Source organism: Bradyrhizobium sp. LA6.8, assembly GCF_040547935.1.
Lineage (GTDB): Bacteria > Pseudomonadota > Alphaproteobacteria > Rhizobiales > Xanthobacteraceae > Bradyrhizobium > Bradyrhizobium barranii.
On record NZ_JBEPQQ010000005.1, the window covers coordinates 456,713 to 569,329 of the forward strand.

Below are 112,617 nucleotides of genomic sequence, written 5' to 3' on the forward strand. Positions count from 1 at the left end.
TCGTCCAGATGCCAGCGAAGGCAAACAGCAGACGCTGCTCATTCAGTACGAACCAGACCACATCCTTTTACGCTGATGCCGCAAGCCCAAGTCTTATGGCGATTGGCATACGCTTCGGCTATTAGCCGCTCCGACCGTGGTCTCGGTTGCCTTAGTGCGTTGACATAAATCAATGGTCGTTGGGCGATCCTGCCGCTTGCTACAACCCCACCGACGACCATTTGGATCGACTACCCGCACGCGAGCGGTCGGCGGAGCGGGACGGCTCCGACGCTCGCCCCCTAAACCCCGCGTCGGAGCCGTCTCGTCTTTGTGTGAGATTACCAATGCTGCAGATCACAGGAGATCGAAATGGAGCAGATTTTGATAAACCTTGTTGCAGGAGCGCTTGGCGGCGTTGGCGCAGGCAAGTCATCGCCGACATTTGATCTTGGGACCGCTGGTAACGTCATTTCTGGTCTGGTCGGAGGCGGGGTTCTCGGGCAGGTTGTGGCGTTGTTACTGCCATCGGTCGTAGCCGCAGCCCAGTCGGGTAATCTGACTGTCGGCGGCGTTATCTCGCAAGTAGTTGCCGGTGGCGCTGGCGGAGCCATACTCACTGCGCTCATTGGTGCAATCAAGAACAAAGCTGCTGCCTGACGGTCGGTGTCCCGGATGGCGAAAGGGGATTGCGGTGGTGGCGGATGCCCCAGCGCATCATGCTCAATTTGCGCCCCATGTCGGTTTTGCGCACCGCCGGAGCCGGATAATCAGGAAACACGCCGGGCATCTGCCGGCAAAATCCCAAAGTGCCCTCGACCAGACCGTGCTAAGAAACACTTGCAATCTGCAGGAGACACCCCATGGGCTATTCTGTCGTAGATCTTGGTCCGATGCAGCCACAAGGAATAAGCAATCGAGGCGACGTCATCCTGACGGGCTCCGGGTTGAACCCGTTAACTCAAGTTACAGGGATGCGAAAATGTTTCGCGCACCTTCGAAGAATGCCGATGGTTCCATTTAGTGGAACGAAGACACTGTGCGTCAGACCGATTGCCATCGTCAGCGCTGATACCTGCAACCCGCCGAGTTAGCGAAACTCTTGAGGCGCGACTTTCAACACTCAGAATGTCCGTTCCGGGTCAATCGCGTCACTACGGCCGCGGCCGCTGGACTTTCCCTGTGGTTTGGTCCGAAGAGACAGGCCAGCACTTTCAAGCGAACAAGAAGTCGTTCGCCGTCAGTAAATTGGTGAAGTTTGCAAGCGCAACTTGATCAGCTCCAGCGATGATGATCGTGCTGGTCCCACTTCGGGTTATGACAAGGTCTTCAAACGACTGCACGCCCGCCACGTCTATGAAAGCGATCTTATCATCTTGGCATTGGCTGAAGTCGCCGATGACGTTCTGCGTTCCGACCGTCGTTGCACTATCGTCTTTGAATACGAACGTGTCGCTACCGCCAAGAGCATTGCCGCGCAGTTGGCCATCACCCCACATCTCATTGCTGACCGTGCAACCGGGCGCCGCGGTTCCAGCGTAGAGGACATCGCTGCCTCCCTTGGCACGACCCGAAAGTTGCTCCGCGTCGCCCCATAAGAAGTTATCGACCCGGCCGCTACCAACCGCCTCGCCGCCGACAATGAGATCATTGCCTCCTTGGGTCGCACCGCCCATGGCCTGAGCGTCCCCATAGAGCTTATTTACAACATCAGTCAGCGACCTGTCACCGCCGCTTAGACTGTCATTACCTCCGATAGCAGCGTCGAACATCGTAACAGCGTCGCCGACGGCGAAGTTCTTGCTCCCCTGCAACGTCGCAAGGTCATCGCCGCCTCGCGCGTGGCCAAACAATGCGGCGCCGGCATCGCCGTAAAAAGTCACCTCGGAGCCGCCGTCGTTTGTGAAGGTGTCGTTGCCGCCCTTGGCAAAGCCGGAGATGTCGCCGCCCGCATCGCCATAAAAGGTCTTTGACGTTACCGCCCCGCCCGAGCCCGTAAAACTGTCGTCGCCTCCCTGAGCTTGGCCCGAAACGTTGCCTCCGGCATCGCCGTAGAAGACCTGCGTCGCGAACAAGGCGCCGTTGAAGGTGTCGTTGCCGCCTTTGCTTTGGCCGGACATGTCGCCGCCAGCATCCCCGTAGAAATAGTTGCTAGAGTCGGTCCTGGCTGTGAATGTGTCATTGCCGCCCTGGGCGTGAGCGGACATGTCGCTTCCGGTGTCACCAAAAAAGATGTTGTCAGCCTGTCGGGAGCCCTGGAAGCTATCATTGCCGCCCTTACTGTGATCCGACATTTCCCCGCCCGCGTCGCCGTAAAAGGTGTGGGTAGCTCCCTGTACGGTCTGGGTTATGAAAGTGTCGTCGCCGCCCTGAGCATGCCCCGACATGGCGCCGCCGGCGTCTCCGAAGAACGTATTCGTCTGCTGTCTGCCAAATCCAGTCGCGAAGGTATCGTTGCCTCCCTTACTGTGATCCGACATTTCCCCGCCCGCGTCGCCGTAAGCAGTGACACCGGACGATGTAAGGCCGTTGAAAGTGTCATCACCACCCCGACCATAATCGAAGATACTGCCGACCACGTCGCCATAGAAGGTGTAGCTGGACAGTCCAATTTCATCGAAGGTGTCGTTTCCTCCCTTGGAAAGGCCGACCATGCTGCCGCCGGCATCACCGTATAGGGTTGATGCGCTAGGGCTGCCTATCAGGTTGTCGTCAGCCCCGAATTGACGATGGTAAAGGTCGCCCGAAGTAAGCGGCACAGGCTGCCTTCGCATCGCGAACCCTCCTCAATTGCGGCATCACAATCTTAGGATGTTTCGCCGGACGCTGCGCGAGCTATAAAGAGGTATATCTTTAGACAGATCGCACGAGTCTGGAGAGCCTGCGATTGGCTAATTGCATTGATGCACACAGAATCTGACTTAGTGCACGGGCGGTTTATCTGGTTCCTCGCGAAATCAACGATCTCTGAGGCGTGCCCTGTCTACCAGGGCCTCAACAGTCGGTAGCATTCGCATTACAATAGCTTTATTTCCAGCTTGCTTGCTGAAGCAATGAGGAACGTCATCGGCGAAGGCCAGTTGGCCTTTGCGGCTGACTTTCAGCGACGGGCATCAGTTGCGTTAGCGCGTCACAAGCCAGAAAGAAGCTTTAAACCGAATCTTGAGCTGAACGCTGCTCTACTCCTTCGAGCATGCGGAATACCTCAAGAAGCGTTCACCCCAACCTTCGGAATTGCTCGGGTCGTCGGCTGGCTGGCCCACGCAATGGAGCAAAGGCAAACGGGTCGAATGATCCGGCCTGCGTCGCGATACGTTGGTCCGCCACTTCCTATTGAATAACGCCGCGGGTCCGAACGTCAGCAACGGTCCATCTTTGAAGCTTTCCGCGGAGATTATCCTGGCTGATGTCCGCTTCTACCCCCGTATAGCGCGCCTTAGCGCTCGTTCCGCATATACTGACTGTTCTCTGACACTAAAAGCACTGACGGATCGGAGCTGGGCAGACCCTTGTGGTCGAACGAAGCTTTCGGCAGAGACACAGCGCAAATACTCGCGACCAGAGCCATTGAGGACAAAGCCCCTATCACAATCCATAGTTCCCTCTGCATGTCAGCGTTCCGAAGCAGAGTATCGATGGCAAGGCAAACGCGAGCCTTGACGAGTCGTTCCTATCTAAGGCGTGTACGGCGACTGTTGGGATTTAAGCAGGAATTCTCTGCTCAACCAGAATATTGCCGGTCGTGACCCAAAGCCGACAATCAGCCCTTCGGCACCCCAGCCTTGCGCATGCCCTCGCAAATCCGCTCGCGCCCGCCAAGGTAATCTAGATTATCGCTCAATCGTGTTGCAAGGACACGCCGGATGGTAAAGTTCGGATCGAGCGCAAGCCCTGCCTTCACCGCGGCGCGACCTTCATCAAGACAGTCGAGCAAACCAAGGGCAGCGGCTAGGCCAAAATGGCCAAATGCAAAATTGCGGTTCGCCTCAATGCTTCGTCGTAGCCAAACGGCGGCCTCGCCATCGATGCCGAGCTGTATTTTGGCTACCCCGACAAGGGCCATCCACGCGGCGGCGCCACTGTCACGCGGAGAGAGACGAAGGGCATCAAGTATATGGCCTTCGGTCTCGGCAGGCCGACCCAGGTAGTATTTTGCCAAGCCCATGGAACTATGAGCGAAGGCTTCATTGCGATTGAGGCGCAATGCCTGTTCGCACTCGGCGATCCCTTGGACCGCACGGTTGGTATAAATATAGACGCTACCCAGGATCATGTGAGCCGATGAATGGTCGGGCGCTATCGACAATGCTTCGATAGCCTTCGCTTCAGCAGCCGAAAAGCACGCTATACGGTCGTCTGCCAGCAGGCTGGAAGCCATTCGAAAATCGCTCACTGCCACACCGAGCAATGCTCCGACACTTCGGGGTTCGATAGCCAATGCACGCTCGAAAAAGCCGCGCGCCTCAATCAACTGCTTGGCGGTGGTTGCCTCGTGCAAGCATGCTATGCCCTGAAAGGTCAGGTCCATTGCGTCGGGATGCGCCGACCTCTCTGCCAACCGCGCTTCTACCGCTATCAGCTTGGCTGTCAGTGCGTGTGCGAGCCGCGATACGATCTCGTCCTGCAGGTCGAACAGGTCAGCCACAGGTCTGTCAAAGCGGTCGGCCCACAAATGCGCACCGGTTTGGGCATCGATGAGCTGCGCGTGGACGCGAACTCGGTGGTTGCGGCGTTGCACGGAACCTTCAAGAACGTACCGGACGTTCAACTCGCGGCCGATCTGCTTCAAATCGACCGGCTTGGCCTTGTAGGTGAATGCAGTATGTCGGCCGATAACGAATGAGCCACTGATGCGTGACAGGTCGGCCGTCAGGGTTTCCGTTACGCCATCTACGAAGTAATCTTGCTCCGGATCGCCGCTGAGGTTGGCAAACGGTAATACAACAATGGAAAGACGAGGCCGCGGAAGCGAGCTTGGTGTCGTTTCGCCTGCGTCCACAGTCGAGCCGGTCGACGCAGTCGCGAGTTTCTGCCCTTCGGACACTGTGCCAACGAAACGGAAACCCTTGCGCGGCAATGTTTTGATTAAGCGCTGCCTTTCACCGTTGTCACCAATTGCGGTTCGCGCGGCATTTAGGCGGGTCGTCAACGCGGCATCTGAGACGATGCGTCCATTCCAAACAACCCCGATGATATCATCCTTGCTGACAACTCGCTCCCTCTGTCGGATCAAATAGTCGAGCAGATCGAATACCTGCGGCGTTGTCGGTACCACATCAGCACCGCGCCGTAGCTCTCGGCGGTCGTTGTCGAGAACGAAATGATCGAAATAATAACGCACACCATCGTTCCTTGCGCGCCGCACCGTAGGCGTTTGAAACAATTGCAGCGACAAAATAGGCCCCTATTGGTGACGAAGGAAGCCCCTCTTAGGTCCGGAGCGGTCGCTGGATATTTCCGCTTTTGGCCCTAAGCTGATCTCGTAGCGTTGCTTGCCGACCGTCAGCTTTTGCCCCCTAGGAGGACGCCGCGGGCGCCATTCACTTATGTCGCCTTTGACCCATCTCGACCATCCTCCGGCGAATGTCGCCTGGGCAACAGGCGAACTCGACCAGGGCCGTTCACTTTCCGACCTTCTAAAGGCTATCACGCTCGACGTTGCCCTACACTCGGGGGCGACAATCGTGGAAGCTTCGGAGGTCACCAAGGGGCACGATATCTGTTCGGCCGAGCCCTGGGTATTCGGTTGGACGATGCCCCCGACACCGCTAAGTTTTGTCCCATGGGATTCCATCCAACCGATAAGGCGATGCGTGGGATTGCGGACGCGATTAACCAGGCACTTCACTGAAATCTAGCTACGCGTGCGCGGAGGTATGATTGCCATTATCGCACGATACGAACGGATGAGCGTGAGCGCGCCATAATCTCGCCCAAACGCCGCGATGTTATAACATAACATCGACGCTAAAGCCTGAAATCACAGGTTTTGTTGGATTGCGGGGCGGGGCAGAGTGCTTGATATCGGTTTTGGTCACGGACCTTCGCGCGCTAAATCTCGAAACTCGAAGCAATCTGCACGGCCAGCTAATCTCGCTCGGCATAACCCGCCGCTGAATATCGAACTCGGGCCTAATAGATTTTTTCATCAGCGAGAATCACTCAGATGGCTGACCGCGCTGACCATCTTGCTCGGGAGCGCTGCCGTTCTGATTTTTGGTGCCGGGGAGGCCATCGTCGGCGTTCGCCTTGCCGATGTGCCGGTACTTCAACGAACCATTGAGCCGACGGATCATGTTCTGTCTGACCCGGCCCAGAATCCGGACGAGGTCATCAACATGCGTGTCGAGCAAATTGACGGCTCCAGTATCGGAACCCGACTTTTCACGCATGTGATCGTGCCCCTCGAAGGGACGCTTAGCCATGCGCAAGCAGCCGAGAGTGGGGACGAAAACACGCGCGAGTCTCAGCCCGTGCCGTCAAGTTTGCCTGTTTCGCTATTGCCTCAAGAAATTATGTTCGGAGCATCGAAGCCGGAGCCATTACCGTCTCACATGCGAGCCTTTGCGCCGGTAGCTGACGACATCGAAATATCGTCCGATCCATCGCTTGGCGAAGCGGTCAATCTAACTGTAGTTCCCAAAACAACTGTGCCCAAGTCCCAGACGCGTCGTATAATCGTGGCTCGTGGAGGGGATACGCTCGATCGCATCTTTGATGTCCTTGGAGTTGGCGCTGAGGACCACCGCGCACTCGCCGCGTTGCTTACGATACGGTCACGCTTTCGTCGCACGGCTTTCGCTGGTGGAGAAAGGATCACCGTCGTTTTCGGTGAAGACCGCGCGTCGTCGCGGCCTTTACGCGTTGGCGTCAAGCGCGAAGGACGGCCTGAACTTGCTGCGGCGCTAAACGATGACGGCCGCTACGTTCCTGTTACGCCTCATGCTGAGGATCGCCGTCCTCCGCGTGTTGAAGGCGAAGTAAATGTCGCATGGGATCTGCGTCGCCCTTCAAACATGCTCCTGCGGAATAGCCTTTTTGGAATGGTTGGATCAGCTTTGATTGGGCTACCCATGGTAGAGGAGCTAATCGAGATCTGTGCTCACGATTTTAATCTGGTGGCGCAGACGGCGGCCGATGACAGTGTCGAGATTCTCTACAGTTCCGATAGCACCGGCCACCCTGAATTGGTTTTCGCCGCGCTCAAGGCGCAGGGCCACACTCGTCTTTATTATCGTTTCAGGACCCTGGATGATGACAGCGTCGATTATTATGACGAAAATGGCCGTTCGCTGATCCGTTCGTTTTTACGGAAGCCGGTTGCAGCTGCTCGGCTGGGAGATGGCTTCGGCTGGCGCGTTCATCCCATCCTGGGCGAGCGACGCTTCCATGATGGCGTCGATTATGCCGCTCCGCTTGGGTCTCCTATTGTATCGGCTGGTGCCGGCATCGTGGAGAAGATCGATCAGCAATGGGGCTACGGGAAGTATATCCGCATTCGTCATGATTTCGGATACGAGACGACTTACGCCCATATCTCCAGCACGGCAGAGAACCTTCACGTCGGTGATCGCGTGCGTCAGGGGCAGACGATTGCCTACGTCGGATCGACCGGTCTTTCGACTGGTCCGCATCTCTACTACGAACTGCGCGTTAACAAACGCGATGTCGATCCACTGCGTTCTCAGCCGAGCTCTGGACGCGTGTTGGTTGGTACAGTCCTCAGCGAATTCCAGAAGGAGCGCGATCGCATCGACCTGCTTCGGAAAGCGTCGGTAGCTAAAGATTAGAGCGCGCGGACGGAATTCGCTGGCCGGCGTGACGCTGTCGCCGTCGGCGGCGGCGATCCGGGCCGAAATGAAGGGGGCGCTGGCGCGCTTTGCCGAAGCGCCCTTGCCGGATTTGCCGCCGCCATCGCCGGAAGAGGCAAAGTTGGGCTTCTTTCTGCCCGACGCCTTCACCAATCCCGAGCATCTGCATTACGCGCCGAAAACGACCGCCGCCGCGATGTTTTGCTACATCACCTTCACGCTACTCGACTGGCCGGGAATCCATACCGCCCTGATCACCTGTCACATCGTTTCGCTGGGCACGACGGGAGAGACGGTCGAGAAGCTGACGCTGCGCATCTTGCTTTCGCTGAGCCTCTACGATTCGATCTGGGCGCTGATCATATTTCACACGGCGTTTCAGACCGGCTTTGCGATGCTGTTTCTGCGCAATGTCGTCGCTGCGTTGCCGAACGAGCTTTTCGAGGCGGCGAGACTCGAAGGGGCTGGCGAGCTCGCGATCATCTGGCGGATCATCGGCCCCGCCGTACCACGGATCGACAGACCATCGTCGCGCAAGATGGTTGACTTATCTACTATATAGTAGATAAGTCCACTAAAGTCCGCGCCAGCGGGCAACCATGGATGCGCCGCCGTGTCGATTCAATCCGTCCCCATTCGCCTTCCGTCGGTGCAGAGAAGGGTTTGGCCCGGCCGTGGTGCCGCGTCATTCGCAGTGGCGAGTGTGCTGGCGGCGCTGACGCTCTATCCGATCGGCACGCTGCTCTATGGCAGCCTCAGCAGCGCGCCGCCGGGACAGGCCGGCACGCTCGATTTTTCGGGTTACCTCGCGCTTTTCCACGCTCATACGTTGTCTATCTTAGCGGTCACCATCGGGATGTCGCTGCTTAAGACCGTGCTCAGCCTGATCCCGGCGACAGTCCTCGCGTGGCTGATTTCGCGGACCGACGTTCCGGCACGCGGCATCCTGGAATTGCTGATCGGGCTTCCGTTCTTCATTCCCCCGATCCTGACCGCGATGGGCTGGGCGATGCTCGGAAATCCGACCGCCGGCTCGATCAACCAGGTGTGGCAGGCGCTGACGGGCGCTACGACACCGATCGTGAACGTGTACTCGTATGGCGGCGTCGTCTGGCACCTAATGCAGTTTACGGTGCCGTTCGCCTTCATCCTTCTGGTCGAGGCGTTCAGGTCGATGGATCCATCGCTCGAGGAAAGCAGCCGCACGTCCGGCGCGAGCGTGTTCAAGACCTTCCGCAAGATTACGCTGGCCCTGATGTTGCCGGCGCTTTCGAGCGTCGCCATCCTGTCCGTCATCGGCGGCATCGAAGCGTTCGAGTCGCCGCTCTTCTTCGGAAGCCCCGCCGGGATTCACGTCGTGACAACGGAGATCTACGACTCCATCAACAATCGCGCGACGCCGAACTATCCCTATGCGACTGCGCTGTCGTTTGCCGTCATCGCCCTGATGGCGCTTCTGGTCGCCTGGCAATGGCGCGCGCTTCGCGGCCGCAGCTTCCAGACGATCTCGGGAAAGGCGTTCGCGCCGCGGCCGATCGAGCTCCAGTCCTTGCGCTGGCTGGCATTCGCCTTCTGCGCCTTGAATGTGCTGGTCTTCACCGTACTCCCGGTGCTTCAGCTCGTCGTCAGCTCGTTCTCGCAGTACTACGGCTTCTACGGCTGGGACATGCTCACCACGAGCCATTATCACGATGTCCTGCATAACGATCTGTTCTGGCGTTCGACGATCAACACCGCGGTGCTTGGCGTGGTGGGCGCGACCCTGACCATGATCCTCGGCAGCATCGTCGCTTACATCGTCGCGCGCACCAAGCTTCCGCTGCGGCATTTCATCGACCTCATTGCCTGGCTGCCATGGATGATGCCCGGCATGGTGCTGGGGCTCGGCTTTCTGTGGGGGTTCGCCATCCTGCCTCACGCGATCGGAATCTACGGGTCGCTGTGGGCTCTCCTGCTCGCATACCTGTCGCTGGGTACGCCGCTCAGCGTGCGGACCATGAGCACCGCCTTTTCGCAGCTATCCCACGATCTCGAGGAATCATCGCGCGTTCACGGCGCGAGCTGGACACTGACCTTCAGGAAGATCGTCGTTGCGCTCACGATGCCGTCGTTTTCGGTCGGTTGGATCCTGACCTTCTTCATGATCTTTCGCGAGCTCAGCGCTTCGGTCCTGCTCTATTCCGTCGGCAACGAAGTTCTTCCCGTCACGGTGCTGCGTCTGTGGGAGGAGGGCAAGGCAGAGGATGTCAGTGCGATCGCCGTCTTGATGCTGGCGATCGTCGCCGTCTTTCGTGGATTTCACCTGATCATGGTGAAGCGATGGATCGCTTCGCGAACATAAGCCGGGGGTAAGGAACGTGATGAGCTGGGTAACAAGGCTGTCCGCAGCAATTCTCGCGGTTGCGATGTTGGCATCTGCGGCTGCGCAGACACCCGAATGGAATAAGGTCGTCGAGGCGGCGAAGGCTGAGGGGAAGGTCACGCTCTACAGCGGACATGTCGGCGTGCCCTACCATCCGGAAGTCGCCAAGATGTTCGAGGCAAAGTATGGCATCCACGTCGAGATACTCGACCTGCGCGCCAGCGACCTGGCGGAACGCATCCGCACCGAACAGGCAACCAAACGGATTGCCGCCGACGTGATCCTGAACGGGGCCGGCACGCTATGGCTGATGAAGAACCAGGGCGTGCTCGCGGCGTATGGCGGCCTGCCCGACCTTGGGCGACTGCGCGACGATGTCGAAAAGGATGACGCGCGTCTGCCGATCTACATTCAGGGCTACGGTATCGCCGTCAACACGCGGCTTGTTAAGGACAGCGAGCGCCCGAAGAGTTGGAAGGATCTCCTCGACCCGAAGTGGAAAGGCAAGATTCTCGCGGACGACGTGCGCTCGCTCGGCGGCGGATCGACGATGTTTGCGACCACCTACGCAAATTTCGGGCGTGAATTCCACGAAAAGCTCGCAACGCAGGAGCCGCAATTCAGCCGTACCGTTCGCGAGAACGCCCGCCGCGTGGCCCGAGGCGAATTCGCGATCTACATCCCGTTCTCGCTGCCCGATCTTCTTCTCAACAAGAACCTGCCGATCGCAGGCATTACGCCCGTAGAAGGCGACGTTTATGCGCAATTCGACCTTTCAACCGTCAAGGATGCTCCGCATCCCAACGCGGCGCGACTGCTCTTGAACTTCTTCCTGTCGGAAGAGGCGCAACTCGTCTACGTGCGGTCCGGGCGGGTTCCGACCGTCAAGGGCCTGGAAAGCAAGATACCTGCCGATGTCAAGGACATCGTCACCGCGAAGCTTATGGGAACGAGCGATCCCGCCAGGATCGATGCTGACCTGAAACTCGCCAACGACATCTACAAGTAAGTGTCGTCGATCGAACCCGCCGTTCATTTCGGAGATTGGGCTTGCCAAGTGTTCAGCTGAAAAACGTCGGTCGCAGCTTCGGGGGCGTGAATGCCGTGGGGGATGTGACGGCCGTCATCCCCAACGGGGCGTTCGTGACCCTGCTTGGTCCGTCCGGATGCGGAAAGACCACGACCTTGCGCATGATCGCAGGCCTGGAGTCCAATACCAGCGGCGTCATTTCCATCGGCGATCAGATCGTGAGCGACCCCTCGCGTTCGCTGTTCCTGCCGCCGGAGAAGCGCAATGCCGGCATGGTCTTTCAATCCTATGCGATCTGGCCGCACATGACGGTCTTCGACAACGTCGCCTATCCGCTGCGCCTGCGCCGTCTGACGCGAGAGGACGTAAGGGCCAAGGCGATGCGTGCGCTCGATCTCGTGCAGATGACCGCCTATGCGGAGCGTCCCGCGCCACTCCTCAGCGGCGGCCAACAACAACGGGTCGCGATTGCGCGCGCCATCGCGTTCGAGCCGTCCGTCCTTCTTCTTGACGAGCCGTTGTCCAATCTCGACGCCAAACTGCGCGACGAGATGCGTATCGAATTGCGGGCCTTGCAGCAGCGCCTCAACATCACGACCATCTTCGTCACTCACGACCAAGAAGAGGCCATGGCGCTGTCGGATCGGATCATCGTGATGCGGAGCGGCAGCATCCTCCAGGACGATACGCCGGAAAGCATCTACTTCCGGCCTTCCACGCTGAAAGTTGCGGAATTCTGCACGACATCGACGATCATACCCGCGACGGTCGTGGCGTCCAGGCCGGGGACGCGATCCCGTGTTCTCGAGGTTCGCGGCGACGATTGGTCCGGCAAGGTTCAATCGGCCAGCGATGTCGCGGAAGGCGCCGGCGTCTCGGTTATCGTGCGGGCCGAAAGCATTCGCGCCGACGCGGATCCGACTTCGGTATCGGGGGACCAGGATATCCGCTGGCGCGGCCGGGTCGAGAAAAACGTCTTCCGCGGATTTCGCCGCACTCTGATCGTTCGGGTCGGCAAAATCGCGTTCACGGTCGACGCGCCGCCGGAGAACGACATCCGCGTCGATCACGAAGTGACGTTGTCGGTCTCGTTGAAGGACACATGGTCGATCCCAGCCGCGGCAGCGGCGGTCTCCGCAGCGGAGACTGCGCTATGAAAACCCAGAGCCCATGGCGGCGGATTCCGAAGGATGGTCACACCCTTTCCACGCCGGATTTCCTGACGGCCAAGGTCAACGTCCTGGCGCGCATGTTGAAGCGGTTCTCGGCCAAGGCCTATCCGGAGGCGTTCGACATTCCAGTGACCGAATGGCGCATGCTGGCCGCGATCGTCGAGCAGCAGCCCTGCGCCGCCAGCGACCTCGCAATCGAGCTCGGCAGCGACAAAGCGCTGACCGGACGAGTGCTGAAGAAACTCGAGCAGCGCAAACTGATTTCGGTCACGGCGGACCCCGATGACAGGCGGGCCGTCGTGATCCGCACCACGGCCGCCGGCAGCGCACGCTATCGGCAGATCCTTCCATTCGCGCAGGCACGGCAGGCCAATCTGCTTCGCGTCTTGTCGGAGGACGAGCGGGACCAGCTCTGGAACACACTCGACCGCCTCATCGCGCACGTCTCGGCCCGCCTGGAAGAAAACGACGACATGGAGGCGCAGTCGTGAGCGGGCAGACGATGTACGAGAAGATCTGGCGATCGCACGAGATCGCCGATCTGGGCGACGGCTTTTCGCTTCTGCATGTCGATCGGCACATGCTGCACGATGGATCGGGGCCGGTTCTCGCGCGCCTCAGGGACAGCGGACGAAGCGTTTCCCAGCCGGACCTCTGCTTCGCAACGCTCGATCATGTGGTTTCGACGGCGCCTGGCCGGCCCGTGACATCCGACAACAGGCGCCGCACCATCGCCTCGTTACGGGAAGGCGTCGCGCAGGCGGGCATCAGGTTTTTCGACATCGGCCACGCGGGGCAAGGGATCGTGCATGTGATCGGCCCCGAGCTTGGCATCAGTCTTCCGGGATCGGTCGTCGTCTGCGCGGACAGTCACACCTGCACTCATGGCGGCGTAGGCGCCATGAGCTTCGGAATCGGCTCGACCGAAGCCGAGCATGTGCTGGCGACCCAAACGATCGTTCAGGCGAAACTCCGGACGATGCGGACCACGTTCGTCGGCGACCTGAGCGAGGGTATTACGGCCAAAGACCTCATTCTGGCCGCTGTCGGACAGCTTGGAGCCGCCGGAGGCAATGGCTATGCGGTCGAATATGCGGGCAACGCGATTGAGGCGCTCGACGTCGAAGCCCGGCTAACGCTGTGCAACCTGTCGATCGAGCTCGGCGCGAAGGTCGGTATGGTTGCGCCTGACGACAAGACGTTCGACTATCTGTCGGGGCGGCAATTTGCGCCGAAGGGCGAACTCTGGAGCAAGGCGCTTGCCGCCTGGCGCGAGCTCCCGTCAGACCCCGACGCGCGTTTCGACGCCGAAGTCACGGTCGATATTACGCGGCTGAAGCCGAAGATCACGTGGGGCACGAGCCCTGCGCAGGTCATGGATATCGACGGCATCGTCCCCGAACCGACGTCGCCGGCGCACCGGAATGCGGCGCAATACATGGACGTCATTCCCGGGCACTCGCTTGTCGGGCTGAACGTCGACTGGGTTTTCATCGGATCGTGTACCAATAGCCGCATCTCCGATCTGCGCATCGCCGCCGCTATCGTCAGGGGCCGCAAGGTCGCGAACCATGTTTCGGCCTGGATCGTGCCCGGCTCCGAGAACGTCAAGCAGCAGGCCGAAGCCGAGGGCCTTGATCGCATCTTCAAGGAGAGCGGATTCGAATGGCGCGAGCCAGGCTGCTCGTTGTGTCTTGCCGCGAATGGCGAAGCCGTTCCACCCGGCGCGCGCGCGGTCTCGACGTCGAACCGGAATTTCGTCGGTCGCCAGGGGCCGGGTGCACGAACCCATCTGGCCAGTCCTGCGATAGCCGCCGCGTCGGCCATTCGCGGCGTCATCAGTGACTTCCGTGACATGAAGGATTGATCGTGCAGCCGTTCACCCGCACCCAGGGCATCGCAGCGCCGCTGCTCCGCGACAATATCGATACCGACACGATCATCCGGGTGGAACGGCTGTTCAATGCGGTGCCGCGGGCCGACCTCGGGCAGTATTGCATGGAGAGCCTGCGTTATCTGCCGGACGGTTTACCCGATCCGGATTTTTTCCGGAACGACGCACGCTACCATGGCGCTTCGATCTTGCTGTGCGGCCGGAATTTCGGCTGCGGGAGCGCGCGTGAAGGCGCGGTCTGGGCTCTTGCCGGCATGGGCATTCGTTGCGTCATTGCCCCAAGTGTCGCCGACCTGTTTGCTGCAAACTGCTTTCAGAACGGAATTCTGGCGTTCACGCTGGACCAGACGCTGGTCGAAAGTCTGGCCGCCGCCGTCGCAACCGATCCTGCGAACCGGCAGCTTGTCGTCGATCTACAAGGGTGCCAGGTGGGTTTGGCCGATGGCGAGCCGGTCTCGTTTTCCGTCCCCGCCCGGCGGCGTGAGGCGCTGCTTGAAGGCTTTGATGAGATAGACCTGACCCTCAAAAATCAAGCAAAGATTGAGACCTACCGGCATCGAGATCGCGAATTGCGGCCTTGGATATATGCAACTGATGCGTAAGCAGCTAGGGACCGTTCACTCGTCATCCTAAGACTGGTGCATGAAGCAGTCGGAGGAGGAGATGGATGCAACAACTTTCGGCACACCGTCCAGAATAGTCTCCCGAAGATGCCTGGTGTGTGAGATCAGTGGAGCAAACCGAAATTCTTATTTGCTCTCAATACTGCAACGATATCATGGTCCTTGGCGCTGAACTGAACCCTGGTCTAGCGTCGGAGCCGCCGAGCGGTCTGCGCAGCTGCGTGAACTGCAGCCGGAGAGGCGAGGGACCGCACCAAAGACGACTTGACGCTGGTGACGTGGTCACGCATCAGCATCTCGGCGCGCCAGGGCTCGCGACTGACGATCGCCTCGAAGATGCGATGGTGATCCTCGTGGCGACGACGGACGTCCCCTTCTTCGAAGGCCACGATGTTCATTGTGGCCATGCTCTGCTGCGGGTGCGCCACCTGGCTTATTGCAGGCTAGATCCGGTCCCCTCGAGTTGAGAGAACCGGACGGTCAAAATCTCCTGCATCGTCATTCTGCCGTTGGCGAGCTTCTCCGCGAGAATGAGCTGCTGTGCATTGGGCAGGCCGGCCGGTATGACCATTTTCCCACCTGCTTTCAATTGATGGATCAGCGGAGGAGGAATGAGATCGGGAGCGGCCGTCACGATGACCTTGTCAAAGGGCGCGTGCTCTGACCAACCGTGATAGCCATTGGCAATCTTGAGTTCGACATTGCTGCAGCCCTGCTCGCGGAGCCGTTGTTTCGCCTTCTGGCCAAGCTCTTCGATGATTTCAACGGAGTATACCTTGCGGGCCAGCTGCGCGAGGATGGCGGCCTGATAGCCAAGACCGGTCCCGATTTCGAGGACACTGTCGTCGGCGTTGATGTCGAGCAAATCGGTCATCAAGGCGACGATAAATGGCTGCGAGATCGTCTTTCCGAAGCCGATTGGAAGTGGAATATTTTCATACGCATAGGACTGAAGTTCAATCGGCACAAATGCGTGCCGCGGCACCTTGCCCATGGCCGTCATGACGCGTTCATCTAAGGCGTCCTTGCCGATTATGTCGCGCAGCGCAGAGGCGCCGGCGGCGATGATCGCGAGCATGTCTTTACGCAAGGTCTCAATGTCTTCTGGTCGCATTGGCAACCCTCGCGGGCACCCAGACATGTTTGGCATACCGCAGGCTTGGCTCGCGTCACATAGCTCGCGGGCCTCTTTCCGAACCTTGAACGCCGCGTCGCTGTTAGCCGGCTATCCGCTACGGCCGTCTACCCTACTGATCGGTTACGGCAATCACGGCCGCTCCAGGATGCCTCCGGCATCCTCGCAAACGCGCAATTACCGCCCAGGCGGAACGTACACTTCAGCCAAACCGGACGCCTTTTCGGCGATGCCCTTGAACTCGGCAAGCGTCCAGGCACGTACCGTTTCGATTTTGGCCACGGCGCCGCTTGCAGCTGCGGCCATTCCAACGGCGACCGCATCCGATCCATCAGCCTGCTCGGTCACGATCACCACGTCATGCGGGCCCGTCGTCATATAGGCCGCTACAAGCTTGCCGCCCGCCTTCTCGACCAGCGTCCGGATCGGCTCGGTGCGATCGATCGGCTTATCGATAATGCCCTTAATGCCAGTGTTGGAATACGAGGCGTAGGTGATGAATAAAGGCATTTTCTCCTCCGTTCGAAGGTTGTCTGAAGATGCACTTTACATTTCGATGCACCCGGAATCCGGGTCTAGATCGATGCCCGCCGACGGCATGCAGGTTGCCATTGAAATATCAAGAAGGGAACTTCGGCACGTCCAACTGGCAACTCGAAAAATCACTATATCGCTTCTGTACCGCCAGCACATCACCGCAGTGAAGTTTAAGTGCAACTCATGTATGTCGTTTGCATGCGATGCATGAGTCCGCGCTTGGCCAGACGGGCCGCCTTCGCGCGCCACGCTTTGCGCCATCTTCACAAACCGCCTACAGCGTCCCAGCGGCGTCGTTCTCGCGCCGCGGTCGGCTTTCGGATATTGCGCCCAATTTGCCCTTTTTGAATCTCAGAGGAATCTAAGATGACAGGAATGCGATCCGGGCTTATTATATTGACAGCGCTGCTTTGGTCAGGCTCTGCCGCCGTGGCACAGCAAGCGGGCAAGCCCTGCGCCGGCGATACCAAGACACTGTGCGCCGGCATTCAGCCCGGCGAGGGCCGGATCAAGTCCTGCATAAAGTCGCATTTGACCGACCTGTCGCCAGCCTGCGAGGAACGCTTGCTCACGGTTGCAGTGGCCGGAAAGGTCTGCAAGGCCGACGTTACTAAGCTGTGTGCTGGTATTGTGCCGGGCACCGGCGGTATCAGGGCCTGCATAAAATCGCACATGGCGGAGTTGAGTGATCCCTGCAAGGATGCGATGTCCCAGACCGCAGCGGGCAGGAAAATCCTAGGAGGGGATCTCTAGAAATCCTTGCCCGCGAGCGCGCCCCACCAGCGGCGATCAACGGGGCCCTCACTACAATGGGCACAAATTGTGTCAGGCCTGCATCGGCGAACAGAGCTACCCAAGAAACACAGAAGCTAAAGACAAACGCCTGATTGACAAAATGCAGCGGAGTAAAATGGTTTGACGTCTGCAACTAGCCCATCGCTTCCGTTGACACGGCACAGCCACATGTCGGTTCATAGCTGCGAACCGGAAGTTTGCCGCCGAGCGCAAAACCGACGCTATTGACCCGAAGGCGACGTTCGGCCGGCGACCGCAATGATAGCCTTCGTGAGGACCAGGGCCATGACTTCCCACAGCCGGGACAATCGTCAGAGCGCGACTGTTTCCTCGACCACATGTTTCAGCGGTGTCCCCTCAGCGGACAGGGTCATTCGCAGTTTGAGCCTGCCATCCTTCACCTCCCCGCTACGCACTAGGTTCTCAATTTCACGCTGCGATGTAACTCCGACATGCTTCAGAAATTTACGGATAGCCATATTGAAGCGGTCTTCATCGAACTCGGCGGTCATGGCTGTTCTCCCTGATCGGGCAGGTAAAGTCTAACACGAGGCGAGCAATGACGAAACACCGAGGCCCCGCTCGCGTCGCCGCCGACTTCCTCCTCAACCTGATTGCCTGCAACCTCGGCCCGAAGCTGAAGACTACACCTGGAAGCGAAAGTCTCACTCAGTGGAGTGCTTCCGCTCGTGGCCCAAGCGGCCGACCCGGCGTGTCCGCTAGATGTCCGCTCTTTTGGGCCACGCGGACTCGATATGCTCAACCTGAGTTCTTCTGTGCGTGACCCGTCCCCTAAGCTGTGCGGCCTTCGTGTGGCCTTGCGCCTGCCGTCTGCCGCGTCGTGCTGATGCGGAGCGCGATAAAAGAGCCTGTGTCAATCGGTCAGGTTGAGCGTCTTATCGGCGCAGACGTAGATGCCGGAGGCATCCGTCGACTGGCCGTCGTCGAACGTCCCGCGCAGATCGAAGCGGCAATCGCTGGCCTGCGGCAGTTTAGCCGACGCTTGCTTGCCGGATTTCAGCGGGCCCAGTACTTCCTTCCAGTCTGGCGACCCGGACTTGGCCGCCTCCAGCTGGACTAGATCCGCTTTGCGCGAGTTCGTCACGGTGACGGTGACCGCGCCCGCCTGTTTCGCCTTGGGCTTCGGCGCGGCCTGCGCGGCGGTAAGGCCGAACAGAGTTGCTCCCACGAGCGCTGCAGCAAGTGTCCGAGTGTTCATCGGATTGTCTCCGTTTGGCCCCCAGCAGCGACGGTCTCATTCTTCAACGCGAAGCGGTCCCGGTTATGGCCAGTTCGCGTGTTCCATAGATCAAGGTGAAGGAACTCTTTCAGCCCTGTAGCCCCGGTGCGCGCTGCCTGCCGTCCCGCGAGGTCGAACTGTCCGCGTTTTCAACGGCCGTCGCCCGCGCATTGTGAGGGGGCGCAGGATGACTTCTGCCGCACCATCGATGCGGCGCGCACGCCTGATGGCGTCTCGCCGAAGTGTCGGCGGAACGAGCGATTGAAATGAGAGACATCACCAAAGCCGGCTGCAAACGCGATATCGATGATGGCCAAATGCAGATGGTGCGGGTCAGTCAACATCGCGAAGGCACGCTCAAGCCGACACGCTGCAAGGTGCTCGGTGAACGACTTTCCGGTCTCTTCGAGCAACTTTTGTACGTATCGCCGCGATATACCGAGCGCTCCAGCAACATTGTTCAGATCGACATTGGGATCGCCGAAGCGTTGCGCGACCTCCGCCAGGATCGCATGCAGCTTGGCTGCCTTCACACCACGCTCCGTAACGAGGTTTGCAGCTTCGACGGTCGGCCCGAGCGTCGCGGCCACAAGATCGAGGAGATGTGTGCCGACGGTGGAGGCGAGTTTTGATGACGGAGGTTCTTTGAAGGATGCGAGCGATTGCAGGTAGAGGTGGAGCAGGCGAAGCGCCGGTCCAGGACGCACCGGCCGACCTGATAGATCTTCCGGCTGTGCAACCAGCGACCTAAGGGCGGCAGCCGGCACGGTCACGAATTTGACGCTGGCGCCACGCGACCCAAATACTCGCAGCAGCCTTCCCCGGTCAACCAAACAAGCGGCGCCGGCATCATAGACTTGTTCCTGGCCAGCATTTGCAAATTGGACCGGGCCAGCTTCGACGATGTTAAGTCCGAATCGGTCACGGCTATCCTTGAGGTGGCGTTTGTGACGGATAAACTCCACCGGCGTGGTGACAATGCTACAAACGCCAACCGGGCCGAGCGGCAAGTAGGTGACATTGATACGCGGGCGGCCGCCGCTGTGATCTATCACGTCTAAGGCGAGGTTCAGCCGCGTAAACTCTTCACGGAACGTGGAGAATCTTGTTCGCTCCGGCAGCATCTCAGTCGACCATCGCACAAGGGGAGATGACGTTGGCATGCCGGCCTCCCGTTTCGGTGCCCAACCACGCAAGAACGACTGAGCGCCCGAACGAAATCTGTAAATTCCTCGAATGACGCCAAGACTGAGACAATATCGGACCGCAGCTTCGCTGCAGGTGTGAGGTGGATTACAAATGGAGGTAGGGACCTCAAGAAAATGATGAGGAATTTCCCGTCAGGCTTTCGATGCTGACACGGTTCGCATCGAGGTTGCTATGATGCGCGAAATGCCGCAAGGGCACGAAGAATTTGCGTGTGCAACTTTCAGGATGCGCATGTGTGATCCACAGCAGATACGACTGGCGTCACTCCTCAAAAGGTGAAGAAAACGCCGTGCCTAAAGGCCGCCAACCGAGACGGCTTGCTTCTTTAGCAAGCCCACATCATCCGCGAGCTGCGGGCGGCCGGAAAAGCCAGTCTACGTTCCATTGCAGAGGAGCGGAACGAAGCCGGCAGCTCGGTTGCGCGCGCGGAAGGCTCAGTTTGCTCGGTTCAGCGGTTGCGAGTGTCTTGACCATCGCAAGATCGAATGGGGTTGGGATAGAAGCAGCGATGCGGGCCCGAATGGGATCGCCCAAAAATGTCACTGCAATCGTGATCATCACTACAGATACTAGGACTACGAGCACATCAGTCATGATGCGCCTCGAAAAGTGCTTCGTCATGATTTGAACCCCTCACAACCAATGACGCGCGCGTGCGCAGCTAAAATCAATTTCGCATGCAAATGGGTATGTGAATGGGAGTTCGCCGCACGTAGCGGATCGTCCCTTTCATAGCGCAGCAGTCACCAACTATGTAGCAGCGATCCAGACCCAATTTGGCGGATGCGTCAAAACTGATGTCCTCGCAGGACGCTATAGCTTCCACGTCGTGCATCGCACGGACACGACAGGATGGTCGAGGGTCCTATGGATGGCGACGAAAAGCGCGGGGACCGTGCGACCGAACCTATCGAGAATATCTGGCGCGAGAAAATCCGTGGTTGCAGTTGCAGAGGACATGCATCTGTTTCGGACGCGCGCTCATATCATCGCGCTAGGCGGTCTACCTTGAACTGAGACATTGTGCCGCAACCGATTTGTAAACTGTGGTTGAGGTTCGTCTTGCGTGCCAATGTTCTCATCACGCCGGGCTCAAGCGACTGAGCTGATTATTCCATCGAGATCGAGGAGTAAATTTCATGGCGCAAATTCTTGCTCATAACCTCAAACCCGCCGCGACTTGGGGTTCCGGCGGCGCGTCTTACGATACCGTGAGCCAAAGTATAGCAGACGCCATTGATCACGTTGTGAATCGAATCTGGCCGCAACCGGGAGAGCGCATCCTTGACGTTGCGACAGGCACGGGCTGGACTGCGCGGCGTTTATCTAATCGAGGCGCAAAGGTGACTGGTATCGATATTGGTGGCGGCGTTATCGAGGCGGCGAAACTGATTGCACCGGAGATCGACTTCAAGGTCGGCGATGCCGAAGCGCTCGAATTTCCGGATCAAAGCTTTGACTGTGTGACTTCAACGTTCGGTGTCATGTTTGTCTCGCGCCCCGAGGCTGCAGCTGCCGAGTTGGCACGTGTCACGCGCAAGGGCGGGCGACTGGGGTTGGTCACTTGGCTGCCTGGCAGCGCGGTTGAAGAAATATTCCAGACAATGCGGCCATACATGCCGCCACCGCCTGACAATCCTCCTCCTTCGCCATTCGCGTGGGGCCGGGAAGGCCGCGTTCGGGAATTGCTTGGCGATACATTCGATCTGGCCTTTGAACCTGGCACCACGGTACTCCGCATGCCGAGCGGCCAAACGGTATGGGACATATTTGTGACTGGCTATGGTCCGACAAAAACGCTGGCCGCATCGCTCGACCCTGAAAGGCGCACGGCACTTCAACGAGACTTCATCGCGATGCATGAGAAGCACCGCTCGCCGGTCGGGTTAGCCATGCCGCGCGACTATCTCTGTACGATTGGAACTCGAAAATAACGCACCCGGCACTGCGTGCCCATCAGCCATCCTGCGCAACGCATCCGCAGTCGACCAAGCGTCCCATCATCGACCTTGACGCGAGCGCGTCAACGCGGGGGCCTCCGTTGTGTCCGGCACGTTGTCCACCGCAATCGGTAGCGGCGTGCCTCTCCCGCTCGGGGCGGCGCATCTCCGCGTGCAGCCGGAGCTATCACCGAGGAGTAACACCAAACTTGAGGCGCACAACGGGTGGGGTTAGGCTTCCGGCGAAGTGAAGAAGCATTGGCCTGAGAACCCGGCGGTGGTTTACATGCGCCATACGATTAAGGCCGCACCAAACGTCGTCATCCTCGAGGCGTCACACGCGCGGCGGGGATTTGCAATTTCCTGGTTCGCCCGAACCCTCGTCGCGGCGGCACTCATCGGGTTCTGTCTCAACGCCGACGTCGTCGCCTATGTGGCGCGATACGCCACTCAGCAGGAGTTATCTAAGCTCATCACGATCGTCCCGCCGGTCATGGCGCAACAGACGCCATTGTCGAAGGACGACGAGGCGGCGCAGCTCAAGCAGGCGGTCGACAGCGCGACAGCGGAACTGCGGCAGTCTCTGCAGCAAGAGCACGCCAGGGCTGAGGCGCTCGAAAAAGAACTTGTGAAGGCATGGCGGTACGTCGGGAAACTGCTGTCGATGCCCAACGGCGAGGCGCACCAGTTCAGCCAAGCGGTCGACAGCGCGACGGCGGTACTGTGGCAGTCTCTGCAGCAGGAGCACGACAGGGCCGAAGCGCTTGCAACCGAACTGGCGGACGCGCGGCGCTCCATGGAACAGAAACCTGCCGTTGTGGAAGAGACGCCCGGTGTCTCCTTGCCTGCCTGGGCAAACAGCTACGCCGCCTTCGTGAACCCCGCCCAGACCGCAGGTCAACCGGACGTGGCCACGGAGAACAGCAAATCGGCAACTAAACCAGGCGAACCAGCTCGCGTTGAACACAAACCGCGCGGGGGCTACGACTGCCAGCACTTTCAGACCTACGATCCGGCATCCGGAACTTACATCGGCTATGACGGACGGCGGCGTTCCTGCCCATAAGTGCGGGGCGGTGTTTCGGCAACAAGTCTAGCTGACCTGCCGCTATGGCAGCGAGATGCAGCCGCCCTCACTCGGCTGCTGCGGCTTCCTGACGACGTCACCGAACGTGTCGTCTTGTCGATCCATCCGAAGGCCATGCCGGTGATCCTGACCACCGGTGAAGAACGCGATGTCTGGATGCGCGCGTCGCGGCACGAGGCCAAGGCGTTGCAGCGGCCATTGCCGGATGGTGCGCTCAAGATCGTGCTGCGCGGCGCCGATAAGGAAGATCGGGCGGCGGCATAAAGGACCCAGCCGTATGGTTCAGTGTCAGCTTGGCTTAGTGCGAAATCCCGAATGGGAATCCACATTCTTCGGAATGTGCGATTCAGCGAGAATGCACGCGATCGGCGGGACACGCGAACCGTGGGATTGCGTTCTGGATTTGCGTTGCGCACAAGCGAGCCAAGGCGTTCTTTGACCGAGGGGGAGGGGGAGGGAAAAGTTGCGGAAAAGAGTGCTTATGCGAATGAGATGATCGGACCAGTTGGTGATCTCGAAAAACGTTGCCCTTCTGAGCATCCCACTTTCCAAGTCGGCCGCGTGCTCTCTCCAATCACGAGTTTCCTCGGACCCGAAATCGCGGTTTTTACTCGCTGCCTGTCGGCGTCCTCCGAGATCAAAGTACCGCGGACGCTTTCGTACATCGTCGCGAGACCGCCGTTTCAGCCCGATCAAGTTCAGGAAGGTGGCATTAGCTTAACCAGCCGTCGATCGAACCGGCAGCAGCTCAAGGCCGCGCTTCTGTCTGTTCGCTGGGACGTCTCTAGAGATTTGGTGTTGCCCAAGTTGAGGAGCGCGCCCGCGCCAATCACGCTTGCTCCGAAAAAGTCACGTTGTGGTGACGACGGAAGGTGATGCTACCTGAGGTGAGCTGACTATGTTATGCGTTGTAGCACTCCAGGGGGGAAGCCCAACAGGAGCTAACTATGACAAGAAAACTGCTCGTCGCTCTCGCTGTTCTCACTCTCTCCGTCACTGCCGCCTCGGCAACGCACCATCATCGCCACGCGATGAACACTCATGCCGCTGTTCCGGAATCGCCATCGCCCATGGGCTGGGCGGGTGGTATGAACGCAAACGATCACGCCATGTATCTCAAAAATCTTCACGACTCAGGTTACAACCCGAAGAATGATCGCGATGCGACCGGGAACGTGGCCACGCAGTAGAAATCGCAGAGCGGGTTAGCGATTGTCTGCCGAGACTCGAAGACCGAAGGTGGACGCGTAATCCGCCGCTCGGTATCCACCAGGCATGGATCGTGGGTGGGAAGGCGTTAGGCTAACCCACGCGCATCATTGCTGCGCAATCACTTCACCGGCCCCTTCTCGAGCCTTCTGGCCAGAGTGCGCCTGTACACGCCGAACCGGCTAGCGCAAACGGATCGACGTCCGCGCCTAGTTCTGCCACCAGAAATGACACGCGATGCACCATGAGGCCGGATGCTCCATGAGGCCGGCTGATGAGGTGAACGTCGCGGATCAGCCGGTCCAGCTTGGCGATCGGGGCTGCGCTTGTCTTGCCACCTCGACCGACCTTACGAGCATGCTTCATGGCTGCCGCGAGTTCAGGCCGACGCTCCAAAGCATCGGCTCCCTTGCCAGTCTCCACTTCGCGGTACTCCGCCGCGATGCTGTAGCTGTGCTATGCGCAGAACACCTTGATTGCAGATTGTTGCGCTTCCCGGCCGAGACCGCTGCGCTGGGCAACCACTATGTCAGCGTTCGGCATTGAAGCGGCAGTCGACCTCCGTAGTCGTCATCGACGGCTTATGACCCAAGGCGGTCATTGGGCGACCATCACTCGCACTCGCCGAGGGGCACGTGGATCAGCTAGGATCCCTTCGGGCGCAACGAACGCCACGCGGCGAATCGCCGAAGCGAGCTCGGAACAAGCGATTGAAATGCGAAACATCCGAGAAGCCGACCTCTAAGGCGATATCGGAAATTAGCCGCGCGCTGGCGCTGGAATCGGTCAGCAGTTTGAGCGCTCGTTGGAGGCGTAACTCATTCACGTGCCCGGTGAACGATGACCCTGACGATGTCATCAGGCGCTGCAGATAGCGAGGTGAGATGCCTTGGCAACGAGCTACCATCTCGACGCTGAGTCCTGGTTCTTGAAAGTGTGTCTCGATGTAATCAAGGGCGGCGCCGTGGCGCGCAGTCACGACAGCGCTCGCACTGCTCTCGCCCAAGGGAGCGCACTCGACGATTGCGAGCGCTAGGAGATCGTGGATGTGAGTCACGACTGCATCTCGCAGCTTCGGGGTGGCCAGAACACTCTCATTAAATGCCGACTTGAGATAAGCCATGAGAAGTCGGAGCGCTTCATTTCGGTGAGAAATCGGCCGCATGGCGCGGCTTTCGACGTTCGTCACGCGCTGTGCAAGCGCGTCGCGCGGTACGGCAAGACCGAATAGCAATCCGTCGACATAGGTGACGGTGACCGGCTCGGAATGCAGAATTGCGATGGCGTCGCTGGCGTGAAGCTCGATTTCTTGACAGCGCTGCGATAGTTGACTTTTGCCGGGAGAACAGAGGATGACTCCGATTGAGTCATCACCATCAGCGATGCTCGCCTGCAAGCGCTTGAAACGCATAGGGGAGCCTTTCAGCGCGAGCCTGCGCAAACCTCGGATCGCTTGCAGCGTTGCGTAGGCCTGAAACGGTGCGTTCGATAGAGGCTCAATATCAGCGTGGACTATGCCTCGCCCAAAGTCCTCGCGCCATAGCGGGATTCGCATCCGCTCCGGAAACTCCCGCGTCGAGAATCGATGTGATACGAATTCGGCTGCGTCCATAGACATGGGGACCTCCAGCCTTGTTGGACATCGGGATCAAATGCGACAAACTCACCGGTATCTGCATTTTGCAGTTCGCGCACCGAACTTGTTTGATCTGTGCGCAAGAGTCCAAGAAGCTACGCCATTGGCCTGCTAGTCTCGCTCAGCTAAGTTCAATGCTGATGTGAACTCGTTCACTTAGTGGCCAGAAATTAGGTCTATAGTGATTGCGAAGGCCGTGGCGTCAAAAAATCTCCTTCAAGAGGAGGCGGTCGTGATGGCTCTATTTCTGATTGCCGTTATCGGGTCTAGTTTAGATATCCTTGGCGGGGTGAACCCGTAAGCTCCGCTTCTATGACTCTCGCGATTGATCGAACTCAACGATCCGCGGACAGACTGTCCTGCAGCACTAGACGTTCTCTGATACCGATTTCGTGTCGCGCCTCGTCGGCCACATCGTTGTCATCCGAGTTCGTCGGACACAAACTACTCCGGCGCCGTTGATATTTACCGCCGGTTGAAATGGTCGAAATCTATCGTCAATGGTGATGATCAAGCGAGGGTTCGATCATGTCCACCCTAGTCGAGATGTTTTACCGTGAGTATTGTCGTGCCCGCCTCGCCGAAATGCGGAAGCAGCTTCTGATACCGGTTGCCAGCGACGACATATTGCAAACGTTTTGGGAGGACGGCGAACCTTCCGGCCCAGGCAATCAAAGCACCGGCTGGCCAACGAAAGAGCCTCCAACCATCAGGTAGCTCGGGCTCGTAACCGCATCGTTTGGTCGGATACCCCGCTCGGCACCCCAGCCCGGAGCAGCAGAGCCTCTCATCGACCGATGTGCGAGTACGCCGGCAGGTCAAACAGATGCACGATCGAACTCACACCTCGAAGCGATTGATCGGCGAAACTCCGCCGGAGTTCAGGGGGGCTGGCCGCGACCTGCGCATCGATGTCTGTCGCGGGATCGCGCTATGGTGGATCTTTCTTGATCATGTTCCCAACAACATCGGAAGCTGGCTGACACCGCGCAACTACGGCTTCTGCGATGCCGCCGAAATATTCATGTTCATTTCGGGCGTGACCTGCGCGCTGGCCTACGGCAGGGCACGTCAGCGCGAGGGCTGGAGCGGCATGATTGGTCGTTCGCTGCGGCGGGGATGGGACATCTATGCCGCGTTTCTGCTGCTCACGCTCGCTTGCACCGTCCTCGTCTACCTCGCGGGCAGCGATCGGCTTGCTGACGAGAGCAATACGCGGATTCTGCTCGATCATCCGGGCGCGACGCTTGCGCATGCCGCAATCCTGCAATATCGCCCTGTCAACACCGACGTCTTGCCGACTTTCGTCATCTTTCACGTGTTGTTCGCGCCGTTGTTGTGGCTGCTGCTGCGAGCACCAAACGTTACGCTTGGTGTTTCGCTGTTGCTTTATGCGCTCGTGCACATCTTCGGCTGGAGCGTTCCAGCCTGGCCCAACGGCGCCTGGTTCTTCAACCCGTTGGCTTGGCAGCTTTTGATCGTGCTGGGCGCGTGGTGCGTCATCGAAGGGGAGAGGGTCTGGCCCTGGGTGACGTCGCGCACGACGCTTACTCTTGCTGTTGTCTATCTGGTTTTTGGCCTGGTCCTGACGCTGAGTTGCAGCGGCAAACCGCTGGTCCCGCAAGATTTGACGACCCTGCTCTTCCCGCTGGATAAATCGAATCTCAGTCCGTTCCGGCTGCTGCATTTCTTGGCTCTTGCAATTGTGGTGCTACGGTTCGTTCCTCACGATTGGCGCGGGCTATCGACGCCAGTCATGCGCTGCGCGAGGTGCTGCGGCGAGAATTCGCTGCCAATCTACTGTCTCGGCGTCCTCCTGGCGCTGGCCAGCCACCTGACGCTGCTTGACATTTCGGACCGGCCTGCGATGCAGATCGTGCTCAGTCTTGCTGGAATCCTCGCGATGATTGTCGTCGCGATGCTGCTGAACCGGATCAGCGTCAGACGCAGTCATTACCCCGGGTGGACGCAGTCGACCAAGAAGATCGCACCGGTATTTTCTAGCTGGCAGGTTGCGGATGGAGCGCGCAGGGAAGCTCTTGGCCCTTAGCTGACGTATTGGTCACGGTGTCGGCTTTTGACCCGTTTCGGACTTGGACTAAGAGAGCCTGGGTGCGGAGCGCCTTCATAACCGCAATGCACTCATCGATCAGCTGGTCGGACATGGCTACTGTCCTCGGCAGCGCCGACAAGGCGCATTCACTGGCCGAGCGTCTCTCGTCCGAGACCGGCTTGCCGCTCAAGTTGCGTTGGGAGCCTGACTGACGCAGTCCTTCCCCCAGAACGAGTTGGTAGCGCTTATTAACAGGGAAAGGAGAAGTACCTGCCGCAGTTATCAGTACTTCCGCCACGCCCGCGGCAAAATGTTTCACTCTCGAATCGCGGGCGGTGACCCATCTTCTTCGAAGGGGCTGTTGCCGCATGGGGTAGGGCACTCACTATGTCCGCTATCGGGACTAAAGCGGCAGTCGCCCTCCGTAGTCGTCGTCGACGGCTTATGACCCGACTCGGACATTTGCGCGAGACGGGGTGGCGGCGAATAAATGCAACGCGCGTACGTTCGAGTAACCCACCTCAGCGCATGGTCGGAGCATGCTCCCGCTCGGCTAACGCCAGGGCACGGTGAACTAAGATTGGTGCACTGCCAAAGTAGGGCGACAGCGGAATTAAATGTCGGCCCCCTTGCTGGGGTCACCACGCTCTTCTGCGCCCTGTAATTCCTTCTGCGCTTGGTCCCAGAACTCGTCTTCGCGTCCCTCGGGTTTGCCCGCCTGCTCCCACAGCTCAAACGCGCGTTTCCGTATCTGCTCCTCGGTTGGGTGGGCCATCATGAAATCTCCCAGAGCGCAGGTCCTGCCTTGGACAGGAGGCACAAAGGGCAGGACCGCCGGGCCAATTTTATCCCAAAGAGCCAATTCGAGCTTCGGAGAGGCGTTCCTTGTCTTCAGGTATGCCGCCGCCCGATCTTCCTCGTCTCGCCACGTGCCTTGTCCGCCGGATCATCCGCCAAGGCCGATAGCAGCCGTATCCCGGCCGATGGCCCGAAGTCGGCTTCTGACCCCGGCAGACGTTTGCTGGGCTAACTTTTGTTCTGGCGTCGCTCTGGTTCCGGTGGCACACTGGTTCCCTAACCGCTCGGCACCGTGCTTTGATCGGTGATGAGAACGCCGGTTGCGCTCCCGCCCAATTCACGCAGGGAAAGGAGAGTGCCATGGGACGACGCTCACAATCCCACATTGACGACAATCTGAACGTGGAAAGAGCCCGCATCATAGCGGAACTGGAAAGTACGCAGCCAGGACCACAGCGTGATCTCCTAGAACGCAAACTGCGGCAGCTCGAAACCGTTTCTCATATAGACGGGTGGCTAACGTCGCCGGGCCTACAACCCCCGGAGGAATAAGGCCGTCTCAGGCCAACCGAGGAATAGATCTATGAATTCGACTCATCGAACGATTTGCGAACGCGAGTGTATGCATGAACGGAACACGCAGTAACTCAAAATACGGGCTTCAAGCATTGGACGGGCAGCAGAAGCAAGAGTACCGCGCATATATTATGGGCCTCGACGGACATATCAAGCTTCGCATCGATCTAATGTGCGAGGACGAAATCGAAGCCAAGAAGCGCGCCAGATCCCTAGCTGACGGGTGCGACGCAGAACTATGGTGTCAAGATCGAAAGATTGCGGAATTTAAGAGTGAGTAAGGCCGCCTCAGTTGGCGGCCGCTTTCGTGCTCACCATCCTGCAACATCACCTTATGGCCCATCGCTTGCGTGAATGCGGTGCAACTGGCCTGTCCTCACGCCCAGCTCTATTCTTCAGCCGACGATGTCACGGTCGATCGCAAAATCATCAAGTAGGAGTGAAGTGCCTCCCGAAAGCAGGCTGGCGATCAGCTCTGCCGCGAGAAAGCTGAATGTGATGCCATTTCCGCCGTAGCCGAAAGCAGCAAAGACATTTTTGCACTTGGGGACTCTCCCAATCAGGGGCAGCCCGTCGCTGGTGGTATCGAAGGCGCCCGACCAGCTGAAGGCCACATCGCCGGAGGCCTTCGGCCATAGCGCTTTCAGATGGGCCTGAAGCGCCCTCATCTTGTCCGGCGTCGCCGCATCACGGGCGTCTGGCTCGATGAGCGCATCATCATCCTCACCACCAAGAATGATGCGGCCGTCTGCTGTCGTACGCGCATAATGATAATTCTGGGACGCCTCCCAGATCAATGCCTGCTCGGGCCAGAGATTGTGCGGCTGCGGGACCGTCGCGATCGCCCAACTGGACGCTGGTTTTTGGGCTTTGGGTCGCACAATGTCCGGCATCACATAACCGGTCGCAAGCACCACGTCGCGCGCCTCAACCGACAGTCCGCCCTCAAGACCGACAGTTACGCCCGATCCGGCGCAGTCAAACGCAATCGCATCGGCTTTGAGCAGACGAGCGCCGCGCTTGACAGAAATGCCGAGCAGGCCACGCGTCAGTCGCACGGGATCGGCGTCGGCCGCATCGCTTGACAGGATCGCGGCAGCCCGGCCGACCGTGAAACGCTGCAGCAATCCGGCATAGTCGAGCAAATGTGACGGCAAATCGGCGCGGGACCTGACTGCATACTCGTCGTTGATGAGTTTTGGACTATCGCCCACGGCAAGATAAAGCGAAAGACGCGGCCGCATCTCGCAGGGAATTCCATGATGCGCGACGAGCGACATCAATGCCCGCGTTGCACCGTGGCTCGCGCGATAGCAGCGAATTGCCTTTTCAAAACCGTAGAGCTGGGTGAGTTCGAGAAGCGGACGGTCGATTTCCCACAGCAGCATCGCCGTGCTTGCGACCGTGCTACCGAGGCTCGGCAGCTCACGATCGATCACCACCACTTGCCGGCCCTGCCGGGTCAGGCGTTCGGCGACCAGAGCGGCCGTGATGCCGGCGCCAACGATCAGCACATCGCAGCGGAAACTCTCGGTCACAGGCTTGATGTTCGGGGGTGGTAGATTGGCCCACGGCGAATATGGGCTTCGCAGGTCGTCCTGTTCGATGTTGTCATCTCTAAAGATAAGACGCTCCCACAAACGCTCGGGCACCGTAAGGGCAACTCATCAAAGGTTGTGGCGTTCCCTACGTGACGGCGCAGCTGAGGGATTGTGGACCTCAAATGGGATCCGGCGCCCTCGTTTAGCAACGATACTCCGCCCCGCTGGTTGAGACTGCAAAGTTGCGGAGCCCTTCATGGCACATCGAGACAAGACTTCAGTATCCCGCCGGCAAATCGTCCGCGCGGCGAGCGCGACGCTCGCTGCGGCTTCGCTGGCATCTTCAACAGCGAAAGGAAACACTGATATGGCCGAGCAGGACCTGGTCGATCCCGTCACCCGCTATCCGAAGCCACCATTCAAGAAGCAGTCACAGCCCTGGCCCGGCCTCGCCGGCAAGATGGAGCCGCGTCCCGATCACGGTGAGACAAGCTACAAGGGCTCCGGGCGGCTCGCCGGCCGCAAGGCGCTGATCACAGGCGGCGATTCCGGCATGGGCCGCGCGGCCGCGATCGCATATGCACGCGAAGGCGCCGATGTCGCCATCAACTATCTGCCCGCGGAAGAGCCCGACGCACAGGAGGTCATCGCCCTGATCAAGAAGGAAGGCCGTACCGGCCTTGCGCTTCCCGGCGACCTCAAGGAGGAAGCCTTCTGCAAGAAGCTGGTCGAGCAGGCTATGCAGGGCCTCGGCGGTCTCGACATCATCGTCAACAACGCCGCTCGTCAACAGACGCGCACCTCCATCCTCGACGTCTCGTCGGAGGATTTCGACGCGACCATGAAAACCAACATCTACGCACCGTTCTGGATCATCAAGGCAGCACTGCCGCATCTGAAGCCCGGCTCTTGCGTCATCGGCACGACGTCCGAGCAGGCTTACGATCCCTCACCCGATCTCTACGATTACGCTCAGACCAAGGCGGCGACCATGAACTACGTGAAGTCGCTGGCGAAGCAGCTCGCCTCGAAGTGCATTCGGGTCAACGGCGTTGCGCCGGGGCCGATCTGGACGCCGCTCCAGGTTTCGGGCGGCGCTGCGATGGAGAAGCTCGAGAAGTTCGGCGGCATGACGCCGCTCGGGCGCCCGGGCCAGCCCGCTGAGCTCGCCTCGATCTATGTCCAACTCGCCGCAGCGGATGCGAGTTATGCGACCGGGCAGATTTATGGCTCGGCAGGCGGGTCAGGACAGCCGTAATCGCTGAAAGAGAGCTCGGGAACCATCACCGGCTCCTGAGCTTTACAAAACTGTCATGGAGAACATGTCGCCAGCTTTGGACGCCTGCTTGGACCGATGGCGCTCGTAACAGTCAAACCTACACGGATCGATGTCGCGATCGCCGATGAGATCGCGGCTCACACCGACTACGAGGTCGAGGACGCTTCCAAGGCCCTCACTTGGGGCGCGGACGAGCATGTGCTGCTCGCACTGGCGGCGGCAGGCTGGCTTTATGTCCAGCTCCGCAAGCCGCAGCAGGCCCCACTCGCAAATCACATCCTGACGGTCTCACTGGTGACGGCCGTACTACCGCATATCCTCAAATCCGCGTTCGACCAGACCAGACCTGACCGGCTGACAATCGTCGGCCACCGACATGGCGTTCCCGTCTCCGGGCGGGCACGCGATGCCTTTCCATCCGGTCATGCCGTCCACATGGGTGCACTGGCGTCCGCAGCGGGTTTGCTGCCGCCAGCGTGGCGTCGCACCGTGCGTGCTATCGCGGTCGCACTTTCGCTGACGCGGATCGCGCTGCTTGCGCATTGGGCAAGCGACGTCGTTGCCGGCTTTGCGCTTGGCGCCGCGGTCGAGCGACTCTTGCGGCCGCGGACATTGGCGGGACGTCGCCGCGACTCGCGACGCCCTAGAATTGAAAGGGCGTGACCGAAACGGAGAGCTTGCCGTCTGCCGATTTCTGTGCGGAAAACTCGATCTCTTTCGACGCCTTCACATCACCCACCGTGACTGAAATAGCGCCGCTGCATTGCAATGTTCGCTTTTGGTTGCTGGCAGAGGTCGTCACGATCTTCTCGCCGAGAAGATAGAGCGGCTTGTTATTCTCCAGGTTTGCTTTTGCAGTCGAATTCCTGGCGGCGAATTCGACCAGCGGATTGCGATGATCGTCCGAAACGATATCGAGGATGGCCTTTCGCGTTTCAGGGTATCGCATTCGGGCTTTGCGTCGCAGCGGCTAGAAAAAGAAAGATCGGCACAGTACAGAATAAGTGCAGTCGATTTGGAGAGTGCTGCATTCAAATGCTCTAAGGAGAGAAGCCAGTCGCGTAGATCACGGGTAGTCCTGGGTCGTGCTCTCGGCAATGTTCGGCGATCTGCCAGCCGTCGATGCCATCGGGTAGCCTGGTGATGAGCACGTCGGCGACCTTCCGATCGCACCATGCCAATGCCTCTGCACCATTCGCCGCGTGGATGACGTCGTATCCTTCCTCTCGCAAGGCCTCCACGACGAATTCGCGTATGAGGGCGTCGTCCTCGACGAAGAGTATTCGCACTGGCGGCTCCTCCAACTGAGGTGGAGCGCCTCTACCAACGGCAGGCGCGTTAACCGCCGCGGCAAGCCCGCTCTCGCAGGCGGGCTTGCCGGTAACCGTCAGAACCCGGAATAGTAGTCGTTCACTGCTCTGGCACGTCCCGGGTCGTTCCAGTCCCAGGCATTGTCGTTGCCGTACTTCGGCGCACCCTGAAGCCTGTCTGCGGTAAGATTGGTCCGGTAACCGCCGAGACCTGTGTCGTACTTTAGCGATTGCCAAGGCAGCGGATAGTGATCGTCCCCGATGCCGAGGAAGCCGCCGAAGCCCAGAACCGCGTACGACACTTGGCCGCTGACCTTGTCAATCATGACGCGCTCGATCGAACCGATCTTCTGGGCGTCGGACCCATAGACTGCCGTGCCTTCGACCTTGTCGCTACCGATCAGCGTACCTGTTTCACGCCTCTCCGTTTCCATCGTCGTCTCCTCCTAAAAAAACACGACGCACGACAACTGTGATCGAGAGGCGATCGTTCCTACGCTTTAAAGGTTCGGCGGGAGAGCTATGGAAAGGCGAGCGACGCGACAAAAACCGATCTCGTACTTCGCGCGTCGCGATGAATTCACCACCCCGACAACCGGCGCAGCGGAAGGTCACAGGATTCCCAGCCTGTGACCCTGAGCGGCAAATGAGGTTAAGGTCGTGGCCGGGGATCCGCGACGCGGCTTTTGTGCCATCGATTGGAATGAGCCATCCACTCGGAAATCGGCTCGCCATCGCGATGCCGGCCCCCAGCTTCTGCGCCAGCCCAAGCCGCCGCGGCCCCGAACAGCAACGCTGCAGCCGCCGAGAAAGCGATGATGATGCTCGCCGCGCGAGCCCTCGAAATCGCGCTCTTTGCATTGGCCAGCGTCGTATCAACTCGCCTTTCTGCGTCGGTCGCTGCAAGCCCGGTCAGTGCCGTGACCTGCTGAACAAGATAGGTGCGATCCTCGGGGAGGACGCCGCTGTGACTCGAAGCAGTTGCTAGAATTCGCGCGGCTTCAGCACGCTCACCCGTCAGATCAACGTTCGGCGGCCGCCGGGGCGCACGGAAAAGATGATCAAGCTCGTAACTTAGGACCGATGGTTCGGTGGCAGACGGGGGTTGAGTCGTTGCGGACGGGCGGTTTGAAGCTCCCGCTATGAGCGCGGTGAGAACGGCTCCAATTAAGACCGCGAGCGCCCAGGCAGCAACGCCATGCAGTCCGTCACGCGTCTCGATGTCATCGGTGGCGGAAGCGTAAGGCGGCCGCACGCGCCCGGCAAAATAACCGCCGCAGCCAAAACTGATGAGGGACTGAAAGATCAGGTAAACGCCCGACAACAGCCATAGCGCAACAGAAGCATCTCTCCAGGTCGGCGCAGCTGAGGCCATGCTTAGTCCGAGGGCCGTTCCAAAGGAGATTAGTATCAGCGACAACGCCGTAGCGACGAACGCCCCAACAACGATCGGGGTCCACTGCAAACCCCAGGGTCTTGCTGGGCTGGATGCGGCGGTTGTCTCGGTTTCGATCCCGGAGAGCGGTTCAATGGCCATAGCGTCTACCGAAGTCCGAGTAGAGACAAGATGAACATGACGACGACGATCAGGCCAACGAGATAGATGATTCCATTCATGCGAAGTCCTCCTCTTCGCCACTTCAATGCCAGGCGTGCGTAAGGGTTCCTCGATCCAGACGTTTCCCGCCGGGTGGCGCACCCGCGCGACCCCGGTCGTAAAAGAACAGCCGCGTTGCCGGGGCAAGACAACGCGGCTGGGAAGCAAATCCCCGGAGGAGCCAGGCTTACTTCCTGTTGCTTTTGGGGCCGGCCTGATCGCTGCCGGGACCAGAGCCGCCCTAGCCGGACGCGTCAGGCTTCATCATTCCACCCTTGGTCATGCCGTACTTGTAAAATCCTCACATGCCGTTTCTCAAGGTCGGGGAGATGGCCCCGGTTGGGGGGCTTGGGGCAAGTAGACCGGGGTCGCTCCGCCAGCATCGGCGGCGATGCTTGGCAGGTTCTCAATTGGCCTTCGGCGCTAGTTGTTCCGCGCCGTTCGATGCAGACGCAGATTCGGCGTCGGTCGCCGGCAGGAATGCGGAGCTGGCAGCATATTTTCGCGTCTGGGATGCGCCAGGCATTGCCGTATCTCGGAATTGGTCTATGCGCGTCGCTGACTGCTTGGATGTCGGTGATGCTGTTCTATTGAAGTGGTTCTGCCGCAAATTCATCGATGCGGGCGACCCTTACTAGCCAGGAGGGTCGTTTCCTTTCGGCTCTTGTAAGAGTTTCGGCATGTGTCCCCGCGGTTCGCGATCACGTGGGGCAGGGCGCTCGGATGGGACGCGGCCAAGCTTCGGCTGCAGCTCGACGAGATCGGTAAAGACGTCGGCCTGGCGGCGCAGCTCGTCGGCGATCATCGGCGGCTGGCTGGCGATAGTGGAAATCACCGTGACTCGCACGCCGCGGCGCTGCACGGCTTCGACCAGAGAGCGGAAGTCGCCATCGCCCGAGAACAGCACCATCTGGTCGATGTGTTCGGCGAGCTCCATGGCGTCCACCGCGAGCTCGATATCCATGTTGCCCTTGATCTTGCGGCGGCCGGATGCATCGACAAACTCTTTAGTCGCCTTGGTGACGACCGTGAACCCGTTGTAGTCCAACCAATCGAGCAGGGGACGGATCGAGGAAAACTCCTGATCCTCGATGACTGCGGTGTAGTAGAATGCCCGAAACAGTTTCCCGCGGCTCTGAAATTCCTCCAGCAGGCGTTTGTAATCGATGTCGAAGCCCAGAGTTTTCGCCGTCGCGTAGAGATTGGCCCCATCGATGAAAAGCGCAATCTTGTTAGTCGAAGCGGATGACATGACTGCGGGCTTTCCAGAGAGCCGATTTAGGTCTTCGCCGATAGACCAGCAATTGAACGAAGGGCTACGAGACGCACGAAAAATAATTTAAGCTTCAAGCAATCGCATGGCGAGGAGAAACTCCGTTGCCACCAAAGAAGTTAGCCTATTTAAAATTCTTGAGTAATGTGGCTATTTTAGGTGGTCGTTTTTGGAGTATGCGTCTCATGAGCGATGTGGATTTTCCTGTCTTTGATAGTTCGATCACACGGCGCGGTCGCGGCTGGCGTTGGTGTGTTTCTGGCGAAGCGGGTAAAATCGTCCTGCAGGGTACTGAGCGCAGCCGACCAGCGGCACAGTATATGGCCGCACGAGCGACTTTTTTGCTGCTCCTCACCGCGCCGTACTGGAGACCCAGTAATGTGCTGCTTCCGGTTGACGGATACCCGGTTAAGCTAATTCCCACCGTGCGCCCGAACTCAACTGGCCTGAGATAGAAGGTCGAGTGCGCTTGGATGCTCTCGGGCTCTCGACGACGGGAGAAGGCTCTCCATCGCGGTGTTCAGAGAGAGCTCATAATGTGGCGTGGCGCGTACGGATCTACCATTGCAAGGACCAGTTCGTTGATTAGAAAAACGTTTCCGGTGCGTAAGCGCTAGGAGTTTTTGCGTCTGCGAGAACGAATTACGCCGGCAGCCCTTATCACGTCGACTCAAATGCCACCTCCTCGGGGTCATTCTCCTCGAACCATGTTTCTGCGGCATCGACACTGGCGAAGACCTTGATGTGGTCGACGTCGCCGACCTGTTTGGCGGTGTTCACGTAGACGAAGACGGTCATTGGTCCCTCTTCAGCTTGCGCCGGCTTGGGTCTTTGGAACGGATCGGACTTCCTGCGGGTTAAGCGCGACAACCCTGGGAGTTTGCCGTGAAACTAATCCTACTATTAGCAACTGGTTTGGCTGTCTCGATTGCTGCTGCGTCGGCGCAGCCCGCCGGCTCACCAAGCGGACGTGGTGCGGTCAATGGTGATCCCGCAGCCAGCTCGACGGCGCCGAGTAGAGACCCGCGTGGCACCACCGGCATGTCACCTGGTTCGAATAGTGGAAGTGGTACGTCGACTTCTGGTGGCAAAGACGACAATGGAGATCAGGGTCGAGACAAAATGCCGGACAGCAACAGGACTGTCCGGCCCGAGAACCAGCAGCCGGCAAAGCCGCACTAACGCTTAAAGTCCCGCGTGGATCGACTTTCGTCGAAGTTCTGGCGTCGCAATTCGGACGGAGCAAGCGACCTCAGCTTCGCAAGCGACCTCAGCTTCGGAAGGGTGATGAGCTGAGGCCGCTTGAGCTTCGGATCCCTGATCGCCGGCATCACCCGCCAGATCATGCGCGACTATGGAATCGATCCGAAGCGCGTCTACGTCGCCGGACTATCGGCGGGCGGGGCCGCGGCCGCCATCATGGGGGCAACGTATCCAGACCTGTACGCGGCGGTTGGCATTCATTCCGGTCTCGCCTGTGGGGCCGCCAGTGATCTTCCGTCCGCGTTCGCCGCCATGCGGCAGGGAGGCGAATCCAAGCCGATATCGGCTGGCAAGCCTCCTGTGCCTACCATCGTTTTTCATGGCGATGGCGACACCACGGTACATCCGAGGAACGGCACCCAGATCGTCGAGCATTGCGCCAACGCAGCAGGCCTGAAAGCGAAGGTGCTTCGCGGACAAGTTCCGGACGGCCATGCTTATACCCGCACGATCCTGAATGACGCGGGAGGGCGTGCGATCTCCGAGCATTGGAATATCCACAGTGCCGGCCACGCCTGGTCCGGAGGCAGTCCGGCCGGATCCTACGCCGATCCGCGCGGGCCCGACGCGACGAGGGAGATGCTGCGTTTCTTGCTCGCTCATTCGCTCAGTGGGTAGTCGAGCTTCACAGGGCGAACGGCCTCCGCCTTGCGGCGCTCGCTTTGACAAGCAAAACCCGAACAACTCGAATGCCCAGGCTCCGGCCGGACAGGAGTAGCGCGTGGGCAACGCGGCCGCCCCATGAAGATCGGATCGCATTCCGAAAGCCACATCGTCGAGCTCGACGACGGCTCGCGCTGGCGGAGCTTCCCGGGCGATCTCGATCTGACGCCGAACTGGAAGCCTGAGACGGAGATCTCTGTCGCGTCGGCCGAGGACGATCTCTGTTCACACGTGCTGGTCGGCGGCGGCGCCAAGGTGCGCGTTATCGCCGAGCGTGAAAGCTGGCCGGCTGGTCGGGTCAAGTCGGCGCTTACGGAAGGATAGGGCCGTCGCTCAGCCGAGCGCCGCCCGCCCGGCATCGGTGATCCGATATTCGATCTCTTCCGACTGCAACGGGTCGCTCTCCACCAGGCCGAGCTCGACGATCCGCGCGACAAGCTCGTGGTCGAACGTCGGCGGACTGATCCATGGCCCGTCCTGGAGACTCCGCAGAAAATCCCCCTCTAGGTCCGTGAGCTCCATCCCCCGAACTCCGTTTGCAGCTCCGAAGGCCGACCGGCTCAACGGGAAATGGGCCCCGACCTCCATAGTGGAGAGCCGAGGCTGAATTTCAAACGTCAATTTCCCTGAGCTTTGAGATCTAACCGGCAGCGCCGGCTGTCGTTCCGGCGAAATCGCTCTCCGAAGCCAGATTCATCTTCGCGGTCATTCGTCGACGCTCAGCAGTCCGACGAGCGGGGGCCCGGAGTGCCTAGGAGTCCGGGCCCTCGCAACCGTAACGGCACCTGAGCAAACTCGGGCCGCTCGGTTCAGAACCCAGAATAGTAATCGTTAACGACCTTTGCCCGTCCCGGGTCTTCCCAATTCCATTCGTTGTCATTGCCGTATTTCGGGGCTCCCTGCAGCCTTTCTGCGGTGAGATTGGTCCGATAGCCGCCGAGGCCCGTATCGTATTTTAGTGATTGCCACGGCAGCGGATAGTGATCGTCTCCGATCCCTAGGAAGCCACCGAAGCCGAGAACCGCATACGAGACGCGGCCGCTGACCTTGTCGATCATGACGCGCTCGATCGAGCCGATCTTTTGGCTATCGGTACCGTAGACCGCCGTGCCTTCGACCTTATCGCTACCGATCAGCGTTCCTGTTTCACGCCTTTCCGTTTCCATCGTTTCCTCCTATTGGCAACATCAATGCGAGACAACGTAGGACTCCGGATGCTCGTTCCTCCTCGATCCCCAGCTCCATGTGTCATGAAATCCGCACGCGTCGTTCCGTCGCCGCTCTCGACAGTTTCAGGTTCGTGGCAGTTGCAGAGCGTGTTCCCGTTCGGCGCCCTCTGCAGGAGCGATCAGCTTCCGATATTGGCTTTCGTACTCTTTTGCCATTCGCTTCGCGGAAAAGCGCTCTTCAAAGCGGGCGCGCACTTTCCGTCTGTCCAGCCGGTCCAATTCGTTCACCGCCTTGATGGCTTGCGCCTGGTCCTCGACGATAAAGCCCGTGACGCCGTGCTCGACGATCTCCGGCACCGAGCCCGAGCGATAGGCGATCACCGGCGTCCCGCACGCCATCGCCTCTATCATGACGAGACCGAACGGCTCCGGCCAATTAATGGGGAACAACAAGGCGGCAGCGCCGGCGAGGAACGGTTGCTTCCTGGAGTCGTCAACCTCGCCGACAAGCTGGACGCTCTTGCCATCGATGTGAGGTTCAAGCCGTTTCTTGAAGTAGGCAGTTTCGGCACGGGGTATCTTGGCGGCGATGCGCAGCGGCTTCCCAGCAGCACGCGCGATGCGGATAGCGTCCTCAGGACCTTTCTCCGCCGTCAGGCGGCCAAGAAACGCCAGATATGATCCCGGTTCGTAAGACGCCTGAAACGAGCGCGTCGGCAGCCCGTGGAGGATCGTGCCGATCCAGTTCGCATCCGGTAGCGGTTGGCGCTGATGGTTGGAAATCGAAACGAAGCCGGCTTCGGCATACTCCCGGACGACATCGGATAGTCCTGGCAGGTCTAACCGGCCGTGCATGGTCGTGAGAAACGGCACGCCGGTCCGGCGCAGCACCGGAAGCGGCAGCCAGTCGATGTGTGAGTGGATCACGTCGAAGTCGCCCCCGCGCTTCGCGATTGCTTCGATGAGTAGAGCGCTGGCGGCGCTCGGATCCGCGCCCCTTCGCCCCAAGCGCAGCGCGCGCGGCCAGACGGGATGAAGCTTGCCGTTTGTGCGGGAGTCACCGCTTGCAAAGAGGGTGACGTCGTGTCCGAGCTCTACCAGTTCGTCCACCAGCCAGGCGATCACCCGCTCTGTGCCGCCATAAAGCTTTGGAGGGACGCTTTCGGCCAAGGGGGCGAGCTGGGCGATGCGCATCTGCGCCTAATCCCCCAACGCGCATCGCAGCGCCAGTACGACGGTCGCCGAAATGAGAGACGAGATGGCCAGCAAGGTCCAACTGGGTCTTGTGCTTCCGCGAGCCATCCGCGCGACGAACATCTGCATGCGCGTCAGCATTCTTCCGCGGGAAGCCCGTGCAGATAGGCAAGTCCGAAGCCTGCCAGTTCTTCGGAATCGCCTTCTCGCTCTTCTCCTCTTCGTTGTAGGTGACGCTCGAGAAGGCAGCGGCGGCTGTCTGATGCATCAATGCCGGGACGCGTCGCTCTGAAGATCGACCACGCCGTGTCTGCGGCCCTGCTGACCGTAACCTCGTACACCATTCTCACGCTCCGGCGACTCGGATCCAATCACTGGCAACTCAACTTGCTCCGTAAAGTTTCTAGTTTTTCCCGAACCTTTAGGCTCCCTTCGGGCGGGGCATCCGCGCGCTGGTGCGCGCAAGTTGCTGCCAAATTTTAGGATTTCATTTCTAGGAACCATGACGATCATTGTCACGTTAGCGTTGTTTCGGAGCGTTAGCCTTGTGAGCCCATCGCACGCTCATGGAGCTCAACAATGATTGCGACGGCTGCAAGCTGCCATGAACTAGCAAAACACTACAAGGCACTTTCTGAAGCATCAGGAATTTCCGCCGCTCGGGCGTCAGTTTTGAAGAACATATCGAGGAGCTTCACTGGTTTGTCGACCCAGTTGGATAGACTCGCTGCGCTCGCCAGAGACGAAGTCAAGACACAGTAAGCAGCTACGCCTTGCGCAGGAAATGGCGGATTGCGCAGTAGTCACGATCCGAAGCCCACGCGCCGCTTACCGGAGGTGGCATGACTCCCCCTTGGGCGCGGAGGGGCCGACCTAACCAGCGTGGTTACCCGGGGCACTTGATTGATCGCAATGCGATTCGCTCGAGCACGAGCTGACCAGCATCTCCAGCTTGGATTGCTCCTCGCTTAGGCGTCGCTCGACAAACTGGCGCTCGGACTCCGTCAGATTGGTTTGCAATAAAAGGCGATAGCGTTGAATATTTTTGCGATGTGCACGCGCCAAATGGTCGTCGATCATCGTGTCTTCCTGTGACGGATACACTAACCCATTCCATCGCTTGCTCGACGGGACACGCGACCCCGCGCAGCACTGCAAGACATCGCGAAGTATCTTCGCCCGCTCTCGTCCATGTTAGTGAGCTTTTCTTTCCCGATCTGTGAACTAGTTCACATTCCCAGCGCCGGGTCGTCGGCTTCAGATCGCTTGCCCGTTATCAGGCCACTGATTGCAGCGAATACCGTCGCCGATGCCGATAGAAGGAGCCCCAATGACTGATCGAGACAAGATTCTGATTGCCCTTAGCGAAAAGCCTCTGAAGGTTTTCGAAATCATGAAGCGCGTGAACATAAAGCATCAGGACGACTGCCGATCGCTCCTGTTGAAGATGCGTGACGACGGCGCCGTGAAGTTCGATATTCACAGGGGACATTGGCTCGCTGCGTGACAACGTTCGCTTGGTCACCAGCGGCTGCTAGAGTTGCCTCCAAGTTCCTTTCAGCGGAGAGAACGACTAGCCGCCTTCGGGCGGTTCGTTCTTTTGGCGGCACATCAGTTGGGTAACTTCCGTTGGTCACTTTTCAGAAATGGCTTTGGGCTGCGGGATGTCCGTTCGCAGGGTAAACCTGACCCTAACGAATTAAAGTACCGACTTCCGAAATTGACCCGAACCGGACATTAGCGAGTGCTGATGCTATAAGGGCAAGCAGGAGCTAAGGAGGGTCTCGCAATGGTTGATCACCACCATTGGCAACTCGACGGTAGTGCGCCGGAGCTTTACGAAAAGTACTTAGTACCAGCGATTACAACAAAATGGGCAGATGATCTGGTGAGTCGATCCCAGCCCACTGCAGGAGAAGAGGTCCTCGACGTCGCTTGCGGCACCGGCGTTGTGGCCCGTTCAGCAAGCAGGTGCATGCTCCATGGACACGTTACCGGCTTGGACCTGAACAAGGGGATGTTGGCGGTTGCTCAGACGCTAGTATGCGAGGGAGCACCAATCGATTGGATCGAGGGCAGTGCGCTCGATCTACCATTCCCGGCCGAAAAATTTGACCTAGTTCTTTGTCAGCTGGGATTGCAGTTTTTTCCAGATCAGGGCCGCGCTCTCCGCGAAATGCGTCGGGTGCTGTCGCCGTCGGGTCGCGTCGGACTCAGCGTCTATAGTCCGATAGAACGAACTCCGGGTGCGAACGCATTCGTGTTGGCACTTGATAGCGTCCTTGGGCCGAATGCATCCAAGATCAAACGCGGCGAGCATTCCTTCAACGCGCCGGACGAGCTTCGAGAGCCATTAATTGAGGCGGGATTTGTCAAAGTCGAAGTCCAGACCGTGGTGCAGCAGATCGCATTTCCGTCGGTGCTCGACTACGTGAGGTTCCAACTTCTCGCAACGCCTATGGCGGCCCTATTGAGTAACCGAGACGAGGCTGATCGTCAGGCGGCCATCAAGGCGATTGCATTGGAGACCGCAAGCTTTTCTGATCGGCCAATGCTGGAAGGCGGCGGGTTTTCGTTCCGCCAAGAAGCATACGTAGGAACTGGGCATGCTACCGGTTGATCACTTCCGCTGTTGGCCCGTTTGAGACCTGGCGAGGGGTACTAAAGATGTCCGCTCACTGGGGCTGACCGGAAGTCGTCTCGGGAGAACCAAACCGACGCGATTGACCCTAAACGGAAATCGGGCGTCGCCTGATCGGATTCACAAAATCGCGCTCAATGTGGTTTGCGACAAGGTGCGTGGTTTGCTCCCTAAATCGCGCGGGCCGTTCGCCACATGGGGGCAAGCTGAAGAACCCGGTGTCGCCTTCGAAGGATGTGCAGAGGACTCAGTCGTTCAGAGATGAGCACGCGGCAATAGCCATCCTATGATCTTCTGATACGGATCGCGACGACTGCGGATGAATGCGTTCTCGTTCTGCTGAGCGGCGGTCCTGGCGAATTCAGAAATCCCCTCCATAGACTGCCGTTTATCCTTCGGAAGCTTCGCCCATTGGCGAATGATCTTCCGGCGGACTTCGCGTTGCTTTTCCCTTACGTCAGGCATCGGGACGCTCCTTGAAGAGGATTATTCCGGTCGACCTAGTATTGTTTGGGCTCACTAGAACTTCAACGTCCAATCAAGAACTCTTAGCCCCTCTGATCGTGCAGCGCTATACACGGGAGCGAGCCTCATATTGGCTTTGTAGGCCCGCCGCCCTAGAATTGCGGCGATCGCGGGGACGAGCAAAATGCGGTACGTTTGCGACGCGCCGAAGGGTAAGACCTGGTTCCGTATCGAGGCGGAAGGTGAAGCGGCGCATGAGTCGCGCCTGATGGGCCACACAGTCGAGAAATATTTCCGCAACGAGCGGGAGAAGGCAGTCCAGTCCTGGCGTCCGGAGCGGCCGGGCGCGATCGAGCGCGACATCGGCCTCGAGGCCTATGTACAGCGAGAGATGCCGGTTTTCCTCACACTGCGCGACAGGGAGGGCAATGCCCTGGCTACAGCGATGCTGCCACCGGGTGGCAAGGACCGCGGCGGGTTCCGGATCATCATCGTTGCCGCATCCAATGCCGATCCTTATCCTGAGCAGGACGCGGCCATCGCTGCGCTGGGAGCGCATTTCGGCCTCACACTCGATCGCCGCCGCTGCTTCCCTTACGGCCGCTAAGAAGCCCGGCAAGTATCGCCGCTTGATTGGAGCGATGTCGGCTCATGGCCCTTCGCGTCATTTCCCGGCGATGCAGAGCTTCGGTCGCTTTTCGGACCGGAGCGGACATAAGACAGCAGGCACTCCCGACTGGATCAGTCGAGAATGACCCGGAACGGACATCCGGCCTGAGCGGAGATGCCAGCGTCTCAAGACCAGAATCGATCCTCCCGCTGCTCATCGCCTTGATACTCGCGGAAGTCGGTCGCCTTTCCGTTCTTCATCTGCCAGACGTGGATCTCCGGAAACGAAGCGGACAGCCCGTTTCGTTCTGCCTTCACGGTAACCAGGGCGACAACGAGATCGTCTTCAGCTAGCACATTGTGCACATCGATGCTGAATGCGCCTCCCGAAAGCTCCATCGTGCGTTGAAAGAAGCCTCCGACCTGGTCATGGCCCTTATAGTCGCCTGATAGCGGACTATGACCGGGAACGTGCCATGTGATGCCCGCTTCGAAAGCCGCGAATACCGAAGGAATGTTTCCTACCGCAAAGTCTTCGTAGGCCTTGCGGACAATCACCGAATTCGAATCGCCCATTGTTGTCTCCTAAAAGGGTTAGTACCCCTACGGGACTACTCGTGGTCACGGTGCCGTATGAAGCCAGAATTATAGCAGGCAATGGGTCGCCTCGAAATGTCTCCCCTTGACCCAACTCTGACCTGGCCAGATGTCGGCTTTTGTGCTGCTGTTGGGGGCGAAGTGGTCGACGCGGTCTATATAGAGATCTAGGACGAACGAATGCGGCAGATTCCGTTGGGAGCCAGAGGAACATCGACAGTGCGGGTGCAACCCGAACATCTTGCCGACCGATTCAAGGACGCGATGTTGCCGCAAGTGCTTGCGACGCCCGTGATGATTTTGATCATGGAAAACGCCGCGCTCAATGCCATCAGACCGTTTTTGGACGCAGGTGAAAGCGCGGTCGGCACTGCAGTAGATGTACAGCACTTCGCCGCCACGCCTGTAGGCCACGACGTGTGCGCGACGGCAGAGGTAACCAACGTCGAGGGAAAACGAGTTGACTTCAAGGTGTCGGCAAGCGACGGCATAGAGAAGATCGGCAGCGGAACCCACCAACGAATTGTCATCGATCTTCGTTCGTTCAACGAGCGCCTTGCCAAAAAGAGGAGCTACTAACGCAACGTCGGCCTGACATTGCCGCCAGCTCTTGACACAACGCTGCCGGACCTGCTCGCGAGCGAGCGGTAGCGCCTTGCGATTGGAAAAGGCGCAAATCGGGTGCGACCAGGAGGCGAAAATAGCGTGACTTCTCAGTGGCAGTATCAGGTTAGGTTCGATGTGAACGATTCTGCTACGGCGGAATCGGTGCGCCGAGAACTCCGTGATCCGGCACTGGCGCCGCTGTTCGATATCCTCGCCGAGCATCGCGCTGCGCTGAAATGCCAGTTCGACGCCTTTGCGGAGTATGTCGCTGCAGCCGAAGGGCACGGCTTCGAAAACTATCCGCTCTACCAGTGGACGAAAGAGACGATCGAGAATCCGGCGAAGAAGGAAAAGTATTTGAAATCCTTTACACTCTACGTGGACGACCGGGAGGTCTATGCCAAGGAGATTGCTGACGCGCTCGAGGCGGACTTGCAACCGCTCGCCACTAGCGGGCTCATTACGCGAATATCCAAGTACGATACCAATCCCGCCAACAATCCCCAGTCGCCGCGGCGCCCCCGCGAGCGGAGCTAGCCCATCCGCGAGAGCGGGCTGAATGACCGCTCCTGGCGCGTTGCCGCCGATTCAACATGTCCGCTGTGAGGTCGGCTCTCTTAGCAGGACCGGACCACTTGTGCTCGATGTGAGACTTTCGCATTTTGACCCGAAGCGGACATTTGCGGCGCGATCGTCCGATCTATTCGGGCGGCTCGTCGTCTCTTTCTAGCCGAGGTTTTTCATACAGGACTGCGTTCAACAAGGAGCGGTGCACCTCGATCTTGCCGTTGTAGCTGATCAATCCCAGCTTACGAAATTTGTTCAGGAAATAGCTCACCCGGGGTCGGGTCGTTCCGATCATCTCAGCCAGGGTTGCTTGATTGATCGAAGTATCGATTGGCGTTGGCTTTCCATTTTTACCGAAGTTGGCCAGCAGTAGCAGAAGGCGCGCGAGTCGCTTCTCGCTTGAATTGAATAACTGATCGATCAAATCTTCTTCGATGCGATTGCTTCGGGTCACCAGGTAAGTCACGAAAAGTTCTGAAAATCTTGGCTCCTTGCGGAGCGTCGCCAGCATCGCCTTCCGCGTTATTGAGGTGACAACGCACTCCTCCATTGCCCTCGCGGTTCCAACGCGGACCAACTGGCCATTCAGACATCCCTCGCCAAAAAATTGCGCAGTCTCCAACATGCCGACGACTGCTTCTTTGCCCTGGTCGGAAACAACGGTCACCTTGACCTTGCCCGATTGGATGTAAAAAATCCTATCGGCCTCTTCACCTTGGGAGTAGATGATCCGGCCTTTCCGGTACTTCGATATCGTTTTGCCGGTCCCGACTTTGGCCAGAAAAGCCTGCGGATCGAACGGTTGCTTTGCTGACTTCACAAGTCCCTCCTTTGGACCAGCGATGCCTAAATATTAAAAAAAGCGTGTAGTGGTCAATATTGACCAGCGGACCAGTTTCCCAGGTGAGAAAATCACCCGATCAGTAGCCGGTGTCCGGCAGCGTGTTGTGCACCCGCCTGATCCCAAAGGGGTGCTCGCATGCCCGGCTCTCATGCGTTACCAACCGGCCCGCCGCTTAGCATTATAGAGCGCCCGCGCTGTCAGCATTGCCAGACCCGCACGGTCCTGGCCCGCATTGCGCCCGGCCCAGCCGGTTACGAACTCCGCACTTTCGCGTGCCCCAAATGCGATCGTTTCCAGCGAGCCCTGGTAGTCCGCGACCCCATGAACGGTGACGCGAGAGGCTGGCTTGCCGGCGAGCTTAAATCCCCGGACTAGATTTTGGCAATCTCATGGGAGATTAAAAATGGCCGCTCAAATAGCGTCCTCGCTACTCCGGGTCTATCGACGATGCGACCGATGCCAAAGCCCTACCATGGTGCAGCGGATCACGCCCTCGCGACCCGGGTATGAGCACTGGACGCTGCGCTGCACAAGATGCGGCCACATCCATCAAATGCAAGTTGTGTCCGGCCCATCGCAATCCGAACCGCTCGATTGGTTCGATGGCAATTTGTACTCACTGAAATGAGGTCCGGCATGCGTAACAGGAACAAGGTCGTATTTCTGACGGCGGACCATTTGGATGAGCAGGCAGATGCGCGCGCCTTTGAGGCGAAGCAATTGCCTGAAGGAGAGGCGAGACAGAATGCACTTCGTAACGCAGCACAGTTGAGGGTGTATGCCTCCATGAAACGCGCACTCACACCACAAGCCGCCAATTCGAAACGGAGATGATCCAAACTCTGAATCCGGCTGAGGCTACAGCAAAATGAGCAATGTACTTTCCTACGCGCTACGCTCCTTCCAGCGCATACGCGAGCGAACCTCCACCGAGGTGGATACGGTTTTCGCGAACGCAGCCGAAGTCGCCCTCGGTGCGGGCAACGAGGAGCAAGCCTTCGAAATGCCCGGGCAGCTGTTCGAACAACTGCCTTTTGCCGTTTATGTTTGTGACCGGGACGGCCTTGTTCTTCGGTACAACCGCCGCGCTGCGGAACTATGGGGCCGGTCGCCTAAGCTCGGCGATCCCGGTGAACGGTACTGTGGATCGTATCGAATGTTCCGTCCCGATGGCGGTTTGCTCCCGCACCATCAATGCCCCATGGCAGATGTGCTGCGCACCGGTATCTCCGTGCGCGAACAGGAAGTACATATCGAGCGACCTGACGGCTTGCGCGGCGTCGCGCTCGTTGACATCGAGGCAATCAAGGATAGCGGAGGAAACATTGTCGGCGCCATCAACTGCTTCCAGGACATAACGGAGCGCAAACGCAGCGAGACGCAAATCGTCGATCTCGCGCGCGAGGCGGAGCATCGAACGAAGAACATCTTGGCCACCGTGTTAGCGACGGTGCGTCTTTCTCATGCCGATCGGTCTGATGATCTCAAGCAACTGATCGAAGGGCGCATTAATGCTCTCGCAAAGGTCCATGCACTCTTCGTGCAATCGCGCTGGACGGGAGCCCAGCTTCACAGTCTGGTCACGCAGGAGCTTTTGCCTTACCGCGGGGAGAAAGAGGCGCGTGTGCGAACTAACGGCCCAATCGTAACGCTGGAGCCGTATACGGCTCAGGCGGTTGCAATTTCCTTGCATGAACTCGCGACCAACGCGGCAAAATACGGATCGCTGTCCGCAGTTCATGGTCACGTTGAAATCACATGGTCCCGGACGGCAGACGGACGGCTCAGTTTACGCTGGATCGAGTCAGGCGGACCGCCGGTCGCGCCGCCCACGCGCCGCGGGTTCGGCACGAGCATCATGGAAAACATAATCACAGGCCAACTCAAGGGTGAGGTGCGTTTTGATTGGCGCGACCAAGGGCTCACCTGTGAGATCACTCTGCATGCGTAGGTCTGCCGCCACTTGCGGCGCGACGGCAAAGTGCTTGAGCTAACGGGAGCTACGGCTAGCCAAGGCGACCGGCAATTCGGGAGATAATCCGCTGCGTTGCATAAGGCTGCAATTGACCTTTAGGCTTCTGTCCATGACGCGGGATGCTTGGCTTTTTAGACTTTCGCTCGTGTGGTGCACCGTGGTTGCTGGCGGCATCGTGTTTGTGATCTTCGCGCATTAAGGGACTGGCCCGTTTCCAACCCCACTGGCCTAATTTGATTTCGACGGTGGCCTAATTTGAATTGGCCACTTGAGTATACGGAGCACCCTGTGGGCAACGATCAGGGCTAGGGCGATGAGTCCGTAAGTTAGGATCACCGCCACCCAGACCAGACCGATGACTTTGGCCGCCTCTAGCATCTGGAATGCCTAGCGAGCCGCCTCAGTGGGCGGCCTCTTTCATTTTCAGGCCAAACCTGCGATGTCGCCTTCTGGCCCATCAGCGAAGTGGCGACACCTTTCATTGAGGTCCGCTTGGTAGGGCAGAGCGGACTGGCTTTGCTCACTCTGAGTTCTTCGCATTTTGACCCGGAGCGGACTTCAAGGCATGGAGCACGAACAGCGAATTTGAACCGCCGAGAAGCACGCAGCCGAAACACAGGAACATAAGTTTTGTTCAATTCGTTTAGCGTCTAGCGCAAACGCAAAGGACAAAGAATATGTTTGCTAACAGGCTTATGATCTTGGGCGCGGTGCTAGCCTCCAGCGCCAGCGCCGTGTATGCGGCTCCCTGCAATATGGCGAGCCGCGATGCAGGATCTGGGAATGTCCCAGGCTATACCGGACAACCCGCTGGTTCCACAGCAACTGATTCCAGGCATCCGCCGACATCTGTGATGAACAAAGCCTCCGAGAATGTCGCAACATCGTCGCAGGACGCGCAACGCCAGATGCAGAGCGAGCCTACCGCTGCCGAGCAACCAAAGAAGATCGAGCCCGCACCCTCCTCGCAGTCACCGGATCGGACGGCAGGCACGGTCGAGCAGACCCGTCCCGCACCCACTGAACAGTCAAAGAAATTGACAGCCGGTGAGGCCGAGCAAGCACCGTCCCAGCAAAAGGTGGGCCAGGACTGCGATTAAGCGCCGGGACAATGACTTCGATTTGCGATTAGGGGACTGAAAGGCGCCCCGAGCAGTAGCGAGCCCACTACCCTGCGGCCGGCGATCTTGTTGGTCGCGTAGCGAAAGCCACTTAAAATGCAATCGGCGCTGCGGAAGTTCTTGATCTTCTGCATGCCGTCGCGATTTCCCGCCTGATATGGCAGGTCAACGCGCTTGGCGATGACACCTTCCGAACCGCCGCCGGCTTGTTCCAGCCACTTCTTCGCGGTCGCGTAGTGTGTAGTTGCGGGCGAGAGGCGGAAGAGGCTGTTCTTGAGGTTTCCTTTCGCAAAAAGTTCGAGCGCGGGCCGCCGCTTGCTAAGCGGCTTCTGGGCAAGCTGCTTCTCGTTGGCCGACGCGAGCAGATCGAATACGAGATAGAGCGCCGGCGTTTCCTGCGAAAGTGTTCGAACCCGAGTGGCGGCTGGGTGGATCCGCTGAAGCAACGCATCAAAGGAAAAGCCGTCGTCATACGGAATGACGATCTCGCCGTCGAGCATGAATAAGTCCGCCTTTACTTTCTGTGCAGCGGCGACAATATCTGGAAAGTATCGCGCGAGATCTTCGCCAGATTTCGAACGCAGATCAACGCGACTGCCGCTCCGCGACATCAAGCAGCGAAAGCCATCCCATATTGGTTCGTACTGCCATTCCGGACCGCGTGGGATGGCGCTAACCAACCGCGCCTCCATGGCAATGAGAGGGGAAGGGCGTGCACGCTTGTTCATCGGCAACTTAGAACGTTCGCTAGGTAGCTTCCTGCTTCGGCACGGCGCTCGCATTGACCGATAGCTTCACCGTATCGCCTTCCACAGACCCGACCAGCTTCTTGTCGATGTAGTGGTGATGGTCCTTATGCCCTTCTGGGCTGTCCTTCTTGATTAGCTTGATGCGGTCACCTTCGACCTTGTCGACGGTGCCGACCGGAGCGCCGTCCTTGCCGATGATCTTCATATGCTCTCGAATTTCTGACATTTTGTCCTCCTTGCGCACCATCAACGACGCAGATGCATCTTTGTTGCTAAAAGGGCACGGCCCGAGGTTTGGATCCCCCGCGCACGGCTAGAGTTGATGGACCATGGAAGCTTGCCAGACGTTCTATCGAGAGCCGCATGGAGACCATTGAGGCCTATCTTGAGCGGAAACACCGGGAAATCGAACTGCTGAACGGTTGCTTGGAACGCCCGCGAAATCCGCTTCGTCCACGTTCGGTGGAGGAGGTCATTAGGGTCAAGTTTCAGCTGACTGCCAAGCTGCGCGCGGAGCATGAGTTGCAGGCTTGGAAAGCGACTGAGACCGCGTGGTCGGCAACGGCGCGTCCCGCCAGCGGGCCATTCGTATTCAGTTATGATTATCAGCGCGCGGATCTCAACGTCAGCGGCCCCTCGTTCTATAATCTCGAACGCGGCTGCACCGGCGAGACCATCTATTCCGCCTCCGGCATGGCTGCCATTTCGTCGCTGTTACTCGCTTCTGGGAAGATCCTTGGTAGGGCCGACATTTTGGTGCTGCCGGGCTCCTATGGCGAGACGCAGGAGTTGATCGAGCATTTTGTCCCAGAATTGAGACTTGTCCGCCTGAAGTTGCCGCTGGCAGATACATTGATCTCAGCCAACGGATCGCGAATCCTATTGCTGGAGTCGTGCGTCGCTGCGAACGCTTTTGAGGCCGTCCTCCGCTGCGACGGCTCCGCGCTCGATCTCCTGATTTTCGACACTACCTGCTTCGCCTGTCGATCGGGATGCATCAGGCGCGTGCTGCGCTGGGCACGGCGGTGTGGTGTTGCCACCGCGTTGGTGCGAAGCCATAACAAGCTAGACTCGCTCGGGGCTGAATACGGTCGGCTCGGCTCCGCGGTTTTGCTCACCTGGAGCGAGCGGTCCGAGGCCACTCTTTTGTTAGTCGAAGAGTTGGCCGTAGAAACCCGCAATGCGGTCCGCCTGCTGGGTGGTGCGGCGCTCCCAGCTCATTTCCCGCCCTATGTAGGCAGCCAAGCTTATTGGACCCTCACGAAGGAGCGCGTTGCAACCATTCTGCACAATGGCCGCCATGCGGCCCGGCATTTTGCACGCGAACTCCCCACGCTCTCAGATGAGCTCCATCTGTATGTTACCCTTCGCGCAAGGCTTCCTTTTGACGAAGACACCGCGCGGCAAGCCGCTGAGGCGATGAGCCGCGACCTGAGCGGCGAAGGGTTTGCCATCCGCCACGCCGGCAGCTTCGGCTTTGACTTCGCCGCGACCGAGTGGTTTCACGATGCGACAACGGACCAGTACAGCGTCCGGGTGGCTGTGCCCGATCTACCGACCGACCAGTGGAAGGTTCTCGCGGCTGCGATCGCGGAGTGGTGGAGAAAGAGCTAGTTTGCCGTCGAAGCTCTGAGAAGTGCGATATTCTTTGGTCAGAAGCAGGCTTGGACGGGAGTGCGAGAAGTCGGATTCTGACCTAAGTTGATATCGCCGCAGCGCTAGTCGATGCGTTTCGGGTGCGGGCCGGCGTCGGGTGACACGGCTGCCAAATTACGAGCATGAGGCGCGGCTGTCGCTTTTTCGCAGCGCTTCGCCAGCCGCGCGCTCGAGCGGTGGGTGCGGCTTCGCTAGCCCCATCGTGCCCAGGGGGGCGTCGTCGCTCACCTTACGAATGCTTACGTGCTCGATGGCGCCGAAGCGAATGAGAACTCGCAGAGGTGCGCATTGTCGGCCTGTCAGTCCACTCTTGAACACTGCGCCCGCGCCTGATTGACGCTACCGCCGCCGAGGAACGAAGCGTCGGCAACCTCCGTTAGTCGACCGTAGTCGTTCAAGGAGAAGCGCCATGGACTGGAACCGCGTCGAAGGCAACTGGAAGCAGATGAAGGGCAAAGTGAAGGAACAGTGGGGTAAGCTCACCGACGATGATCTTGATGTGATCGACGGCAAGCAAGAGCAACTCGAAGGGAGATTGCAGCAACGGTACGGCTACGCCAAGGATCACGCGCAGAAGGAAGTGAATGACTGGTACGGCCGCCAAAATTGGTGATGGCGGACATCGCTAGTTGACGTCCGGAGGGCCGCTGTCTCGGAGTAGCGGCCCTTATTCTTTAGGAGAGCGCCGAAGCGTACGATAAGTAGATCGGGTGGCTCGTTGGTATCGATTAGCGAGCCTAAGGCCTACGACTTCGTTTCGTGTTCGCGCACAGGCGTCCGCTACAACACCTCGGCACGGACCTGGGCAACGCCTCTATCCGTAATGCCCAAGCTGCGTGCAGCAGCAAGTGACAGGTCGATAACGCGACCGCGCACCCAAGGTCCACGATCGGTGATACGAACTACCACTGACTTGCTTGTCTTAAGATCAGTGACGCGAACGTGCGTGCCGAAAGGCAGGTTGCGATGAGCGGCAGTTAGTGAATTCCGATCAAACGATGAACCGCTTGCTGTTTTGCCTTTGGCATAAGAATAGTAGGAGGCCGTGCCGGAGAAGACTCGATTCGGAGATTGAGCTCCTGAACGGTCTTTCGAGGGCTCTTCCGAAGTCTGAGTTTGCGTTTGCTTTGTGGTCGAAGGCTGCGTTTGGGTTTCGTCCTTCTTTGTCTGGTCGCTTCCTTCAGGAGCTGGCTCCGCGTGAGCTCTTGGAATGATGGACCACCTGTCATCGAAGTTTTGTCCGACAGCCGGAGTTGAGTAGATCGCCATCCAAGCTGGGATTGTTGCAATCGCGATCATTCTACAAAGAACTTGCATGATCGGCCTCACGCACAAATGAAACTGATGGACAATGCGAACTCATCGGCCTGTGTTCCTGCACACGCATCCACGTGCAGACAAAGGTGAATGCATACCGATGGTTCGATGCGTGGTTCCGAGAGTGACGCAGCGAAGCAAGCAAACATCGCGCTGCGACGTATCACGCCGTAGAAACTGCAAAACCGAAGGCATAAATCATATTCGCCTCCAGCAGCCGCTGCTTGGCTTCTACTCCGGTGGTGCAGTCTTTCCATCTCGAAATTGCTCAAGCTTCGCTATTGCATTGGCCGCCAGCACGCCCCGTCTGGCGAGGTAGGACCAATCACCTTCTGCGCCTTGTCGACGCTCCAGCATAGCGTCTCGGCGATCTCCGGGGCGTTGCGCCGGCCTCAGCGAGCAGCGTCGCGGTTGTGCCGCGGTTGTCGTGGAAATTGGCCAGCGCGCTTTGACGCATTCGGCGTTCTTGCCGTTGGCTTCGGCCTCGGCCTTCGAAGGGCCGCACGTTCCTCCTCCTCGACGCTAAGAGCGGAGAGCGATCAACGGCGCGCCAACATATATCCAATCAGGAAGGCCATTCCGAGCGATGCGAGCGGAGCCTCGCGCGTTAGGTCGCTGACGATAGCCTTTCACTGGCCAGGCGGCTTGCCGTCGCCGAGCCCCTCGCGGACATCGCGTGCGACCTCGCGGACCGTTTCGTTGGCGGCAGCGAAAGTTGAGGTTTGGGTTTGGGATGGCGTGTCAGTCATGGCGTCCTCCTCGAGCGACAATGAACCGTGGAGAGCCTGGTTCCTCCAGAACTGACGGGGTCTGCTGCGCCTTACCGTGTGCGACAAGACGGCATACCGTTCGTCTCACGCTTTAGGAACGAGGCAATAACGCAACGTATTGTCAGAGGAAGTGGCGGGCGGAGCCTCGTAATGATCAGCGTGTCAAGGAAAGATCTGGAGCTGATAGCACTGCAGGAGATCCGGAGCTTTCCGGGGGGCGAATTAGTCATCGCGGTCGAAATCGAATGCGACGAAGGTTATCCGAACGACATGAATTGGCGTTTGGACGTTACTGCGGCCGATAACGCCGACATAGATCGCATCGAGTATGCCGCTCGGGCGACAACCGCAAGACTTAAACGTCGATACGTTTTCCGGCGGCACTGAAGTTGTCCGGCGGCAGTGAAGATCGATCGCGAGAACTTCTGGAGCAAGGTTTGCGCAATAGGAGGAGCGACCGATGCCAACCTTAAGTCAGGAAGACATTCGTATTCGTGCCTACGAGCTTTGGCGTGCTGCGGGCGAGCCAAACGGGGATATGGAGGCCTTTTGGTTTGAAGCCGAGAAACAGCTTTTGGCGGAACGGTCGCAACCAGATGAGCTTCCGCCGGGCATGACCGATAATTTGCCGGTATAAGAGCAATCAGGGCGCGTGGCGAGTCCGCCACGCGCCTTCGAGCACGAGCCGTCAACGTTTGGCTGGCGGGCCGCTCTTGTTTCCCGGCAGGCCTTTGACATTGGATGAGTCCTGTTGCTGGGTCGACATGTTCTGACCCACGGTACCGGTGGGAGAGGGACCGCTTGTGCTACCCGGTGCTCCGGTAATTCCTGTTCCCGAATTTTGAGCGCTTGGTGCTGTCGTCGCAGAATCGGCGCGACCCGAGCTGCTGCCCGGCATCTGCGCTGCGGAACCTGGTCTGTCCTGTTCACCGACGTAACCCGACGCACCGGAGTTTTGAGTCTTGATGCCTTTATCGGCTTCGTTTTGCATGTTTGGCGAGGTCTGTTGAGCCACCACTGGCGACAAGCCAGCGGCAACAACGATTGCTGCAAGTGCGATTCGACGCATGAGTTCCTGCTTTGATTGTTTCCTCAACAACGTGAGAAGGGCTCACTGGCTCCTAAGTTCTTTTTGATTCTTTGAAGGCCGATCGCATTCGCGCGCATTGCAAGAAGCGTTCGGGCCAACCTTCATTGATTGTGTCGCCCAAATCTGATCAGGGTGATGTTCTGTCCCGGTACCCAGCCGTGATCGTCACAGTTGACGCACGTCGTGGTCGTGGCACCGGCCGCCGCCGGCTTACCCTCGCTGGACATCAGGCGATCCAGTGCAATGGCAGCGCTTGCTGCATGTCGAAGCGCCTTGTGGCGTTGGCGGCAATGAAGGCTTGTAGTGCAGACGAGACCTCAGCGTTGGTGTCAGCTGCGCGTTGGGCCAGTGCGTCGGCGACGTCGGAAGTCGCGTCCCGAGACCACCCCTCGACGGGATTGAAGGATACAATTCGGACCGGATAGGCGTACTGACCGGACAAGAGATTTTGCAGAATGATCTCGAGGTCGGTGTCAGCCTCGTCCGTCTCCCGCCAGGCGCAACTGGCGCGCGCGCGGAAGTCTTCAAGTGCACCAGATAGACGTCGCGATCGAGCCGATCGGCCGGCACGATCGAGGGCGAGGAACGCATACGCTACTCCGTTACTACACGGCGGAGAGACGGCCCCGGCTGCAGGGGGTCAAGGGGGAGGCCGGGGCCGCTCCGCCAACTCTGGCAGCGAGCCAGCGACAATTCAAATATTCGCCTGCTCTTGTCGTTCCCCTTGAGACCCTTGTCCCGGAAGAAAAGGGCCCCAGCTCAAATGGGGATGAGCCGGGGCCTAGAGGTTACCCTCGGCGAGCCCGAGGGCGCCGGGAAAACTTGGCACTAGCCGCGATGTTCCTGCGCGATGGCTTGCTGGCGCCCGTGGCCGGACTCGAACCGGCAACACACTGATTACAGGTCAGCCGCTCTACCACTGAGCTACAAGTGGCTCCAGCGAGGCAGGGGGAGTGCAAGCTGGGGACGTGGCTTGTCGGCCACACGTCCGACTAAACCGAGACGGTTTGTCGGGATTCGGACAGACGAGCCAGCGCCATTTATTCAGGCTTTCAGCCACAGAAGTGGTGTGATCGGCGGATCAGCCCGGCGGTCTCCTCCAAGGGCCGCTGGGTTTTTCCGGTTTGCCAGTGGCCAGGGGCTGACGCCGCTGCGTGAGTGGAGGCAAGTGGCTTGGATAAGGATCTTCATTTCAAAATTGCAGTCATCGCTCTTGGCGCGTTTACGACCGTCTTGGCTATCAGGCTGATATATCCTGTCTGAGGTGTTCCTTCGATGGCGGTGCTTGTTCAGCCGCATCGAGGCATTGCCTTTAGGCATCTCGTTTTTGGTGCAAACTGCAAACGCGGGGAATTGAGCTGCGTTCCTCATGAACAGCTCGTACAGATCAGCACCACGTCTGCACCCAACCGTGCAGACAATCGGCAACCGGGAAAAATAGGAACCCCTCGTGCTTATGCCGGTTCTTCCCGCCGCATGCCCACCATCTATTTCGATATTCTCAATGATGCCGACACGATCATCGACGACGAGGGCGTCGAATTGCCGGACACCTGCGTGGCCCCGCAGATGGCTCTGGAATTGCTAGGTCAGGCGATTTTGGATGGATCGCGCCGTGGCACTCCGGGCCTTACCAAAATCGAACTGCGAGATCAGAACGGGCCTTTTCTGCGCGTGTCAGCCGCTGTCGTGATCGAGAAACTGTAGCGAGAGCTCGGTGATCGCGCGCCCCTAAACGGACATCCATCAATGAGCGATTTTCTACGTCATTCTTCAGCCGATATGTCCGTCTTTCCGAGACGGGACGACCTGCTTAGTAGGACTGAGCAAACCTCGCCGGTCAACGACCGTCGATGGACTGATGGCTATCTGTTGCCAGTCGTATTCTTATCCGTCGCCGGCGCGGCCTCGGTTGTGTGGATCGGCGCCATCGGATGGACCAGTTGGCGCCTGATCAACTGGGTGATTTCATAAGCCGTCCAGCAACGATAAGCCGCGCCGCCACCCGGCTGCGAGCCCTCGAATTCGTGACCGTTGCAGCCTGGCCACGAACGGCTCGGCTAGGAACGTTGGGCTTATTCCCCGATTGAACAGCAAAAGGGAGGACATCATGGTCCGTGACCTTTTGCTCCTGCTCGCTGTTTCAATCGTGTTGAGCGCATTTATCTGGAGCATCTTCGGAAATTCGCAAACAAGGTCTCGGCATCCGCGAGGTGAAGCATCACTTTCCTTGAATGCCGCTCCGGATTTTTTTCAACCGACGTCTGAGTTCATCCGTATATGAGGACCGAACGCTGACGCGTCCGTCGCGCGGCGCCCATTTCAGCGCAGGCAGGCCAGTCTTAAATCTCCTGCGCGCACTCTCGTGCGCCCAGCACGTGCTGCATAGGGTCAGCGGAGGATGGCTGTCGGGGTAGCTCCGGACCTCTCCTGCGGAGTAGCGGCACTTGCCGCTGTCGCAATTTGGATTGTTGTTTGGATTCTTCACATGGGCCCCGGTCAAGTCGCGATCTGTCTAAAGTGAACGAAGATTGTGACGAGTGCATGCATGGGAAAAGCCTCAGCGCGCCGAAAAGGCGGCTCCAGCGGTAGGGTTGCGAGCGTGCTGGAGCCGCGCAGTCGCGATGTGCAAAGCGCTCTGGGACGAATTGGACTGGCCCGAAGCGTGATTCAAATGCTGTTCGAGCGCCAGCGTTCCTATTGAAGACGTGTTGGGCGGGATAGAACACATGTAACGCCCGCCTTAAAAAATCGGGAACAACCGGAAATGCGCGCTGATGCAACTGCGCCGAACGGCGTCAGCGTCCGATTCCACCCCCGCCGATGTGCGAGGCCGTTTCGTTGTGTGGCGCTGAGAAAAGCAAAAAACGCCGCCCACTTAAATATGCCGCGGGCGGCGGCTTCCAGCCCCGGGACGGATCAGCAAAATCCCGGATATCCACTAAGAGATGCCCGGCGAAAAGGTTCAGCCGCACCACGGGGGTGTTTGTGGGGATGGTGGATTTGGAGCGGGGCTTGCCCAAGATGGCGGGCGTCATTCGCGCCTGCTCGCGGGCGCATAGCGCGTAGTCTTGGCAGCGCTCTCAATGTTGTGGTTTTCGGCCTCTGCTGGAGTTTCGAATGGCACCGCTACGACTTCGCCGTTCGGTGCAATCATCACGGCGAGGTACGGGAGCCCCAGCTGGGGCGGATTGTAAACAACGAAAGTTATGCCTGACATTTTCATGTATCTCGCATCCGAGGCTAACGGCTGAGCGCCATCTTCCATGCGAAGCGATCTCCCGCTATTGCCCACCGGCCGTATCCCTAGATCAAGGTGAAGGAACTCTTACGAAACTTTTTGTCGTGCGGGCGCCTATCAATTCCCAAAAAAGGGCCTCAGCTCAAATGGGGACGAGCCGAGGCCTTATCCTCGGCGAGCCCGAGGGCGTCGGGAAAACTTGGCAAAAACCACGATGTTCCGGCTCGGCAGAATCCCCGCGGCGCAAAACGTCAACAGTGCAGTGGTAGCACCAGCTGGACCCCGATCGGCCGAGCGCGCGCTGTGAGAAACATGCCACACGCAGGGGAGATTTAGAACTTGGCTGGGAACGTCTATGTCGCGCCCGGCTTGTGTTATGCGGTGACGGTCTCGGTCCCACGAGACAGAAGCCTGTCCGGAAGCCCCAGCATCATTACGCCCCCGGCCCGATGCTGGGGCCTCTACGGGCAGAGGATTCAAAGATGGGTCCCAACGCCAATACGGTTTTGGGCGTCCTGCTGGCGGCAGCCCTCCTGTACCTCATTTTTGTTCATTAGCCGGTTTCCGGGCTCAGTGGCCTAGTTTGTTAGCGTTCCTGCTTCGGAACGAGGCGGTGTTTTGGGCGGAGTCATGCGAGAGTTTCGCGCATACATAATCGATGACGAGGGGCACATAACGCTCCGAGTTGACCTTGAGGTACACGATGAGGCGGAGGCTAGGGAGCGAGCCAAATTGCTTGTAGACGGGTACACGGTAGAGCTTTGGGAAGGCGCAACCAGGCTCGATAGATTTGAGCCGATCAGCAGGCATTAAGGCAGGCCGCCTCAGTTGGCGGCCTCTTTCATGCTGCAAGTGGCGCGCGGCGCAAGAAGCGCAAGGATACAACTTCAGATTCGTTGTCGACGGCCCGCCGGCATGAAAGACTGACGGCATATTCGCGTCTCGGAGGGAATACCCGATGCGCCTTGCATTGCCTTATGTGGGAATTGGTTTTTGCGCGCTTCTCTCGGGCTGGTTGTCCTTTACCCTGATCTATTGAGTGAGTAAGCCATCGCCCGGGCCTAGCAAGCGTACATAAGTCCCGCTCTCATGCAGCTGGAGCCAGCCGCGCTCGATCGCGAATTTGAGCCCGGCGCCGAACTCGCTTCCGCTGCCCTTCAGCTTGAACAAGAAGGGCGCATTGATCCTCTCGATATAGATGCGGCCGTCCTGGACAGCCTCGACGTTCGTTGCGATCTCGACGAGCTTGCGCGCGGCCGCCTCCGGATCAGCATAGGGTCGTTCTTCGGCGTGCTTCATCGTCGTGTCCCACTGGCCGCCTGCGCGGCCGTGATATGTGCGCGGTGCTGGTAGCTCATCGCCCCATTTGGGCTGGGGTCTCTTTTAATGGAGGTGTGATTTCAAGCTCTTGGCGAGCTCCCGCTAACGTTGTATTGAACCAACACTTATGGTGGCGCGTGCAACTTTTTCCCTAAAGCCAGAGGTCGGAAGCAGTGGAGGTGAAGCTCGGTCCGAGGTTCGTGCATATTGTCGATGACAATGCGACCTTCTGCAAAACGATAGGAGATCGCCTAAAGGAATTCGGTTACGAGGTTTCGACCTATCCTTCGGCTCAACACCTACTGGATCACTTGCCGACCAACGCGGTGCCGAGTTGCATTCTTCTTGACGTGCGGTTGCCGGGAATGAGCGGTCCAGAGCTGCAAGAGCGCCTAATCGAACTTGGCTTAACGCTGCCCATTATATTCCTGACTGGTTATCCTGATTTTCCAGTTACGGTGCGGACCGTCAAGGCAGGTGCGCAAGATTTTCTGATCAAGCCGATATCTTCGGACCAGCTTCTTCAAGCGGTCGTACGAGCCTTAGCGCAACACGACGCGGCGCGTCCCTGAAGAGCATGCGCGAAGCCTTTCTTTCTCATCTTGCGACCTTGAGCCCACGCGAGCGGCAAGTCTTTGAACTGGTCATTCGCGGCAAAATCAACAAGCAGATCGCCAGCGCTCTGGGCACGACCGAGCGCACGATCAAGGCCCATCGCTCTAATGTACGAAAATGCAGGTACGGTCGTTGGCGGAACTTGTTTCTCTTTCGGAACGGGCCGGCGTTCTTACATCGGGCGGCGGGCCAGACCAGCTATCAGAATAGCAAGTAGGCCCGTCACCAGGGCGCCGAGCAGCACGAGCAGGGCGAGCCAGCCAGCATGACGACCATGCCGCGCGCGAACCGGCTCTTCACCTCAGCGCGCCGAGCAGCTCGGGCCGTGTGACACCAGCACTGCAGCCGCGCCAACCAGCAGCATCGACGAGACCATGATGGCGATCCACTTCCTGTCATCCATGGACGCCAACTAGCCGCCGCCGACGCGCGCGCCGGATCAGGTGCCCAACAATCTTAGAATCTTTGGACTGATTTTCGGTGTGGCCAACCGCTGTTCGTTGGGCAGGGCAACCAGCAACGTAAAACGGCGGCGAACATTTGGAGTCAGCAAGAAGACGTGAGACGAGGTGAACAAAACACGACAAGCTTTGCTGCGATGCATGAATCCGGCAGTAGCACAAATGCAAAATCTACGATGTCCGCTATTGGTCGTTATCAGCTGACGTCGCACACAAGCCCCGGGCGGTCTTACTGAGCGAGAAATCTGAATGCGACAATCAGTGCCATCACGCCCGCGAAAATCAGCAGTGCCGGGAGGAATTTCCGGGGCATTGGTGCCGTCGAATGGCGCGCAGCCGATTGACCGCGTGGAGTTCTAGGCTGCCTCTGAGACTGTACGACTTCGCGCTCCATCGTTGGCGTCCGAGCCCTTGGTTCCGGCGCTGCGCCGACGCCTCCCATCTCTGTGTAATATACGCTGTACACCTCGCGAACGGCCATGGCCGTGGACTCGACCTCGCTCATTGTCTCGAGTCGGGTTCGATAATTAGTCAGAAAGCCTTGGGCGTTTGACGGCAGGTCATCGAAACCACCGAGCTTGGCCATCATGAGCCAAGTGGCAAAATCCACCTCAGCCTTCGCGCGAGCTTTCTTGGCGATACTGGCGCTGGAGCCAGAGGACATGGTGGACCGATTGGTTTGATCCGCCAGCGAAGCTGTTCATCGACCTCATCCGCGCGGCGGGAAAGGCATTTGGCAATCCCTTCACAGTAATGACGGCGCGGGAGAGTTCAAGCGCGAACCTTATCAAACTAGCTGACTCGCGGCTCAGGTCGAACCGGACCGAGCAGGCCCGCGAGGGTAGGCGCACTTCTGCTGATGCCACAACGGCAGTAACCAACATTGAATCGTGGTCCAATTCAACTCTGATCATCACACTCTGAATGCGTGCTCTGCGACGCACCATACGAACAGTGAGTGCGGTATCAGCATCTGCGGACCAATCCCTTGACGTTTGCGGATATCCACTCCTTCGCACTCCGGCCGCATTCTTCCGCACGTGCAAAAGGATATGGCAATTGATCGGCCAAATCCTCGGCTCATCCACGTTTGTAAGCCACGGTCCGAGTGATGCCGCCTGCTGCACTTTGCAGCTGCGGCTGCTTCGGACCGGGGCTAGTCACGAACATAATGAATCCCTTGCGCCGCCAGTTTGAGCCGTATGGCCGCCCATGTCGGCGCGAAGGGTCGAAGGGGTGGGGGCGACACACCGGGAGTTTTCGATGTCCGGTTATTTGAGATTTTGCTTCGCTGGTTTTGCTCTCGCTGGAATTCTTTCAACGACGCCCGCGTCCTCCAACTCTCTTGACGACTCGTTCAATATCGCTCCGCGGGCACGTGCTCCGACCTATCCGGCGCAAGCGGAATGCTTGGCGCGCCCCGGCGACTCGGCCCCCGATGGCCAGCATTGGGTCTATCGAGTCGATGGTCGCCGCAAATGTTGGTTCCTGGCCGAGGGCATTGCGACGGTGAAGAAGCCCGTTCGTTCTCGCATAGCCAAAGATCCCGTGGCTAGTCGTAAGCGGAGCCCGGTCGTTGATGCGCGCGCAGAGTTGCTGCGGCCCAGACCGGCCGAGCAGTCTCAGCCCCCTGAACCTGAATTCAAAGTAGCTGATGCTGATTCCGAACTTGGAACGAGCACGACGGCCCCGATACCAGCGGTACCCGACCTGCATCGGCGTACCAACCAACTCACGTCGGAGTTCTCCGTGCCGTCCCAAGTTGACGTAGAGAAGCTTCTTGCGGCTGCGAGTGACGCCGCTGCCGCCTCGATGCCCCCGGTTCTGCCGGTGGGCATGCGCCCTAGGGGGGCCGGCGATGAGGGGAGGGGCTGGGCGGTGACCTGGTTGCGCTTGCTGCTGATCGTCTTAGGAGTTGGCTCCGTATTGAGCTCAAGCCGTGCGCTACGCGAAGCCGTGCTGTTGCGCTATCGGGAATTGATGGGTCTCGGAGCCGCACCAGGAAGAGCAAGCTACGGCATGTAGCCGTCACGTGGCGAGATCTCGGCCTGTCGCCGTCGATACCAAGCATCATCTGATTGTGACGCACGAGGTGACGAACCGCGGCTCGGATCGAGCACAACTTGCTAATATGGCCAAGCAGGCCAAGGCCGTGCTCCGGACCGAGACGCTCGAGGCCGTAGCCGATCGCGGCTACTTCAGCAGCTCAGAAATCCTCGCGTGCCACGAGGCCGGCGTCACGGTGACTCTGCCCAAGCCGATGACGTCGGGTGCCAAATCGGAAGGGCGCTTCGGTAAGCAGGACTTCGCTTATCAGCCGGAGGAGGACGTCTATCGCTGTCCAGCTGGGGAGCGGCTGCCATATCGCTATACGAACGAAGAGGACGGCAAGATGCTGCGGCGCTACTGGACCACGGCCTGTTCAAATTGCACACTCAAATCCCAATGCACGACAGGACCGGAGCGGCGGATTACGCGATGGGTGTATGAGCATCTGCTCGACGCGGTGCCACAACGCCTTGATGCGAACCCACAAGCCATGCGTCAGCGTCGCGAGACAGTCGAGCATCCGTTCGGCACGATGAAGGCCCGCATGGGAGCGACGCACTTCCTCATGGCCTACAATCTGACACGGGTCATGAACATCATCGGAACCAAGCGGCTAATCGCTGCGATCGCGGCCTAAGACGTTCTCGGCACCTAACTCTCAGAACCGACGTCCCGTGAAACCGTATTTACACGGCCAAGACCCGAAGGCGACCTTAAACTCGCAACCAGCGAGAGGCTGATCGCAGCTTAGCAGAGTCCTTGGTGGGACTTAGCACAAGCGGCACGCTCCCCAGGATCCGCAGCAACCCGCGCAACCACCGAAACCCCAGCCACCATACCCCCAGTCATCGAACCCGATGTCGTCATAGAACCCGATGCTGAACCCGCAGCCGCCGCAACCGCAACCACGGAAGCCACGGCAACCACGGAAGCCACCGCAACCACGAACGCCAACAAACCCACCACCACCGCAACCACGGACGCCAACAAACCCGCCACCACCGCAACCTCGGCCTCCAACAAACCCGCCGCCACCGCAACCTCGGCCGCCAACAAACCCACCACCACCGCAACCTCGGCCGCCGCCGCACCCGCCGCCACCATGGCCGCACCCGCAACCACCGCACCCGCGCGCTAGCTGCACGCCGCTGCCAAAGTTTTCTCTATCGAAAAGATGGAACGTGGCCAGACTGACGTCGGCCATTTCCTCTTCGCCAAGAAAGAAGCGCTGATTTGGCGAGGTATTGGATTGAGGGATATCGGCAGCGGGCATCGTGGATGCGGATGCACTACCCGCCAGCGAAAGACCCAGTCCGGCGGCACCTAGCGCCTTCACGGTGGTGGCTTTGGCTGTGCGTTTCTGCTTCGAAGCTTGCTTGACCCGTGGCATGGTCGCACCCTCCGCAGTTCTTGTGAAAACGCTCCGCAAGAGTGCGCTCGGCGAAACCGGCGCGCAAGGGTTACCTGTGCCATAAAATGCGAAACATCTCATCGAGCTCCATTCATCTTCATGAGCGAGATCGAGACATAACCACTTTTGGTTGAGCCATCTGCGCACATGCAGCATGGACCTGCATGTCAGGCCCTGGCCCGAATGCGAAGTCTAAGCGGCCCGCCAAACAGTCTGCTTATCGGGGTAGACCGGAAACGGCGATGCGCCCGCGAGCAATAGCCTCTGCGCTCGCGGCCGGTTGTTCAAGGGCGTGCGACAAGCAATGGCAGCACGTCTGCGCCGCCTGCCATGAGGGGATTCGACGGCTCGAAATGCTCCCGCAATTCTCGCTTCCGGACGAGTGAGCGCGCATCGAGAAACGCATCCTTCAGGCTGACCGCTTTCCGGAGCGCGACATTGAAAAAAGCGTCGCCGAAATAGGTCCACTTGGCCTTGTCCTGACAGCCGAACGACGGATGGTTGGCATCGGCCGCGGTGATGACCAGCACGTCGGGATTCGCCAGACGCGGGATAAAAACCCCCGAATAACAAGCCGAGATGACCACCACCTTGTGCCGCACACCTGTTTTCGCGAGTATGTCGCCGAGACGAGATGGCGTGAGCGTTTCTGTGAGCCGCCCCGCCTTGATTGCAAGGCCGTCAGGAGAGCCATGCGAGGTGAGAATCAAAAAGAGAACATCCTTCTCGGTATCCAAGCGGTTGGCTGCCGCCTGCAACGACCTGGTCAGAGCTTCGATCGTTGCATTTCCGCCTTTCTTGGAATTGTACTCCACGTTGATCGGGCCAGTCTCGAAACGGCCGGCTACGACCTGAGCTGCGCCGGTCGCCTCGGATCTAAACACGCCTTGATCGCCGAACAGGCCAAAGGACACCACGCCAACCTTTCCGGCGTCCTCAACAGCATGTACCGGCGAAACCAACGGCCAGATGGTCAGAAAAAAAGCGACGAGCGGCGCGACGAGCTGCCTGATCGAGGACCTGGAGGTCATGGCGAACCTCGATTCGAGATCGCCGCCACAGAACTGCGGCTCAACGCAAAATAGCCGAAAGCCAGTAAATTTTCATCCTTCGAAACGGCACGGGTATTGGTCCGGATATGGCCCTTCGCGTCAGTTATCGCATCGCAGCGCCACGTCTGGAGTCGGGGGTAGATCGGAAGTGACCGGCGCACGGCCACAGCGACGCTCCTGACCCACAGCGGACAGCACGAGAACCGGCGATCGCAACGCCTCCGTGACGGGAGGCGTCGAGATCTGCGTCTTCTATGAGAGCTTTTTCACGCCGGGTGGACGCCATGTCCCTTCGCCCGCCGGCAAGATCGAAGGTGGCGTAGGCTTCGGCCAGTATAGGCGCATCACGAGATAGATTTTGTCATCCGGCGCCGGAAGCCAGTTTGCTTCCTTGTCCGCACCGGGGCTGTCTTTTTGGATGTACAGCGTCAGCGAGCCGTCTGCGTCCTTTTTCATCGCCGGCAACATCGGAGAATTGATGAGATAGCGATTGATCGGGTTCTTGACCAAAAACTGGCTCTTGCCGTCGTACATCGTGACGGACCAAAACGCATTCACTGGCGGCAACTGGCCGGGCGCGAAGGTGATGGTGTACTTGTGCTTGCTGCCGTCGAGCAGCTCACCGGTCGCGTCCTTCCGGGTATATGGGTACATCGCTTCTACGGCATCGTTGCCATAGAGACCGCCCTTGGCGGCGCCGGCCCGCATCGCCCAATCGCCGTTGAAGAAGGCCTCGTCGCCAAAGAACGAGCCGACATTCCAGCCGTTGATGTTTTTGTTTCCGCTGGCCAGCCATTTGTCGACCTTGTCGTCACCCTGCTTCATGCCCACCAGGATTTCGGCCTTGTGTTCGAGCGATAGATCCTTGAACGCGAAGGTCTTGCCGGGACCGATGCCAATTCTCGCAAGTTTCGCACGGACAGCTTTGTCCCTCGGCGTCTCGGGGACGAATTGCAGGGCTGCGTCAAGATATTGGAAGAAGTTATCCTTGATCCCAGCCGTGGTGGCGGGAACGAAATCAATCTTCGGCGCGGCGGGCGGGGCGGGCTGTTTGAGGAAGGCGGAAAGCGGTTGGGCCTTGTAACCGGCCTGAACTTTCTCGACGTTCGGCATGTCGCCAGGGTTGAAGAGCTGGGTGCGGAAAGCTGCGAACGTGAACGGCGTCGTCGATCGGAAGACCTGCTTGATTCCGCTGGGCGTTCCGCCTTTCCAGTCGGGGCCAACCACCAGATAGTCGCCGGGCTCGGTCCCCGTGGCGCGCGTGCCGATGTAGCCGAAGTTGTAGGTGTTGCCGTCGATGAGCTGGACCGAGTAGTAGCGGTCCTTTTCGGTCGCCGGCACCGAGATGACCATTGGTTCGGCGCGTAAATCCAGCCAGAGTATCGAGTAAGGGGTGTCGCTGTTCGGCGTGATGATTGCCGTATCCTCTGGCGTGGCGACGTGGTGCATGTTGTAGATTTCGTTGAACGGCGCTTTGAACTGCCCCGAGTTCTTGTCCACGGCATATTCTTGCATGACTGCATAATTCATCACGAGCGGCAAGCCGTAGATGAAGCCTTCTTCAGCGATGTCCTTGGCCTCTAACAGCCTGGGCCAATTGGCGTTGTTCTGCGCAATTGCCGGGGTGGACTTCGCCACCACGACGGCGAGCGCGGTCATTGCACCAGAGCGAAACAGATCGCGTTTCGTAAACATCAGAACAATTCCTTCCGGTTCACAGCTTGTGATCATGCGCGTTTGGGTAGCAGGAAATTGATAGCGCCCTGTGCGATGGTTGGCTATGCAAAAACGGTTAATCCAGATCCGCCTGGATGTCCGCCTTTGGCCCATTGGCGAAGTGCCGAGAGGTCTCATTGATGTCCGCTTATTGGGGCATAGCAGACCGGGCTTGCTCACTCTGAGTTCTTCGCATTTTGACCCGATGCCGACATTTCGACGGCATGGGTCGGTGGCAATCGCATCCCATCCTCACACTCGGCGCGCCGGCGGCGACGAGCAGCTAACCCACCACGTAAAGGGTGAAGTGCATCAGGTCAGCTGGTCGAGCAGCGCCTTTGCATCCCGCAGGACCGGCGTGTGGAAGCCTTCGGTGAACCGGCCATACACCAGCGCGAGGAGGTCGTGAGCTTCCGTGCGCTTGCCTTGGTCGCGCGACAGGCGGGCGAGGCTGGTGGCAGCGCGCAGCCCATATGTCTTCGCGCTCTGGCGCTCCGCCACAGCGAGCGCTTGCCGGTAATTTTGCTCCGCAGCAGCTTGGTCGCCTCGCGCATTCATCAGATCGCCTCGAAGTCGATGCAGCTCGACCTCACTGGATCGCTCGTCGGTCGTCTGGATGAGCTGCGCAGCCTCGACGAGGCAATTCTGGGCCTCCTGCAGATGCCCGACCTTGGTGTGGGCCTCGGCGAGAAAGCAGAGCGCGAGCGGCGTGTGCACGACGGCTCCGGCAGAACGAAGCGCCGAGAGCCCGCTCGCCAGCACCGCAAGGCTATCCTGAGCCTGGCCAAGTGCTGTTAATGACCGACCATGCTGAAGAAGTCCTAAGCCCAACCAGAGCGGAAATCCGTGCTCGTTCGAGAGAGCCTCCAGCTCCTCCGCGTGCCGCCATGCGTCACGCGGCAAGCCGGCGGCCGCCTCGACCGCACACACCTTGCTCAACACAAAGGCCACCGTGAACGGATGGTCGAGCCGGCGGGCTTCCGACAGCGCCTCGTTCACGCGCGCGCGTCCCTGATCAAGGTGGCCCAGAAGCGCCAATGTCAACGCCAGGTGACCCAAGCTCGACGCGTGCGGATCGGCCACCGCTATGGCAGCACAAATCGCGCGAGCGGCCGGATCTCTCAAGCCGTCACACAGCTCGAGAAGGGCGCGCGCTGTCACAAGCTCCCCGCGAAAGTAGCAACTGGCGCCATGGATATAGTGACCCAGTAACAGAGTGGTTTGATCTTCTCTCGTCTGGCCCAATTTCTCCATCTGCTCGGCAAGGGACACCGCCAGCTCGTGCTCGGCACGAACCATATGGAAACCCCATTGGAAGTAGAGCAGCGGAGCGAGACGATCCGGTCGATCGAACCGCTCAGCGAGCGCTCGCGCCCTGATGAGGGGGTCGGCCACCACCGGCGCCGAATAACCACTAGTTGCCATCAGGGCCCGCCCGAGGGCGATTTGCAGGTCGAACTCGTGCTGTACGGGTCGGCACTCCTCGGGCATGTTCGCCAGTAATTCCAGGCCCTTTTGCAACTGCGACACTGCTTCCGTCATCGCCGATCGCGCGACCGCCTGCTGGCCGGACTTGAGCCGGTAGCTGACCGCCTTCTCGTTGAAACCGGCCTCGGCACAATGGTGGGCCATCAATTGCGGCTGAGCAGCGACAATTTCGGGGAATTGGCTCTCCAGCGACACCGCAATGCGGGCATGGATCTGCTGGCGTCGACCACGCAACATGGTGCTATAGGCTGCGTCCTGCACCAGCGCGTGCTTGAAGGTGTATTCTGCATCTGGCGGGGTGCCCCGCTGGAAGACCAATTCGGCGCATACGAGCTGGTCCAAGGCCCCGTCCAGCTGGTGCTGCGGCATGGCCGCGACGGCGCTGATCAGCTCATGCGAGAACGACCGCCCGAGGGCCGCTCCGATCTGAGCGGTCTCACGCACGGGTGCCAGGCGATCAAGCCGTGCCAGGAGCGAGGCTTGGAGCGAGGTAGGGATGGCAAGCCGAGGCACGGGCCCCCTCGCATCAAAGCGGTCGCCAGCGTCGGTTAGCATGCCGCTTTCGATCACCGTCTTGGTCAATTCCTCGATGAACAGCGGTACGCCATCGGTCCGATCGATGATATGTTCGGCGATCTCCCGGGGCAACGCCTTGCCGCCGGTCACCCGCATGATCATCTCGGCGCGCTGTCGACGCGACAGACGACTGAGGCTGATCGATGTTGCGTGCGAGCGTCCGATCCAGGGCGGCGCGAATTCTGGCCGGAAAGTGATGATCAACAAGACCGGGAGGGTGGCCACTTGGTCGACGATAAGGTTCAACAGGTCGAGCGAAGTAGGGTCGATCCAGTGCACATCCTCGAACACCATCAGCACGGGCTGGCGCGCCGCCAGTCCCTCGAGCTGGGCCAGGAGGGCCCGAAGCGTCTTCTCCTTGCGCTTCTGCGGAGTGAGGCTGAGCGGTGGATAGCGATTGCCGATCGGCACGGACAGCAGGTCCGCGATCAGCGGCACCGCCTCGCCGAGGTCCGCGCTTGCCTCCCCGAGCAACGCCTCGAGCTTGTCTAACCGTTGCTGGTCCGTATCGTCACGCCGGAATCCCGCTGCCCGCTCGAGCTGTGAGATGGTCGGGAAAAGCGCGCTGTCCTGATGGTGCGGCGAGCAGAAACGCCGCAAGCGGATGTGTGGATCATCGCTCAGCCGCTCCACCATGGTCTCGGCGAGGCGCGATTTGCCGATGCCGGGTTCACCCGATATCAGCACGACCGAGCCATCGCCGCGCTTTATCTGCTGCCAGCGGCGCATCAACAGCTCGATCTCCTCGTCGCGGCCGAGCAGGGGCGTCCTGGCTACGCGCAAGGCCTCGAATCGGCTATCGATCGCGCTCGCACCGATGACTCGCCAGGCCGGCACCAGGGCGCTGAAACCTGCGATGAACACGCTCCCGAGAGCGAGATATTCGAAGAGCCCACCGACGAGGCGGCGGGTGCTGCCGTCGATGACTACCGTATCCGGCTCGGCCAGCGCCTGAAGTCGCGAAGCTAGGTTCGGAGTCTCTCCGACGACCTCGTGCTCCTGCGACGCGCCCTCCCCGATGACCACCAAGCCAGTTGCGATGCCAACTCGCACTCGCAATCTTGCCTCCGGGCCGGCATCGAGTCCTGCCACGGCCGCGACCAAAGCCAGCCCGGCGCATATCGCGCGCTCAGCATCGTCTTCATCCGCCCGCGGATAGCCGAAATATGCGAGCACGCCATCGCCCATGTACCTGGCAACGAACCCACCAAATTTCGCGATTTGCCCCGCACAGCAGCCATGATAGGCGCTAATGATTTCCCGCAAGTCTTCAGGGTCGAGCCTTGTCGAGAGCGCTGTCGAGCCAACAAGATCAGCAAACATCACCGTGAGCTGCCGTCTCTCGGCCGCGGTCCGAGGAGCAGGCGCGGATCTCGGTCCGGCCTCATCGAACTCTGCAATCGCGCGCAATAGCTTCCTGCGATGGCCGAGCGAGACACCAATTTTTTCGAGGTCGTGGTCAGTCAGATCGCGCAGAACGCCAGGATCAATATCGTTCTCGGCAAAGCGCTGCGCGTATTGCTCCAAGCCAAGCTTCTCGAGCCACTCCGCAATCTGCTGCATTGGCTCCACCGACATCGGGTTGGCGGCTGGTCCAACTTTAGACTCACGGCAAAGAAACGTTATCCCAATGTTTCCGGGATAGCACGTCATGCTTGCAGTAATTCGCCCGCGTCGGCCTTCGACTATTTTGCCGAGGTGGTGCGTCAGTACGGATGTTCGCTACCAAGAGGCGCACGGTATGGTGAGAACAACTGTATACACCCGATTTCGGCAACCAGCATTGTTGCGTAACTAGACCAAAATGCTGGCGGCTAATTGGGCGGATCGATGAGCCGGCGAGAGGATCGCGCGACGTCCGGTTCTGGCCCTTCGCGCTACTTTCCACGCCGCGAGAGAACTTCCGAAGCTGGTGCTAGACCGGAAGTCGTCGGCTAAGGTCCAGGCTGGTGCTTCTGACCCAACCCGGACATCGGGGACCGCGCAGCCTCTACCTAGGAGGCTCACGATCAACGAAATATGCCCCCGGATACTCCGTTGGACTCATCTCGGGCTGACGGTTATTTCACCGGCTCAACCCATTCAAAATTCCGAGTTGCGGCGCATATTTTAGCGGTAGCGCGCCGCGAGGTGACTTAATGAAACGCCGCGATTTTGTCACTCTTCTCGGCGCTGCGGTAGTAGCCTTGCCCCTCGCAGCCCACGCGCAGCAACCAGCGGTGCCGCGGGTCGGCTACGTCTGGAGCGGCGTTCGCGGGACGGACGTGTACTACCAGACCGGATTCCGTCAAGGACTAGCAGACCTTGGATATGTAGTGGGGCGCAATCTGCTGCTCGAAGAACGCTGCGCCGACGGAAAGCCGGAGCGCGCTCCTGCGCTGATCGCTGAACTCCTCACGCTCAACGTCGATGTTCTCGTGACTCCAGGCACACCCACTTCGCAGGCTGCGCAACGTGCAACATCCACCGTGCCGATCGTCTGCATGAGCGGAGATCCCGTCAGAGCCGGTCTTGTGGCAAGCCTTGCCCGGCCAGGCGGCAACATCACTGGGCTGTCGCAGCTCTCCGGCGATTACGGCGTCAAGTGGCTGGAGCTGCTGAAGGAGGCGGCACCGAAAATGCGTCGTGTCGCCGTGTTGTGGAATCCTGACAATCCGACGACTGCCAACCAAGTCGAACTCATGCAAAACGCGGCACCCGGGCTCGGTCTCGAGTTGACAGCCCTCTCGGTGCGGCTCGCGGAAATCGAGAACAGCTTCGCCGCGCTGGGAGAGAGCGGCCTCGATGGCGTCGTCGTCACCGACGATCCATCGCTGATACCCCTCGTTCCCCGGCTGATCGCGCTCACCGCAGTGCGGCGCTTACCGACGATCTATCCATTCCGCGATTCGGCTCAGAGAGGAGGGCTGATGTCGTACTCGGCCAATCTTTTCAAACTATGGCAACGCGCCGCGGGCTATGTTGATCGCATTCTCAAAGGGGCGCGTCCGGCGGAGCTTCCCGTCCAGCAGACGACGGAAGTGACCCTGAATATCAACCTCAAGACCGCTAAGGCGCTCGGTCTCGACATTCCAATGACGCTGCTCGCCCGCGCCGACGAGGTGATCGAATAGATAATTGCTGCGCGGTGCATGAGTCCGTTCCTGGCCCGAAGCCGGCTGCAAATGAGGGGCAGAACACGTCCGCTCTGCGCAGTTCGTTCAGACGTCGACCTGCTCTGCTATTGCGAGTGCATCGTCGACTTCAATTCCCAGGTACCGGACGATGCTCTCGATTTTGGTTTGCCCCCCGGCGTGGGAGCACGACGAACCTGTTTCCGTTTGAAGTCTTTGAACGAGCTGGCCATTGGGTTTGCGATGATCGGAGAGGCGAATTTCGCCAGGAATTTGTCTGGCCCTCTAAGATGCGGCGACCGCTCTCGACCTGAGACAGCCCGCCTGCGCGAGCAGCTCGTCCTGGGTCATTGGATGGCTCCATCCCTTGAAAGGCGCCCGGGAGCACCTAGATAACATCCATAGACCATCCAAAGGGATGTCAGATGGATGTTTAGCTATGGCCGATAATGTGCACGAGCTGCGATCCAAGGCCCCCGACACCGAGAAGATCACGATCAACCTTGGCTATGTCGACCTCGGTCATGTCGATCTTATGGTGCAGGAAGGGTTCTATTCGAACCGGACCGATTTCATCCGGACAGCAATCCGCAACCAGCTCGAGCGACACGTAGAGGTCGTCAGACAGTCCACGGCCCGGAAGAAACTGGACCTCGGGCTGCGCAACTACACTCGCGAGGATCTCGAAGCGGCGCGGCGCGCCGGCGAGATGCTGCAGATCAATGTTTTGGGCTTAGCCACCATCGCCCAGGACGTCACTCCCGAGTTGGCTCGTGCCACAATCGCGTCGGTCTCGGTGCTGGGGGCCCTTCACGCCACTCCCGCGGTCAAGGCCGCTCTCGCCGACAGAACGAGGTGAACGATGCTGGATCAAGACATAGTCCGCGAAGCAACCCGCCTCACGCGTGCCGGCCAACTTGTCGAGGCCACCGCGCTGCTGCAGCGCATGCTCCAGGGCGGTAGCGCTCCAAGACCGGAGTCTCGCGGCGCCTCTCAGGCTCGGCACCCGCGGCTCGATCCGCTTACCATCGACGCCACGGCCGACGTTGTCGAGGAGCGGGAAGCTCCGCAGATTGCGCCGGCCCGCTCTGCTCAGGGACGCAGACGCTCCTTACCGCTCGACGGCATGCGGGATTTTTCCGGGCTCGGCCTGCGAAGTCCAATTACGCGCGCTCCTCTGTCGCCATCGGACATCGTGCCCGAGGGCACACGGTTTATCGCCGGTACCTTCAGTAACGCCGCGGGAGGCCGGACCTATAAGCTGTTCATCCCAAGCCGCTGCCGGGGACAACGGCTTCCCCTGATCGTCATGCTTCATGGCTGCACCCAGTCGCCGGACGATTTCGCGGCCGGTACCCGGATGAACTTCCTGGCGGAAGAGCAGAATTGCTTCGTGGTCTATCCTGAGCAGCCGAGCGGAGCCAACCATTCGAAGTGCTGGAACTGGTTTCGCACGGGCGACCAGCGCCGCGGCGGGGGCGAGCCCTCGATGATCGCCGGCATTACCCGCCAGATCATGCGCGACCATGCGATCGATCCGAAGCGCGTATACGTCGCGGGTCTGTCGGCCGGTGGGGCCGCCGCCGCCATCATGGGCGCAACGTATAGCGACCTGTACGCGGCCGTCGGTATTCATTCAGGCCTCGCGTGTGGAGCCGCAAGCGATCTTCCCTCCGCGTTCGTCGCCATGCGACAGGGAGGCGGCTCCAAGGCAATTGCGGACGGCAAAACTGCTGTGCCGACCATCGTTTTCCATGGCGATCGCGACACTACGGTGCATCCAAAGAATGGCGATCAGATTATCGAGCAGTCCGCCAGGGCAACGAGGCCGATGACGAAGGTACTTCGCGGACGCGTACCCCACGGCCATGCCTATACTCGCACCGTCCTGATCGACGGGGCCGGTCGGGCGATTTCCGAACACTGGAACATCGATGGCGCCGGACACGCTTGGTCAGGAGGCAGCCCCGCCGGGTCCTACACTGATCCGCAAGGGCCCAATGCGACTAGGGAAATGCTGCGCTTCTTCCTCGAGCATTCGCTCGGTGGGTAGTCTGGCTTGTTCTCAGATTAACGCCGTTGAGCACGGGTCAGGAAGATCGCCAGTTAGGCGTCTGTTGGTTGGAGTTGCTACCCAAAATCATCGTCGACATCGCAGAACGTGCGATTGATCTCAGTTCATGCGGGACTCCAACAATGCACGGGCTTGGAACGCCACGTCACAAAGCCTGTTGTCCTTTCAGAAATGACCGTTGTGGTCGCACCCCCATTTTCTTGGAGCGTCAGATGAGCAAACGCAAACCGGCGACAGCGCCAAAGCGCGCCCGCAATCAGAAAATGGCCGCGCGGGCCCAACGGAACAAGCAGGCCATTGTCAGAAGCCCGAAAGAGAATTTACTTCACTCTGCTGCGGCAGTCTCGATCGAACCGCCTCCTGAGCTTCATGATGATCCTAAACAAGAGGTTCCTATCATTGAGCCTCGGGCGGATGCCTTAGTAGATGGCCTCAGTCAGAGAATGACGGATAGCGATCCAACGAAAGGCTTTGCTTTAGCGACGGCAAACATGCAGGCGTATCAAGCGAAGCTTCTTGAGATAGCCGGGGCCAACGCGCAATTTGCTTTTGAATTCGGCCTGAGACTCGCGACGATCAGGTCACCAACTGAATTTTTCGGCGTCATTACGGAGTTTACAAGCAGACGGGTCGATATGTTCGCGCAGCATTCGAAAGAACTGGCGGCATATCCGTTCTGGCGCATCAAGCAGCCCCGAGAGCTCAAGGCTCTGCCGGGACGATAACTGAAAGCCGTACCTGCCGCGGCAAAGGATGGACGCAAATGCGGATCACGCACGCCCCGATCACGGTTGCTTGCTTCCGGCTGGGGAGCGCGGCTCACAACGAAGGAGCGGAATCAGCGTTAGCGGGCTCGGTGCCGCTGATCCGAGGTACCCGCCATCGCAAACATAGGTTGACACCATTCACAACTGAAGCCGCTCTCGACCGTCTCCGGTCAATTCGCGCGTCTATCCCAGGACTGGCTTTTTGGCGGAGTGAAGATGATGCGGGCGCCGTCCGTACTTTCCGCGCTGTTCCTTTCGGCGGATGTCGCTCTAATCGAACGGATTGCGAGAGAGCTTGATCCGCCCATTGTTCATCTTGGCCCATCAAGCGAATTGCTTGCGCCTGATCTTGTCGTGGCGCTGCGAAAGTCCCTGCCGAAGACCAAATTCATGCGCAGCGTACCGGTCACGGGACCTGAAGCAGTAGGTGTGGCGCAAGCATATGATGGGGTTGTCGATTGGATCCTGCTCGACAGTCATCGCACAGGTGATGTGCAAATCGGCGCGCAGGGCGTGACGCACGACTGGAGCATCAGTCGAACGATAGTGGAGAGTGTTCGCACCCCAGTCATACTTGCTGGTGGCCTTGGACCAGACAATGTCAAAGAAGCTATTCGGTCGGTGCGACCTGTCGGCGTTGATTCGAAAACAAGAACGGATCGAGAGGGCACTCACTCAAAAGACCTGGGCAAGGTAGAAGCCTTCTATCGCGCTGCGACGAGCGGCTAGATCGCACTTCTCTTCTTGCCCCGAATGCGAAGTTCGAACCGGCTCAGAAATCGTCTGCTTGTAAGGCTAGAGCGGAAGTGACCGGTCGACGGTCAAAACGACGCGATTGACCCGAAGCGGGCCTTGCTTTAGGCCGCCTCGGATGTCCGCCCCGCTCGCATCTCGTACCGTCTGCGTTTGGAACTGAAACATTTTCTAGCCTGAATGATTTACTCCCGGGGCTTCGCAAGATGCGAGGCATTCATGAACCCTCTTTCGGCGAGCGACGTGTTCCTTACGATCGCGGTTATGAGCACCACGTTCTTGATTGAGATCGGGTTTTTCCTCCCTGATCGGAATGTTCTGAAATAGCGCGCTATTGGGTGATGCGCAGCGGGTGCGAAGGTCTAATTCTCCTCGAACTTGATGGTTGAGACCGGCCATCTTCCGTCATGACCTTTGATTGAAATCCGAAGCCCGTGCAATTCATCCAGCCAAACGTTCTCGACCGTGCCTGCCTTTCCGTCGGTAAGGACGACGGTTTTGCCGATCAATTCGGATTGCGCCTTACCGTACTCATTCAAGATCGTCGATGCACGAAGCTTCACCGGCGGCATCGTTCATCCATGTTCGGCCGAACCGACTGCGGCTCAACCGCGCGGGTTGCGCAACCGATCGGGCACTGCTGGCGATTTTGAATCGAACCAGAGACCGTCGCTTTTGGCTATCTGCGCGAGCGCTTGCATTAAGAACAGCGGGTCGTTCGCCACGACCTTTGGCTATCCGCGACATGCGCCGTGTTACTACCGGCGAGCGACGGCCTCAGTTTTTGTAAAGCCTGGCGGACCATTACGTTCCTTGATTTCTGATCGCGACCGCGATGTTCCATTCCGAAGGAGGAACCGGCCCGAGCGGCTAGTCGCTGGCGCCATGGAAGCAACTTCCGATGCGGCCGAAAACATTGGGCCGCAGCATTCGGGAACCATTTCTGAGAGTGCCCGGTTAGTTCATGGGGCGAAAAAGGGGACCATCGTCATGAGGACCAAATATCTCGCTGCGATTGCGATAGCTGTTCTTGCTTGCAGTGGGCTGGTCGTGAATTCCGTCGGCTCGCTTCATCGCGAAAAGCAGTCCACGCCGGGCGCCATACAAGTGGCGGACCGATTAGCTGGGTCCTTGGATCCGTATTTGATACGGTCTGGTGGCTAAAACGGCCGGTGTAACTCAGAAATGCATTGGCGGCGCTGCCTTAAGTCATGGGGCATCGCGCCCGTTCGGCAAGCAAGGCTGTAACGCCTTTGCCTCACATCCCATCGCGCTCGCATCCATACGTCGCATTCCTCGTCTGTCGGATTGAACGCTGCCTCTGCCTACGCCGCAACTTCGTGTCCGTTACTTCCGATATTGGCCCTTAGCGTCGAAGCGTACCCATCACTTCGGCGTCGGCTGTACGGGGAAGACCGGACATGGATGCAGGTATGCCAAACTGACGCGAAATGCACTAAACCGCTATCGCGGTAGAGCACGACGGCTCGATGTCCGCGAGTGGGGAAGTGGCTCCGCTGCCCGGCGACAGATCGGCCCCGGGTGGGCTCCGCCAGCCTTTAGCTGCGCATGGCGGCGCGGAAGCCGACGAAGCTCAACGCGCCCGCCACGGTGACGGCAATCCAGCTCACCCAGAACGGCACATCGACGCCATCCAAGGTGACGGACCAGCCCATCACAATCCGGATCAACTGCAAAAGCGCGATCAGGGCAAAGATGGCGGCGGCGAGCGTGCAAAAGGTTCTTATGGTCATTGCGCGTCTCCGATGGCACACGAGGACGTGGCTCGCCCCCCGTAGCCAAAATGGGGAGGGGCCGGCGCGGCGGCCACTCCCTTTAAGCAGGGAAGTGGCTTAACAGAGCCATTCTCGATGTGTCGCACAATCGCCGCTTCGCGACGCCGCGAGTCGGGATCACTTCCGCCTTTGGCACAAATGCGAAGTGCAGCGATGTCCGCGGTTGGCGGCACTTCGTCCCCGCACACATTCCGCGGGCGGTGTTACTGCGCCAGAAATCTATGCGGCAATCAGAGCCACCATGCTCGCGAAAATCAGCAGTGCCGGAGAGATCGGCGGACAGACATGACCCGCAGCTTACATTTTCCTCACCGGTAGATTATTCTTGCGATTTCCAGCGGGACCAAAGCGCTACTCGGTATCGGGGCCCTCGTTCAAGGGGATTGGCACCTTGCGCTATCTCTTCGAGGATTGCGTATTGGACACGGACCGGCGCGAGCTGCATCGCGGGGCGGACGTCGTCTCAATCGCACCACAGGTGTTCGACCTGCTCGAATACCTGATCCACAATAGGGAGCACGTTGTCAGTAAAGCCGAGCTCATCGAGGCCATCTGGAGCGGCCGCGTCGTGTCCGATGCCGCACTTACGACGCGCCTGAATGCCGCGCGGAGCGCGATTGGCGATTCCGGCGAGGCGCAGCGCCTTATCAAGACACTTCCGCGTAAGGGTTTTCGTTTCATCGGTGCCGTACGGGAAGCAGAAAAGTCCGCGGACGGGTCAGTCAGCGGTGCCAACGTGAAAGGGGTCGTCCCTGCGCTCCCGCTCCCCGACAAACCATCAGTGGCCGTTCTCCCATTCACCAACCTGAGCTCCGATCCGGAGCAGGACTACTTTGCCGACGGAATGGCCGAGGACATCATCACGGCCCTGTCCCGCTTCAAAGAGCTGTTCGTGATCGCCCGCAACTCGTGTTTCGTCTACAAGGGGCGAACCGTCGACGTCAAGCAGGTCGGGCGCGAGCTTGGTGTACGCTATGTGCTGGAAGGCAGCGTTCGCAAGGTTTCGAGCCGCGTGCGCATCACAGGACAGCTCGCCGATGCCTCCTCGGGCGTCCATCTGTGGGCCGACCGGTTTGACGGCGGGCTCAGCGATATCTTTGATTTGCAGGACCGGGTGACCGAAAGCGTTGTTGGGGCGATCGCGCCGGCGGTGGAAAGGGCCGAGATCGAGCGTGCGAAACGCAAGCCGACCGAGAGTGTCGACGCCTACGCCCTATATTTACGCGGATTAGCCAAGCTTTATCAGTTCGAAAGCCGGCAAGCGAATGAGGAGGCATTACGCCTGTTCAACCGCGCGACCGAACTCGACCCGGAGTTTGCGGCCGCGTACGGCCATGCCGCCTCTTGCTACGCCTATGGCAGGGGCATCGGCTGGATTCGCGAAACAGCGGATGACATCGCCGAGGTGAAGAGGCTCGCCAGGCGTGCCGTCGAGTCGGGCAAGGATGATGCGATCGCGCTTGCTGCTAGCGGATGGGCGTTAGTGTATGTCGTTCGCGACTTTGAGCAAGCCGCCGCCTTGATCGATCGCGCGCTTGCGCTCAACCCCAATTTGGCCGAGGCATGGTTCTGCGGTGGCTGGATAAACGTCTGGCTCGGCGAGCCGAAAGCGGCGATTGAAAGTTTCGCACACGCCATGCGCCTCAACCCGCTGGACCCGCGTGTGGTCGGTATACTTACCGGTACCGCATATGCTCATTTCCTCCTCGGTCGCTACGACGAAGCGGCATCGTGGGCGGCAAAGGCGTTGCAGAACGATCCGGACTTTCGAGCTGCGTTGCGTGTAGTCGCCGCTAGTAATGCGATGGCTGGACGTCTAGCGCAGGCACAAAAGGCGATAGCCCAGCTACGACAACTCGAACCGGCGCTCCGTGTTTCCAGCATACGAGATCTGGTGCCTCATCGGGGCCTCGAAGACCTTGCGCAGTATGAAGAAGCGCTGAGGAAAGCGGGGCTACCGGAATGACTGTCGCGGGATCGGCGGTGCAACTTCCGCTGTTGGCCCTTAGCCGAACAAGGCTGAGACCATTGTAGTGTCGGCTTACCTGCCGCAGTTATCAGTACTTCCGCCACGCCCGCGGCAAAATGTTTCACTCTCGAATCGCGGACGGTGACCCATCTTCTTCGAAGGGGCTGTTGCCGCATGGGGTAGGGCACTCACTATGTCCGCTATCGGGACTAAAGCGGCAGTCGCCCTCCGTAGTCGTCGTCGACGGCTTATGACCCGGAGCGGACGTTAGATCTGAACGATCTATTGCGGGGTACGCAGTGTGAAACTGGTCGCTGCGGCTAGGGAGATGTCGCCGTGAGCGCCTTGTAGCGATCAACCGATCCAAATTCTTCGAGCAAACAGGGCGGCGTTCATGAGCAAAGACGCACCGAAAAGTCCTATCACTCCTGCAAAAAGCCACTTCGCTCGCAATCCCAAATCAGCCAGCACTACAAAAAGTGGAAATGAGAGGAGATTAAATCGGCTCATTGAGACGAAGCCTGCCGGCCCACCGCTGAGTGTTAGATATGGCAACAACAGCACACCCATGGCAAACACTGTCCAAGTTGAAGGCAGTCGAGACCAACCCACAACAATCAGGACAAGGAACAACAATGTAAACCAGCTGGCTTGCCCCCATGGATTCCAGTCATTGAGCATCATTCGGGTGAAGGGTTCAAATTTGAGTGCTGCAATCAATCGTGTAGCCAAGGTCGTTCCTTGATGGAAAGCCGTCTGCCCATCTGAAAATGCAAACGGAGCCCCGAAAGAGCTCCAGAGATAAATCATGAACAGCCAGATACCCGATGTCGCGAGAAGGATGCATGGCAAGAGGGCAACAAGGAATGGCTTCTCATTGCGATTGCGCCACATCTCCCAGAGAAGGACCGGCAATAATACAATGCCCGTTGATCGGTCGGTAAGTGCCAAGCCTGCGAGCAGCGCTGCCGACAAATAATGTTTTCGTTTTAAAACAAGAAAAAACGAAACGATCAGAAGCAGTGCTAAGGATTCGGTATACCCGGCCGATAGCAAAACCGAAGCCGGAAAAAAGCTGAACAGCGCGATGGTGGCGAGAGCGAGTTGAACACCAGATTCCTCGCGAACCAGCTTGAAAAGAACGACGATAGCAAACAATCCTGCGACATTCGATACCAACAGCAAAGCATCCGCAGGCGTGAGGCCGCTAATCGTTGTCAGGCCCCGTGCGAGCATGGGATACAGCGGGTAAAACACGATATTCTGTTGAATAGTCGGATCGCCGTTATACCGATAGCCTTCTGTGACGATCTTGAAATACCATTCCGAGTCCCATTGTAACAATTGGTGGTACCAGATCGGTCCCGCAGACCAGACATCGGCCCTCCCGATGGCCAGATATTTTTGAGAGAATACCAGCCCGAGCGCGACCACCACCCGCGAACAAGAAAATATCAAGATGGCCCAACAATAGGGAAGCCAAGAATGACTTTTCCAGTTCGGACACTGCATCTCCATGTCCATACTGTCGCTTGGTACAGGCCTAAGATCAATCGCCCTAGATGTATCGAAAGCCATTCCACTTCCGGTTTTGGCCCGTAGCGGACGTGCAAGAGATCGGTGGTGATGTCCGTTTCTAGCAGTGAAGCGGACATCGCTACCGTCATCGGTCAGGCGACGAGACGGAGCGCAGTATCAGAAGAGTTACCGGTGATCCGCCGCAGCTCGGCTGCGACGCCATCAAGCACAGCGCGCTTCTCCTTCATCCGCTTCGAATGGTTGTAGACCTTGCCGGTGACGTTCGGCACGACGACCTCGGCCTTCTTGCTCGCGGCATGATCGAGACACTTCGCGATCCACGCGTCGTCGAAGCCGAGATCGCCTGCCAAAGTCGCGGCCGTCCGGCGCAGGTCGTGCGGCGTGAACGGCTTGAGGCCGAGCGGGCTGCAGACTCTCGATAGATACTGGTAGCTCCAGTGCGGTCAGCGCCTCGCACTACCCAGTGAAGTTCTGATTTTGTGTAGGCGGCGCTCAAAAATCGCGCCGATTGCTGGCATGGACTTCGCCGCACGCGACCATATACACGAAGTCGGGCAAGGGTTGACCTGCGTCAAATAGGCGACATTGGGATCAGCTAGAATACGGCTATTCTCGGAGAAGCGTTAATGGCTATCAAGGATATGCTTTTGCCGCTCATTGGGAACCCAAGCCCAAGATTAATTGCAGCGATCGCGAAATGCGTTAATGTGGCGGCGAGTTTCGACGCCGAGATCACTGCGCTGGCTGTCGAAGAGGATGTCTCTGTTCGGCCGCAAGTCATGATCTCGGCCGATTTCCCCGACGAGGTCAGAAGCGCTACGGATGCGCAAGGCTTATTGAAAGCGTTCGATGCGGTCGTCGCCGAGGTCGGGGTACGCAACGTACAGAGGGTTGCGCATTTGAGAGCGGGGGATGCCCCGAAACACCTTGCGGTATGCGCGCGCCCGAAGGATTTGTCGATTGTTCCGGTCAAGCCGGACGATGACCAAGCGGAAAGGGTCATCGAGGGATTGATTTTTCAATCAGGTCGACCGATTCTGTTGTGCCCGGAAGAATTCGCCGCTGAGCTGCCTGTCAACTTCGACCGGGTTATCGTTGCCTGGGACCATAGCGCGCCGGCTGCAAGAGTCGTTGGCGATGCCCTGTCGATGCTGCGCCGTGCTCGCGATGTGCAGATCATCACAGCGACCGACGGCAACACCCTGGCGGAGCAGCAGTCGGGTGCGGCAGTGGTCCGCCATCTGGCCGAACATGGCATTAGCGCAAGCTTCGAAACGGTGCGGATTGATGGCAGTTCCGTCGGAAAGATACTCGAGGCGGAGGTCAAAGTTAGAGGCGCGGATCTCTTGGTCATGGGGGCCTACGGTCATTATCGGTTGAGCGAATGGGTCTGGGGCGGCGCGACCAAGACTATCATCGGGCGGCCACCTTGCTGGGTGATAATGTCGCATTGAAACGCTCGTCTCGGGCCGAGCAAGGGCGAAGCTCGATGTGGGACACGGCTGTGAATGGGCAGCCCGGACCATCCGGGACCGCGACTTCGGGTCTCAAGCGTCGTGTTCTGCAATGACGGCTGTCCGTCAACTTCTGCGACGCCTCGTTCGCAACCGAGATTGCGTGGCGCTGCAATATGTCGCGAAGGGCCACAAGCGGACTCATGCGGCGCAGCAGGATCGATAGGGGACGCGCGTTTCATCGCGCGCGCCCCGCACAGAACCGTACTGGCGCGGATGCAGGATCGCGAGATCAGCGGGCCGGCAGCATCAAATACTCGTATTGCGTGCCAGGCCACATCACATAGGGTCTCGTTGGGTCGGCCTTCGCGTCGCGTGGATAACCTCCGGCCGTTTCCGGCGCCGTGAACGACGGAAGAGGATACCCGGAAAACGAGGCCCGCCTCTCGGATATCGCGCTCGAATGGATCGTCCACGCAGCAAGGAACGAACCTGACGGACGGGACAACCTCGGACGGTTACGGTATCAAGGTCGACGAGTGATATCTGAAGCTCAAGTCGGATCCTCTCGGGCCAAAGCACGACGAGCGCGAACCAGGGTGGTTCGGCAATCGTTTCAAATGGGCTGAAGGCCTACGTAAAGTCCAGCCGGAGGCGATTTTGCATTCCAGCGTCCTCAAACCGTTCGCGGCGGAAGCTGGCGTGCGGCACTACTATGAGATCGCGCCATACCCGCCCAGGAACCTCAGCGCCCACCTCAAGCTGATGGCCCACTTGCAGCAGTACTACCTAGCGACACGAGAAGGGATTGCCGAGGCGATGAGGCTGGCCCATCGCGCCTTGGAGCTCGACCCTCGGTTCGGCGCTGTCGCGGCTTTGGCGGGTATCTGTCAAATGGTCAGCGTCCTTTTGGGCTATAGCATCGATCCCCAGTTCGACCGCAAGGGAGCAGTTCGGCTTTTTCGCTTGGCATTGAGCATCGATGATGGTGATCCGGATGTGTTAGCGATCGCTTCCGTAATCTCGTCGTTCATGGTCGGCGATAGTGAAGCCGAGATCGAAATGGCTGACCGGGCGGTCGCGCTCAACCCAAATTCGTAGATCACATGGCACAACAGAGGCCACGTCTATAGAGTTGCGGGGCTACCAGAAGAAGCGGTCCGCAGCTTTGAACGGGCCATCCGGTTGAGCCCGGTAGCACACTTGACGTTTGAAGGCATTGGAATGGCCCTTATTGAGCTTGGTCGCTTTGACGAAGCCATCGTCGCAGGGAAGAAAGCCCAACGTCAGAACCCCTCCCATTTACCAGCTTACCGCTGTCTCGCGTCCGCTTTCGCCCATCTCGGTCGTGACGCTGAGGCGCGTCAGGCGGCGGCGCGCGTGCTTGAGCTCGATCCCGCCTTCACGATATCCGGATGGATCGCTCGGGGTGGGAAATCAAACTCGAAGCTGTTGACTGAGGGCCTTCGGAAAGCGGGGTTGCCCGAATAGCTCTCCATCCAATGAGGTGATCGAATGGTGGCACTCTGCTGCGGCGCATGAGTCCGGTTTTGGCCCATCAGCGAAGTGGCGACACCCCTCACTGAGGTCAGCTTAGTGGGGCGTAGCGGACGAGATTTGCTCACGCTGAGTTCTTCGCCTTTTGATCCGGAGCCGACATCGGGCGGGGGCGGCTAATATAACGCAGGTAGCCCATAGCAGAACAAGCTTTCACTGCTTGCGCCATTCGCTTGGCGTCATCCCCGACCATCTCTGAAACGCGTGTGTAAAACTGCTTGGTTCGGAATAGCCGAGCGCAAGAGAAATACCGATGACATCCATCTTCGTCCCTGCGAGCAATTGGCGCGAAACAGAGAAACGTGCCTCGTTGAGGAGGTCTCGGAAGTTTGTTCCTTCGGCCTTCAGACGACGGTTAGTGAATGTGTGGGCGGTCCCACTGCGGCAGGTATTGCAAGGATCGTCGGCGTGTTGGGAGACGTGGCCGCGAGGCGCTGGCGAGAGCAGCTTTCCGGGTTGCCCCGGTGTTTCCGTAGCGCTTCGCTGCTGGATATTGTGCAACTCATATTTATCCTGAGCAGACCGTTGCTTCGCGTGAAGAACGATTCACCGAGCGCGGATGTCGTGCGGGAGCGTCTAGCTATTACGGAGGTCGCGCTATCCGATTGGCCGGCGGGATACCATGATTATCTGGAGCGCGTTCGTTCGACACGCTTCGCAAATATCAAGTATCCGACTTCAGGAAAAAGCTATATCGAGAAGGAACTGCCGTTTATCTACAGAGCGTTGCTATATGGGCACACTCGTATTTCACCAGAGATTTTGCGGGTCTTCAAACACGAGCTGGCTTGCTATGCAGAGACCCGAATGCCGCTGGCTCTCGACTCTCGTTTCGTCATAACCGGAGAGCCGTCGCGCTGGATGACGCTCCAGCGAGCGGCGCGGGAGTTGGGATTTTCGAGGCACAAGGCGAAACGTGCCGGGAGGGAAGGCGCCATAAATATAGTCGCCGCGCCACTGTTGGGTAAAACGAGGCGTTTCGTCGAGCGCGACCATTTTAAGAAATATACGGACAGCCGCGATGCGCAAATGACTGAAGCTGACTATCGGGTTGCACATGGGCTCCTTCCTGCACGCTCTGTAAAGAAGTTGCTTCGGGTCGGTTACCCGGCTATCGCGGCGTTGATTGAAGGCGGCTACATCGAGACGCTGCCCCATCGCGGGAGGTCTTGGCTCTGCGCTGCCTCAATCGAGCACCTTTTGAGCAGGTTGGCAGAGATCACGATTCCCATGAAGTCAGGTTGTGCCAGAGTCGAGATTTGTCAAACGTCATGCATCAGCTCAGCCAAGCTTACAGACGTGATAGAATATGCACTTGCCGGCAAGATGTCGCTGAACAAGAAGGGGAGTGCCAGACGAGGCCTGCGAAGATTTTGGGTGGTTAAGGATGACCTAAGAAGGCTATTCCCGGAAGTGCTGGCTGGCTTTTATACTGTAGAACAAGCCGCTCAATTCGTCGGTCTGAGCGGATGTAGTTTCCGGGCGGTGGTGCGAGGCAGCCTTTTGCGGTTCACTCCAAGTCCGAAGAATCGCGGGCGACGGATGTTTACAAGAAATGAGCTCGCCGCTTTTGGTCGAAGATACGTTAGTTCAGGTGAGCTTGCTGCGGCCTATTCTGTAACGAAGAGAAAAATCTTCATGGAACTATCGGCAAGCTCTGCTCGGATTGACGGACTTGGCCAATTCAGATTTTGGCTCCGTGGCCGCGCGACGGCACTTCTTGATAGGAAGTTCCGCAGATTGGGTTCGACGAAGTCGCGGGCGGTAGGCCAAAGGGGACAGAAATAGGACTGCTTCCCGCCTGTACTTTCTCCCCCAGTAAAAGTGGACGAGTTGAGCGGCTTTTGCTCCATTTGGATCAAGGTTAGGTAATCGACCGCAGAGTGATGCTGTGGTCGATTGTAAAAGCGTTCGTTAAAAGAGGAGCCCGGGCGGCCCTCGTGGTGCGGTTTCGTCTTGAACGCCGCTTGGTTCGTTTGTCACCATCGGCCTCGGCAGTCGGCTGATCCCGCAGGCTGCGGTGTAAGGACGACCTCGTCAAGCGCGGAATTGTCAGCAGCGAGGCATGGATGGCGTCGTCCAGAGACGGCAGAGGTCCTTGCGAGCGGCGTCGCGATCACGGTCAAGCGCACAGCCTTCGTGGCCATCGGCGCGTCATACACGGAGCCCCGCTTGGCGGCGATCTTTGATTTAAATCGCTGGGCAAGGAGATCTTGGTGCGAGCCTTTCGATCGCGGCATCGTCGCTTGGGGCGGAGTGAGAATATTTTTCGCAAATTTTGCTAGACGAACGCCGTGCTTTCGCAGCTAATGGCTTACAAGTCTCGCATTCATAATTTGAACGGCTGGCGTAAGCTGTTGGATTCGTTAACGTCGTAATCGCAGCATTCGCATGACAGTCCATATAGGCTTGACGTAACATGCGTTCACAACTCGTCCGTAAGCCGGAGAATACTTACCACCATGGCGATCTCCGTGACGCCTTGATCAAGGCCGCGCTGCGCGAGGCGGAGCAGGGCGGCGCCGAGGCGATCAGCATCAAGGCGCTTGCCAAACAGCTCGGCGTCTCGCAGCCGGCGCCGTATCGGCATTTTGCCGACCGTGATGCGCTGCTAACGGCGGTGACGGCGGAGGCGTTCCGGCAGCTCAGTGCACTTCTGCGCGAGGCGATGGCGAAGCCGTCGAAGCAATCGAAACTGTCGCGGCTGGCGCAGGCGACGCTCGATTTCGGTCTGCGCCGCAACGGCATCTATCGCCTGATGTTCGCTTCCCGCACCGTGTCATGCGCGGCGAAGGGCAGCGAGCTGCACGACGCCACGCGCGAGACTTTTGCGCTGGTGATCGAAGCCCTCGAGGCGCCGGCGGTCGGCTTCTTGCGCGAGCGGCAAGCGCTCAAGATCTGGGCGGCGTTGCATGGCGTCGTGATGCTGGCCGAGCAGGGCCTGTTCACCGGCGAGGCCGCGCATGCCACGCGCGAGGAACTGGTCGAGGACTTTGTGAACGAAACGAAGGCCGCGCTTGCTGCTGCGATCAAGGATGCGCGACGTCGGAAAAAGGTCGGCGCCTAGGCCTTCGCTTTCAGCAGCCTCATCAGCTTGTCGACCGCGCTGTCCGGGGTCGTCACGACCGGGCGGCCGGTGGCCTCGGCGACCAGCGGCGCGGTTGCCGCGATGCTGAATTGCGCAAGCGCAATGACGTCGCAATCGCGTAAGTCCTTTGAAGCCTCGACAATCAGCCTGTCGTGCGTGGCGCGATCGCCGCGATCGAGCGCCGCCAGCGCGCCCTCGGCGAGTTTCGGCACGACCTGGGCGGAGGCCGGAAATTCCGGCGGCATCGAGGCCAGTGTCGGCGGGAAGGTCGAGAGCAGGCCAATGCGCTTGCCCATGGTCACGGCCTGCTCGATCATCGCTTCGTTCGGCTTCAGCACGGGCATCGGCGCATGTGCGCGCGCGACGGCCTCGATGCAGGGGCCGAAGGCCGAGCAGGTGAACAGGATTCCGTTCGCCCCGGTCGCTGCCGCATAATCACCGAGCGCGAGGAAGCGCTCGGTCATGGCATCGTTGAGCACGCCGTCGCGGGCCAGATCCGCCGACAGGCTGTCGTCGAGCAGGTTCATCAGCCGCGCCTCTGGCCACGCCTTCGCGAACGCAGCCTCGATCGGCGCGATGGAATGCTTGAGGGCGTGGATCAGGGCGATGCGTGGGGGCGTCGTCATTTGAGGTGATTACCTGACAGGTCTCGCGCCCCGGACGCAGCGCAATGCAAAGTATTGCGCTGCAGAGCCGGAGCCCATTGTGGCCGCTGGGTCCCGGCTCTGCGCAGCAGCGTACCGGACGATGCTTCGCATCGCCGGGAACGCTGCGGCGCGTCCGGGACACGGAAGACACTTACTTGAACGGCACCGCGTACATCAAGCCGCCCTTGCTCCAGAGGCCGTTGAGGCCGCGGTCGAGCTTGAGCGGACTCGCCTTGCCGACATTGCGCTCGTAGATCTCGCCGTAATTGCCGGTGGCCTTGATCACCGTCACCAGCCATTTGTTGTCGAGACCGAGCCGCGAGCCGAGGTCGCCGGAGGCACCCAGCAGGCGCTGGACCGCCGGCGTCTGTGACTTCGCCATCTCGTCGACATTGCCTTGCGTGACACCGAGTTCCTCGGCCTCGATCAGGCCGTAATGCAACCAGGTGATGATGTCGCTCCAGACTTCGTCACCGTTGCGGGTGAACGGCCCGAGCGGCTCCTTGCTGATGGTTTGCGGCAGCACGACGTAGTCGGCCGGATTCGGCGCCGCGGTCGTGACCGCGCCGGCGAGCGCGGAGGCGTCCTGGGTCATGGCATCGCAGCGGCCGCCGAAGAAGGTCTGGTACATGGTGTCGACGCGGTCGAACACCAGCGGCTTCCAGTCGATGCCGTTGGCGCGGCCGTAATCGCCGAGCGTGACCTCATGCGTGGTGCCCTGCGCGACGCAGACAGTCGCACCCTTCAAATCCTTGATCTCCTTCACGCCGAGGTCCTTCTTCACGACAAAGCCCTGGCCGTCATAGAAGTTGACCGGCCCCTGGCGGAGGCCCAGCGTCACGCCGCGCAGATAGGTCTGCGTCGAGTTGCGGTAGAGTACGTCGATCTCGCCCGATTGCAGCGCGGTGAAGCGATTCTGCGCGGTCAGCGAGACGTAGCGCACCTTGCTGGCGTCGCCGAGCACGCCGGCCGCGAGCGCGCGGCAATAATCGACGTCGAGACCCTTGTAATTGCCCTGCGAGTCCGGCGCGGAGAAACCGGCAAAGCCGGCGCTGACGCCGCAGATCAGCGTGCCGCGGCTCTTCACCGTGTCGAGCGTCGCCGCCGACGCGGCAACCGTCGATGCCGCAAGCATGCCGGCTACGATAACCACTTTCCTCATCATATGACTCTCCCCTCAGTGATTGACACTACGCAACACGTTGTCGACGGCGGTGCCGAGCTTGTCGACGATCAGATCGATCTCGGCAGCCGAAGCGATATACGGCGGCGCCAGCAGCACATGGTCGCCACGGACGCCGTCCACGGTACCGCCACCGGGATAGCAGCCGAGCCCGTTGGCGAAGGCTTCCGCCTTGATCTTCTGGTTCAGCTTGAGCGCGGGGTCGAACGAGGTGCGGCCGGCGCGATCGGCGACGAGCTCGATCGCCCAGAACAGGCCGCGGCCCCTGATGTCGCCGATATGGCGGTGATTGCCGAAGCGCTCGGTCAGGCGCTGCTCGAGTTGCTTGCCGCGCTCCTTGACGCGGTCGAGCAGGCGGTCCTCGCGGATCACATCCTGCACCGCGAGCGCGGCTGCGCAGGCGAGGGGATGCGCCAGATAGGTGTGGCCGTGCTGGAACGCGCCGGAGCCCGAGCGGATGGTGTCGATGATCTTGCCGCTCGCGAGCATCGCGCCGATCGGCTGGTAGCCGCCGCCGAGGCCCTTTGCGATCGCCTGGATATCAGGAGCGACGCCCTCCTGCTCCCAGGCGTGCGACGTGCCGGTGCGGCCCATGCCGCTCATGACTTCGTCGAGGATGACGAGGGCGCCATGCCGGTCGCAGATCTCGCGCACCGCCTTGAAGTAGCCGTCCGGTGCCGTCACCGCACCGGCGGTGGCACCGACAACGGGCTCGGCGAGGAACGCGGCGACGGTGTCGGGGCCAAGCCGCTGAAATTCGCCTTCGAGCTCCGTGGCCAGTCGCGCCACGAACTGCGCATCGGATTCGCCCTCGTGCTTCTCGTGATAGGCGAAGGCCGGCGTCACATGGCTGAAGGCACCGGACAGCAGGGGCGCATAGGGCGCGCGCCGCCAGGCATTGCCACCGGCGGCGAGCGCGCCGAGCGTGTTGCCGTGATAGCTCTGCCGCCGCGCGATGAAGTGCTGCCGCTGCGGCTCGCCGCGCTCGATGAAATATTGCCGCGCCAGCTTGATGCTGGCCTCGATCGCCTCCGATCCGCCGCTGACGAAATAGGCGTAGGCGAGACCGCCGGGTTCATGCCCGACCAGCGTCTCGGCCAGCGCCTCGGCCGGCTCGGAGGAGAAGAAGGCGGTGTGCGCATAGGCCAGCGTCGAGGCTTGTTTTGCCATCGCCGCGATCACGCGCGGATGCTGATGGCCGAGGCAGGAGACGGCTGCGCCGCCGGAGGCGTCGATCACGCGCCGCCCGTCCTCGGCGAAGAGATAGACGCCTTCGCCGCCGATCGCCTTGGGCGGCGTTTCGCGTAACGAACGGTGCAGCACGCGGCTGGTGCGAGCGGCCATGGGTCAACCTTTCTCTGAAACGTATGTGGAGGCCGCGGCGAGCCGCGCCTCGGTGGTTTCCAGGCGCTTCTTCGCGGCCGTCCCGCCGAGCGAGAATGTGACCGCCGCGAGCGATTGCGCAATCGCGATGGCGCCCGTGAGACTCGGGAAGAAGCCGGGGGACGAGGCCGCCTCGAACAGCAGCACGTGGTCGGTGCCCTCGGCCATCGGCGCCGAGAGGCTGTCCGCGATCGCGATCAGCGCTGCGCCGGCACGATGGGCGGCCTGCGCAACACGGACGCTCGCATGCGTGTAGGGCAGGAAGCCGATGACGATGACGGCTTCGCCGGGACGAAAGGCGCCGAGATCGAGATCGTCGGGGCCGGATGCACCGACGAGTTGCACCTGTTCGGGACGGAACAGCCGGAGCTCGTAGTTCAAGAGCTCCGCGACGCTCCGGCAGCTTCGGTAACCGGCAATCCAGATCCGCTTGGCGTCGTGCAGCGCGCGGGCGGCATCCGCAATCGGCTGGGCCGGAATGCGCAGAAGGCCGGCGCCCTCGGCCTCGAGCTTGTCGGTGACGAGCGCGACATCGGCGTGCGGGCCGTGACGGCGGCTCTTGGCGCGGCCGGAGAAAGGTGAGATCTGCGACGGCCGCCGCGCTTCGGTGAGCGCCGCGCGCAATTGGTCCCAGCCGGAATAGCCGATGGCCTTGGCAAGCCGCGTGAATGCGGCCGGGTCGGCGCCGGCTTCGGCGGCGAGATCGCGCATCGAACGGGTGGTGGCGTCGTAGTCATTGGCGGCAACGAAGCGGCCGACCTCCTGCAGGCGCAGGGGGAGCGATGGCAACGCAATGCGCAGTTCGCTCAAGGGCGAGGATTTCGCGGGCTCGGCCATGAAACATTTGTTGCACGCTTTTTAGATTGGTGCAACAGTTGACGTGCGCCGCCGGAAATCGTTGCTCGCCAGAAGGATTTTTGTGCTGTGACTTCAGACAGTCCAAGACCGCCGCCCCGCCGTCGCTTCTTCGGCGGATTTGGCCGCCGAGAGCTGCAAGGCCTGTTCTGGCAGGTGCTCGTCGTCGGAATCGTGCTTGGGGTTGTCGCCTTCCTCTGGTCCAACACCGTCACCAATCTCTCGGCCCGCCGCATCACCACCGGCTTCGCTTTCCTCGGCCGCGAAGCCGGCATGCCGATCGCCGACAGCCTGCTCTCTTATAATCCGAGAGACACGTACCTGTGGGCCTTCGTCGTCGGCATCGCCAACACCTTGCGCGTCGCCGTGATCGGCATCGTGCTCGCGACGATCCTGGGAACGCTGATCGGCATTTCGCGTCTCTCCGCCAACTGGCTGTTGTCGCGGCTCGCCGCCGTCTATGTCGAAACGCTCCGCGACATCCCGCTGCTGCTTCAGCTCTTGTTCTGGTACGTGTTGATGCAGGCGCTGCCGGCCGCGCGCGCGGCCTGGCGGCCGGTCGAGGGCGTGTTTCTGTCCAATCGCGGCCTGATCCTGCCGGCGATTCCGGTCGGCTCGCCGCAGCTCTGGGTGCTTGGTACAGCCGTGCTCGGGCTTGCCGTGTTTTATCTCATCAGGCGATGGCTGATCGCGCAGCAGATGCGCGACGGCAAGCCGCGGCCGGCGTGGCCCTTTGCGGTTGGCCTCACCGTCGCGCTGCCGGCGGCAATGTCCGTGGCGCTTGGTGTGTCCTGGAAGATCGAATGGCCGGAGCTGCGCGGCTTCAACTTCGTCGGCGGGCTGACGCTCGCGCCGGAATATTTCGCGCTGCTGATCGCGCTCGTGACCTACACCTCGGCCTTCATCGCCGAGATCGTGCGCAGCGGCATCCAGTCCGTGCCGCGCGGACAGTGGGATGCCGCCAATGCGCTCGGCTTGCGCCGCAGCTTCATGCTGCGGCAGATCATCCTGCCGCAGGCGCTGCGCGTCATCGTGCCGCCGATGACGAGCCAGTATCTCAACCTGACCAAGAACTCCTCGCTCGCGGTCGCGATCGGTTACCAGGACGTAGTGTCTGTCGCCAATACCACGCTGAACCAGACCGGGCAGGCGATCGAGGCGATCGCGCTGATCATGGCGGTGTTCCTGACCATCAGCCTCGGCATCAGCTTCTTCATGAACTGGTACAATTCGCGCATCGCGCTGGTGGAGCGCTGATCATGACGGCGATCACCGACATTCCGGACGCCCCGCGCGCTGCCCGCCGACCGCAGATAGGCAACCCGGTGCTGCGCTGGCTGCGCACCAACTTGTTCTCGTCGATTCCCAACGCCATTCTTTCGGTGGTGCTGCTGGCGATCCTCGCCAAGGGTATCTTCAGCTTCGTGCAGTGGGGCATCGCGAACGCGGTCTGGCTGACGCCGGCAAACGACTCCAGCGCCTGCCGCGCCGCACGCGGCCTCGGTGCCTGCTGGGCGATCATCCCCGAAAAATATCGCTTCATCCTGTTCGGCACCTATCCGTTCGACGAGCAGTGGCGGCCGGCGCTGTCGGTCGTGCTGTTCATCGCGCTGTTCTATCTCTCCACCCGCCGCGCCCTGTGGCGGCGCGAGCTGGCCTATATCTGGATCGGCGCGCTGGCGCTGATCAGCGTACTGATGTGGGGCGGCGTGTTCGGCCTCTCCTTCGTCTCGCAGGACCGTTGGGGCGGATTGCCGGTGACACTGATCCTGGCGACGTTTGGATTGGCCTTTGGTTTCCCGCTCGGCATCCTGGTCGCGCTCGGCCGGCGCTCAAAGCTGCCGGCGATCCGCTCGCTCTCGGTGCTCTATGTCGAGCTGATCCGCGGCGTGCCATTGGTGAGTCTGTTGTTCATGGCCAGCGTGATGTTTCCGCTGTTCATGCCGAGCGGATTCAACATCGACAAGCTGCTGCGCGCGCAGATCGCCATCATCCTGTTCGCGGGCGCCTACCTCGCTGAAGTCATCCGTGGCGGCCTCCAGGCCGTGCCGCGCGGGCAATATGAGGCCGCCGAGGCGCTGGGGCTGTCTTACTGGCGCAAGCATCGCCTGATCGTCCTGCCGCAGGCGATCCGCCACGTCATCCCGCCGCTGGTCAACACCTTCATCGCTTTCTTCAAGGACACCAGCCTGGTCCTGATCATCGGCATCTTTGACCTGCTGACGACGGCCAAGACCGCGATCATCGATCCCGCCTGGCAGCAATTCTCGGTCGAGGTCTACATCTTCGTTGCCGCGATCTACTTTGTGTTTTGCTTTGCGATGTCGCGGTACAGTCGCGGCCTGGAGGCGAATACCGCCTCGAGGTGAGCGGCTTTCCCCGCCGCGGGAGCGAGCCAGAAGCGCTGGAAGCCTATACTGGAGCGCGAAATGCTTATGTCGCGCCTATATCGCGTGCCTGGATTCAAACTGGCAATCCTACGCGGCGAGATCCATCTGCAATTTGCTGGTGGCACTCACAAGAGGCACGTCACATCATGATGAAATCAGTTCTCGCAGCGTCGGCCATGCTGGTCGCGCTTTGCTCCGCCGCCTCTGCCCACGAGGCAATGAATCACTCGCACATGGCTTCGGCGGCCACCGCCCAGATGTCGGAAACGCATCCGAACTCCTTCGCCTTCGCCGCTCCAACGGATGAGGCCGGATACGATGCGCATCGGTATCACGGCGGGCCGAAAGCGAACGACTAAGGTCTGACCGGCGCACGGCGGGGGACGGCCAAGCCTCCGCCGTGCGGCCCGCGTCAGGCCTTCACCTTGGGATCGATCGGCGTGGAGCCGCGCAGACCCAGAATATCCTCCAACACCTTCGCGCCGGCGATCACCTGCGCATCCGCGCGCGGGGCGCCGACGACCTGCACACCGATCGGTAGGCCCGACGCCGTAAAGCCGCAGGGCAGCGACAGCGACGGGCAGCAGGCGAGCGTGATGGCGTAGACGATGCCGAGCCATTCGACATAGTTCTCGAACTTCTTGCCGGCGCATTCGGCGACATAGCGGTGCTCGATCGGGAAGGGCGGTACGATCGTGGTTGGCGTCAACAGAAGGTCGTAGTTTTTGAAGAACTCGATCGCGCGCGCAGTCATGCCGACGCGCTGCGCCTCGGCGCGCGCGAGCTGCTCGACGGTGAGCTTGAGGCCTTCCTCGATGTTCCAGATCACCTCGGGCTTCAGGAGATCGCGCTTGGTCCGCAGCAGATTGGCCTTGGTGATCGCGAAATCGAAGGCGCGCAGGACGTGGAAGCTTTCATGCGCCTCGCGCCAGTCCGGATGCGCTTCCTCCACGATCGCGCCAGCCTCCGCAAAGCGTTCAGCGGCCTTGCGTGTGATCGCCTTGACCTCGGGATCGACCGGCGTGATGCCGAGATCGGGCGAATAGGCGATGCGCTTCGGCTTCTTGCCCGACTGCGCCGCCGACAGGAACGAGGTCGCAGGTGCGGGCAGCGAGAGCGGGTCGTCCGCATAGTCGCCGCTCATGGCATCTAACAGCAGCGCAAGATCCTCGACGTTGCGCGCCATCGGCCCCACCACGCCGAGATTGCGGTCGATCGCCGATTTGGGCGTGTGTGCGACGCGGCCGATGCTGGGCCGCATGCCGACCACGCCGCAGAACGCCGCGGGGCTGCGCAAGCTGCCGCCCATGTCGGAGCCCTGGGCGAGCCAGGCCATGCCGGTGGCAAGTGCCACCGCAGCGCCGCCGGAGGAGCCGGCCGCAGACTTCGTCGTATCCCAGGGATTGAGCGTCGCGCCGAACACTTCGTTGAAGGTGTTGGCGCCGGCGCCGAATTCCGGTGTGTTCGACTTGGCGTAGACGACCGCGCCATTGCCTTCGAGGTTCTCGACCATGAGATCGGACTGCTTAGGCACATTGTCCCTGAAGATCGGCGAACCCTGTGTGTTCAGCACGCCCGCGACATCGGTCAGGTCCTTGATCGGTACCGGCAGGCCCGCGAGCAGCCCGCGGGCTCCGGCCGGCTTCTGCATCAGCGCCTTGGCGTTGTCCCGCGCGCGATCGAAGCATAGCGTCGGCAGCGCGTTGACCTTGCCGTCGACCTCACCGATGCGCTTCTCCAGCACATCCAGAAGCTCGAGCGGCGAGACGTCGCCGGAGCGCAGCTTGTCGACGACGGCGCAGGCCGTATCGCGGATCAGGTCTTGAGACAATTACTTTACTCCTGTGCTTATTCAATCGTCGTTGCGAGCGCAGCGAAGTAATCCAGAAATGTGCCTGAGATGGCAGTCTGGATTGCTTCGCTGCGCTCGCAATGACGCGGATAGAGTTAACCCCAGCCCGCGCTGATGCCGCCATCCACGGTATAGATGACCCCCGACGTATATCCGGCGCGATCAGACGCCAGGAACGCCATGAGATCGCCGATCTCGCGCGCATGCGCGGGGCGCCCGAGTGGCAGGCTCTTCTGGAATTCCTTGTAACGGCTCTCATCGCCGAACTGGTGCTTTGCCCGCGTCTTGAGCAGGGTGACGTGGCGATCAGTGCCGACCGGGCCGGGATTGATGCCGACCACGCGGATGTTGTCAGCGAGGCTCTTGCCGCCGAGCGCGCGGGTGAAGGCCATCAATGCGGCGTTACCGGCGCTGCCGCAGATGTAATTGGCGTCGAATTTTTCGCCGGCCGCGCCGATGTCATTGACGATGACGCCGCCGCCCTTCGCCTTCATCTGCGCGTAGATCTGCCGCGTCAGGTTGATGTAGCCGAACACTTTCAATTCCCAGGCGTGCCGCCAGGTCGCCTCGTCGATCTTGTCGATCGAGCCACCGGGGATGTCGCCGGCATTGTTGACGAGCACGTCGATATCGGCGGCTTCCGTCGCGAGCCGCGCCAAATCCTCGGCCTTGCGCAGGTCCACGATGCTCGTTGCGGCATCGATCTGGTGCGCGGAGCGCAGGCGGTCCGCCAGCGCCTTGAGCTGGTCGCCGCTGCGGGCGGCGAGCAGGAGGTTTGCGCCTTCCTCGGCAAACGCCTCGGCGGCGGCTGCGCCAATGCCTTTGGACGCGCCCGTGATCAGGACGCGCTTGCCACGCAGATGCAGATCCATGAAGGGTACTCACTCGGTGGGAATATCAGGATAAAATCAGTAGGCGCTCGGCCGCGCCATGGTCAACATTGCAGTGCAGCGTTGCACTGCTGCCGAGTTTGGTCCATTGCAGTGCGGTCAAAAAGGCGGCGGCTGCCGGACCAACCAAGGACGTTCTCGATGAGCAAGAAACAATACCGGATTGCAGTCATTCCCGGCGACGGCATCGGCAAGGAAGTGATGCCAGAGGGCCTGCGCGTTCTGGAGGCGGCGGCGAAGAAGCACGGGGTGTCCCTGCATTTCGACCATTTCGACTTCTCGTCCTGGGACTATTACGAGAAGCACGGCCAGATGATGCCCGACGACTGGAAGGAAAAGATCGGCAAGCATGACGCGATCTATTTCGGCGCCGTCGGCTGGCCGGCCAAGATTCCGGATCACGTCTCGCTGTGGGGGTCGCTGATCAAGTTTCGCCGCGAGTTCGACCAGTATGTGAATTTGCGCCCGGTGCGGCTGATGCCCGGCGTGCCGTCGCCGCTGGCGAACCGCAAGCCCGGCGACATCGATTTCTGGGTGGTGCGCGAGAACACCGAAGGTGAATATTCCTCCGTCGGCGGCCGCATGTTCCCGGACACCGACCGCGAGTTCGTCACGCAGCAGACGGTGATGACCCGCATCGGCGTCGACCGCATCCTGAAATTCGCTTTCGAGCTCGCGCAGTCGCGGCCGAAGAAGCACCTGACCTCGGCGACGAAATCCAATGGCATCTCCATCACCATGCCCTATTGGGACGAGCGCGTGGAGGCGATGGCCAAGAAATTCCCGGGCGTGAAGTGGGACAAGTACCACATCGACATTCTGACCGCGAACTTCGTGCTGCATCCGGACTGGTTCGACGTCGTGGTCGGCTCGAATCTGTTCGGCGACATCCTCTCCGATCTCGGCCCGGCCTGCACCGGCACCATCGGCATCGCGCCATCAGGCAACATCAATCCCGAGGGCGATTTCCCCTCGGTGTTCGAGCCGGTGCACGGCTCGGCGCCCGACATTGCGGGGCAGGGCATCGCCAACCCGATCGGCGCGATCTGGTCCGGCGCGATGATGCTCGAGCACCTCGGCGAGAAGGAAGCCGGCAAGTCGATCGTCGATGCGATCGAGCGCACGCTCGCCGAACGCACGCTGCGCACCAAGGACCTCGGCGGCAACGCCGACACGACCGCCTGCGGCAAGGCGGTTGCGGATATGGTGGATTAAGGCGGCAGATCTTCCCCTCTCCCCTTGTGGGAGAGGGTGGCTCGCCGCGTAGCGGCGAGACGGGTGAGGGGTCTGTCTCCGCAGAGACGGGCCTCTCGTCCGAGAATTTTTTCTTCGCGGATAGAACCCCTCATCCGGCGCTTCGCGCCACCTTCTCCCACAAGACAAGGGGAGAAGGGAAGGGGCAGCGGTGTTTTGGGCGCGCTTTATACGTAAGACTTCCGCGCCGGATCGAAGATCGGCGGATAGTCATTCTCGTCGAGTAGATCGAGAAACGGATCGAGTCCCCTGGACTTGATCAGCCCGAGCTCCTGATGCGAGATCAGGTTCACGGTCAGGATCTCCACGGGATCGCTCGCGATCTCCAGCGCCTCGGCGATCTGCTTATCGGGGCCGATGATCGGTGTGAGAAACAGGAACGTCTGGAAGTCCGTTCCTGCAACCGGCGGACACGGCAGCGCAACGCGATGACCAAAACCGAACCAGGTCGTGTCGATGAACGGCAGATTGGCGAGCCAGCGCAGATTGGCGCAAACCTCCTCTGTCGGCTCCCGGACATACCACATCAGCTCGGCACGTGGCTTTGCGTCGCCATGCACCCCCGGCATTCGCTGTTCGCTCATGCCGTTGGTCAGAAGCACATAACCTTCGTCAGATCCCTCTTCGCACACCGGCACGAAATCGCGGCCAAAGGCGTGGATGTCGATGCGGCGCTCCGCGCTGTCGGTGAAGCTGTGCTCGGGCTCGCCAAGCTCGCTTTCATAGATCGCGAGCCGATGCCGGTAGACGTCGGTTTCGGGTAACGGCTCGCTCGAGCCGGACATGAGCTTTGCAAGACGGGAGAACATGTGAACCTCGGGGGCGGATGTGGACCGGGATATCCGCGTTGTCGTGAGACGACGCGGGCCGGTTCAAATCCGCTCCACGAGTGCGGTGATGCTTCGCTTTAGTCCAGACCTCGTTGCGCGATAGTGCACTTCGCCGGGCTATTCTCAGCGATGCGCTTCGTTCCCGACTACCCCGCGATCTTCTCGATCGCCGCCTGATCCAGTCCGAACTTCGTCCCGGCCTCCAGGATTTCCTGCCACGTGGTCGGGTCGACCGGAATGCCTTCGGCCAGACGCTTCTTCTTGGTCTCGCGCTCGGGATCGCCAGCGATCTTCACCTTGTCGACGCCGGGAGCGGGCGGCGAGCCGGTGTGCCAGGCAACAAAACTCTCGACCTCGCTCGCAAGGTTGTCGCCGGTGCCGAGCTTGTTCGGGTCGATGACGATCGAGAGCATGCCGTTGAGGACGTTGTACTTGCCGTCGGACGGGCCCTTGACCACCTGCCCGCCGGACAGTGCGCCGCCGAGGATTTCGCACACCAGTGCGAGGCCGGAGCCCTTATGCTCGCCGAACGGCAGGATGGCGCCGTGCGGCGGGATCACGGTGTAGCGCGGGTTGGTGGTCGGCTTGCCTTCGTTGTCGATAATGGTGCCGGGCTCGAGTTCGACGCCCTTGTTGTGGGCGACGCGGGTCTTGCCCTGCGCGATCCTGCTGGTGGCGAAGTCGAGCACGATCGGGTCCTTGCCCCTGCGCGGGATGCCGACGCAGAACGGGTTGGTGCCGTGGCGCGCATCGCTGCCGCCCCACGGCGCCACGATCGGGCGCGAGATCACGTTGACGAAGTGGATCGAGACCAGCCCGTGGTCGATGCACTGCTCGGCCCAATGGCCGATGCGGCCGATGTGGTGCGAGTTGGAGAGGCCGACGAGACACACGCCGTTGCGCTTGGCGCGCTCTGCCGCCAGCTCCATCGCTTCATGGCCAATCACCTGGCCATAGCCGGTGAGGCCGTCGAGCGTGAGAAGCGGACCGGTGTCGAGCACGATCTTGACGTGCTGGTTCACGGCGAGGCCGCCCGTGGTGACGCTCTGGACGTAGCGCGGGATCATGCCGACGCCGTGCGAGTCATGTCCTCTAAGATTGGCCTCGACGAGGTTGGTGGCCACGAGCTCGGCTTCGCGGTCCGTAGACCCGCCCGCCTTGACGATGGCACGGACGACGTTGGTGAGCGGCTCTGCCTTGATGGTGCGATAGTCGGCCATTGTTGTTGCTTTTATCCCTTCACGATCCGGCGGCAATGGACCCATGCCGCTTCAATCAGGTTCTCGCTCGCTTCCGGCGTGCGGAAGGCCGAATGCGCCGACAGCGTCACGTTCGGCAGTTTTGTCAGCGGATGATCGCCGGGCAGGGGCTCGATGTTGAAGACGTCGAGGCCGGCATGGCGGATGTGGCCGGACTTCAGCGCGTCGATCATCGCCTGCTCGTCGACGACCGCGGCACGCGCGGTGTTGATCAGGATGACACCGGGCTTCATCGCAGAAATCTTGTCGCGCGTGATCATGCCGCGCGTCTCGTCGTTGAGCAGCAGATGCAGCGACACGACGTCGCTTCTCGCCAACAGCGTGTCGAGATCGGTGAACTCGACGCCCGGATGGCTCTTTGGCGACCGGTTCCAGGCGATCACCTTCATGCCTGAGCCGACCGCAATGCGTGCGACTTCCGCGGCGATGCCGCCGAAGCCGATCAGGCCGAGCGTCTTGCCGGTGAGCTGCATGCCGTCCTCGCGCAGCCAATTGCCGACGCGCATCTCGCGGTCCATCATCGCGATGACGCGGGCGGAGGCCCACATCAGCGCGATCGCGGATTCGGCGACGGCGGTGTCGCCATAGCCCTTGATCAGGTGCACGGAGATGCCGAGCTCGGCGAGCTCTTCCGGATTCATGTAGCTGCGCGCGCCGGTGCCGAGGAACACGACGTGCTTCAGCCCCGCGCATTTCTTCGCGACCTCGGTCGGCAGCGCTGTGTGGTCGACGATGGCGATCTCGGCGCCATCGAGAACTTCAGGATATTGCTCGGGCTTGATGTCGGGATCCCTGTGGATCCGCACCTTGGGGTCGCCGGGCTTCTCCAGCCGCTCCATGATCACGGCGAGGGCTTCGTTGGCGTCGACGAAAACTCCGCGCATGGCTCTCTCCGATCAGGACGCGACGCCGGCGATCGCCAGCACGGTATGCATCAGCACGTTGGTGCCCGCGGCGCAGTCGGGCTGCGTGGCGTCTTCCAGCTCGTTGTGGCTGATGCCGTCCTTGCAGGGCACGAACACCATCGCCGCCGGCATGACGGTGTTTAGGTTGCAGGCATCGTGGCCGGCGCCGGAGGTGATGCGACGGGAGGAATAGCCGAGCGTCTTCGCCGCGTTCTCGACCGCCGCGATCAGCTTGGGATCGAAATGCGTCGGCGGCTTGCGCCAGACCAGGTCGATCTTGACCTCGACCTTGCGGCGCGTGGCGATCTCGGCAATGGCGGCGCGCAAATCGCGATCAAGCGCGTCCATGATGGCGCCATCCGCGCTGCGGCAATCCATGGTGAAGGCGATCTCGCCGGGAATGACGTTGCGCGAGGGATTTGCGATCACGGCCTCGCCGATGGTGCCGACCGCCTTGGGCCCATGCTTCTTGGCAATGGCCTCCATCGCCAGCACGATTTCGGAGAGCGTCGCGAGCGCATCGCGCCGCAGCGGCATCGGCGTCGATCCGGCATGGCTCTCGAAGCCGGAAATCTTGCCGTCGTACCAGAGCACGCCCTGGCCGGAATCGACCACGCCGATGGTCTTGCCTTCGGCCTCGAGGATCGGACCCTGCTCGATGTGCAGCTCGACGAAGCAGCCGAGCTTCTGGAAGCCGACCGGCTTGTCGCCGCGATAGCCGATGCTGTCGAGCGCCTGGCTGACGGTCGTGCCGTCGATATCCTTACGCGACAGGATGTCATCGGTGGTGAAATCGCCGACGTAAGCGGCGGAGGCCATCATCGCCGGTGCGAAGCGCGAGCCTTCCTCGTTGGTCCAGTTGACGACGCAGATCGGCGCTTCGGTTTCGATGCCTGCGTCGTTCAGCGTGCGGATCACTTCCAGCGCGCCGAGCGTCCCCAGAATGCCGTCATACTTGCCACCGGTCGGCTGGGTGTCGAGATGCGAGCCGATGCCGACGGGCAGCTTCGACATGTCACGGCCCTTGCGCAGGCCGAACTGTGAGCCGAGCGCATCGGTGTGCACCTCGAGGCCGGCGTCCTCGCAAGCCTTGCGGAACCAGTCGCGCACCTGCTTGTCTTCGCTGCTTAGCGTCAGCCGCCGCACACCGCCCTTGGCCGTTCCGCCGAACTGGGCGGTCTCGTGGATGGAGCCCCAGAGGCGGGCGGAATCGATTTGCAGATTGGTGGCGGCTCGGCTCATGCGGTCGGTCTCTCGGTTGTCCGGCGCTTTTTCAATGACGCGCCGGCGCGGACTCGTCAACCGCGAGGCTGCTCTGCGCAATCTGCCGTGCGAGCTCGGCGACGCGCTCCACCGCGACGACGTCGGGCGAGGCGAGCCAGCTCGCCGTGAATGTCAGCGGCGCTATGGCGAGATCGGTTTCGAGCAGTTGCAACCGCCCGTCGGCGAGCTCGTTCTCGACGATGGCGTCGGGGATCACGGCGATGCCGAGCCCTTCGACCGCCATATGGATGACCGTTGCCAGCGATGCGGACGCATGCAGCCGGATCGGCGGCAGCTCCGGCCGGTCGAAGACTTCGCGCACGACCTCGTAGGGCCTGGTCTTGCGCGGGAAGGTGATGATCGGAAACCGCGCGAGGTCGGCGCGCGTCACCGGGCCGTCGCCGAGCCCGAGCGAGGGGCTTGCGAGAAAGCCGATCGGATAATCCGCGAGCACGCGATTGTGGACGCCCGAGGCCGACAGCGGCCCCACCACGAAGGCAAGCTCGATCTCCTGCGCGAGCAGGCGCGCAGTGAGGTTCGGCGTGATGTCGACCTCGATCTCCAGCGACAGGTTCGGATAGACTTCGTTCATGCTCTTGACGAGCCGCGGCAGCCAGGTGTGCACGATGGTCTCGGCGACGCCGAGGCGCATCACGCCGCGCATCGCCGAGCGGTCGCCGATCTCGGCGATCATCGCCGCCCTCAGGCCGATCAGCTTCTCAGCATAGACCATCATCTGCCGGCCGCTCGGCGTCGGCGAAGCAACGCGATGATCGCGGTTGAGGAGCTTCACGCCCATCTCGCGCTCGAGCTGGGCGATGCGCTGGGAGATCGCCGGCTGGGTCGTATTGAGCCGTGCTGCGGCGCCGCGAAAGCTGCCGAGCTTCACAACCCAGAGGAAGGTTTCGATCGACCTGAAGTCCAGCATGAGAAGGATTTTCCCGATCGATAAATCTAATTTATCAAGATCGATTAGAAAGGAAGATTAGACTTTATAGCATGCTTGGTGTTGGCTGTCTTTGTCGAGTTTATAGGCAGGTCGATCAAATGACTGTTTTGGTGGCAGCGCAGCAAACTGAAACGCCCGACACGCTCCCGAGCCGCCAGGCGCGGCTCGCCTATCGCGGCGGCCAGGTCGGATCTACTGCCGGCGTCGCCCCCGGCTTCGTCCAGGGCAATCTGGCGATCCTGCCGGCCGAATACGCCAGCGCCTTTCACCGCTTCTGCCAGCTCAATCCGAAACCGTGCCCGATCATCGGCATGTCCGACGTCGGCAGCCCGCACATCCCCGCACTCGGCGCCGATCTCGACATCCGCACCGACGTGCCGCGCTATCGCATCTGGCGCGACGGCGAGGTGGTCGACGAGCCGACCGACGTGACCAAGCATTGGCGCGACGATCTCGTGACCTTCGTGCTCGGCTGCTCGTTCTCGTTCGAAGAGGCGTTGCTCGACGAGGGCATGCCGATCCGCCACATCGAGCAGAACGTGCGCGTGCCGATGTACCGCACCAACATCGCTTGCGGCGAGGCCGGTCCGTTCGCCGGTCCCATGGTGGTGTCGATGCGTCCGTTCAAGCCGGCCGATGCGATCCGCGCGGTGCAGATCACCTCGCGTTATCCCGCCGTGCACGGTGCACCCGTGCATCTCGGGCATCCGCATTTGATCGGCATCAAGGATCTCGCCAAGCCGGACTACGGCGATCCCGTGCCCGTCGCCGACGACGAGATCCCGGTGTTCTGGGCCTGCGGCGTGACGCCGCAATCGGTGATCAACGCCGCCAGGCTGCCGTTCGCGATCACGCATTCGCCCGGCCTGATGCTGGTGACGGATCTGAAGAACCGGAACATGGCCGTGATTTAGTAGGCAGCGTTTGCTGCTTCTTCGGGCTTTACCGCATCCATCAATCGCTCCATTCGATCAGTCGAAATTTAGTAACAGGGGACTTTGCCATGACGATCTCTCGCCGCGACGTGCTGCTTGGCGCCACAGCCACTGCCGCGCTGGTGCCGCTCGCTGCACGCGCCCAGACCTCCGAGGTCGTGATCGGCGTGATCTATCCGTTCTCCGGCGGCAGCGCACAGCAGGGCGTCGACGCGCAGAAGGCCTATGAGACCGCGCTCGAGGTCATCAACAAGGACACCGATTTCGAACTGCCGCTGGCCAAGGGCGAGGGTCTGCCGGGCCTCGGCGGCGCAAAAGTCCGCCTCGTGTTCGCCGACCACCAGGCCGATCCGCAAAAGGGCCGCGCCGAGGCCGAGCGCCTGATCACGCAGGAGAAGGTCTCCGCGATCATCGGCACTTATCAAAGCGCGGTCGCCGTCACCGTCAGCCAGATCTGCGAACGCTACCAGATCCCGTTCGTCTCCGCCGACAACTCCTCGCCGAGCCTGCATCGCCGCGGCCTCAAATATTACTTCCGCGCCGCCCCGCATGACGAGATGTACTCGGCTGCGATGTTCGACTTCTTCGATGCCTTGAAGAAGAAGGGCACCAAGATCGAGACGCTGTCGCTGTTCCACGAGGATACCATCTTCGGTACCGATTCCGGCAACGCCCAGGCCAAGATCGCCGGCGAGCGCGGCTACAAGATCGTCACCGACATCAAGTATCGCGCCAACTCGCCCTCACTCTCGGCCGAGGTGCAGCAGCTCAAGAGCGCCAATGCCGACGTGCTGATGCCGTCGAGCTACACCACGGACGGCATCCTGCTGGTCAAGACCATGGCCGAGCTGGGCTACAAGCCGAACGCGATCGTGGCGCAGGACGCCGGCTTCTCGGAGAAGGCGCTCTATGATGCCGTCGGCGACAAGCTCGAAGGCGTGATCTCGCGCGGCACCTTCTCGCTCGATCTCGCGCAGAAGCGTCCCATGGTCGGCAAGATCAACGAGATGTTCAAGGCGCGCTCGGGCAAGGACTTCAACGACCTGACCTCGCGCCAGTTCATGGGCCTGATCATCCTGGCCGACGCCATCAACCGCGCCAAATCGGCCGACGGCGAGAAGATCCGCGATGCACTGGCTGCGACCGACATCCCGGGTGAGCAGACCATCATGCCCTGGAAGCGCGTCAAGTTCGACGAGGCCGGCCAGAACAACGACGCCGACCCGGTGCTGCTGCAATATGTCGGCGGCAAGTTCGTCACCATCTTCCCGCCGCAGGCCGCGATCGCGGAAGCGATCTGGCCGATGAAGTAAGATTGGGAAGCGGGAGCTCGGACGTAGCTCCCGCCCTCATCCTGAGGAGCGGGCGTAGCCCGCGTCTCGAAGGGCGAGGGCTGGGCCATCCTTCGAGACGCGCGCTGGTGCGCGCTCCTCAGGATGAGGATCTATTTCGGGGGACGACTTTTGACAGCTCAAGCCATTATCCAGAGTCTCGCGAGCGGCCTTCTGATGGGCCTGCTCTACGGACTGATCGCGGTCGGCCTCGCGCTGATTTTCGGCCTGATGGACGTCACGAACTTCGCCCATGGCGAATTCCTGATGCTCGCGATGTACCTGTCCTTCTTTCTGTTCGCGTTCTTCGCGATCGATCCCCTGCTGTCGGCCCCATTGGTCGCCGCGGCGATGTTCGTGTTCGGAGCGGTGGTCTATCTACTCCTTGTACGCTTCGCCATGCGGGCCAAGGCCAATGCCGGCATGGTGCAGATCTTCACGACTTTCGGCCTTGCGATCGTGATGCGCGGCCTCGCGCAGTACTTCTTCACGCCGGACTATCGCAGCATTCCACAGTCCTGGCTCGGCGGTAAAACCATCTCGGTCGCCGGCGTCTTCCTGCCCGAGCCGCAGCTCATCGGTGCGCTGGTCTCGATCGCGGCCTTCGCCGGGCTCTACCTCTTCATCCACCGCACCGACTTCGGCCGCGCGCTGGAAGCCACCCGCGAGGATCCCGGCGCCGTCGCGCTCGTTGGCATCGACAAGAACCGCGTGTTCGCGTTCGGCTGGGGCCTCGGCGCCGCGCTGGTCGGTCTCGCCGGTGCGATCATGGCGGTGTTCTTCTACATCTATCCCGATGTCGGCGCGTCGTTCGCGCTGATCGCCTACGTGACCGTGGCGCTCGGCGGCTTCGGCAGCGTGTTCGGCGCCTTCGCCGGCGGCATCATTGTCGGCCTGGTCGAAGCTGTGACCGCGCTGGTGTTGCCGCCATCGCTGAAGTCCGTCGGCATCTATGCCGTCTATCTCCTCGTCGTCTTCATCCGGCCGCGCGGCCTGTTCGGGTCGATGTGATGGACAAGGCTTTTGCAGCGCGGCGCCGCCGCGACCTCATCATCGCCGCAGTGCTGGCCGGGCTCGCAGCGCTGGCTCCGCTGTTGATCAAGGATGTTTACGTCCAGAACATCCTGATCCTGACCCTGATGTATGCGGCGCTGTCGCAGAGCTGGAACATCCTGTCCGGCTATTGCGGGCAGATCTCGCTGGGGCACGCGCTCTATTTCGGCATCGGCGCCTACACCACCGAGCTGCTGTTCACCAAGTTCGGCGTGCTGCCCTGGTTCGGCATGCTCGCCGGCGGCGTGATTGCGGCGATCATCGCGATGGGGCTCGGCTATCCCTTCTTCCGCCTGCGCGGCCATTACTTCGTGATCGCGACCATCGTCATCGCCGAGATCGGACTGCTCTTGTTCCAGAACTGGGAATGGGCGGGGGCTGCGATGGGAATCACCGTTCCCGTGCGCGGCGACAGCTGGCTGAAATTCCAGTTCATGCGCAGCAAGCTGCCGTACTTCTATTTCGCGCTGGTGCTGTGCAGCCTCGCCTGGTTCGTCACCTGGTGGCTGGAGGACTCCAAATGGGGCTTCTGGTGGCGCGCGGTGAAGGACAATCCGGAAGCGGCCGAGAGCCTCGGCGTCGTCGTGTTCAACTCCAAGATGGGCGCGGCCGCGGTCTCCGCCTTCCTCGTCGCCATCGGCGGTGCCTTCTATGCGCAGTTTCTCGCCTATATCGACCCTGAAAGCGTGATGGGCTTCCAGTTCTCGCTGCTGATGGCGCTGCCGGCCGTGCTCGGCGGCATCGGCACCCTCTGGGGGCCTGTGCTTGGGGCTGCCATCCTGATCCCGATGACGGAGCTGACGCGCTCTTATATCGGCGGCTCAGGCCGTGGCGTTGACCTCATCGTCTACGGCGCCCTGATCGTCGCGATCTCGCTGGCCCTGCCGCGCGGCTTGGTGAGCCTGTTCTCCCGTTCGAAAGCAAGAGGAGCCACGCGATGACTGCGCTCCTTGAAACCCGCGGCGTCTGGCAGCGGTTCGGCGGCCTCGTCGCCAACAGCGATGTCTCGATCTCGGTCGGCCGCGGCGAGATCGTCGGTCTGATCGGGCCGAACGGTGCCGGCAAGTCGACGCTGTTCAATCTCATCGCCGGCGTCCTGCCGCCGACGCAAGGGTCGATCTGGTTCGACGGCGAGGATGTCACCAACATGCCGGCGGCCGAGCGCTGCCAGCGTGGCGTCGGGCGCACCTTCCAGGTGGTCAAGAGCTTTGAGACCATGACTGTTATCGACAACGTCATCGTCGGTGCTCTCGTCCGCAACACCGTGATGCGCGAGGCACGCCGCAAGGCGCATGAGGTGCTCGAATTCACCGGCCTTGCCGCGCGCGCCGACGTGCTCGCGAGCGACCTCGTGCCGGCCGAGAAACGCCGCCTCGAAGTCGCCCGTGCGCTGGCGACCGAACCAAAGCTGCTGCTGCTGGACGAAGTTCTCACCGGCCTGACGCCGACCGAGGCGCAGACCGGCGTCGCGCTGGTGCGCAAGGTGCGCGATGCCGGCATCACCGTTTTGATGGTCGAGCATGTCATGGAGATCGTGATGCCGCTGGTCGACCGCGCCATCGTGCTCGACCTCGGCAAGGTGCTGGTCGAGGGTAAGCCTTCCGACGTCGTCCGCGATCCCAAGGTGATCAGCGCATATCTGGGAGATCGTCATGCTGTCGGTGCATGAAGTCACGACCGCCTATCAGGGTCTGGTCGCGATCTCGGCGGTCTCGATCGAGGTCCAGAAGGGCGAGATCGTCTGCGTCGCTGGCGCCAACGGCGCGGGCAAGTCGACGCTGCTCAAATCCATCGCCGGCGCCGAGCGTCCGCGTTCGGGCACGGTGACGTTCGACGGCAAGCGTCTCGACGGCATGGCGCAGCATCACATCACCGCCACCGGCATCGCCTATGTGCCGGAGAACCGCCGCCTTTTCCCGCGCCTGTCGGTGCGCGACAATCTGCGCCTCGGCAGTTATCTCTATCGCGGTGAGGCGGATCGTGAAGGGCCGCTCGACCTCGTCTTCACGCTGTTCCCGCGTCTCCAGGAACGTTTGGAGCAGCGCGCCGAGACGCTGTCCGGCGGCGAGCAGCAGATGCTCGCCATCGGCCGCGCGCTGATGACGCGCCCGCGGCTGTTGATGCTGGACGAGCCCTCGCAAGGCATCATGCCGAAGCTGGTCGACGAAATCTTCCAGGCGGTACTGCGCATCCGCGACGCCGGCATGACCGTGCTGATCGTCGAGCAGCGCATGGCCGAGTGCCTCGAAATTGCCGACCGCGCCTACATCCTGCAAACCGGCCGTGTGCTGATGCAGGGCCCGGCAGCCGAGATCAGGGGCAATCCCGATGTACGCAAGGCGTATCTGGGGCTGTAGTCACAAGCTGCTGTGCACGCGGGTTCTACACGATCGGTGTCATCGCCCGCGAAGGCGGGCGATCCAGTATTCCAGAGACATTAGTTGGCTACGGAGAAGCCGCGGCGTACTGGATTCCCCGCCTTCGCGGGGAATGACAGCGGTGAGTGAGGCCGCGCCATCGCGCTCGTCACGAGACGGTGGCGCTAATGCTCGTGCCCGTGCTCCGGCAGCGTCACCCCGAACACCTTCACCAGATCCTTCACCTGCTCCGGCGACAGATACCGCGGGTTCATCCCGCGCAGCAGCAGGTACAGCTTCGCCGTCTCCTCCAGCTCCTCCGTCGCGAACACCGCGGCCTCCAGCGTGTCGCCGGCGACGACAGGGCCGTGATTGGCGAGCAGCACGGATGAATATTTGCCCGCCAATCCCTTGATCGCATCCGCAACCGCGGGATCGCCGGGGCGGTAATAGGGCACAAGCGCAGTGGCGCCGCATTTCATCAGATAATAAGCCGTCATCGGCGGCAGCGCGGCGCGCGGGTCGATCTCGGGCAGCATCGAGAGCGCGACCGAATGGGTGGAGTGCAGATGCACGATCGCCCGCGCGCTTTCGCGCGTATCGTAGAGCGCGTTGTGCAGCGGAACTTCCTTGGTCGGCGCATCGCCCGAGAGGAGGCGCCCCCGTGCGTCCAGCCGCGACAGTCGCGCCGGGTCGAGGAAACCGAGCGAGGCGTTGGTGGGGGTGACGAGCCAACCCCCATCGTGCATCTTGACGCTGATATTGCCGGAAGAGCCCGGTGTCAGGCCGCGCTCGAACAAGGACCGTCCGAAGCGGCAGATATCCTCACGCAGCCGGGTCTCGTTGCTCATAGCCGTCATGCCCGCTTGTCTCACGCTTTGGCAGCGCGGCCAAGCCGTGTTATTCGGATCAGTGAGCCGCCGCAAAGGGCGGCCGTCCAGGAAACGTTCGCAAGGGTCAGTTGCATGTCCGCCTCCACGTCACAAAATCAGCGTATCGCGGTCATCGGGCTCGGCTCGATGGGGTTCGGCATGGCGACCTCGCTGAAGCGCGCCGGTCATGTTGTGACCGGCTGCGATGTCTCGGCTGACGCGGTGGCGCGTTTCGTGAAGGACGGCGGCACAGGCGCCAGCACGCCGGCGGAAGCGGCCAAGGGCGCCGACATCGTCGTCAGCGTCGTCGTCAATGCCGCGCAGACCGAGACCATCCTGTTCGGCAAGGATGGCGCCGCCGAGACCCTGCCGAAGGACAGCGTCTTCCTGTCCTCCGCCACCATGGACCCGGATGTGGCCCGTCGCCTCGCAAAGCAGTTGGAGGCGACCGGCCGTCACTATCTGGATGCGCCGATCTCCGGCGGCGCGCAGCGCGCGGCCCAAGGCGAGCTGACGATCCTTGCCTCCGGCAGTCCCGCTGCCTTTGCAAAGGCACGGCCGGCGCTCGATGCCATGGCGGCAAAACTCTACGAGCTCGGCGATGCCGCGGGGCAGGGCGCCGCCTTCAAGATGATCAACCAGTTGCTCGCCGGTGTGCATATCGCCGCCGCCAGCGAAGCGATGGCGTTCGCCGCCAAGCAGGGCCTCGACATCCGCAAGGTCTATGAGGTGATCACGGCCTCCGCGGGCAATTCCTGGATGTTCGAGAACCGGATGCCGCACGTGCTCGACGGCGATTATACGCCGCGCAGCGCGGTCGAGATCTTCGTCAAGGACCTCGGCATCATCCAGGACATGGCGCGCAGCGCCCGCTTCCCGGTGCCGGTCTCGGCCGCCGCTCTCCAGATGTTCCTGATGACGTCAGCCGCCGGCATGGGCCGCGACGACGACGCCTCGGTCGCGCGCATGTATGCGCAGGTCACCGGCGTGAAGCTGCCCGGCGACAAGTAAGCAAGAGGATCTTCCAATGCCCCGTTTCGCCGCCAATCTCACGATGATGTTCACCGAGGTGCCGTTCCTCGACCGTTTCGACGCCGCCGCGCAAGCGGGCTTCACCGCGGTCGAATTCCTCTTTCCCTACGAGCATCCGGCCGAAGTGGTTGGCGAGCGGCTCAAGCGCAACGGTTTGACGCAGGCGCTGTTCAACCTGCCGCCGGGCGACTGGAACGCCGGCGAGAAGGGCTTTGCTGCTCTTCCCCAGCGCTTCTCCGATCTCAAGGCGAGCCTGGAGACCGCGTTGCCTTACGCCAAGGCGACCGGCGTCAAGCGGCTGCACTTGATGGCCGGCATTGCCAACCGCGGCGAGCGCGTCGCGATCGAGGCGTTCTACAAATCGGTGGCGTGGGCTGCGGAGTTCTTCGCTCCGCACGGCATTGATATCGTGCTCGAGCCGATCAATGCGCGCAACGTGCCCGGCTACTTCCTCAACGATTTCGGCTTCGCGCGCGACCTGATCCAGGAGCTGAGACTGGCGAACCTGAAGCTCCAGTTCGACATCTATCACTGCCAGATCATCCACGGCGACGTCACGATGCGCCTGCGCGAGATGATGCCGATCATCGGCCACATCCAGATCGCCAGCGTCCCCTCGCGCAACGAGCCCGACGGCGAGGAGCTGAACTATCCGTTCCTGTTCACCGAACTCGACCGGCTCGGCTATACCGGCTTCGTCGGCTGCGAATACAATCCGCGCGGCAAGACCACCGATGGCCTCGCCTGGTTCAAGCCTTATGCGGGAGTGAAGCCGTGACGCTCGCACTGGGTTGCATCGCCGACGACTACACCGGCGCCTCCGATCTCGCCAACACGCTGACGCGCGCGGGCCTGCGTACCGTGCAGACCATCGGCGTGCCCGCGGACGATCTCGCGCTGCCCGAGGTCGACGCCGTCGTGGTGTCGCTGAAGAGCCGCTCGATCGAGGCAGGCCTTGCCGTGTCGCGTTCGCGCGCGGCGGAGAAATGGCTGCGTGGTCGCGGGGCGCGCCATGTGCTGTTCAAGATCTGCTCGACCTTCGATTCCACCGATGCGGGCAATATCGGCCCGGTGATGGACGCGCTGCGCGCCGATAGCGGCGAGGCCGTCGTGCTGGTGACGCCGGCCTTCCCGGAGACCGGTCGCACGGTCTACCAGGGCAATCTGTTCGTCGGCGCCGTGCCGCTGAACGAGAGCCCGCTCAAGGACCATCCGCTCAACCCGATGCGCGATTCCAACCTGGTGCGCGTGCTGGCACGCCAGAGCAAGACGCAGGTCGGCCTGGTCGACCTCGCGACCGTCACCCGCGGCGCGGAGGCCGTGCGGGCTCGGCTTGCCGAATTGTCAGGCAAGGGCACCGGTGCCGCGATTATCGATGCCGTGTTCGACCGCGACCTCGAGACCATCGGCCTCGTCGCTGCCCAGCATCGGCTGTCGGTCGGCGCCTCCGGCATCGGCCTCGGACTGGCGCGGGCTCTGGTCTCGACGAGCAAGGTCAAGTCGGCCGCTGGCAGCGGCGGGGCGGATGCCGCCGTCGGCGGGCCGGCGGCCTGCCTCGCCGGAAGCTGCTCGCAGGCGACGCTTCAGCAGATCGCCAATGCCGAACGCGTCATGGCGGTGCTCCATCTCGATCAGGACCGTATTCTTACGGGAGCGGACGAAGTGCAGCGCGCGATCGCCTGGGCCAGGCCGCGTTTAGCCGACGGTCCGGTCCTGATCGCGTCGAGCGCGACACCGGATCAGGTCGCCGCCTTGCAGGCGCGCCACGGCCGCGATGCGGCCGGTCACGCCATCGAGCAGGCGATGGCCGACATTGCGGAAAACCTAGTCAAATCAGGCGTCAGGCGGCTGGTCGTGGCTGGCGGCGAGACCTCCGGCGCCGTCGTCGATCGCCTCGGGATTCCCGGCTTCCTGGTCGGTGCGGAGATCGCTGCGGGCGTCCCGGTGCTGCGCGCC

Annotated in this window: 106 protein-coding genes and 7 pseudogenes (2 of these 113 only partly in view); 61 read left to right on the top strand and 52 right to left on the bottom strand. The window is 60.4% G+C overall.

The genetic code is table 11. The annotated features are described in order from the left end of the window. Positions 1–67 (bottom strand): annotated as a pseudogene (locus ABIA90_RS25850) (SOS response-associated peptidase family protein); its annotated part reaches 175 nt to the left of the window's first position; the annotation flags it as partial. A gap of 284 nt (positions 68–351) precedes the next feature. On the opposite strand from ABIA90_RS25850, the gene ABIA90_RS25855 reads away from it, so the two are divergent. Then, on the top strand, positions 352–639 hold the full coding sequence (locus ABIA90_RS25855) for a hypothetical protein (RefSeq protein WP_354119670.1): 288 nt from the start codon (positions 352–354) through the stop codon (positions 637–639). 554 nt (positions 640–1,193) lie between these two features. Here ABIA90_RS25855 and ABIA90_RS25860 read toward each other — a convergent pair. Continuing rightward, positions 1,194–2,633, bottom strand: coding sequence for an autotransporter outer membrane beta-barrel domain-containing protein (locus tag ABIA90_RS25860; protein ID WP_354119669.1), 1,440 nt, complete (start codon positions 2,631–2,633; stop codon positions 1,194–1,196). A 399-nt stretch (positions 2,634–3,032) separates the two neighbouring features. On the opposite strand from ABIA90_RS25860, the gene ABIA90_RS25865 reads away from it, so the two are divergent. Then, positions 3,033–3,320 carry a citrate/2-methylcitrate synthase gene (locus ABIA90_RS25865; RefSeq protein WP_354119668.1) on the top strand — a complete coding sequence of 96 codons (288 nt, stop codon included), beginning with the start codon at positions 3,033–3,035 and terminating at the stop codon, positions 3,318–3,320. A 419-nt stretch (positions 3,321–3,739) separates the two neighbouring features. On the opposite strand, the gene ABIA90_RS25870 is transcribed toward ABIA90_RS25865, so the two are convergent. Then, positions 3,740–5,320, bottom strand: coding sequence for a winged helix-turn-helix domain-containing tetratricopeptide repeat protein (locus ABIA90_RS25870; protein WP_354119942.1), 1,581 nt, complete (start codon positions 5,318–5,320; stop codon positions 3,740–3,742). A 673-nt stretch (positions 5,321–5,993) separates the two neighbouring features. On the opposite strand from ABIA90_RS25870, the gene ABIA90_RS25875 reads away from it, so the two are divergent. Genes ABIA90_RS25875 through leuD form a run of 8 tightly spaced genes read left to right on the top strand, consistent with a single transcriptional unit; the run spans position 5,994 to position 14,850 of the window. Further along, complete coding sequence (locus ABIA90_RS25875; protein WP_354119667.1) at positions 5,994–7,769, top strand: peptidoglycan DD-metalloendopeptidase family protein; 1,776 nt, start codon at positions 5,994–5,996, stop codon at positions 7,767–7,769. Positions 7,770–7,797: 28 nt separating this feature from the next. Continuing rightward, positions 7,798–8,352, top strand: coding sequence for an ABC transporter permease subunit (locus ABIA90_RS25880; protein WP_354119666.1), 555 nt, complete (start codon positions 7,798–7,800; stop codon positions 8,350–8,352). Positions 8,353–8,403: 51 nt separating this feature from the next. Further along, positions 8,404–10,131 (top strand): ABC transporter permease, encoded by a 1,728-nt coding sequence (locus ABIA90_RS25885; RefSeq protein ID WP_354119665.1) that lies wholly within the window; start codon positions 8,404–8,406, stop codon positions 10,129–10,131. Between the two features lie 19 nt (positions 10,132–10,150). Next, entirely contained in the window at positions 10,151–11,161 is a 1,011-nt protein-coding gene (locus ABIA90_RS25890; protein ID WP_354119664.1) for an ABC transporter substrate-binding protein, read from the top strand. Between the two features lie 41 nt (positions 11,162–11,202). After that, a complete protein-coding gene (locus tag ABIA90_RS25895; RefSeq protein ID WP_354119663.1) occupies positions 11,203–12,339 on the top strand; it encodes an ABC transporter ATP-binding protein in 1,137 nt (378 codons plus the stop codon). Next, positions 12,336–12,845: a MarR family winged helix-turn-helix transcriptional regulator gene (locus ABIA90_RS25900; protein WP_354119662.1), complete on the top strand. Its 510-nt coding sequence runs from the start codon at positions 12,336–12,338 to the stop codon at positions 12,843–12,845. The genes ABIA90_RS25895 and ABIA90_RS25900 overlap by 4 nt, the downstream gene beginning before the upstream one ends. Continuing rightward, complete coding sequence (gene leuC / locus ABIA90_RS25905) at positions 12,842–14,221, top strand: 3-isopropylmalate dehydratase large subunit (RefSeq protein WP_502916648.1); 1,380 nt, start codon at positions 12,842–12,844, stop codon at positions 14,219–14,221. The genes ABIA90_RS25900 and leuC overlap by 4 nt, the downstream gene beginning before the upstream one ends. Before the next feature lie 2 nt (positions 14,222–14,223). Further along, on the top strand, positions 14,224–14,850 hold the full coding sequence (gene leuD / locus ABIA90_RS25910; protein ID WP_354119661.1) for a 3-isopropylmalate dehydratase small subunit: 627 nt from the start codon (positions 14,224–14,226) through the stop codon (positions 14,848–14,850). A gap of 206 nt (positions 14,851–15,056) precedes the next feature. On the opposite strand, the gene ABIA90_RS25915 is transcribed toward leuD, so the two are convergent. The 3 genes from ABIA90_RS25915 to ABIA90_RS25925 all read right to left on the bottom strand — a co-directional run bounded on the left by ABIA90_RS25915 (position 15,057) and on the right by ABIA90_RS25925 (position 16,516). Next, a complete protein-coding gene (locus ABIA90_RS25915; protein ID WP_354119660.1) occupies positions 15,057–15,269 on the bottom strand; it encodes an FCD domain-containing protein in 213 nt (70 codons plus the stop codon). A gap of 35 nt (positions 15,270–15,304) precedes the next feature. Beyond that, the gene (locus tag ABIA90_RS25920) at positions 15,305–15,985 is read right to left on the bottom strand and encodes a protein-L-isoaspartate(D-aspartate) O-methyltransferase (protein WP_354119659.1); all 681 of its coding nucleotides are present in this window, start codon (positions 15,983–15,985) and stop codon (positions 15,305–15,307) included. Between the two features lie 198 nt (positions 15,986–16,183). Then, the gene (locus ABIA90_RS25925) at positions 16,184–16,516 is read right to left on the bottom strand and encodes a GYD domain-containing protein (protein ID WP_354119658.1); all 333 of its coding nucleotides are present in this window, start codon (positions 16,514–16,516) and stop codon (positions 16,184–16,186) included. A gap of 393 nt (positions 16,517–16,909) precedes the next feature. On the opposite strand from ABIA90_RS25925, the gene ABIA90_RS25930 reads away from it, so the two are divergent. Beyond that, on the top strand, positions 16,910–17,296 hold the full coding sequence (locus tag ABIA90_RS25930; RefSeq protein WP_354119657.1) for a hypothetical protein: 387 nt from the start codon (positions 16,910–16,912) through the stop codon (positions 17,294–17,296). A 353-nt stretch (positions 17,297–17,649) separates the two neighbouring features. Here the strand turns inward: ABIA90_RS25930 and ABIA90_RS25935 are convergent, their stop codons facing one another. The 3 genes from ABIA90_RS25935 to ABIA90_RS25945 form a co-directional block, all read right to left on the bottom strand. Then, entirely contained in the window at positions 17,650–17,850 is a 201-nt protein-coding gene (locus ABIA90_RS25935) for a DUF6494 family protein (RefSeq protein WP_354119656.1), read from the bottom strand. Positions 17,851–18,212: 362 nt separating this feature from the next. Next, positions 18,213–18,557: a hypothetical protein gene (locus ABIA90_RS25940; protein WP_354119655.1), complete on the bottom strand. Its 345-nt coding sequence runs from the start codon at positions 18,555–18,557 to the stop codon at positions 18,213–18,215. A 170-nt stretch (positions 18,558–18,727) separates the two neighbouring features. Then, a complete protein-coding gene (locus ABIA90_RS25945; protein ID WP_354119654.1) occupies positions 18,728–19,741 on the bottom strand; it encodes a helix-turn-helix transcriptional regulator in 1,014 nt (337 codons plus the stop codon). A 1,185-nt stretch (positions 19,742–20,926) separates the two neighbouring features. Here ABIA90_RS25945 and ABIA90_RS25950 point away from each other — a divergent pair. From ABIA90_RS25950 to ABIA90_RS25965, 4 genes and pseudogenes are all read left to right on the top strand, one after another. Further along, positions 20,927–21,721 (top strand): class I SAM-dependent methyltransferase, encoded by a 795-nt coding sequence (locus ABIA90_RS25950; protein ID WP_354119653.1) that lies wholly within the window; start codon positions 20,927–20,929, stop codon positions 21,719–21,721. A gap of 253 nt (positions 21,722–21,974) precedes the next feature. Continuing rightward, positions 21,975–22,793 (top strand): BA14K family protein, encoded by an 819-nt coding sequence (locus tag ABIA90_RS25955; RefSeq protein ID WP_354119652.1) that lies wholly within the window; start codon positions 21,975–21,977, stop codon positions 22,791–22,793. Positions 22,794–22,875: 82 nt separating this feature from the next. Further along, positions 22,876–23,078, top strand: a pseudogene (locus ABIA90_RS25960) (SOS response-associated peptidase); the annotation flags it as partial. 683 nt (positions 23,079–23,761) lie between these two features. Then, complete coding sequence (locus tag ABIA90_RS25965; protein ID WP_187387749.1) at positions 23,762–24,004, top strand: hypothetical protein; 243 nt, start codon at positions 23,762–23,764, stop codon at positions 24,002–24,004. A gap of 659 nt (positions 24,005–24,663) precedes the next feature. Here ABIA90_RS25965 and ABIA90_RS25970 read toward each other — a convergent pair. After that, complete coding sequence (locus ABIA90_RS25970; RefSeq protein WP_354119651.1) at positions 24,664–25,641, bottom strand: AraC family transcriptional regulator; 978 nt, start codon at positions 25,639–25,641, stop codon at positions 24,664–24,666. Between the two features lie 844 nt (positions 25,642–26,485). Here ABIA90_RS25970 and ABIA90_RS25975 point away from each other — a divergent pair. Continuing rightward, on the top strand, positions 26,486–27,709 hold the full coding sequence (locus ABIA90_RS25975; protein WP_354119650.1) for an OpgC family protein: 1,224 nt from the start codon (positions 26,486–26,488) through the stop codon (positions 27,707–27,709). Between the two features lie 616 nt (positions 27,710–28,325). Here the strand turns inward: ABIA90_RS25975 and ABIA90_RS25980 are convergent. Together ABIA90_RS25980 and ABIA90_RS25985 are read right to left on the bottom strand one after the other, a co-directional pair. Beyond that, positions 28,326–28,490, bottom strand: a complete 165-nt coding sequence (locus ABIA90_RS25980) for a DUF2934 domain-containing protein (RefSeq protein ID WP_502916647.1) — start codon at positions 28,488–28,490, stop codon at positions 28,326–28,328. A gap of 991 nt (positions 28,491–29,481) precedes the next feature. Further along, positions 29,482–30,600 (bottom strand): NAD(P)/FAD-dependent oxidoreductase, encoded by a 1,119-nt coding sequence (locus tag ABIA90_RS25985; protein WP_354119939.1) that lies wholly within the window; start codon positions 30,598–30,600, stop codon positions 29,482–29,484. A gap of 394 nt (positions 30,601–30,994) precedes the next feature. Here ABIA90_RS25985 and ABIA90_RS25990 point away from each other — a divergent pair, with 394 nt between their 5' ends. Beyond that, a complete protein-coding gene (locus ABIA90_RS25990) occupies positions 30,995–31,885 on the top strand; it encodes an SDR family oxidoreductase (RefSeq protein WP_354119649.1) in 891 nt (296 codons plus the stop codon). A 96-nt stretch (positions 31,886–31,981) separates the two neighbouring features. Further along, positions 31,982–32,569, top strand: a complete 588-nt coding sequence (locus ABIA90_RS25995) for a phosphatase PAP2 family protein (RefSeq protein ID WP_247306958.1) — start codon at positions 31,982–31,984, stop codon at positions 32,567–32,569. On the opposite strand, the gene ABIA90_RS26000 is transcribed toward ABIA90_RS25995, so the two are convergent. From ABIA90_RS26000 to ABIA90_RS26020, 5 genes are all read right to left on the bottom strand, one after another. Further along, on the bottom strand, positions 32,550–32,855 hold the full coding sequence (locus tag ABIA90_RS26000) for a hypothetical protein (RefSeq protein ID WP_354119648.1): 306 nt from the start codon (positions 32,853–32,855) through the stop codon (positions 32,550–32,552). The two genes, ABIA90_RS25995 and ABIA90_RS26000, sit on opposite strands and share 20 nt — an antisense overlap. Positions 32,856–32,946: 91 nt before the next feature. Beyond that, positions 32,947–33,195 carry a response regulator gene (locus tag ABIA90_RS26005; protein WP_247306962.1) on the bottom strand — a complete coding sequence of 83 codons (249 nt, stop codon included), beginning with the start codon at positions 33,193–33,195 and terminating at the stop codon, positions 32,947–32,949. A gap of 98 nt (positions 33,196–33,293) precedes the next feature. Further along, entirely contained in the window at positions 33,294–33,650 is a 357-nt protein-coding gene (locus ABIA90_RS26010) for a PRC-barrel domain-containing protein (protein WP_028160059.1), read from the bottom strand. A gap of 218 nt (positions 33,651–33,868) precedes the next feature. Further along, on the bottom strand, positions 33,869–34,753 hold the full coding sequence (locus tag ABIA90_RS26015) for a hypothetical protein (protein WP_354119647.1): 885 nt from the start codon (positions 34,751–34,753) through the stop codon (positions 33,869–33,871). A gap of 694 nt (positions 34,754–35,447) precedes the next feature. Further along, positions 35,448–36,065: a LabA-like NYN domain-containing protein gene (locus ABIA90_RS26020; RefSeq protein ID WP_354119646.1), complete on the bottom strand. Its 618-nt coding sequence runs from the start codon at positions 36,063–36,065 to the stop codon at positions 35,448–35,450. A 125-nt stretch (positions 36,066–36,190) separates the two neighbouring features. On the opposite strand from ABIA90_RS26020, the gene ABIA90_RS26025 reads away from it, so the two are divergent. Beyond that, on the top strand, positions 36,191–36,541 hold the full coding sequence (locus ABIA90_RS26025; RefSeq protein ID WP_247306969.1) for a hypothetical protein: 351 nt from the start codon (positions 36,191–36,193) through the stop codon (positions 36,539–36,541). Positions 36,542–36,746: 205 nt separating this feature from the next. Here ABIA90_RS26025 and ABIA90_RS26030 read toward each other — a convergent pair whose 3' ends face one another. Next, positions 36,747–36,884, bottom strand: coding sequence for a hypothetical protein (locus ABIA90_RS26030; protein WP_354119645.1), 138 nt, complete (start codon positions 36,882–36,884; stop codon positions 36,747–36,749). A gap of 516 nt (positions 36,885–37,400) precedes the next feature. Between ABIA90_RS26030 and ABIA90_RS26035 the strand changes: the two are divergent. Beyond that, a pseudogene (locus tag ABIA90_RS26035) lies at positions 37,401–37,967 on the top strand (extracellular catalytic domain type 1 short-chain-length polyhydroxyalkanoate depolymerase); the annotation flags it as partial. Between the two features lie 123 nt (positions 37,968–38,090). Further along, positions 38,091–38,336 (top strand): hypothetical protein, encoded by a 246-nt coding sequence (locus tag ABIA90_RS26040; RefSeq protein ID WP_354119644.1) that lies wholly within the window; start codon positions 38,091–38,093, stop codon positions 38,334–38,336. Between the two features lie 9 nt (positions 38,337–38,345). Here ABIA90_RS26040 and ABIA90_RS26045 read toward each other — a convergent pair whose 3' ends face one another. The 4 genes from ABIA90_RS26045 to ABIA90_RS26060 all read right to left on the bottom strand — a co-directional run bounded on the left by ABIA90_RS26045 (position 38,346) and on the right by ABIA90_RS26060 (position 41,455). Beyond that, positions 38,346–38,534: a hypothetical protein gene (locus tag ABIA90_RS26045; RefSeq protein ID WP_354119643.1), complete on the bottom strand. Its 189-nt coding sequence runs from the start codon at positions 38,532–38,534 to the stop codon at positions 38,346–38,348. Positions 38,535–38,821: 287 nt separating this feature from the next. Continuing rightward, on the bottom strand, positions 38,822–39,178 hold the full coding sequence (locus ABIA90_RS26050; protein ID WP_354119642.1) for a PRC-barrel domain-containing protein: 357 nt from the start codon (positions 39,176–39,178) through the stop codon (positions 38,822–38,824). A 126-nt stretch (positions 39,179–39,304) separates the two neighbouring features. Beyond that, complete coding sequence (locus ABIA90_RS26055) at positions 39,305–40,375, bottom strand: glycosyltransferase family 4 protein (RefSeq protein ID WP_354119641.1); 1,071 nt, start codon at positions 40,373–40,375, stop codon at positions 39,305–39,307. Positions 40,376–41,248: 873 nt separating this feature from the next. Continuing rightward, positions 41,249–41,455 carry a hypothetical protein gene (locus ABIA90_RS26060; protein ID WP_354119640.1) on the bottom strand — a complete coding sequence of 69 codons (207 nt, stop codon included), beginning with the start codon at positions 41,453–41,455 and terminating at the stop codon, positions 41,249–41,251. 250 nt (positions 41,456–41,705) lie between these two features. On the opposite strand from ABIA90_RS26060, the gene ABIA90_RS26065 reads away from it, so the two are divergent. Both ABIA90_RS26065 and ABIA90_RS26070 read left to right on the top strand, forming a co-directional pair. Next, entirely contained in the window at positions 41,706–41,882 is a 177-nt protein-coding gene (locus ABIA90_RS26065) for a hypothetical protein (protein WP_354119639.1), read from the top strand. 282 nt (positions 41,883–42,164) lie between these two features. Next, a complete protein-coding gene (locus ABIA90_RS26070; RefSeq protein WP_354119638.1) occupies positions 42,165–42,995 on the top strand; it encodes a class I SAM-dependent methyltransferase in 831 nt (276 codons plus the stop codon). Positions 42,996–43,271: 276 nt separating this feature from the next. Here the strand turns inward: ABIA90_RS26070 and ABIA90_RS26075 are convergent, their stop codons facing one another. Continuing rightward, positions 43,272–43,481 (bottom strand): hypothetical protein, encoded by a 210-nt coding sequence (locus ABIA90_RS26075; protein WP_354119637.1) that lies wholly within the window; start codon positions 43,479–43,481, stop codon positions 43,272–43,274. Positions 43,482–43,665: 184 nt separating this feature from the next. On the opposite strand from ABIA90_RS26075, the gene ABIA90_RS26080 reads away from it, so the two are divergent. After that, a complete protein-coding gene (locus ABIA90_RS26080) occupies positions 43,666–44,088 on the top strand; it encodes a hypothetical protein (RefSeq protein WP_354119636.1) in 423 nt (140 codons plus the stop codon). Between the two features lie 188 nt (positions 44,089–44,276). Here the strand turns inward: ABIA90_RS26080 and ABIA90_RS26085 are convergent, their stop codons facing one another. Next, positions 44,277–44,666, bottom strand: a complete 390-nt coding sequence (locus ABIA90_RS26085; protein WP_354119635.1) for a nuclear transport factor 2 family protein — start codon at positions 44,664–44,666, stop codon at positions 44,277–44,279. A gap of 201 nt (positions 44,667–44,867) precedes the next feature. On the opposite strand from ABIA90_RS26085, the gene ABIA90_RS26090 reads away from it, so the two are divergent. Together ABIA90_RS26090 and ABIA90_RS26095 are read left to right on the top strand one after the other, a co-directional pair. Further along, complete coding sequence (locus ABIA90_RS26090) at positions 44,868–45,266, top strand: thioesterase family protein (RefSeq protein WP_354119634.1); 399 nt, start codon at positions 44,868–44,870, stop codon at positions 45,264–45,266. Between the two features lie 126 nt (positions 45,267–45,392). Then, positions 45,393–45,830 carry a hypothetical protein gene (locus tag ABIA90_RS26095; RefSeq protein ID WP_354119633.1) on the top strand — a complete coding sequence of 146 codons (438 nt, stop codon included), beginning with the start codon at positions 45,393–45,395 and terminating at the stop codon, positions 45,828–45,830. 163 nt (positions 45,831–45,993) lie between these two features. Here the strand turns inward: ABIA90_RS26095 and ABIA90_RS26100 are convergent, their stop codons facing one another. Next, the gene (locus ABIA90_RS26100) at positions 45,994–46,680 is read right to left on the bottom strand and encodes a Crp/Fnr family transcriptional regulator (RefSeq protein WP_354119632.1); all 687 of its coding nucleotides are present in this window, start codon (positions 46,678–46,680) and stop codon (positions 45,994–45,996) included. A 660-nt stretch (positions 46,681–47,340) separates the two neighbouring features. On the opposite strand from ABIA90_RS26100, the gene ABIA90_RS26105 reads away from it, so the two are divergent. From ABIA90_RS26105 to ABIA90_RS26115, 3 genes are all read left to right on the top strand, one after another. After that, on the top strand, positions 47,341–47,538 hold the full coding sequence (locus tag ABIA90_RS26105; RefSeq protein ID WP_354119631.1) for a hypothetical protein: 198 nt from the start codon (positions 47,341–47,343) through the stop codon (positions 47,536–47,538). Positions 47,539–47,572: 34 nt separating this feature from the next. Further along, positions 47,573–48,655, top strand: coding sequence for an HWE histidine kinase domain-containing protein (locus tag ABIA90_RS26110; RefSeq protein ID WP_354119630.1), 1,083 nt, complete (start codon positions 47,573–47,575; stop codon positions 48,653–48,655). 878 nt (positions 48,656–49,533) lie between these two features. Further along, positions 49,534–49,779, top strand: coding sequence for a hypothetical protein (locus ABIA90_RS26115; protein WP_354119629.1), 246 nt, complete (start codon positions 49,534–49,536; stop codon positions 49,777–49,779). 47 nt (positions 49,780–49,826) lie between these two features. Here the strand turns inward: ABIA90_RS26115 and ABIA90_RS26120 are convergent. Together ABIA90_RS26120 and ABIA90_RS26125 are read right to left on the bottom strand one after the other, a co-directional pair. Then, positions 49,827–50,492 (bottom strand): annotated as a pseudogene (locus ABIA90_RS26120) (ATP-dependent DNA ligase); the annotation flags it as partial. 55 nt (positions 50,493–50,547) lie between these two features. Further along, complete coding sequence (locus ABIA90_RS26125) at positions 50,548–50,775, bottom strand: DUF2171 domain-containing protein (protein ID WP_354119628.1); 228 nt, start codon at positions 50,773–50,775, stop codon at positions 50,548–50,550. Between the two features lie 137 nt (positions 50,776–50,912). Here ABIA90_RS26125 and ABIA90_RS26130 point away from each other — a divergent pair, with 137 nt between their 5' ends. Both ABIA90_RS26130 and ABIA90_RS26135 read left to right on the top strand, forming a co-directional pair. Next, positions 50,913–52,163 carry a hypothetical protein gene (locus ABIA90_RS26130; protein ID WP_354119627.1) on the top strand — a complete coding sequence of 417 codons (1,251 nt, stop codon included), beginning with the start codon at positions 50,913–50,915 and terminating at the stop codon, positions 52,161–52,163. Positions 52,164–52,614: 451 nt separating this feature from the next. Then, positions 52,615–52,818 (top strand): CsbD family protein, encoded by a 204-nt coding sequence (locus ABIA90_RS26135; protein WP_354119626.1) that lies wholly within the window; start codon positions 52,615–52,617, stop codon positions 52,816–52,818. Positions 52,819–52,985: 167 nt separating this feature from the next. On the opposite strand, the gene ABIA90_RS26140 is transcribed toward ABIA90_RS26135, so the two are convergent. Further along, the gene (locus ABIA90_RS26140) at positions 52,986–53,522 is read right to left on the bottom strand and encodes a septal ring lytic transglycosylase RlpA family protein (protein WP_354119625.1); all 537 of its coding nucleotides are present in this window, start codon (positions 53,520–53,522) and stop codon (positions 52,986–52,988) included. A gap of 920 nt (positions 53,523–54,442) precedes the next feature. Here ABIA90_RS26140 and ABIA90_RS26145 point away from each other — a divergent pair. After that, the gene (locus ABIA90_RS26145; protein WP_354119624.1) at positions 54,443–54,679 is read left to right on the top strand and encodes a hypothetical protein; all 237 of its coding nucleotides are present in this window, start codon (positions 54,443–54,445) and stop codon (positions 54,677–54,679) included. Between the two features lie 73 nt (positions 54,680–54,752). After that, the gene (locus tag ABIA90_RS26150; RefSeq protein WP_354119623.1) at positions 54,753–54,929 is read left to right on the top strand and encodes a DUF2934 domain-containing protein; all 177 of its coding nucleotides are present in this window, start codon (positions 54,753–54,755) and stop codon (positions 54,927–54,929) included. Positions 54,930–55,608: 679 nt separating this feature from the next. Here the strand turns inward: ABIA90_RS26150 and ABIA90_RS26160 are convergent. Then, positions 55,609–55,973 (bottom strand): annotated as a pseudogene (locus tag ABIA90_RS26160) (hypothetical protein). A gap of 684 nt (positions 55,974–56,657) precedes the next feature. Between ABIA90_RS26160 and ABIA90_RS26165 the strand changes: the two are divergent. Then, the gene (locus tag ABIA90_RS26165) at positions 56,658–57,089 is read left to right on the top strand and encodes a DUF6894 family protein (RefSeq protein ID WP_354119622.1); all 432 of its coding nucleotides are present in this window, start codon (positions 56,658–56,660) and stop codon (positions 57,087–57,089) included. Positions 57,090–59,655: 2,566 nt separating this feature from the next. Here the strand turns inward: ABIA90_RS26165 and ABIA90_RS26170 are convergent. Further along, complete coding sequence (locus ABIA90_RS26170) at positions 59,656–59,922, bottom strand: hypothetical protein (protein WP_354119621.1); 267 nt, start codon at positions 59,920–59,922, stop codon at positions 59,656–59,658. A gap of 200 nt (positions 59,923–60,122) precedes the next feature. On the opposite strand from ABIA90_RS26170, the gene ABIA90_RS26175 reads away from it, so the two are divergent. Then, positions 60,123–60,515 carry a response regulator transcription factor gene (locus tag ABIA90_RS26175; RefSeq protein WP_354119620.1) on the top strand — a complete coding sequence of 131 codons (393 nt, stop codon included), beginning with the start codon at positions 60,123–60,125 and terminating at the stop codon, positions 60,513–60,515. A gap of 5 nt (positions 60,516–60,520) precedes the next feature. Then, positions 60,521–60,775 (top strand): LuxR C-terminal-related transcriptional regulator, encoded by a 255-nt coding sequence (locus tag ABIA90_RS26180; RefSeq protein WP_354119619.1) that lies wholly within the window; start codon positions 60,521–60,523, stop codon positions 60,773–60,775. 473 nt (positions 60,776–61,248) lie between these two features. On the opposite strand, the gene ABIA90_RS45625 is transcribed toward ABIA90_RS26180, so the two are convergent. Next, complete coding sequence (locus tag ABIA90_RS45625; protein WP_502916646.1) at positions 61,249–61,683, bottom strand: hypothetical protein; 435 nt, start codon at positions 61,681–61,683, stop codon at positions 61,249–61,251. A gap of 1,350 nt (positions 61,684–63,033) precedes the next feature. Here ABIA90_RS45625 and ABIA90_RS26185 point away from each other — a divergent pair. Then, a pseudogene (locus ABIA90_RS26185) lies at positions 63,034–63,705 on the top strand (transposase); the annotation flags it as partial. A 1,058-nt stretch (positions 63,706–64,763) separates the two neighbouring features. On the opposite strand, the gene ABIA90_RS26190 reads toward ABIA90_RS26185, so the two are convergent. The 3 genes from ABIA90_RS26190 to ABIA90_RS26200 all read right to left on the bottom strand — a co-directional run bounded on the left by ABIA90_RS26190 (position 64,764) and on the right by ABIA90_RS26200 (position 70,874). Further along, positions 64,764–65,510 (bottom strand): C13 family peptidase, encoded by a 747-nt coding sequence (locus ABIA90_RS26190; protein WP_354119618.1) that lies wholly within the window; start codon positions 65,508–65,510, stop codon positions 64,764–64,766. A gap of 273 nt (positions 65,511–65,783) precedes the next feature. Next, entirely contained in the window at positions 65,784–67,226 is a 1,443-nt protein-coding gene (locus ABIA90_RS26195) for a DUF1254 domain-containing protein (RefSeq protein WP_354102785.1), read from the bottom strand. A 333-nt stretch (positions 67,227–67,559) separates the two neighbouring features. After that, a complete protein-coding gene (locus ABIA90_RS26200; protein ID WP_354119617.1) occupies positions 67,560–70,874 on the bottom strand; it encodes an adenylate/guanylate cyclase domain-containing protein in 3,315 nt (1,104 codons plus the stop codon). A gap of 575 nt (positions 70,875–71,449) precedes the next feature. Here ABIA90_RS26200 and ABIA90_RS26205 point away from each other — a divergent pair. Further along, on the top strand, positions 71,450–72,424 hold the full coding sequence (locus ABIA90_RS26205; RefSeq protein WP_354119616.1) for an ABC transporter substrate-binding protein: 975 nt from the start codon (positions 71,450–71,452) through the stop codon (positions 72,422–72,424). A gap of 87 nt (positions 72,425–72,511) precedes the next feature. On the opposite strand, the pseudogene ABIA90_RS26210 reads toward ABIA90_RS26205, so the two are convergent. After that, positions 72,512–72,598: pseudogene (locus ABIA90_RS26210) on the bottom strand (tyrosine-type recombinase/integrase); the annotation flags it as partial. A gap of 265 nt (positions 72,599–72,863) precedes the next feature. Between ABIA90_RS26210 and ABIA90_RS26215 the strand changes: the two are divergent. The 4 genes from ABIA90_RS26215 (at position 72,864) to ABIA90_RS26230 (ending at position 75,994) form a co-directional block, all read left to right on the top strand. Continuing rightward, positions 72,864–73,283: a ribbon-helix-helix domain-containing protein gene (locus ABIA90_RS26215; RefSeq protein WP_354119615.1), complete on the top strand. Its 420-nt coding sequence runs from the start codon at positions 72,864–72,866 to the stop codon at positions 73,281–73,283. 3 nt (positions 73,284–73,286) lie between these two features. Continuing rightward, positions 73,287–74,477, top strand: coding sequence for an extracellular catalytic domain type 1 short-chain-length polyhydroxyalkanoate depolymerase (locus ABIA90_RS26220; RefSeq protein ID WP_354119614.1), 1,191 nt, complete (start codon positions 73,287–73,289; stop codon positions 74,475–74,477). A gap of 233 nt (positions 74,478–74,710) precedes the next feature. Next, positions 74,711–75,223 (top strand): phasin family protein, encoded by a 513-nt coding sequence (locus tag ABIA90_RS26225; protein WP_354119613.1) that lies wholly within the window; start codon positions 74,711–74,713, stop codon positions 75,221–75,223. 258 nt (positions 75,224–75,481) lie between these two features. Then, entirely contained in the window at positions 75,482–75,994 is a 513-nt protein-coding gene (locus ABIA90_RS26230) for a phosphoribosylanthranilate isomerase (protein ID WP_354119612.1), read from the top strand. Positions 75,995–76,380: 386 nt separating this feature from the next. Here the strand turns inward: ABIA90_RS26230 and ABIA90_RS26235 are convergent, their stop codons facing one another. Then, positions 76,381–76,590 (bottom strand): PRC-barrel domain-containing protein, encoded by a 210-nt coding sequence (locus ABIA90_RS26235; RefSeq protein WP_135217292.1) that lies wholly within the window; start codon positions 76,588–76,590, stop codon positions 76,381–76,383. A gap of 987 nt (positions 76,591–77,577) precedes the next feature. Continuing rightward, entirely contained in the window at positions 77,578–77,772 is a 195-nt protein-coding gene (locus ABIA90_RS26240) for a hypothetical protein (RefSeq protein WP_354119611.1), read from the bottom strand. A 433-nt stretch (positions 77,773–78,205) separates the two neighbouring features. On the opposite strand from ABIA90_RS26240, the gene ABIA90_RS26245 reads away from it, so the two are divergent. After that, positions 78,206–79,780 carry a winged helix-turn-helix domain-containing tetratricopeptide repeat protein gene (locus tag ABIA90_RS26245; RefSeq protein ID WP_354119610.1) on the top strand — a complete coding sequence of 525 codons (1,575 nt, stop codon included), beginning with the start codon at positions 78,206–78,208 and terminating at the stop codon, positions 79,778–79,780. A gap of 357 nt (positions 79,781–80,137) precedes the next feature. Here ABIA90_RS26245 and ABIA90_RS26250 read toward each other — a convergent pair whose 3' ends face one another. Together ABIA90_RS26250 and ABIA90_RS26255 are read right to left on the bottom strand one after the other, a co-directional pair. Beyond that, positions 80,138–81,361, bottom strand: a complete 1,224-nt coding sequence (locus tag ABIA90_RS26250) for a mannosyltransferase family protein (RefSeq protein ID WP_354119609.1) — start codon at positions 81,359–81,361, stop codon at positions 80,138–80,140. 92 nt (positions 81,362–81,453) lie between these two features. Continuing rightward, positions 81,454–81,672 (bottom strand): site-specific integrase, encoded by a 219-nt coding sequence (locus tag ABIA90_RS26255; protein ID WP_354119608.1) that lies wholly within the window; start codon positions 81,670–81,672, stop codon positions 81,454–81,456. A gap of 276 nt (positions 81,673–81,948) precedes the next feature. Between ABIA90_RS26255 and ABIA90_RS26260 the strand changes: the two genes are divergently transcribed. The 3 genes from ABIA90_RS26260 (at position 81,949) to ABIA90_RS26270 (ending at position 84,267) form a co-directional block, all read left to right on the top strand. Then, positions 81,949–82,776, top strand: coding sequence for a universal stress protein (locus ABIA90_RS26260; protein ID WP_354119607.1), 828 nt, complete (start codon positions 81,949–81,951; stop codon positions 82,774–82,776). Between the two features lie 660 nt (positions 82,777–83,436). Next, the gene (locus ABIA90_RS26265; RefSeq protein ID WP_354119606.1) at positions 83,437–83,877 is read left to right on the top strand and encodes a hypothetical protein; all 441 of its coding nucleotides are present in this window, start codon (positions 83,437–83,439) and stop codon (positions 83,875–83,877) included. After that, on the top strand, positions 83,878–84,267 hold the full coding sequence (locus tag ABIA90_RS26270; protein ID WP_354119937.1) for a tetratricopeptide repeat protein: 390 nt from the start codon (positions 83,878–83,880) through the stop codon (positions 84,265–84,267). It begins immediately after the preceding gene. A gap of 219 nt (positions 84,268–84,486) precedes the next feature. Here ABIA90_RS26270 and ABIA90_RS26275 read toward each other — a convergent pair whose 3' ends face one another. After that, positions 84,487–84,834 carry a helix-turn-helix domain-containing protein gene (locus ABIA90_RS26275; protein WP_354119605.1) on the bottom strand — a complete coding sequence of 116 codons (348 nt, stop codon included), beginning with the start codon at positions 84,832–84,834 and terminating at the stop codon, positions 84,487–84,489. Between ABIA90_RS26275 and ABIA90_RS26280 the strand changes: the two genes are divergently transcribed. Both ABIA90_RS26280 and ABIA90_RS26285 read left to right on the top strand, forming a co-directional pair. Further along, the gene (locus ABIA90_RS26280; RefSeq protein WP_354119959.1) at positions 84,742–86,121 is read left to right on the top strand and encodes a hypothetical protein; all 1,380 of its coding nucleotides are present in this window, start codon (positions 84,742–84,744) and stop codon (positions 86,119–86,121) included. The genes ABIA90_RS26275 and ABIA90_RS26280 overlap by 93 nt on opposite strands. Positions 86,122–86,752: 631 nt before the next feature. Beyond that, a complete protein-coding gene (locus tag ABIA90_RS26285) occupies positions 86,753–87,400 on the top strand; it encodes a TetR/AcrR family transcriptional regulator (RefSeq protein ID WP_354119604.1) in 648 nt (215 codons plus the stop codon). On the opposite strand, the gene ABIA90_RS26290 is transcribed toward ABIA90_RS26285, so the two are convergent. The 4 genes from ABIA90_RS26290 to ABIA90_RS26305 all read right to left on the bottom strand — a co-directional run bounded on the left by ABIA90_RS26290 (position 87,397) and on the right by ABIA90_RS26305 (position 91,471). Beyond that, on the bottom strand, positions 87,397–88,047 hold the full coding sequence (locus ABIA90_RS26290) for an aspartate/glutamate racemase family protein (protein WP_354119603.1): 651 nt from the start codon (positions 88,045–88,047) through the stop codon (positions 87,397–87,399). The genes ABIA90_RS26285 and ABIA90_RS26290 overlap by 4 nt on opposite strands. A gap of 172 nt (positions 88,048–88,219) precedes the next feature. Continuing rightward, positions 88,220–89,233: an amino acid ABC transporter substrate-binding protein gene (locus ABIA90_RS26295; RefSeq protein ID WP_063984716.1), complete on the bottom strand. Its 1,014-nt coding sequence runs from the start codon at positions 89,231–89,233 to the stop codon at positions 88,220–88,222. Between the two features lie 12 nt (positions 89,234–89,245). Beyond that, complete coding sequence (locus tag ABIA90_RS26300) at positions 89,246–90,595, bottom strand: aspartate aminotransferase family protein (RefSeq protein ID WP_354119602.1); 1,350 nt, start codon at positions 90,593–90,595, stop codon at positions 89,246–89,248. Between the two features lie 3 nt (positions 90,596–90,598). Next, entirely contained in the window at positions 90,599–91,471 is an 873-nt protein-coding gene (locus ABIA90_RS26305; protein ID WP_354119601.1) for a MurR/RpiR family transcriptional regulator, read from the bottom strand. Between the two features lie 87 nt (positions 91,472–91,558). Between ABIA90_RS26305 and ABIA90_RS26310 the strand changes: the two genes are divergently transcribed. From ABIA90_RS26310 to ABIA90_RS26320, 3 genes are all read left to right on the top strand, one after another. Further along, positions 91,559–92,746 (top strand): amino acid ABC transporter permease, encoded by a 1,188-nt coding sequence (locus ABIA90_RS26310; protein ID WP_354119600.1) that lies wholly within the window; start codon positions 91,559–91,561, stop codon positions 92,744–92,746. 2 nt (positions 92,747–92,748) lie between these two features. After that, entirely contained in the window at positions 92,749–93,858 is a 1,110-nt protein-coding gene (locus ABIA90_RS26315; RefSeq protein WP_354119599.1) for an amino acid ABC transporter permease, read from the top strand. A 197-nt stretch (positions 93,859–94,055) separates the two neighbouring features. Beyond that, entirely contained in the window at positions 94,056–94,238 is a 183-nt protein-coding gene (locus ABIA90_RS26320; protein ID WP_135215961.1) for a hypothetical protein, read from the top strand. A 53-nt stretch (positions 94,239–94,291) separates the two neighbouring features. On the opposite strand, the gene ABIA90_RS26325 is transcribed toward ABIA90_RS26320, so the two are convergent. Together ABIA90_RS26325 and ABIA90_RS26330 are read right to left on the bottom strand one after the other, a co-directional pair. Next, the gene (locus ABIA90_RS26325; RefSeq protein WP_354119598.1) at positions 94,292–95,710 is read right to left on the bottom strand and encodes an amidase; all 1,419 of its coding nucleotides are present in this window, start codon (positions 95,708–95,710) and stop codon (positions 94,292–94,294) included. Between the two features lie 116 nt (positions 95,711–95,826). Then, positions 95,827–96,603, bottom strand: coding sequence for an SDR family oxidoreductase (locus tag ABIA90_RS26330; protein ID WP_354119597.1), 777 nt, complete (start codon positions 96,601–96,603; stop codon positions 95,827–95,829). Positions 96,604–96,762: 159 nt separating this feature from the next. Between ABIA90_RS26330 and ABIA90_RS26335 the strand changes: the two genes are divergently transcribed. Then, positions 96,763–97,836: a tartrate dehydrogenase gene (locus ABIA90_RS26335; RefSeq protein WP_063984708.1), complete on the top strand. Its 1,074-nt coding sequence runs from the start codon at positions 96,763–96,765 to the stop codon at positions 97,834–97,836. 206 nt (positions 97,837–98,042) lie between these two features. On the opposite strand, the gene ABIA90_RS26340 is transcribed toward ABIA90_RS26335, so the two are convergent. The 5 genes from ABIA90_RS26340 to ABIA90_RS26360 all read right to left on the bottom strand — a co-directional run bounded on the left by ABIA90_RS26340 (position 98,043) and on the right by ABIA90_RS26360 (position 103,060). Next, positions 98,043–98,684 (bottom strand): suppressor of fused domain protein, encoded by a 642-nt coding sequence (locus tag ABIA90_RS26340; RefSeq protein ID WP_354119596.1) that lies wholly within the window; start codon positions 98,682–98,684, stop codon positions 98,043–98,045. 167 nt (positions 98,685–98,851) lie between these two features. Continuing rightward, positions 98,852–99,925, bottom strand: coding sequence for a malate/lactate/ureidoglycolate dehydrogenase (locus tag ABIA90_RS26345; protein WP_354119595.1), 1,074 nt, complete (start codon positions 99,923–99,925; stop codon positions 98,852–98,854). An 11-nt stretch (positions 99,926–99,936) separates the two neighbouring features. After that, positions 99,937–100,848, bottom strand: a complete 912-nt coding sequence (locus ABIA90_RS26350) for an NAD(P)-dependent oxidoreductase (protein ID WP_354119594.1) — start codon at positions 100,846–100,848, stop codon at positions 99,937–99,939. 12 nt (positions 100,849–100,860) lie between these two features. Further along, positions 100,861–102,111 (bottom strand): Zn-dependent hydrolase, encoded by a 1,251-nt coding sequence (locus tag ABIA90_RS26355; protein WP_354119593.1) that lies wholly within the window; start codon positions 102,109–102,111, stop codon positions 100,861–100,863. 31 nt (positions 102,112–102,142) lie between these two features. Then, the gene (locus ABIA90_RS26360) at positions 102,143–103,060 is read right to left on the bottom strand and encodes a LysR family transcriptional regulator (protein ID WP_071915762.1); all 918 of its coding nucleotides are present in this window, start codon (positions 103,058–103,060) and stop codon (positions 102,143–102,145) included. A gap of 119 nt (positions 103,061–103,179) precedes the next feature. On the opposite strand from ABIA90_RS26360, the gene ABIA90_RS26365 reads away from it, so the two are divergent. The 6 genes from ABIA90_RS26365 (at position 103,180) to ABIA90_RS26390 (ending at position 108,757) form a co-directional block, all read left to right on the top strand. After that, the gene (locus ABIA90_RS26365) at positions 103,180–103,995 is read left to right on the top strand and encodes a putative hydro-lyase (protein ID WP_071915761.1); all 816 of its coding nucleotides are present in this window, start codon (positions 103,180–103,182) and stop codon (positions 103,993–103,995) included. An 89-nt stretch (positions 103,996–104,084) separates the two neighbouring features. Continuing rightward, positions 104,085–105,329, top strand: coding sequence for an ABC transporter substrate-binding protein (locus tag ABIA90_RS26370; protein ID WP_354119592.1), 1,245 nt, complete (start codon positions 104,085–104,087; stop codon positions 105,327–105,329). 150 nt (positions 105,330–105,479) lie between these two features. Beyond that, positions 105,480–106,358, top strand: a complete 879-nt coding sequence (locus ABIA90_RS26375) for a branched-chain amino acid ABC transporter permease (protein ID WP_354119591.1) — start codon at positions 105,480–105,482, stop codon at positions 106,356–106,358. After that, the gene (locus ABIA90_RS26380; protein WP_063984699.1) at positions 106,358–107,341 is read left to right on the top strand and encodes a branched-chain amino acid ABC transporter permease; all 984 of its coding nucleotides are present in this window, start codon (positions 106,358–106,360) and stop codon (positions 107,339–107,341) included. Before ABIA90_RS26375 ends, ABIA90_RS26380 begins: the two co-directional genes overlap by 1 nt. Beyond that, complete coding sequence (locus ABIA90_RS26385) at positions 107,338–108,069, top strand: ABC transporter ATP-binding protein (RefSeq protein ID WP_028146884.1); 732 nt, start codon at positions 107,338–107,340, stop codon at positions 108,067–108,069. Before ABIA90_RS26380 ends, ABIA90_RS26385 begins: the two co-directional genes overlap by 4 nt. Next, positions 108,053–108,757, top strand: coding sequence for an ABC transporter ATP-binding protein (locus ABIA90_RS26390; protein ID WP_354119590.1), 705 nt, complete (start codon positions 108,053–108,055; stop codon positions 108,755–108,757). Before ABIA90_RS26385 ends, ABIA90_RS26390 begins: the two co-directional genes overlap by 17 nt. A 185-nt stretch (positions 108,758–108,942) precedes the next feature. Here the strand turns inward: ABIA90_RS26390 and otnC are convergent, their stop codons facing one another. Then, entirely contained in the window at positions 108,943–109,617 is a 675-nt protein-coding gene (gene otnC / locus ABIA90_RS26395; protein WP_354119589.1) for a 3-oxo-tetronate 4-phosphate decarboxylase, read from the bottom strand. A gap of 105 nt (positions 109,618–109,722) precedes the next feature. Here otnC and ltnD point away from each other — a divergent pair, with 105 nt between their 5' ends. The 3 genes in view from ltnD to otnK are tightly spaced (at most 16 nt apart) and all read left to right on the top strand, a layout consistent with a single transcriptional unit that may run on beyond the window. Continuing rightward, on the top strand, positions 109,723–110,640 hold the full coding sequence (gene ltnD / locus ABIA90_RS26400) for an L-threonate dehydrogenase (protein WP_071915756.1): 918 nt from the start codon (positions 109,723–109,725) through the stop codon (positions 110,638–110,640). A gap of 16 nt (positions 110,641–110,656) precedes the next feature. After that, positions 110,657–111,439, top strand: a complete 783-nt coding sequence (otnI, locus tag ABIA90_RS26405) for a 2-oxo-tetronate isomerase (RefSeq protein ID WP_354119588.1) — start codon at positions 110,657–110,659, stop codon at positions 111,437–111,439. Then, positions 111,436–112,617 carry the 5' portion of a 3-oxo-tetronate kinase gene (gene otnK, locus ABIA90_RS26410; protein WP_354119587.1) on the top strand. It continues 96 nt past the right edge of the window, so only the first 1,182 of its 1,278 coding nucleotides appear in the window; its start codon is at positions 111,436–111,438; the stop codon falls past the right edge of the window. The genes otnI and otnK overlap by 4 nt, the downstream gene beginning before the upstream one ends.

What these genes read in the sequence shown, in the direction of transcription:
- ABIA90_RS26370 (WP_354119592.1), top strand. Translation starts at nt 104,085, where the DNA reads ATGACGATCTCTCGCCGCGACGTGCTGCTTGGCGCCACAGCCACTGCC.
- otnI (WP_354119588.1), top strand. Translation starts at nt 110,657, where the DNA reads ATGCCCCGTTTCGCCGCCAATCTCACGATGATGTTCACCGAGGTGCCG.
- ABIA90_RS26380 (WP_063984699.1), top strand. Translation starts at nt 106,358, where the DNA reads ATGGACAAGGCTTTTGCAGCGCGGCGCCGCCGCGACCTCATCATCGCC.
- ABIA90_RS25930 (WP_354119657.1), top strand. Translation starts at nt 16,910, where the DNA reads ATGACAGGAATGCGATCCGGGCTTATTATATTGACAGCGCTGCTTTGG.
- ABIA90_RS26235 (WP_135217292.1), bottom strand. Translation starts at nt 76,590, where the DNA reads ATGCCGCCGGTGAAGCTTCGTGCATCGACGATCTTGAATGAGTACGGT.
- ABIA90_RS26260 (WP_354119607.1), top strand. Translation starts at nt 81,949, where the DNA reads ATGGCTATCAAGGATATGCTTTTGCCGCTCATTGGGAACCCAAGCCCA.
- ABIA90_RS26240 (WP_354119611.1), bottom strand. Translation starts at nt 77,772, where the DNA reads ATGACCATAAGAACCTTTTGCACGCTCGCCGCCGCCATCTTTGCCCTG.
- ABIA90_RS26060 (WP_354119640.1), bottom strand. Translation starts at nt 41,455, where the DNA reads ATGATCGACGACCATTTGGCGCGTGCACATCGCAAAAATATTCAACGC.
- ABIA90_RS26000 (WP_354119648.1), bottom strand. Translation starts at nt 32,855, where the DNA reads ATGCGATACCCTGAAACGCGAAAGGCCATCCTCGATATCGTTTCGGAC.
- ABIA90_RS26180 (WP_354119619.1), top strand. Translation starts at nt 60,521, where the DNA reads ATGCGCGAAGCCTTTCTTTCTCATCTTGCGACCTTGAGCCCACGCGAG.
- otnC (WP_354119589.1), bottom strand. Translation starts at nt 109,617, where the DNA reads ATGACGGCTATGAGCAACGAGACCCGGCTGCGTGAGGATATCTGCCGC.
- ABIA90_RS26015 (WP_354119647.1), bottom strand. Translation starts at nt 34,753, where the DNA reads ATGGCCATTGAACCGCTCTCCGGGATCGAAACCGAGACAACCGCCGCA.
- ABIA90_RS26385 (WP_028146884.1), top strand. Translation starts at nt 107,338, where the DNA reads ATGACTGCGCTCCTTGAAACCCGCGGCGTCTGGCAGCGGTTCGGCGGC.
- ABIA90_RS25965 (WP_187387749.1), top strand. Translation starts at nt 23,762, where the DNA reads ATGACAAGAAAACTGCTCGTCGCTCTCGCTGTTCTCACTCTCTCCGTC.
- ABIA90_RS25935 (WP_354119656.1), bottom strand. Translation starts at nt 17,850, where the DNA reads ATGACCGCCGAGTTCGATGAAGACCGCTTCAATATGGCTATCCGTAAA.
- ABIA90_RS25970 (WP_354119651.1), bottom strand. Translation starts at nt 25,641, where the DNA reads ATGTCTATGGACGCAGCCGAATTCGTATCACATCGATTCTCGACGCGG.
- ABIA90_RS25990 (WP_354119649.1), top strand. Translation starts at nt 30,995, where the DNA reads ATGGCCGAGCAGGACCTGGTCGATCCCGTCACCCGCTATCCGAAGCCA.
- ABIA90_RS45625 (WP_502916646.1), bottom strand. Translation starts at nt 61,683, where the DNA reads ATGTCCTCTGGCTCCAGCGCCAGTATCGCCAAGAAAGCTCGCGCGAAG.
- ABIA90_RS25950 (WP_354119653.1), top strand. Translation starts at nt 20,927, where the DNA reads ATGGCGCAAATTCTTGCTCATAACCTCAAACCCGCCGCGACTTGGGGT.
- ABIA90_RS26130 (WP_354119627.1), top strand. Translation starts at nt 50,913, where the DNA reads ATGGAGACCATTGAGGCCTATCTTGAGCGGAAACACCGGGAAATCGAA.
- ABIA90_RS26390 (WP_354119590.1), top strand. Translation starts at nt 108,053, where the DNA reads ATGCTGTCGGTGCATGAAGTCACGACCGCCTATCAGGGTCTGGTCGCG.
- ABIA90_RS26145 (WP_354119624.1), top strand. Translation starts at nt 54,443, where the DNA reads ATGATCAGCGTGTCAAGGAAAGATCTGGAGCTGATAGCACTGCAGGAG.
- ABIA90_RS26360 (WP_071915762.1), bottom strand. Translation starts at nt 103,060, where the DNA reads ATGCTGGACTTCAGGTCGATCGAAACCTTCCTCTGGGTTGTGAAGCTC.
- ABIA90_RS26340 (WP_354119596.1), bottom strand. Translation starts at nt 98,684, where the DNA reads ATGTTCTCCCGTCTTGCAAAGCTCATGTCCGGCTCGAGCGAGCCGTTA.
- ABIA90_RS26200 (WP_354119617.1), bottom strand. Translation starts at nt 70,874, where the DNA reads ATGCAGCAGATTGCGGAGTGGCTCGAGAAGCTTGGCTTGGAGCAATAC.
- ABIA90_RS26345 (WP_354119595.1), bottom strand. Translation starts at nt 99,925, where the DNA reads ATGGCCGACTATCGCACCATCAAGGCAGAGCCGCTCACCAACGTCGTC.
- ABIA90_RS26065 (WP_354119639.1), top strand. Translation starts at nt 41,706, where the DNA reads ATGACTGATCGAGACAAGATTCTGATTGCCCTTAGCGAAAAGCCTCTG.
- ABIA90_RS26190 (WP_354119618.1), bottom strand. Translation starts at nt 65,510, where the DNA reads ATGACCTCCAGGTCCTCGATCAGGCAGCTCGTCGCGCCGCTCGTCGCT.
- ABIA90_RS26215 (WP_354119615.1), top strand. Translation starts at nt 72,864, where the DNA reads ATGGCCGATAATGTGCACGAGCTGCGATCCAAGGCCCCCGACACCGAG.
- ABIA90_RS26040 (WP_354119644.1), top strand. Translation starts at nt 38,091, where the DNA reads ATGAAGATCGGATCGCATTCCGAAAGCCACATCGTCGAGCTCGACGAC.
- ABIA90_RS26250 (WP_354119609.1), bottom strand. Translation starts at nt 81,361, where the DNA reads ATGGCTTTCGATACATCTAGGGCGATTGATCTTAGGCCTGTACCAAGC.
- ABIA90_RS26315 (WP_354119599.1), top strand. Translation starts at nt 92,749, where the DNA reads ATGACGGCGATCACCGACATTCCGGACGCCCCGCGCGCTGCCCGCCGA.
- ABIA90_RS25865 (WP_354119668.1), top strand. Translation starts at nt 3,033, where the DNA reads ATGAGGAACGTCATCGGCGAAGGCCAGTTGGCCTTTGCGGCTGACTTT.
- ABIA90_RS26085 (WP_354119635.1), bottom strand. Translation starts at nt 44,666, where the DNA reads ATGGGCGATTCGAATTCGGTGATTGTCCGCAAGGCCTACGAAGACTTT.
- ABIA90_RS26125 (WP_354119628.1), bottom strand. Translation starts at nt 50,775, where the DNA reads ATGTCAGAAATTCGAGAGCATATGAAGATCATCGGCAAGGACGGCGCT.
- ABIA90_RS25855 (WP_354119670.1), top strand. Translation starts at nt 352, where the DNA reads ATGGAGCAGATTTTGATAAACCTTGTTGCAGGAGCGCTTGGCGGCGTT.
- ABIA90_RS25920 (WP_354119659.1), bottom strand. Translation starts at nt 15,985, where the DNA reads ATGCGACCAGAAGACATTGAGACCTTGCGTAAAGACATGCTCGCGATC.
- ABIA90_RS25890 (WP_354119664.1), top strand. Translation starts at nt 10,151, where the DNA reads ATGAGCTGGGTAACAAGGCTGTCCGCAGCAATTCTCGCGGTTGCGATG.
- ABIA90_RS25940 (WP_354119655.1), bottom strand. Translation starts at nt 18,557, where the DNA reads ATGAACACTCGGACACTTGCTGCAGCGCTCGTGGGAGCAACTCTGTTC.
- ABIA90_RS26220 (WP_354119614.1), top strand. Translation starts at nt 73,287, where the DNA reads ATGCTGGATCAAGACATAGTCCGCGAAGCAACCCGCCTCACGCGTGCC.
- ltnD (WP_071915756.1), top strand. Translation starts at nt 109,723, where the DNA reads ATGTCCGCCTCCACGTCACAAAATCAGCGTATCGCGGTCATCGGGCTC.
- ABIA90_RS26080 (WP_354119636.1), top strand. Translation starts at nt 43,666, where the DNA reads ATGCGGTACGTTTGCGACGCGCCGAAGGGTAAGACCTGGTTCCGTATC.
- ABIA90_RS26350 (WP_354119594.1), bottom strand. Translation starts at nt 100,848, where the DNA reads ATGCGCGGAGTTTTCGTCGACGCCAACGAAGCCCTCGCCGTGATCATG.
- ABIA90_RS26290 (WP_354119603.1), bottom strand. Translation starts at nt 88,047, where the DNA reads ATGACGACGCCCCCACGCATCGCCCTGATCCACGCCCTCAAGCATTCC.
- ABIA90_RS26090 (WP_354119634.1), top strand. Translation starts at nt 44,868, where the DNA reads ATGCGGCAGATTCCGTTGGGAGCCAGAGGAACATCGACAGTGCGGGTG.
- ABIA90_RS26020 (WP_354119646.1), bottom strand. Translation starts at nt 36,065, where the DNA reads ATGTCATCCGCTTCGACTAACAAGATTGCGCTTTTCATCGATGGGGCC.
- ABIA90_RS26170 (WP_354119621.1), bottom strand. Translation starts at nt 59,922, where the DNA reads ATGAAGCACGCCGAAGAACGACCCTATGCTGATCCGGAGGCGGCCGCG.
- ABIA90_RS25980 (WP_502916647.1), bottom strand. Translation starts at nt 28,490, where the DNA reads ATGATGGCCCACCCAACCGAGGAGCAGATACGGAAACGCGCGTTTGAG.
- ABIA90_RS26140 (WP_354119625.1), bottom strand. Translation starts at nt 53,522, where the DNA reads ATGCAAGTTCTTTGTAGAATGATCGCGATTGCAACAATCCCAGCTTGG.
- ABIA90_RS25900 (WP_354119662.1), top strand. Translation starts at nt 12,336, where the DNA reads ATGAAAACCCAGAGCCCATGGCGGCGGATTCCGAAGGATGGTCACACC.
- ABIA90_RS26305 (WP_354119601.1), bottom strand. Translation starts at nt 91,471, where the DNA reads ATGGCCGAGCCCGCGAAATCCTCGCCCTTGAGCGAACTGCGCATTGCG.
- ABIA90_RS26330 (WP_354119597.1), bottom strand. Translation starts at nt 96,603, where the DNA reads ATGGATCTGCATCTGCGTGGCAAGCGCGTCCTGATCACGGGCGCGTCC.
- ABIA90_RS26225 (WP_354119613.1), top strand. Translation starts at nt 74,711, where the DNA reads ATGAGCAAACGCAAACCGGCGACAGCGCCAAAGCGCGCCCGCAATCAG.
- ABIA90_RS26115 (WP_354119629.1), top strand. Translation starts at nt 49,534, where the DNA reads ATGAACAAAGCCTCCGAGAATGTCGCAACATCGTCGCAGGACGCGCAA.
- ABIA90_RS26150 (WP_354119623.1), top strand. Translation starts at nt 54,753, where the DNA reads ATGCCAACCTTAAGTCAGGAAGACATTCGTATTCGTGCCTACGAGCTT.
- ABIA90_RS26070 (WP_354119638.1), top strand. Translation starts at nt 42,165, where the DNA reads ATGGTTGATCACCACCATTGGCAACTCGACGGTAGTGCGCCGGAGCTT.
- ABIA90_RS25975 (WP_354119650.1), top strand. Translation starts at nt 26,486, where the DNA reads ATGCACGATCGAACTCACACCTCGAAGCGATTGATCGGCGAAACTCCG.
- ABIA90_RS26135 (WP_354119626.1), top strand. Translation starts at nt 52,615, where the DNA reads ATGGACTGGAACCGCGTCGAAGGCAACTGGAAGCAGATGAAGGGCAAA.
- ABIA90_RS26075 (WP_354119637.1), bottom strand. Translation starts at nt 43,481, where the DNA reads ATGCCTGACGTAAGGGAAAAGCAACGCGAAGTCCGCCGGAAGATCATT.
- ABIA90_RS26010 (WP_028160059.1), bottom strand. Translation starts at nt 33,650, where the DNA reads ATGGAAACGGAGAGGCGTGAAACAGGTACGCTGATCGGTAGCGACAAG.
- ABIA90_RS26365 (WP_071915761.1), top strand. Translation starts at nt 103,180, where the DNA reads ATGACTGTTTTGGTGGCAGCGCAGCAAACTGAAACGCCCGACACGCTC.
- ABIA90_RS25995 (WP_247306958.1), top strand. Translation starts at nt 31,982, where the DNA reads ATGGCGCTCGTAACAGTCAAACCTACACGGATCGATGTCGCGATCGCC.
- ABIA90_RS26300 (WP_354119602.1), bottom strand. Translation starts at nt 90,595, where the DNA reads ATGGCCGCTCGCACCAGCCGCGTGCTGCACCGTTCGTTACGCGAAACG.
- ABIA90_RS26230 (WP_354119612.1), top strand. Translation starts at nt 75,482, where the DNA reads ATGATGCGGGCGCCGTCCGTACTTTCCGCGCTGTTCCTTTCGGCGGAT.
- ABIA90_RS25860 (WP_354119669.1), bottom strand. Translation starts at nt 2,633, where the DNA reads ATGGTCGGCCTTTCCAAGGGAGGAAACGACACCTTCGATGAAATTGGA.
- ABIA90_RS25925 (WP_354119658.1), bottom strand. Translation starts at nt 16,516, where the DNA reads ATGCCTTTATTCATCACCTACGCCTCGTATTCCAACACTGGCATTAAG.
- ABIA90_RS26055 (WP_354119641.1), bottom strand. Translation starts at nt 40,375, where the DNA reads ATGCGCATCGCCCAGCTCGCCCCCTTGGCCGAAAGCGTCCCTCCAAAG.
- ABIA90_RS26320 (WP_135215961.1), top strand. Translation starts at nt 94,056, where the DNA reads ATGCTGGTCGCGCTTTGCTCCGCCGCCTCTGCCCACGAGGCAATGAAT.
- ABIA90_RS26285 (WP_354119604.1), top strand. Translation starts at nt 86,753, where the DNA reads ATGCGTTCACAACTCGTCCGTAAGCCGGAGAATACTTACCACCATGGC.
- ABIA90_RS26355 (WP_354119593.1), bottom strand. Translation starts at nt 102,111, where the DNA reads ATGAGCCGAGCCGCCACCAATCTGCAAATCGATTCCGCCCGCCTCTGG.
- ABIA90_RS25945 (WP_354119654.1), bottom strand. Translation starts at nt 19,741, where the DNA reads ATGCCAACGTCATCTCCCCTTGTGCGATGGTCGACTGAGATGCTGCCG.
- ABIA90_RS26335 (WP_063984708.1), top strand. Translation starts at nt 96,763, where the DNA reads ATGAGCAAGAAACAATACCGGATTGCAGTCATTCCCGGCGACGGCATC.
- ABIA90_RS26205 (WP_354119616.1), top strand. Translation starts at nt 71,450, where the DNA reads ATGAAACGCCGCGATTTTGTCACTCTTCTCGGCGCTGCGGTAGTAGCC.
- ABIA90_RS26105 (WP_354119631.1), top strand. Translation starts at nt 47,341, where the DNA reads ATGCGTAACAGGAACAAGGTCGTATTTCTGACGGCGGACCATTTGGAT.
- ABIA90_RS26295 (WP_063984716.1), bottom strand. Translation starts at nt 89,233, where the DNA reads ATGATGAGGAAAGTGGTTATCGTAGCCGGCATGCTTGCGGCATCGACG.
- ABIA90_RS26050 (WP_354119642.1), bottom strand. Translation starts at nt 39,178, where the DNA reads ATGGAAACGGAAAGGCGTGAAACAGGAACGCTGATCGGTAGCGATAAG.
- ABIA90_RS26045 (WP_354119643.1), bottom strand. Translation starts at nt 38,534, where the DNA reads ATGGAGCTCACGGACCTAGAGGGGGATTTTCTGCGGAGTCTCCAGGAC.
- ABIA90_RS26165 (WP_354119622.1), top strand. Translation starts at nt 56,658, where the DNA reads ATGGCGGTGCTTGTTCAGCCGCATCGAGGCATTGCCTTTAGGCATCTC.
- ABIA90_RS25915 (WP_354119660.1), bottom strand. Translation starts at nt 15,269, where the DNA reads ATGAACATCGTGGCCTTCGAAGAAGGGGACGTCCGTCGTCGCCACGAG.
- ABIA90_RS26110 (WP_354119630.1), top strand. Translation starts at nt 47,573, where the DNA reads ATGAGCAATGTACTTTCCTACGCGCTACGCTCCTTCCAGCGCATACGC.
- ABIA90_RS26195 (WP_354102785.1), bottom strand. Translation starts at nt 67,226, where the DNA reads ATGTTTACGAAACGCGATCTGTTTCGCTCTGGTGCAATGACCGCGCTC.
- ABIA90_RS26030 (WP_354119645.1), bottom strand. Translation starts at nt 36,884, where the DNA reads ATGACCGTCTTCGTCTACGTGAACACCGCCAAACAGGTCGGCGACGTC.